Genomic DNA, 114,553 nt, shown 5'->3' with positions numbered 1-114,553 from the left:
AAATTAAATTTTCAAACAAATATAGCACTATTTTGTGAAAATCGTCAATTTGATTTAATAAGAAGGTTCTTTACTAAAACCTGTTCAAAAAAAAAAACAGCCTTAAGGCTGTTTTTTACGAAGGCTGAGGTGATTTTTCATCCTGATTTATCGAGCGCTCCAGCTCTTCCATAGTAGCCTGGATAGCTGCAAGCTCCTCCTGAAGGTTGCTGATTGCAGGATCAGATTCACTCTTCCACGCCTGGATGGAATCTTTAAGTTCTACGATTACTGATTGAAGCGAATCTTTACCTTCCTTAGAAACCTGCTGGATCGATTCTTTCACCTGCTGAAGATTCATTTGGATCTCAAGCATATGATCCGACCAATTATCCTTTGTGTTTTTAATCGTTCCCCGCAGCTCTTTCCCGGACTGGGGAGCTGTAAAAAGGGCACTTGCTGCACCAGCTGCAAGCCCTACTAATAAACCGTAAGATAATAATTTCACATTCATTAACCACACATCCTTTATTAGATTTAATCGTTTTATTAAAGTTAACTTAATCATACGATATAATACATCCCTTTTGGTAAAGGAGGAGTCCTGCCATGATAATTAAATGGTTGTTTTTATTATGTACCCTAGTGCTGCTTGCTCTGTCCTTTAATTTGATTATAAAAATATCTTCAAAGATGATGTACCCGCCCCGCCAGGTTAGAATACGCAATGCTTTTATCAGTACTGCTGCGTGTGTCCTATTCTTTTCTTTAACCTATTTTACGTGGTAATAAACAAGAAAAAAGGACCCGCCTAATTTGACGGGCCCTGAGACTAAACGGCTGGCTGCATCAAACTTGAACGTTTCATAACGGTTTGAACAACCGGATACATAATGCCCATTAATAGGCCGTTTAGAATAATAGCAGGAAGTACAGCAGTAACAGCCAAAGCAAGAATCGGAGCAGGCAGTCCCACTATAAGTGCTGCAGATCCCAAAAATAATGTGCCGGATATGACAGTACCAACAGCTGTTAAAATGGCTGCCCCATAAATCGTGCGGCTGTACTTTGCTGCTGCTATCACCAATCCATAAAATAGAAAGGCAGTGATGGGCTTATCAATTAAGTTAGGCAGAAATCCTCCAGGAAATGTAGTAGTCAGACCTGAGAGCAATCCGGTAGCAATTCCTAAAAGCAGAACATTTTTTACGCCTGGAAACAGCAGGATCCCAAGAAACATCATTAACAACGACATATCAGGCTTCATGCTTAAGGTCCCCGGCAGTAATAGATGCAGTGTTGCACCGATCCCAACAAATAATGATAACGCCACTAGTGTTCTTGTATTCATTTCTCATCTCTCCTCAACTAATCTCGTGCTTTTTCCAGCATGCTCTGATAGCTGCTGGCAAAAAGTAATGTAATTATAACATATTTCTCTTTTGCTTAAGATTAAATTGCTTATTTTTCAATCGCTGAAGATATCTCTTTTGCGATTGTGCGTAAATCATCAGCTGAGTAAGCATCCATATGCGTCTCCCAGCCGGGCTTGAAGCCATCCTCTTCACCATGGCGGGGAAGAATATGTAAATGGAAATGGAAAACGGACTGTCCTGCGTACTCACCATTATTATTTAACAGGTTTAATCCTTTGAGATTATAGGTTTTCTTTAAAGCCTTAGTAATTCCGGGTACAACAGAAAAAAGATGGCCTGCTATTTCAGGTGTTAATTCATGGACGTTTTCATGGTGCGCTTTTGGAATTACCAGGGTATGGCCTTTTGTTACCTGGCTGATATCCAGAAATGCCAATACATGCTCATCTTCATATACCTTAGAAGAAGGGATCTCCCCATTTATAATTTTACAAAATATACAGTCGCTCATGCTTTTCACCCTTTCCTTTAGTAGATGCTTCTATCTTATCATATTCTAAAGGGTGCAACAGTAATAGGAAGCTTGAAAATAGGAGCTTTAGCCTTCTGGTTGCACGAGCGGGAAGGAAATCTGCTACAATATCGGTAACAAGAGATGGAAAGGAAGAAGAAAATGGCACTTCTTGAAATACAAAGCCTTGCGGGGGGTTACACACGTAAGCCTGTGCTGAATAATATAAGCTTTTCAATGGATACAAAGCGTATTATTGGGTTAATCGGTCTGAACGGTGCAGGAAAAAGTACAACCATTAAACATATTATTGGGCTGATGGAGCCTCACTCCGGGACGATATCTATTAATGGCTTAGAAATAAAAGAACAGCCAGATGAGTATAGAAAGCAATTCTCTTACATACCGGAGGCGCCTATATTATATGATGAATTAACTCTTGAGGAGCATTTAAAGCTGACTTCAATGGCTTATGGAATTTCAGAGGAGACCTATGGGGAAAGAGTTCCTCTTCTGCTTGAGAAATTTCGCATGAAGGGAAAGCTTAAATGGTTTCCTGCTCATTTCTCAAAGGGAATGAAGCAGAAGGTTATGATTATGTGTGCTTTTTTAATTAATCCAAGCCTTTATATTATAGATGAACCATTTGTAGGCTTAGACCCTCTTGCCATCCAGTCACTTTTGGATTTGATGGAGGAAATGAAAAAGTCCGGCGCCAGCATTCTAATGTCCACTCATATTCTTGCTACAGCAGAACGTTATTGTGATTCATTTATTATTCTTCATGAGGGTGAGGTCCGTGCCCAGGGGACCCTTGAGGAGCTAAGAAAGGAATTTGCAATGCCGGGGGCAACGCTGGATGATATTTATATCCAGCTGACAAAGGAAGATTCAAATGAAGCACGTTAATGATTTATGGGCAAGCAGGCTGCAGGATTATAATCGCGAGCTTCAAAAATATCTTCGCTACATTTTCAATGGGCACTTAATGTTCGTACTCATCTTTGCCGTTGGGGGAGGAGGGTACGCTTACAGTAACTGGGTAAGCACGCTAAATGAAGATTTTAATGCAGCACTTATTATGGCTGTCATTATCGGTCTAATTGTGACGATGAGTCCAATTTATACGTATTTAAAAGAACCGGATAAAGTTTACTTAACTCCCTTAGAAGGGCAGATGAAACGATACTTTGTGAGTGCCGGGGTAAGCAGCTTTTTCTTTCAATCTTATCTTGTGCTAATTGCATTGGCTGCCTCTATGCCAATGTACGTAAAAGTGCAAGGAGTAGGATTTTCATCGTTCTTTCTTCTTTTAGCCATTGTTTTGGCTCTAAAAGTATGGAATTTGTTTGTTCGCTGGCTGGTGCTTAAATTTCAGGAAATTTCTACACACCGAATTGATATGCTGATCCGCCTTATTATGAATATTTTTTTCTTATGGACGGTTTTCGCCCGGGTTTCTTTATGGGTCCCCGCAGCAATTGCATTAATCCTGGCGGGGTATTTGATCGGTTTTAAAAGACTGACGAAGAAAAAAACGTTGAAATGGGAGCTCTTAATTGATCTGGAGCATGCGAGGCTTCATCGTTTTTATCGTTTTGCAAATTTATTTACCGATGTTCCTCATTTAAAAGGACAAGCTAAGCGCAGAATTTGGTTAGATCCATTTTTAAAACGTTCACCATTCGGGCCTAAATTTACGTATCGTTATTTATATGTGAGAACCTTTTTGAGATCCGATGAATACTTCGGTCTTTGGGTTCGCCTGACGATTATTGCATCTGTAATAAATATCGGCTCAGGAAATGTATGGGTTAAAGCAGCTGTTGCGGTTCTTTTCTTATATTTAACAGGCTTTCAGTTAATACCAATGCTGAAAAAGCATGAATTAAAAATCTGGCCGGATCTGTATCCTATTCCGTCAGGCTACAAAAACGAATCGTTTAAAGGCGTTTTATCTACTGTACTGATCGTGCAGGGAGCACTATTTATTGTAGTAAGCTCATGGGGAGGGGAATGGTTTGATGCGTGTGTTGTAGCATTTGCCTGCCTGCTGTTTTATGCTCTATTTATGTACTCCTATGTACCGAGTCAGATTAAAAAGTGGTATTCACCTTTAACATGAAAGAAAGCCGGCGTACAAATGTATGCCGGCTTTCTTGAGTATTATGCGTTAATCGCGGCAGCACCAAGGGTTTTGGCTGCGATGAGCATGGCTTTTTCGTTAAAGTCGAATTTTGGATGGTGGTGAGGGTATGGGTTTGTAACGCCCTCCTGCTGTGCGCCTGTAAAGAAGAAGGCGCCTTTTCTTTCTTCTAAATAGTAAGCAAAATCTTCTCCGCCCATTTGAGGCTCCATTTCTTCTATTACGGTAACCTCTGGAACGAGCTCCGCCTGTTCGACGACATGGTTCATTTCTGCTTCATGATTTACCACGGCAGGGTAGCCTCTGAAGTAACTGTACTGATATTCACAGTTTGCTGCCAGACAGGTTCCTTTAACGACTCGCTCAATTTCATTTTCAATTTGTGTGCGTACGTCAGGATTAAATGTGCGGACTGTACCAATCAGCTTTGCTGAATCAGCAATTACATTAAAGGCATTGTCTGCTACAAAGGAGCCTACAGTGACCACAGCTGAATCGATCGGGTTTACACGCCGGCTGACGATTTGCTGCAGATTGGTTACAAGCTGGGAACCGACCACAATGGCATCCTTCGTTTTATGAGGCTGGGCACCGTGGCCGCCTGCACCTTGAATGGTAATTTCAAAACGGTCGGCAGCAGCCATGATAGGACCGACGCGATGCTGAATTTTCCCAAGAGGCTCAGTCGCCCAAAGATGTGTGCCAAAAACAAGATCAACCCCATCTAAGCATCCGTCTTCAATCATTGGCTTTGCACCGCCGGGAGCATATTCTTCAGCATGCTGATGAATCAGGACATAGGTTCCTGAAAGCTCTTCTTTCATCTCATTCAATGCCTTTGCAAGATGCAGCAGAGTGGAAGTATGTCCATCGTGTCCGCAGGCATGCATCTTGTTTGGAACGGTGGATTTATAAGGCACATCTTTTTCATCCTGGATTGGAAGTGCATCAAAATCGGCTCTTAGCGCAATGGTTTTTCCAGGCCTGCCTCCCATGATCCTTGCAACGACTCCATTGCCGCCAACACCCGTGCGGACTTCAACCCCGAGCTCTCTGTAAAAAGAAGCGATAAAGGCTGGAGTTTCTTTTTCTTCAAAGGAAAGTTCAGGATTCTGGTGCAGAAAACGTCTGACTTCGACCATGTCAGAATAAAATGAATCGAGCTTTTCAAATAGTGTATGTACAGTCATGATTACTCTCCTTTCGTAAATCGAATTAATAACATAACAGAGCCAGTATATCATTTTCAAATAATTTTGACACTCTTTGGGCATCCGGGGTATATGCATTATAATAGGGAGTAACCCAGCATCATGAAGGGAGTTGAATAATATGAGAATCTATTTTTATCCGCTCGGTGCTGTTACATTGCTTGCCTCGATCCTGCTTATAACTGGAGTATTGTCCAACTCATTGGGATCAATCGACGGGTTTGGCAGTAGGATGATTGATGGTATGAATTTTTTGCGGTTTTTTAGTTTCATTGGAACTCAAGGGTTCCTGGCTGCAGTAAGTGTTTTGGCTGTTTTATTTTTATGGTTCAGGCGTAATAATTATCTGGGAATGATTCTTGTGCTGCTTGCTGTAGGCGGAGGAAATATGCTTAATAAAGGGATAAAACGCTGGATTGAAAGAGAACGTCCGGAAGCGGGTCTAGCAGAAGGAAGTTTTTCTTTTCCGAGTGGACATGCCATGGTCAGTTTAATCGCAGCGATCGTTATTATTTTTCTTATTACTGAACAGGTGACAAACCGTAAATCCCAGCTTCTCATGTATGCAGCAGGTATCTCACTTTCGATACTGACCGGGCTAAGCCGACTGACGGCAGGCGCACATTTTTTTACCGATGTCATTGGCGGTTGGCTTATTGGTTATACCTACGCTATTCTCTGTCTGCTTCTATATGAATGGTTTTTAAAAAGGAGATCTCAAATTTCTCCGTCTTAAGGCGGAGGCAATATCCCTCTGGTGCATCTTACCAATGCTCTGGAGTTTTTTTATGATGAAAAAAAGAAGGAATATAGGATCCGATAAAAGAAAGAGTAATGGAGAAAGAGGGTGAATCCCGTGGAATCAGGCAGCAGCAGGCAATGGGGCTGTGCAAGTATATTATTAATTTTCGGCATTTTATTATTGCTTCTTAATCTCAATATTTTAGAGCTTGGCGATCAATCGTTTTTTTCATTCGTTATTCCCTTGATTCTTTTATTCTGGGGGCTTTCATTTTTAGGCAGGTACGTAAAAAACAGGAGGTCCGGGTTATTTAGGGGATCTTTTCTTACCATATATGGCGGTCTGCTAACTACTTCGTTTTTAGGATATGCTGAATTTGCCTACGATGACTGGTGGAGGCTTTGGCCGCTCCTATTGATCGTTCTTGCGGTTTCTATTTTTTCACCGAAAAGAAAGATCTATTTTACTTATGATTCGGATAAGAGCAAATACGATACTGTTAAAGAAAGCAATGCAGGTAAGATAATAAGAACAAAAGGGTTTACCGTTGGAAATGTACAGTACACCGACGATAACTGGGCTCTTGGAGATATGCGGATGCATCAGGGAGTAGGAAATTATTATATCGATTTAAGCAAAGCCTACGTTCCAGAAGGAGAATCAATTATCCATTTATCGGGCTGGGTTGGAAATATAAAAATGGTCATACCGGAGGATTTAAGTGTCAAAATTAATGCAGCAGTTACGGTCGGGGAAATCAATGTATTCAATAATAGACCTGTAAATAAAGCAGGCAATCAGCTTTCATTTAAATCCGCAGACTATGATGACGCCTATAAAAAAGTTTCGATTAAAGTAAGCGTAAATGCCGGTTCTGTAAGAATTACTCATGTGTGAAAGGGGAGGGCTATGAAGAGTTTAAAAAACCTCCATGTCTGGTTTATTTCTCAGTATTTATTGTTTACTTTGTTTGGCTCAGTCATTCTTTTTCTTATTATGCAGGTTCATATCCTGCTTGATGATACGCCTGTTATTTCACTGCAGGAGTCTGTTCTGCTGACATTAGCTGTAGCTTTTGTTTTTATGGTGCTGACGTTTTACCTTGGCAGTCAATCGAGTCAAATGGTTGTTAGAAGAATCGATAAGATTACCTCCTATGTGTCAAGGCTTGGAAGCGGTAAGTACCATGACCGGATCACGGTTGATGATAATGATGAAATTGGCCTTATGGAACTGGAGCTTAACCGATTAGCCCAAACGATGCAGGAGCAGGTGAAATCCTTGCAGAGGGTGGCAAGTGAACGTTCATCTCTTGAAAAGCAGGCTCAGCAGGCTGTCATTATTGAAGAGCGCCAGCGTTTTGCAAGAGACCTTCATGACTCCATCAGCCAGCAGCTTTTTGCTCTGAACATGATGTCTTCAGCTTCTGTACGCCTTCTTGATTCAAATTCAGATGAAGCAAAATCTATGATTGTTCAGATTTCACAAATCGCAGAAAAAGCACAGGGTGAAATGAGGGCGCTGCTTCTTCATCTTCGGCCGATTGAATTAAAAGGAGAAACGCTAAGAGGCGGGCTGTTAAAACTTATACGCGAGCTTGAGCATAAAACACCTATTGCGTTTGAAACGCATCTCCTTCATATGGATCTGTTACCGGAAAATGCTGACGAACACTTATTCAGGGTTGTACAGGAAGCCATTTCAAATATTTTACGCCATGCCAATGCGTCAAAAATAATCATTCGTTCAGAGGCTAAAACCAATACATTTAACCTCTTTATTCAGGATGACGGAAAGGGCTTTGACCTGGCTGAGAAAAAATGGACCTCCTATGGACTTCAGACCATGAGGGAGCGTTGTGAGGAAATCGGAGGAAAATTTGAAATCCGGTCAAAAAAAGACGAAGGTACATACATAAACATACGAATTCTTTTAGAAGAATAGGGGAGATCAAATGGAAAAAGTACGTGTGCTTATTGTAGATGATCATGAAATGGTCAGAATGGGAATCAGATCTTACCTGCTGACTGAAGAGAAAATTGATTTTTTAGGGGAAGCATCAAACGGCAGGCAGGCGGCTGAGCTTGCAAAAGAAGTAAAGCCGGATGTAATCTTAATGGATCTTTTAATGGAAGACGGTACCGGAATAGATGCCACAAGGGACATTCTTTCGTTTCTCCCGGGCTGCAAAATCATTATTTTAACAAGCTACTACGATGATGAACAGGTTTTCCCCGCCCTTGAAGCAGGCGCTCACAGCTATATTCTCAAAACATCTTCTGCCAGGGACATTCTTGATGCGATTTATAAAGCCGCTAAAGGAGAATCTGTCATAGAACCCCAGGTTGCCAATAAAATGATGACACGCTTCCGGACAAAGGAAAAGGAGCTTCATGAGGAATTAACGGAGCGTGAAATGGATGTATTAAAATGCTTGGGGGATGGATTGACGAATCAGGAGATTGCAGAGGCTTTGTTTATCGGGATCAAAACAGTTAAAACACATGTAAGCAATTTGCTTAGTAAATTGGAAATGAACGATAGAACCCAGGCAGCTATCTATGCGAACCGAAAAGGCCTGCTCAGGGAGAAAAATTAAAATGGGGTTGAGACAAATTCGTGTCTCAACCCCTTGTCCGGTTCACTGCGCTTCAGGGGGACGCTTTCCGCGGGGCGGGGCTTGAGCTAACTTGCTAGCGCAAGTGGATCTCAAGCTCCCGCTTCATCCCGCAGGAGTCGCCCCCTTCCGCTCCGATCACCTCACGTTTCTTAAACGCGTATTTTTGAAATACATACAAATCCTTATAGGTATGTTCCAAGCTCTTTAGCAGGTTTAAACTGGAATCAACCATTTCCGGCTGATTTTTTCTTTAGTCCGAATAGCCTCTGTACTTGGTCACGAAGGACGAGCGCGGGAAAATAGATTTTTTCTGATCAAGCCCCTGGTCGGTTCCTCTTTTTTCATGCGCTTTATTGTAGGCTTGTGAGGACTGCCAGTTTTTAAAGGAATCCTCGTCTTTCCACTGAGTTAAAACTACATAAATATCTGATTTAATCGGCCGGAGAACTCTTATTGCTACAAAGCCCGGCTCTTTATCAATGAGACCTGCACGGGTTTTAAAGCGATCCTCAAACACCGGACGTCCTTCATCTGAAACAGGAATATTATTAAAAACAAAGAATCCCTCTCTTTCAAATGTTCCTGACTGTTCAAAAATCTCATACTTTCTAGGCTGGCTGAAAATCGTTTTTCCTTCTGTTTCATGAAGCAGCAGTGCAGTATCCTCACCCTGCAGAAGAATGAGTGTTTCATCAGGATTCTTATCAATCATTTTATGTAAAAAATCAGGCGTGCCAAAGGTCATATAAAGATTCATCCTTGTTTCCTCCTTTGTCCTTCTCCATTAAATTTACCCATAAGTACGACAGATTAATCCAGTAATTTATCTTGAAAATACGATAAAAAGAGTCGATTTTATGACATTTCATTTTGATTGCTATACAGTAATAAGGAATAGGTCTATAGTGAGAAATAAGTGGATAAAACGATCGTAACGACTGAAGTTGCCGCTATAGGCAGGGCAGGTTGTTTGGTTAACGAGATTTGAAAGGTGGAAGGTTAAGTTGATGAAACCGTTTAATGATACATTTTTGCGTGCAGCAAGAGGGGAAGAGGTGTCCCATACACCTGTTTGGTATATGAGGCAGGCTGGCCGTTCTCAGCCTGAATATCGCAAAATTAAAGAAAAATACTCTTTATTTGAGATCACTCATCAGCCGGAGCTTTGTGCATACGTAACACGCCTGCCTGTTGAAAATTATAACGTCGATGCAGCGGTTCTTTATAAAGACATCATGACGCCGCTTCCGGCAATGGGTGTAAATGTTGAAATAAAATCAGGGATCGGTCCTGTTATCGATAATCCAATCAGATCCGTACAGGATGTTGAAAACCTCGGGATGATTGAACCGGAGGAGGATATCTCCTACGTACTCGATACTATCCGTCTATTGACTAAGGAGCAGTTAAATGTGCCGCTGATTGGTTTTGGCGGAGCACCGTTTACACTTGCAAGCTATATGATTGAAGGGGGACCTTCGAAAAATTATCATAAAACAAAAGCCTTTATGTATCAGGAGCCTAAAGCATGGTTTGCCTTGATGGACAAACTTGCTGAAATGACGATCCGCTATACAAAAGCTCAAATAGCAGCGGGAGCAGGAACAATACAGATTTTTGATTCATGGGTTGGGACGCTGAATGTAACAGATTATCGCTATTATATACAACCTGCGATGGAAAAAATCTTTGCTGCGCTTCGTGCTGAAGAGGTTCCGTTAATTATGCACGGAGTAGGGGCAAGTCATTTAGCAGAGGAATGGCACCGCCTGCCGGTTGATGTAGTAGGTCTTGATTGGCGCCTATCGATTCAGGAAGCAAGAGAAAAGGGGCTTACAAAAGCGCTGCAGGGAAATCTTGATCCATCCCTTCTTCTTTGCGACTGGTCTATTATTGAAGGACATGTAAAGCCGATCCTTGATCAGGGCATGATGCATCCGGGGCATATCTTTAATCTGGGACACGGTGTATTCCCGGAGGTTAAACCGGACACATTAAAACGTCTGACAGCTTTCGTTCACGAATACACAACAAGATAAGCAGATCGCTTGAGCATAATGATTAACTTATAAAATTGAACATGATAAAAGTAATAGGACGATAAATTTTATGAGGTGAGAAAACCATGTCAAAACAGAAAATGGGCCTTCTCGTCATGGCTTATGGAACGCCATATAAAGAGGAAGACCTTGAACGCTATTATACCCATATTCGCAGAGGCCGCAAGCCTTCTCCAGAGCTTTTGGAGGATCTGCGCTCACGCTATGAAGCGATTGGTGGAATTTCACCTCTTGCCACGATCACACAGGATCAGGCTGATGCGCTAACTGCAAGATTAAATGAAGTTCAGGACAAGGTTGAATTTGTTGCATATCTTGGCTTAAAGCACATTGAACCGTTTGTAGAGGATGCTGTAGAGCAGATGCATAAAGACGGAATAGAAGAAGCTGTTTCTATCGTCCTTGCTCCACATTTTTCAACTTACAGTGTGAAGTCCTATAACGGCCGTGCAAAAGAAGCAGCCGAGAAGCTTGGCGGACTGACGATTCATTCAATCGAAAGCTGGTATGATGAGCCTAAATTTATTCAGTACTGGTCTGAAAAGGTCAGCGAAGTATTTAGTGAAATGAGCGAAGAACAGCGTGAAAAAGCCGTTTTAATCGTTTCAGCTCACAGCCTTCCGGAGAAAATCTTAGCAGGGGGAGATCCTTATCCTGATCAGCTCAAGGAAACAGCTGAGTTAATTGCTGAGCAGGCAGGTGTCCGCAATGTTGAAATCGGGTGGCAAAGTGAAGGAAATACACCGGATCCGTGGCTTGGACCGGATGTACAGGACTTAACAAGAGCTCTCCACGAAGAAAAGGGATATCAAACATTCGTGTATACGCCGGTTGGCTTTGTTTCCGATCATTTAGAGGTTTTATATGATAATGACTATGAGTGTAAAGTCGTAACGGATGAAATTGGTGCTGCCTATTATCGTCCCGAAATGCCAAATACTCAGCCGCTTTTTATTGACGCAATGGCCGATAAAGTACTAAAGCTGATTAAGTAATACGATACCTGGTACAGAAAGTGATGAGTGATGTGTCTTCAATTAAGAAAAAGATCGTCGTAGTAGGGGGCGGGATCACCGGCCTTGCAGCAGCATATAAACTTCAAAACCAAATACAGCAGATGGGGCTGGATGCTGAGCTTTTCCTGGTTGAATCAAGCCATCGGCTGGGAGGTAAAATTCAAACTGCCCATAAAGAGGGCTTTGTCGTTGAAAAGGGACCTGATTCATTCCTGGCGCGTAAAAAAAGCATGTCCCGCCTCATTAAGGAAGTAGGACTGGAAGATCAGCTAGTTCCGAACTCAACTGGTCAATCTTTTATTTTAATGAATGACAAGCTTCACCCGATGCCCGGCGGATCAATTATGGGGATTCCAACTCAGATAAAGCCGTTTATGACAACCGAGCTTGTATCGATGTCCGGGAAGCTCCGGGCAGCGGCAGATTTCGTATTACCTCGGTCTAAAGCAGGATCTGACCAATCACTTGGTGAGTTTTTCCGCCGCAGGCTGGGTGACGAAATCGTAGAAAATCTAATTGAACCCTTGCTTTCAGGGATTTATGCCGGAGATATTGATCAAATCAGTTTACTGTCAACCTTTCCTCAGTTTCATCAAATGGAACAGGATCATAGAAGCCTGATTGCGGGCATAAAGAAAACATCATCACCTGCTCCTTCGGGAAATCAGCAGGAGAAAAAGAAAAAAAGCTTATTTTTAACCCTGACTTCAGGTCTTCAATCACTTGTCGACCGGCTGGAGGAAAAATTGGACAATACAGCCATCCTAAAAGGGGTAAAGATTGAAAGCATTGAGGATCCAGAAGATAACAGCCACAGCTATTCACTTCATTTAAGCAATGGAGAGACACTGGATGCGGACAGCGTTATTCTTACTGTCCCTCATTATGTGGCTGCTTCCATCTTTCAGAAGAAACAGCTTCTTACAGAATTTAAGGATGTTCCTGCTACCTCAGTGGCGACAGTAGCGATGGCTTTTCCGAAGGAAGCTGTTACACAGGTGCTTGATGGAACAGGGTTTGTTGTGTCGAGAAACAGTGATTATACGATTACAGCTTGTACCTGGACTCATTATAAATGGCCGCACACCACTCCTGAGGGGAAAGTACTTCTCAGATGCTATGTGGGACGTGCAGGCGACGAAGCAGTGGTGGATCTTGCAGATGATCAGATCGAAGCGATTGTGTTAGATGATTTAAATAAAATCATGAATATCACAGCAGCTCCTGAGTGGACGATGGTTACCCGCTGGAAAGATGCGATGCCTCAATACACGATCGGTCATAAAGAACGCCTTGCTAAAGTGAGAAGGGACCTTGAGAGTGAATTTCCCGGCGTATATTTAGCAGGAGGATCCTACGATGGGATTGGACTTCCCGATTGTATAGATCAAGGGGAAAAGGCAGCTGAACAAGTGCTGGCATTTATAGCGAAAGAAACGGCACACGTGTAAGAGAACGAAATTAAAAAGGGCAGGACCGCAGAAGGATACTTGAGTATCTTTAAGCGGCTCTGTCCTTTTTATTTAATGATTGTTTGCATTATGTTAAAAGATACTATTTGAAAATACCAAAAGGCTTCCCGATTGGAAGGGTGGTTTTTCCGAAATGGGTGTTCAATACACTTGCAGCAGAACCGTAAAAGCTGAGTATTGCTATAAGCAATTCAGCTACAGCAGCCATCATATGCATAGCTTCATATGCAATTCCGAGTGTAGAAAGAGCTAGTCCGATAAATAAGAAATCAATAAGGACAAAAATAAAAAATAGCACCTTGTTTGTTTCCATTGCTCCAACGGTCATAAATAAGCTGAAGATCAGGTAGCCGACAAAGGCGATTCCGAGCTGGTTTGTGTCTACAGCAGCAGCTGCAGCTTCCCCGAAAACCCCGTATTGAATTAACCAGGATGTACCCATTCCAAGCCAAAAAAGTCCGAATGCACCGAATGCTGTTGTGCCAAAGGTGTTGTTATGCTTTGCGTCCTGGACACTGGCGAAGAGCTGGGCAAAACCGCCAAGAAATATTGCCCAAGGCAGGACGAAGGACATGCCGTCTGTCCATCCAAGCTTTGCGGATGAAGCGACTAGTGTTACCATGGCAAGGCCGAATAAGCCAATAGCAGAAGGGTCTGCTGTGACCATTTGCACGCGTTGAGCGGGTTGATGCTGATTCATAGATGATTACCTCCTAAAAAACATACCTGACTAATTTACATGGTAAGAAGGGAGGTTGCAATAAGAAATAGTATGTAAGCGGAATTTACATTTTTTAATTGTGAAGAGGAAGGACACATTTGGAGGTATTTACCCAAGATTATATGTAAAGTATAAATTCCTTTTTAATGGAGCAAGTTAGTTTTCACTGCAGGGGGATGCTTTCCGCGGGAAGGGGCTTGAGCTAACTTGCTAACGCAAGTGGATCTCAAGCTCCCTTTTCCTCCCGCAGGAGTCACCCCCTTCCGTTCAAACTAATCCATTTTCTAAGTTTAGTGCTTTAAAATTTTAATGTTATGAGTGAATTCCATTTAATACAGCCACATTAATGTAAAAGAATTATGTCTTTTAGCTGCCGTAATTTCAAAATGAAGTCAACTCTAAAGGATAAGACATTAATCAACTTTTCCATATAAAATACAACCTCATTACATTCCACTTTAAAAATACTAGATTATTTTTCAGGAGTTGATTGCAGTGGAAGGGGCTGACTCCTGCGGGATGCAGCGGGAAGGCTGAGATCCACTTGCGAAGCAAGTTAGCTCAGCTCCCGCCCCGCGGAAAGCATGCCCCTGCAGCGGAAATCAGCATGCTTGATTAAAAGGCATTCACTATTACTCTCTCCTTTTAAAAGAAAAATAAATTTTCAAAGTGCTAATTCATTTTTCAAAAAAGGATGGACTAAATACATAAAAAACACTCCCCGTCGTACTAAAACAGATTAACTGTTTTAATGGGGGAGTGTTTTTGTTTTAGCTGTTTTACTTAGTGTGAGTTCCTGCATTTATCGCAAGTGGTGCCATAAGCTTCAGCTTGTTCTTCCATTTTATCTCCACAAGATACACATTTCTTTGGCGGCAGGTTTCTGAAAAATTCCATAACATTTTCAAGCATTATGATCATTCCTTTCTCATTAGCTGTTATACAACTAATATATGATTTTCTATATTGTATTATAACAGATTGGTAGACGTCAAGGCTTTTGCCAAAATAATCGCCCATTAATGAAAAAATAGTTCAAATGAAGTATAGTAAAGGAAGTGAAAAAGCATGCTTATCAAGGAGGAATTAAAGTGAAGGTCACAGTTGTAGGCTTTTGGGGCGGGTATCCTAAAGTGAATGAAGCAAGCACCGGCTATTTGATCGAACAGGATGGCTATCGTTTTCTTCTTGATTGCGGAAGCGGTGTTCTAAGCCAGCTGCAGCGTTATATGGCACCTGAAGAGCTGGACGCCCTGGTTGTTACGCACTATCATCCTGATCATGTAGCAGATATCGGTGTGCTTCAGCATGCTGTTTTAATACAGCACTTTTTACAGGAGAAGCCGTTTCATATTTCTGCTTATGGGCACACAGAGGACCAGCAGGGCTTCGAATCGCTGGCGTATAAAGAGTTAATGTCAAAAAACGCATACATACCTTCAGAAGATCTTCAGCTCGGACCGTTCACTTTGTCTTTTTTAAAAACGACTCACCCTGTTCCATGCTATGCGGTTAAGGTAATAAGCAGTGAGGGCTCTTTTGTGTTTACTGCTGATTCTGCTTATCAGGATTCCTTTATTCCGTTTGCAGAAGGGGTTGATCTGCTTATATCTGAATGCAACTTTTATAAAGGCATGAGCGCAGCACCTGCAGGACATATGACGAGTGAAGACGCAGGGATGCTTGCCCATTCAGCGGGAGTAAAAGCATTAATGCTAAGTCATCTTCCGCATTTTGGCGAGCTTGAGCAGCTGGCGGATGAAGCAAAAGAAATCTATAAGGGTGAGGTTATGCTTGCAGCATCAGGCCTTGCCATTACATTATCTAAAGGAGGAACACCACATGCTGTTTATCGATAATAAAGGGGTAACAGATCCCCGGATTAACCTGGCTATAGAAGAATATGCACTGAAGAACCTTGATATTAATCAATCCTATCTGCTTTTTTATATAAATGAACCATCGATCATCATCGGGAAGAATCAAAATACAATCGAAGAAATTAATACTGATTATGTTGAAAAAAACAATATTCAGGTTGTGCGCCGGCTTTCAGGCGGTGGAGCGGTTTATCATGATCTTGGTAATTTAAACTTCAGCTTTATCACAAAGGATGACGGCGATAGCTTTCATAACTTCAGAAAGTTTACAGAACCTGTAGTAGAAGCGCTCCATCAAATTGGTGTGCCTGCTGAATTAAAAGGAAGAAATGACCTGGTCGTCGGAGAGAGAAAAATATCCGGAAATGCTCAGTTTTCTACAAAAGGACGCATGTTCAGCCATGGAACATTAATGTTTGATTCTGAAATTGATCATGTCGTTTCTGCTTTAAAGGTTCGCAAGGATAAAATTGAATCAAAAGGAATTAAATCCATCCGAAGCCGTGTAGCTAATATCTCGGAATTCATGGAAGAGAAAGTAACGATAGAAGAATTTAAGAAACTGATCCTCAGCCATATTTTCAATGGTACAGATCAAATTGAAGAGTATGTGCTGACTGATGAGGATTGGGAAAAAATTCATCAGCTTTCTAAGGAACGCTACCAGAATTGGGATTGGAACTACGGAAAATCGCCAAAATTCAATTTGCAGCATTCTCATCGTTTTCCGGTTGGCGGGGTTGATGTGCGTCTGGATGTTGAGAAAGGGACCATTCAAAACTGCAAAATTTATGGGGATTTCTTTGGTGTAGGAGACGTCAGTGACATCGAGGAAAGGCTTTCCGGATTGCGTTATGAACGAAAGCATATTGAGGATGCCCTAGAGGGAATTGACTTGAAACATTATTTTGGGAATGTTGAAAGAGAAGAGTTTATTGATTTACTGTATTAAAAGTAAAGTTTAATAAGCACTGCAGCTTTAGAGACTGATGGGTTACCTCAGTCTCTTCTTTTGCAGACCGGCTAGTAGTAAACGGAGGAGGAAGAAATGAAGAAGGGTAAATGGGTGCTTTTGGTTTTCGTATTAACAGGTCCTGTATTTAACTTGATGAGCTGGAACTTGACTGTGGGGTACGTAATCAGCATCGTATCTCTTACTGGTCTTCTGCTATGGGATCTTTTGGGAAAAAGAAGTAAATGAAAACGCTCTCTTGATTAGGAAGAAATGTTTGGATATAATTAGTGTGAAAATTCATTTTTATTTTTTATGAAGAAAATGAATGACTACTCATTCATAAAATTGCAAAGGGGATGAATAAGTGAATTTATCAGATCAATTAAACAATACGGCTTTACAACACGGGGAGAAAACGGCATATTATTTTTTGGATCAATCAGCTTCTTATGCTGAATTGAATGGTGCAGTTAATAAAATGGCTAACAGCCTTGAAGCAATTGGCGTGAAAAAAGGGGACCATGTGGGATTACTGCTTGGCAATTCCCCTCATTTTATTGTTTCACTGTATGCTGCCTTGCGCATCGGAGCTACTGCGGTGCCAATCAATCCGATTTATACACCAGATGAGATTGCGTATATTCTTCGCGATGGAGATGTCAAAGCAGTAGTAGCGCTGGATTTACTGCTGCCGCTCATTGAGAAAGCACATAAAGCATTGCCTGGTGTAGGGCACTATATTGTTTGTGAAACCTCACAAGATACACCGGAACGCCTTGAAGCTCTAAATGATGAAATAAAGCAAAAGGTAACTGCTTTTACACATGCTTTAGCCAGCCAATCAGCAGACTATAAGGGGCCCCAATTGGACAAGGATGATACAGCAGTAGTTTTGTATACATCAGGTACAACAGGTAAACCAAAAGGAGCGATGCTGACCCATGAGAATATTTATTCGAATGCTCAGGATACCGCTGATTATTTGTCCATTCGCAGGGAGGACCGTGTAATTGCTGCACTGCCAATGTTTCATGTGTTTGCTCTTACGGTGGTGCTTAATGCACCTTTGATGAATGGTGGAACAATGATCATCATTCCACGCTTTAGCCCAAAGGACGTATTTGAAGCTGCTAAAAAATATGAAGCGACCGTTTTTGCAGGGGTCCCAACCATGTACAATTTTCTTCTGCAATACCCGGATGCAAGCCGGGACGATTTTAAATCTGTCCGTCTTTGCATCTCTGGCGGGGCATCTCTTCCGGTAGCGCTGCTGCATAGCTTCGAAGAAAAATTTAATGTACAGATCTCTGAAGGATACGGGTTGTCAGAGGCTTCACCGGTAACCTGTTTTAATCCGCTTGATCGTGAACGAAAAGCAGGATCCATTGGAACATCCATCACAAATGTTGAAAACAAAATCGTCAACGAGCTTGGAGAAGAACTAGGTGCAGGCGAGGTCGGAGAATTAATTGTACGGGGACCAAATGTCATGAAGGGGTATTATAAGATGCCTGAGGAAACAGAAGCAGCTATTAAAGACGGCTGGCTTTATACCGGGGACCTTGCAAAACAGGATGAGGAAGGCTACTTTTTCATTGTAGACCGTAAAAAAGACATGGTTATTGTTGGGGGGTATAATGTGTATCCCCGTGAAGTTGAAGAGGTTTTATACAACCATGAGGATATAGTGGAAGCAGCGGTTGTCGGCGTGCCGGATCCTGATTACGGGGAAGCAGTACAATGCTTTGTTGTATCTAAGAATCCTTCACTTACAAAAGAAGAGGTTGTAGACTATTGCAGTCAGCATCTCGCTAAATATAAGCTCCCTACAGTTGTTGAGTTCATTGAAGAACTGCCAAAAAATACAACGGGGAAAATTCTTCGCCGAGCATTACGTGATCAAATAAAACCAGCTTAATTAAAAGATTCTGGGATATAGCGATAATTTTATAAACGTGAGGTGAACGGAGGGGAAGGGGGCGACTCCTGCGGGAGGAAGCGGGAGCTTGAGATCCACTTGCGTCAGCAAGTTAGCTCAAGCCCCGCCCCGTGGAAAGCGTCCACCTGAAACGAAGTGAACCGGATAAAAGGGGTTGAGATACACATGTCTCAACCCCTTTTTTACTTTTCCTCTTGGTGCTCCTGTAGAATTTTCTTTGACAAGTAACGGTAGCGAAGAGTCCCAATGATGGTAACAAAAGCAGTGCCGAAGCACGTGCGCAGGGGATGGAGAAGTGATACAATTATAAAATGAAAGGGTTTTCAATTTAACATTCTGACTTTTACTTGTTTAAAAGAGTTAATGGGAAAAAGGAGAGCTAAAACTGATGCAAACTATTTTAGTAGAGCAAAAAGGCCACTTAGCGATTGTGACACTGAATCGCACAGCTTCTTTAAATGCATTTAATTGGGATATGCTGCTTGAGCTCGAACAGGCAGCAGAGGCATTGCGTATCAACCCGGATGTTCGTGCTGTAATTTTTACAGGAGCAGGGGGGAAGGCATTTAGTGTAGGAGCTGATTTAAAAGAACGGAAGACATTGAATGAAGCGCAGGTAAAGAGAAATGTGTATAAGATCGGGGAAGTGTTCAGTGCGATTGAAGCTTTGCCGCAGCCAACGATTGCAGCCATGAATGGACATGCTTTTGGAGGAGGGATGGAGCTTGCATTAGCGTGTGACTTTCGCGTTGTTCAAGATGACGCATTGATGGGGCTTACAGAAACAAGCCTTGCCATTATCCCGGGAGCAGGAGGGACACAGCGGCTTCCTCGACTAGTGGGAGAATCAAAGGCTCTTGAATTAATTCTGACAGCAAAACGTTTAACGGCAACCCAAGCTGAAGCTTGCGGCATGGTAACCCGGACAGCTCCTAAAGAGACATTTATGGAAGAAGTAATGAATTTAACGAACGCCATACTCTCAAACGGTCCTATCGCGCTCGTTCAGGCAAAATACGCGGTTAAAACAGGCATGAATACCGATTTACATACCGGGCTTCAAATTGAACGCAAAGCCTATGAGCAAACAATTCCTACAGAAGACCGGGCAGAAGCTCTTATCGCTTTTGGAGAAAAAAGAAAACCGGTTTTTAAAGGGAAATAAGTGAGAAGGGACTCCCAATGCAGGGTGTCTCTTCTCATTTTTCTTTGTAGTGAATAACTAATTGACATACAGCAAGCTCAGCTGATTTATTTTGGTAATGATGAATGGTATCTGCCCTAAAATGGATTGCATCTTTTTCCCTCAGCTCGTATTCCTCTCCCTGAATCGTGAGGTGAATAGCCCCCTTCGTAACCGTAATGTACTCTTCAACCTCATCTCCATGGCTGTCACTTTGATAGGAACAGCCGGGATCCAGCTCAATAGTGAAAGACTCCCACTGACGAAGCGGGTCGTATGTGAAAATTGGATATACCCTGTACTTTCCATCATCCTCAAGTAATACGTCAATGCTATCTGATTTGATCACTCGCACCTGCTGAAATGAAGGAGTAAGCAAAGATGAGAAGGAAACCTTAAAGCCGTTCGCTATTTTCCAAATAGTACCTACTGAAGGGTTAGATTCTCCGCGTTCAATCTGTCCGAGCATTGCTTTGCTCACACCTGTAATCAGAGCTGCTTCATCAAGAGACCAGCCTCTCTTTTTACGCAGTACTTTAAGCTTATCTCCCAGCAGTTTTTTTATTTCTTCCATTATTTTCACCTCGGGGTTGTAAAGAATAACGCACATTTGTATACTATAATATATTACTAGAATAGCGGTTTTGTTTTTTGTTATCAACTATTTAACGGGCATTAAGGAGTGATAGGATGCAGGCAGCAGCAGCTTCCTCCCAAAGATCAGAGTTTAAAAGCGGATTACATGCAGGCATGAGTATTGCGGTGGGGTATATGCCCATTGCGCTTACCTTTGGCCTCCTTGCAAAGACGACAGGTTTATCTTTAGCTGAAACTGTCCTAATGAGTCTGCTCGTCTTTGCCGGAGCTTCACAGTATATTTCTTTATCACTTATAGCAGCAGGAGTAGGAATTGCTGTGATCATATTTAACACCTTTATCGTCAATATCAGGCATTTTTTAATGTCTGCTTCATTAAATGAAAAGATGGAAAAGGATTCACTTGGAAAAAAAGCACTTTACGCTTTTGGACTTACAGATGAAACCTTTTCTGTGATTGCTACCCGGGAAGGTAAATCCACAACTTCGTTTGCTTTTGGAGTAATGCTTATTGCTTATGGCAGCTGGGTTATTAATTCAGGCATCGGTCATTTGATCGGTGCAAGTCTGCCTGTCTTTTTACAGGCAGCTATGTCGATCGCACTTTATGCGATGTTCGTTGGTCTATTAATACCATCAGTAAAAAAAAGTGTGAAAGTTTTTTACCTGGCCCTTACTGCAGGAGCATTAAACAGCATTCTCACATTAAGCGGTGCACTTGAGGCTGGCTGGTCAATAATAGCGGCAACTTTAGTTTCTTCTATCATAGTAGAAGTCGTTCTCTTGGCAAGAAGAAGGGCGGGGTTTTAAATGAATACCTCCATATTATTATTAATCGTTGGAATGGCAGTGGTTACGTATATACCCCGCATGCTTCCATTAACACTTCTTGAAGGTAAAGAGCTGCCTGAATTTCTTCAGTCAGTTTTGCGTAATATTCCATATGCGGTGTTGGGGGCACTTATTTTTCCGGGTATTTTGTTAATCCGGGAAGGAGATATCTGGTTTGGTCTGGTTGGGGCAGCAGCTGCTTTTACCCTGGCAATCGCAGGGGCAAATGTAATGGTTGTTGTTATTGGATCAATCCTTCTACTATCCCTTTATCATCTGATGATTTAAGCATTGAAATCTTTTCTGCACAATACCAAGTGCAGGAGAGGAAGATATTATGTAAAATAAAATTGAGTTAACAGAACGCTGTCCAAAGGATCGAGCAGATCGAGAATGAGGGCAGCGTTTTCGGTTAGGATAGAAAGATTGACGAAAACACATTCAGGGTATAAATCTAGCAGGGGAAGAAGGACTGCGAATGGCTATACTGGATCGATTTATTTATGCACTTAAGAGGTTTTTTAAGGAAGGCTACTATGACCAATCCGCACAAACTGCCTATTATTTTATGTTATCCATCTTTCCTTTTTTATTTATGGTCATGTCAATCGCCAGTTTTTTTCCTATTAATTCAGGCGATTTGATAGCAATCATTGAGCCTTACGCACCTCCAAGCACCTATCGGTTAATTGAATCTAATCTTACAACGATCCTTGATTCCGGTCAGGGTCAGGTCCTGTCAATCAGTGCGTTATCTGCTTTTTGGCTGTCATCTATGGCGATTCAATCTCTTGTAAGGTCGTTAAATGATGCACACCATATTAAGCGGAAGAAAAATTTTATTAAAGGTCTGTTTAGTGATTTCTTTTTAACGATTGGCTTAATTTTTATTTTGCCGTTAACGATCCTTATTCCGATTGTGGAAAAATTTATAACGAGATGGGCTGAAAAGTTTATATGGATTCCTTTAGATTGGCTTCAATATTGGGGAGTGATCAGATGGGGTCTTGGGTCACTTGTTCTATTTGTATTTTTCTGGCTGCTTTACAGGTATCTGCCTAGCCGTCAGATGACCTGGAAATCAGTCATACCGGGAGCATTATTTGTTACAATCGGATGGCAGTTAATTTCTGAAGGGTTTTCATTTTATGTTGGATACGGGAATTATACGTTATTATATGGTCAACTGGGCTCTGTCATCGTATTATTAATCTGGTTTTATCTTACTGCAGTTATTCTGTTATTTGGCGGGCTGCTAAATGCTTATTCAAAGGAGGACCGGCAAAGCTAAAGCCGGTTAAAGGAGGAAGAGGATGTCAGCACTTATTTTATTTGATGGAGACTGCCACGTCTGTAATTGGAGCGTTCAATTTATTATGAAAAGAGATCCGGATGGAATTTTTAAATTTGCCTCGCTGCAGGGGGATATCGGCAGCAAAATCAGAAGAACGTATAAGGTAGATCCGATGCTGGACTCGGTTTTGCTGCTTGAAAATGACCGGTTATGGAGTAAATCCACTGCTGCTCTAAAAATTTGCGGAAAGCTTTCAGGGCCTGTCAGGTTTGCGGTGCTGCTGCTGGCTGTTCCAAAGCCCCTCCGTGATTTAGTATACAGTTATATTGCAAGGAACCGATTTCATTGGTTTGGCCGGAAGGAACATTGCAGCCTTCCCACAAAAGAAGAGCGAAGAAGGCTGTTGGATTAGCCCGCTTCGCTCTTTTTAGCTGTTTTACTAACTGTATCTTTTATCACCTGTATACTTAAAACCAGACACAGCATGCCCATCATCCACATCAAACCTGCCACACCCATTAAAAAGTGAATCTGATCGACTGCATTATCAATAGGTGTCAGTGAATCGGACTGATTGCCAAGCCCCATCCAAAATAATAGGTGAGCGCCAATCATAAACAATAAATGAACTGCCAGCCATATAAAGCCGCTTTTCAGCTTTGGTGCGTGCTTAATGGACAATAAGGTAAATATAATGACTACTGCAACAGCCGCCACAAAGCCCCATTCCATTGCTGCTAAAAAAGTACCGTTTAACTCATAGTTATTCAATTTACTAAGCCCCTTGCATTAGAATAATAGATACTTCTATTATTCCTGATACAAGCAGGTTATGCCACCCCAAATACATGACGATTTGTTGACCTTAATGGAAATATTGAACCCCTTGCCTTTTAACTCTAGTTTGGAAAGGCAAGGGGGTTACTCTTTACACACCGTGGGTGTCCTCTAGTGTATTTAATTCGGCTGAATAACTCATGAACGCTTCCCGATCTTTTTGATCCAGCGCCTCATTTATTGCCGTTAAAAGCTGTTCCTTACGATGTTTGATCAGTATTTCGTTGAGAACCATGTCAACGTAGATCTCCATCATTGTCATTTCGCTTGATTGTTTTTGAGGGACGGTTGACTCATTCATGAACTCTGCGAACGATTTGTTATTTTCCATCTTCATCACCTCTGCTACTTTTTTTCATTATAGTGAATAATCAGACTAATTTCAACCATTAGTTTTTATTCTTTTAAAATTTACGAAATTACAGCCATTTTTTTCTATTTAGATAAAACATTTTTATTTAAAAATTCTGTCATTTTTTATATACAAATGTCGACTTATTGTGTAATATAGTTCCATATTCACATAAAGGAGTGATTTAATGGAAAATGCAGCTCATATGTATTCATCTGAAACAAATGCCCCTTATATTGTCAGCTCTCAAACAATGTTATTAGAGCCTTATATGGATGGGCACGTAAAAAAGACTAAAATCTACGAAAAGGATGTCAGCCCCTTTGTTGCGGAGCATTCACCTCAGGAAATTATTCAGTATTCCTGTCTTTATTTTCTCTCTTCGTATGAGGGCAGAAAATTTTCAACAAAAACATTAACAAATATTCGCCACAAGCCACCTATTGTTATTGACCCCGTTACAGGCGTTTATTTTTTTTCCACTCATTCCGATACAAACCCACACAACCGCTGGCTTTCCCTTCAGCATCTTAGAGGATACGAATCTTTTGAAAAGGATCAGACACTTGTGACGCTCTCTGGAAATATAGAAATCGTTTTGCCTCTTTCAAAACAGTCATTTATCCAGCAATATTTAAAAGCTTCTCATCTGTTTTGCAGAACGCAATTTAATTTTGATGAAATCAGAGAGAAAACAGAGCCTGCCTACACAGTAGAACGCCAGGCGAACAGGTTAATGTTTCTTGAATATTTGAGCCGGATCGAACGAGAGCAGAAATAATTTCTATTAAGGAAAAGTTAAACCGGCGGAAGGAGGAGCCTGCTGCTCATAACTTTTCGCCTTTAACCTATCCATAAGATAAAACCGAAGTAAATTTTCTGCATGGTTGCGTAATCTGGGGTTAAAGTAATTATGCTTTTCTTCATAGCCATTGTAGACGAATAAATAAAGTGTAAAAGCTTCATCTGAGTCCAGTTTGACTACCTTCAATCCTCTTTCCCTCATATAGCGCTTTATAGCCGAAAGATCGCGTTGAACGGCTTTCATTGTTTCTTCAATCAATTCCAGATAAGGTTTTTTAAGCTTAAAGGGACTTTTTTCTATAATAAGACGATCTCTTTCCAATACCGTCAAAAGCATGGGCAGATAAAAAGCGTTTTCGAGCTTATCTCGGTCTTCTGCCGGAATTTTCGTCATTATAACCGCCTCCAAAAGAACATATGTTCTTGTATATTATTCTACACAGAATAGCAGAACTTACAACAGGTATTTTTTTCACACTGCACCATTTCTATTTGCATTATTCACAAAAAAATCTGATAATAGAACAAGTTGGTTATTTTGATAGCCGAAATAAACTGTACTTTAGTTGGAGGGGTTTTAGTTGGCAGAGAAGCGTAAAATAACAGTGGAGGATTTATATTCAATTCATTCCGTTACAGATCCAAGATGGTCACCTCAAGGGGATGAAGTCATTTTTGTGAAAACTCATATAAACCCGAAAAGTCATACATACGCCTCAAATCTTTTTCATGTGGATAGTAATAGCGGCGAAATAACTCAATGGACATTTGGGGATAAAAAGGTTTCCTCGCCAAGATGGTCTCCTAATGGGAAAAAAGTAGCTTTTGTGTCTAACAGAAGCGGAAAAAACCAGCTTTACATTCTGTCAAAAACAGGAGGGGAAGCAAGGCAGATTACTGATACAGAGCATGGAGCGGGAAATCCGGTCTGGTCCCCATGCGGAACTAAGCTTGCCTTTTCGGTTTCATTAAAAAAAGATGAAACCATTCCAAAAGCAGAAGAAGAAAAAAAGGAGGAGGCACAAGACGAACTCACTCCTTTTGAAACGGTCACGATGAAATATAAAGCAGATGGAGCCGGATTGTTAGAAGGCAAAGAGCAGCATATTGCTATTATAAATATAGAAACAGACGAATTGGTTCAGGTGACAAGCGGAGAAAATAGCTACACGCTGTTTGATTGGTCACCTGATGGTGAAAAATTGGCTTATTCAACAAATAATGAAGCGGAGAATAAGGATTTTTCCTTTAATAATGAGCTTTATATTTACAGCTTAAAAAACGGAACAAGAGAAAAGATTAAAACAAAGGAAGGCTATCTAGGAGGGGCGGCATGGTCACCGGACGGGGAAAAAGTCGCTTACACAGCAAGTGATCGGACCTACGAAAATGCTTCTCATGCAAAGCTATGGGTTTATGATTCAACTACTCAAACCCAGCAGTGCATTACTGAGGGAATTGATGCACCGGTTGGTGACTTTTCTGTTGGGGATATTCAGCAGGGTGCCGGGGTCCAAAGCGTCGTATGGAGTGATAATGAAAGCTTTTATTTTGTCATTAGCGACCAGGGGAGTGTCTCGCTTTATTTTGGTTCAATAAATGGCGAAGTATATCCGGCACTTAGCGGAAGCCACCATGTGTACGGCTTTGACGTTCATGGTCCTTCTCAGCAGGTAATCGCTGCCATAAGTACTGCTGTCAGTCCCGGGGAGCTTCATCTTCTTCACATTCCATCAGGGAAGAATACCCAGCTTACCGAAACAAATAAAAGCTGGCTTGAGGAAGTAGAGGCAGTGGAACCGGAACAGATCAGATTTAAAAGTGCAGGTGACTGGGAGGTTCATGGCTGGTTTATGAAGCCGGCTGGATATAGAGAAGGAGAAAAGTATCCGCTCGTTCTTAATATTCACGGGGGGCCTCATGCTATGTATGCCAATACCTTCTTTCATGAAATGCAGGTGCTTGCGGCTCAAGGGTATGCCGTTTTGTATGTAAACCCAAGAGGAAGCCATGGCTATGGCCAAAAATTTGTAGATGCTGTAAGAGGGGATTATGGAGGCAACGATTACAATGATTTGATGGCAGCAGTAGATTACGTGCTTGAAGAATACGGATTTATCGACCAGGAGCGCCTCGGAGTAACAGGGGGAAGCTATGGGGGCTTTATGACAAATTGGATTGTGGGTCATACTGACCGCTTTAAGGCAGCAGTTACCCAGCGTTCTATCAGTAACTGGATAAGCTTTTACGGTGTAAGTGATATCGGCTACTATTTCAGTGAATGGCAGATCCAGGCTGATTTAAATGATATCGATACACTTTGGAAGCACTCTCCGCTGGCATATATTAATCAAATAAACACCCCCCTGTTAATTATGCACAGTGAAAAAGACTATCGCTGTCCTATTGAACAGGCTGAACAGCTGTACATCGCACTTAAAAGAAAGGAAAAAACAGCAAAGCTTGTTCGTTTTCCAGAGTCTGACCATAATTTATCCAGAACCGGAAAGCCGAATTTGCGTCTAGAACGCTTAAACTATTTAACCGGATGGTTCGCTGAATACTTATAGAAGTAAATGGACGGGCTGTACGAATTAGGTACAGCCCGTTGTTTATTTGGAGAGAAAAGAGGGAAAAATGAAGACACACCAAAGATAGTAATAAAAGAAAATATGCTATACTAAAGTATGGCTTTCGCTGATGGTGACTTTAAATTGAGGAGCATTCACATGGCGCTTGAAACTGTTGAAGCATGGCTCACGGTTGAGAATCTTCGGGAGATTATTGGAGAGTACCGATCGTTTGGACCTTTGCTGGGAATCCTATTACCTATTTTAGAAGCATTTCTTCCTTTTTTGCCATTGGTTGTTTTTGTTGTCGCTAATGCCAACGCGTATGGATTATTTTTAGGCATACTGCTTTCATGGGTAGGAGCTACAGTAGGTGCGCTGCTTGTCTTCCTGCTTATCAGGCGATTTGGCGACAAGCGCTTTTTGGCATTCTTACGAAATCAAAAGCAAATTAATAAATTGACAAAATGGGTAGAGCGCCACGGTTTTGGACCGCTGTTTCTCTTATTATGTTTTCCATTTACGCCATCTGCTGTAGTGAATGTAGTAGCAGGGCTGTCAAGAATTAGTATATTCCAGTATATGCTGGCAGTCGTTACAGGTAAGCTGGTTATGATTTCTACTATTTCATTTATTGGCGCTGATCTTGTTTCACTTATAAGGGAGCCTGTGAAAACCGGCATCGTCCTTGGTGTCATTGTCATCCTATGGATTGTAGGGAAAAGAGTAGAAGCAAGAATAAATAAAAAAATGGAACGGGATAACATCGTTCATGAAAAGCAGAATAGTAACGATACATCCGTAAAGTTTGAAAGGTTGGAGAATAGATGGAATCATGGAAAAAAGAAGGCTTCGAATGGATCAAAGCACTAGCGGTCGGGATCGTGATCGTTTTGGTAGTAAGAATCTTCTTATTTTCAAATTATGTGGTAGAAGGCGTGTCAATGCAGCCTACTCTTGAGGATGGAAATAAGCTTGTTGTAAATAAAATCGGCTACCAAATTGGAGAGCTTGAGCGCTTTGATGTTATCGTCTTCCACGCAAGTGAGACAGAAGATTATGTCAAACGGGTGATTGGCCTGCCCGGTGATGAAGTTGAATACGTTGATGATCAGCTTTATATAAATGGAGAATATTATGAAGAACCCTACCTTAGTGAATTTCGGGAAAACGAAACAGGTGAGCGTCTAACAGGGGACTTTACTCTTGAGGATATCACTGGGGAAAACGAAGTTCCTGAAGGAATGATTTTTGTACTTGGAGACAACCGGAAAGAAAGTCTCGACAGCCGGATTTTTGGTTTTGTAGAACAGGATTCAGTAGTAGGGAAAGTAAACCTTCGCTACTGGCCGTTAAATGAGATGAATATAACGTTTAAGGAGTAACCGGAAGACGGGTCGTACAGACCGGTCTTTTTTGTTTATAGCTGCAGGGGCAGGAGATTTTTTCTAGAATAGTATGAGTAGGAGGGGATTGGGTATGCTGCTGGAGAATGAGAATATAAAGCTTGGCCCTGTATTAGAGGATGAATTTGAGAAAATAGCCGGCTGGTACTGGCATGAATCGCTAGTGAGACGACTGGATGCTTCGCCCTACCGTTTCCGTACTGCTGAAGAATTGAAGAAATGGTGGCTGGAGAAGGATGACGCTGCTCGGCGCTTTGGCATCCGGTTAAATGATACTAATGCCCTTATTGGCTTTGTTGAAATTGATGGGATTCTGTGGAATCATCGCAACGCCTGGGTCTCAATTGCCATCGGAGAATCAGCGGAGTGGGGAAAAGGGTATGGGAAAGAAGCGATGGAATGCTGTATCCGCTATGCTTTTTTAGAGTTGAATTTGCACCGTCTGCAACTGACAGTGTTTTCTTATAATGAATCAGCTATTCGTTTATACGCAGCACTAGGGTTTGTAAAAGAAGGCGCCCACAGGGAGTTTATTGAACGAAACGGTAAAAAATACGATATGCTTTTATACGGACTATTGCGGTCAGAATGGCAAAATGACAACGATTATCCTTTATAAAAAGCTGGAGCTAGAACGTATGTTTTCGTTTATGGTATGATGAAGGTAGTTTGAATGGCAAAGGAGGGTTATTGGTGAGTGTAACCATAAAAGTGGGTCGCTCAGGCTCAGGAAAAACATCTGCAATGATGGAGGATGTGCTGCAAAAGCTTAAAAAAGAGCCTGATGGCAAACCAATCGTCCTGCTGGTTCCAGAACAAATGACGTTCCAGTCAGAATACAGTCTGGCCTCGCAGGCAGGAGGAATGATCAGAGCGCAGGTTTTCAGCTTCACACGCCTTGCCTGGCGGGTGTTACAGGAAACTGGTGGATCTGCAAGACAGCATGTCAACCAGACCGGCATTACCATGCTTATCCGAAAAATTATAAACGAACAGAAGGAACAGTTAAAATTATTTGGACGTGCTGCCACTAAGCACGGGTTTATACAGCATGTAGAATCCATGATTACTGAATTCAGAAGGTATTGCATTCAGCCGGAGGATTTAACACAGCAGGCGGCAGATTTAAGCTCTATGAATGCTCCAAAATCCCTGGTGGACAAGCTCAGTGACCTGGAGACTATTTATCGTGATTTTGATCAGCTGCTGGCTGGAAAGTATATAGATGCAGAGGATTATTTTAAGCTCCTTGCTGCTAATATAGCAGGATCTTCTTGGGTAAAAGAGGCTGATATATACATAGACGGCTTTCATAGCTTCACCCCCCAGGAGTATCTTGTGTTAAGTGAGCTTATGACAAACGGAAAGAATGTCACGGTTGCCTTAACAATGGATGAACCCGGGACAAGCGCCGCTCTTTTCCGCCAGACAAATGAAACCTTTCTTAAAATAAAGGAAATTGCTCAGCAAAAAAATATAAAGGTGAAAGTGGACCATGAACACGGCAGAAACCGTTTTGAGAGTGAAAGTCTTACCTTTCTTGAAAGCAGCTTCGAACAGCGGAATATGTCTTATAACAAGGAGTCAAGCCTGTATATTACTGAAGCAGCCAACCGCCGAGCAGAGGTGGAAGGCATTGCCCGGGAAATACGAAAACTTGCCCGGAGTGAAGGCTTTCGTTATAAGGATATGGCAATGCTGATGAGAAACGGGCATGCCTATCATGAGTTAATAGAACCCATTTTTTATGATTACGAGATTCCTTATTTTATTGATGAAAAGCGAACGATGCTCAATCACCCGCTCGTAGAATTTATTCGGTCAACTTTAGAAATGATCGTGAAAAATTGGCGGTATGATTCTGTCTTCAGAGCGGTAAAAACCGAGCTTTTCTACCCGGATGTAACAAGAGTGTACAAAATCCGACGCCAAATGGACAGGCTGGAAAATTATACTCTTGCCCACGGAATACAAGGAGACCGCTGGATCAAGCAGGAGTATTTTCACTACAGGAGATTTCGCGGGCTGGATTTTGTTGATGCTCCGCAAACTGATCATGAACAGGAAATAGAAAGCGATTTAAATGAGGCAAGAAGTATTATTGTTGAGCCGATGAAAAAGTTTCATAGAAGGCTTAACAGAAACAAAACAGCAAGAGGAAAAAGCCAGGCGCTATACCAGTTCTTAGAGGAACTGAGTGTACCGGAAAAGCTTGAGCAGTTTGCTGTCATGGCTGAAGAGAGAGGCGACCTGCTTCGTGCTAGAGAGCATGATCAGGCGTGGAACGCAGTCATTGACCTGCTGGATCAGCTGGTAGAGATGCTGGGCGATGAAAATATGACTACTGCAGAATTCGCTGACCTATTGGAAACCGGTCTTGAAGCACTGGAGTTTTCTTTGGTTCCACCTTCCGTTGACCATGTGATTATTGCCGATCTTGATAAATCAAGACTTCCTTCTATTAAGGCGGCTTTTGTTCTGGGTGTAAATGATGGAGTGCTGCCATCGCGTATGCAGGATGACGGAGTGCTTGCAGAAGAAGACAGAGACTGGCTGGAGCGTTCAGGATTGAATCTCGCTCCGAATGCCAAAACGAGGCTTTTGGACGAAGAATTTATGGCTTACCGTGCATTTACTTCATCGTCCCAAAGGCTTTATGTGTCATATCCTATTGCTGATGAAGAAGGAAAATCCTTGCTTGCTTCCCCTTATATCAATCGTCTTAAAGAAGTTATACCTAGCTTCAAAGGCTCCTTTACGCTGAACGACCCTATAGAGCTTGCGGCTGATAAACAGCTTGAGTATATTTGCCATCCGGAAGCTACAATTTCTTATCTGACAACCCAGCTTCAGCAATTAAAACGAAATTATCCGATGGCTGACCACTGGTGGGATGTTTATAATTTTTACGCGGGGGACCTGCTTTGGAAAGATTCAAGCAGGAGAATTTTATCAAGTTTATTTTACCGCAATACGACAAAGCCATTATCCGCTGATACAACGAAAGAGCTGTATGGATCGTCTATTTTGGCAAGCGTATCACGAATGGAAAAGCTGAACAGCTGTGCGTTTTCTCATTTTGCAAGCCACGGTCTGAAGCTGCAGGAGAGAAGTGTGTTTAAGCTGGAAGCGCCTAACATTGGCGAGCTCTTTCATGCTGCCTTGAAATGGATCTCTGAGCAGCTGATTGTCCGTAAGCTTGATTGGAAAAAGGTAACGAGGGAGCTTTGTCAAACGCTTGCAAAGGAAGCAGTGGAGCATCTGGCACCAAGGCTTCAACATCAGATTTTGCTTAGCTCAAGCCGTTATCAGCATATTGCAAAAAAACTTGAGGGTGTTATTGGGCAGGCTTCGTATATCATAAGTGAACATGCCAGATCGAGTGGTTTTGTTCCGATTGGCGTAGAGGTAGGATTTGGACCAAGGCAGGAGCTTCCTCCGCTTGAATTTGAATTGACCAACGGCGCCACCATGCAGCTGCAGGGCCGAATTGACCGCGTTGATACCGCAAGCATTGATGAAAAAGTGTATCTGAGAGTCATTGATTATAAGTCGAGTGCAAGAGATCTGGATTTTACCGAAATTTATTATGGACTCTCACTGCAAATGCTGACTTATTTGGATATTGCCTTATCAAATTCAAAACAGCTGGTTAAAGCGGAAGCCGATCCTGCCGGAATTTTATATTTTCATCTTCATAATCCTTTAATAAAAAGCAAAAAGAGACTTTCACTCGATGAGATAGAAGAAGAGCTCCTAAAGCAATATAAAATGAAGGGGCTGGTCCTTGGCGATGAAGAAGCTGTCAGACTGATGGATCAGACACTTGAGCAGGGGCAGTCATCGATTATCTCTGCGGGTCTGAAAAAAGACGGCTCGCTTCGTTCTGATTCTAAATCGGCAAGTAAAGGGCAGTTTCAGGCGATGAGGCAGCATACAAGAAAGCTGTTTCAGCAATCAGGAGATCGTATTATGAGCGGGGATGTAAATATTGATCCCTATGAATTTAAAAAAAGAACGCCTTGCCAGTTTTGTTCTTACCGGTCTGTATGCCAGTTTGACCAGGCGCTTGAAGATAATCAGTACCGAAAGCTCCAGCCCAAAAAGCCGGAGGACTTACTGCTAAGTATGAGAGAGGAGGAGTGGCAGCTTGATACCGGTAAAACCAAATGATGTTACATGGACAGACGACCAGTGGCAGGCAATATGGGCAAAGGATCAGGATATCCTGGTAGCAGCTGCTGCCGGCTCAGGAAAAACAGCTGTACTGGTTGAACGGATGATTCAAAAGGTTTTAAATGAAGACAGTCCCGTTAATATCGATGAGCTGCTCGTTGTAACGTTTACTAATGCATCAGCTGCTGAAATGAAGCACAGGGTCGGACAGGCACTCGAGCGTTCGCTGCAGGAATTTCCGGACTCAACCCATCTAAGAAAGCAGATGAGCCTGATTAACAAAGCATCCATTTCAACTTTGCATTCATTTTGTTTAGACGTAATCCGGACCTATTATTATTTGATTGATATTGACCCAGGTTTCCGGATTGCTGACACCACAGAAGCAGAGCTGTTAAAGGATGAAGTACTTGAGGAAATGCTTGAGGAGAAATATGGTGAGGAAAATGCTCCCTTTACGCGCCTCGTTGAAGCAGTAACGAATGACCGGAGTGACGATGCACTTCATCAGCTGATCAGAAAGCTGTATGAATTTTCACGTTCCCATGCAAATCCAGATCAATGGCTCGATCAAATCATTCAGTTGCATAATGTTCCGGAGGACTATGATATAAATGAACATCCTTTAATCGATTACTTGCTTTTTCATATTCAGCTTGAAATTGAAGGTGCGATGCAGCTTACCCGCTTTTCCCTTGATGCAAGCAGGCAGCCGGGAGGTCCTTCTCCGCGTGCAGTCAATTTTGAAGATGATTTAGCGCAGCTTGAGAGATTAAAAAACGCAGCCGATTGGCTTGAAATCGATCAGCAAATAAAGGGGATGAACTTTACAAGGTTAAAATCCTGTAAAGGGGATGAATTTAATGAAGGGCTGATTGAGCAGACAAAGAAATGGCGTGATCAGACCAAAAAAATGATTGAAGCAATTCGTGATACATTTTTTATCCGGGATCCTCAGAGCTATCTGCGCGATATGAGAAAAATGACGGATCAGCTAACTGTACTAATTAGTCTTGTTAAAGAATTTCACCTTCGTTTTTCTGAAGCAAAAGAAGAACGAGGTTTAGTTGATTTTGCTGACCTGGAGCATTATTGTCTGGCAATTTTAAAGGACGAAAACTCAGAAGATGGAGCTTCTCCAAATCCTTCTGAAGCGGCTCGCCATTACCAGAGAAAATTCAAAGAAGTGCTGGTGGATGAATACCAGGATACAAATATGGTGCAGGAAACGATTTTGCAGCTTGTAAAAAACGGCTCAGAAAAAAATGGCAATCTGTTTATGGTAGGGGATGTTAAGCAGTCAATTTACCGATTCAGATTAGCAGAACCCAACTTATTTCTAAAGAAATACCGTACATTCTCAAAAGAGCTGAGCGGATTAAAAATTGATCTCTCGCAGAACTTCAGAAGCCGGCCGGAAATTTTAGATGCTACTAATTTTGTATTCCGGCAGATTATGGGAGAACAGGTAGGAGAGATTGATTATAACAAGGATGCGGAGCTTGTAAAAGGTGCGCCCTATCCCTTGGAAGATGATATCCCGGTGCAGCTTTCCCTCATTGATCAGGCTGAGCCTGGAGGGGAGCCGGATTCCCTGGACGAAGTAATGGACCAAAGGGAAATGGAGAAATCAAGGCTTGAGGCAAGGTTTATTATTAAAGAAATCCGTAAAATGATTGATAATGAAATGCCTGTTTACGATATTAAGAGAAAGATTCACCGGCCAGTTGAATACAGAGATATTGTGATTTTGTCACGGTCCATGACCTGGACGCCTGATATGATGGAGGAATTTCGGCAGGCAGGAATTCCTTTGTATGCTAATGTATCGACTGGTTATTTTGAAGCTACCGAGGTCTCGATTATGATCTCGCTTCTTAAAATAATTGACAATCCACATCAGGATATTCCGCTTGCTTCTGTCCTGCGTTCGCCTATTGTCAACTGCACGGAAGAACAGCTTGGCAATATTAGAACTGCTGCTTCTTCAGGCTCTTACTGGGATGCCCTTCAGTCTTTTGTAGATAGGGGTGGTAAGCAGGAGGACAAAGGGCTTCAGGAAAAATTGGAATGGTTTTTAAAGCAGCTCACTAAATGGCGGACGATGGCAAGAAGCGGGGCAATGGCAGAGCTGATATGGCAGCTTTACAGAGACACTCAGTTTTACGATTTTGTAGGAGGAACACCTGGAGGAAAGCAGCGCCAGGCGAACCTGAGAGCCTTATATGACAGAGCAAGGCAATATGAAGCGACTTCTTTTAGGGGCTTATTCCGTTTTCTACGATTCGTTGAGCGCATGCGGGATCGCGGGGATGATTTAGGTGCAGCAAGAGGACTAAGCGAACAGGAAGACGTCGTCCGGCTGATGACGATCCATTCCAGTAAAGGACTTGAGTTCCCTGTTGTATTCCTATCAGGAATGGCCCGTGCCTTTAATGAGCTTGATTTAAGGGGAAGGTTTTTTCTCGATAAAGAGTTTGGATTAGCGCTTCCTTATGTCCAGCCTGAAAAAAGGATAAGCTATGAAACGCTGCCTCAGCTTGCTTTTAAAGAAAAAAAGCGACTGGAGAATTTAGCTGAGGAAATGAGAGTACTCTACGTTGCCATGACACGTGCGAAGGAACGTCTATACTTGGTAGCGACTTTAAAAGATGCACAAAAAGCAATGGAAAAATGGCAATCAGCTGGTAATCATACTAAATGGCTTCTGCCTGAATTTACGAGAAAAGCAGCTAAATCCTATCTTGATTGGATCGGTCCGGCTCTTATCAGGCATAAGGACGGTGCAGTTCTGCAGCAGGAGCAGCCTTTAAATAAGCTTGAGGATCCGGCAGAATGGTCTGTTCAGCTAATTGACAGTGCTGAGATTGAAAAAATGGAAGAGGAAAATGTAACACAGGAAAAATTCCTGGATTTAGTTCAGCGTCATCAGCCTGTCCCGGTAGAGAGCAGCAGCAGGGAAGAGGTCTTTAACCGGCTTAATTGGTCCTATCCATTTGAAGAAACGACAAAAAGACGTTCCAAGCAGTCTGTTTCAGATATAAAACGGATGAATGAGATACAGGATGAGAGAAGCGCCTTTGATTTTGCAGGCAAATCCTCTAAGAAATTGTTTGACCGTCCAAAATTTCTGCAGGAAACAAAGATTTCAGCAGCAGAAAGAGGGACGATTATGCATATGGTAATGCAGCATATCCCCCTAAATCAGGAACCAACAGTAGAAACTATACGTGTTCTACTAGAAGAAATGGAGCGGAAGGAATTGCTGACACCGGAGCAGAAATCAGCAGTCAGTCTGCAGCCGATTATTTCTTTCTTTGATTCAACTATTGGAAAACGTCTGCTTCATGCGAAAAGCATTAAAAGAGAAATTCCATTTACTTACGTAGCAGGAGCAAAAGAGCTCGGTTTGCCTTCTGCTCAAAGTGATTCTCAGGATAATGTATTGATTCAGGGGGTGGTCGACTGCTTATTTGAAGATGAAGACGGGATAGTATTACTTGATTATAAAACAGACCGGATTACAGACCGATTCGAAGGCGGCTTCCCGCAGGCAAAAAATGTGATGAAGAGAAGGTATACAACCCAGCTGTCATTATATAAATTGGCATTAGAAAAAATTCTTGGCCGTACGATCGATGAAACGATTTTATACTTTTTTGACGGAGGCCATGTGCTTCCGCTTGAAGGGGAGGAAATGGACTACCAAAGTAAAACAGCCAGTTCGATTGAAGGGTATAATTTTTAATGGATTTAAGTTTTAAGTGTATGAGGTGAATGAAGCGGGTGATGCCGCTATAGAAGGCTGAGACAACAAATGTCTCAGCCTTCTTTTATTCACTCAAGTATTTAATTATTCCCAACGATCGGCTGATCCACACCGCTTACATTATAACTCTGGTTTAAACTGAATCCACTATTATAAACATGAAAAGGACCGGTACTAAAGGATCCTGCGCCGCCGCAGTTTCTTGACGCGCTCTTTGGTGAGATAACAGCAGTATCTCCAAATTGAACTGTTCCGCCCCCGATATTCAGTATTTGTATGGGGCCTGTAAGAGAAGGCACTTTTTTCACTCCTTCTTATAAAAATTCCTGGTTTCCATGAAAGTGACGAATATGCTTAACCCGGGAAACCATTCGTATATGTTCTGAATTACCAACATGCAATACAGATGAGTTCGCCAGTCCTACCAGTCTCAATGATCCGACCGTATTGATGCTTGGCTGGCAAAGGCAGTGATCTAAAAGGTGGCGGGGAGGAGCTGGAGGCGTTGAAAAAATTTCATAGTTGGAAAATGGCGCTTCCTCTCCATAAAAAAATTCACGCTGCCTTTGCACGGCGATAACTCTTGCGTTTGAATCGACTCTGCATGTATCACCAATTTGAATGACAGCATTAGAAGCAGTTGTGGTTATATGAAGATTGCCAATCCGGGAAGACATTTAGCCCTCCGGCTGAAGCGGAACGAAGGGTCCGATAATTAATGATTCGGGAGGAGTGTCAAATGACGAATCCAACTGAATAGAACATACATCGCCAATGTGTAAAAGAGAAGACGACGAAACACTTCCGATTTGAATATGGTATATATTATTTTCCTGCTCAAACACAATCATAGCAAATTCTCTCCTTAGCCCTGCGGCTGTTTTTCACGAAGTGCCTGTAGAGCATGGGACACATCGCGTTTAAGTAAAGCAGAGAGCTGTTCCTCAGATAACGGAGCTGATCCTCTGTGATTCTGCTGCAGATAGTCGATGCGCTGGGGCACCTGCTGCATGAGCTGGTCAGTCAGCTGAGCAGGGGTGAGTGCGTTCCCCTCCGGATCATAAATCATCTCTCCCTGAGAAAAGATCAATGGAATTTGCTCAGAAATGTATTGTCTGGTGTTATCCTGAAGGGTGTTCACAGAATATAAATTAGGGATTTCAGCATTGTATTTGGCCAGATCAGATGGGGTGAGGCCAATTGATAATGTCCCTTCAAGCGTTTCTACCTTTAGTTGATCAAATTTATATTCGATTTTTTCGATATGAACGGATGAGGGAGAGGAATTTCTTTCTTCGAATCTTTGTTCCATTTGAACAAGACGATCCATACACTCCTTAAGCTGCTGCTGAAGTAACGAGATTTGATAATAAAGCTGCTGCATTTACTCAACTCCCGCGAGGATTTGATATTGGGACTGATTTGCCGGGTGGCAGTAGTGCAGGTGCAGCAGAGGTAAATTTACCTGAATTCATGAGCTCTGCAGAAGACTGGATCGTTCCGGCTGTCCCAATTTGTAGAATAGAAGAATTCGTCATACTGCCAATACGCACTGAGTTAATGGTAATTTGCTGGTGAATTGTCCAATGTGGAAGCATCAAAATAAACCTCCAGTCGGCTGATCAAATTGATCACTGTCCCAGGTATTTGTCGCTGACTGATGATTCTCTACGAAGAGACCGTTGCCTGTGTTAAAAGAGCCAGCGCCTGCAAATGTTTTTGTTGAAGAAGTTGGCTGTACAGCAAAGCAATCACCGACGTGCAAGACCGCACTAGAACCGATGCTGATGATTTGAATGGCCCCTACAATTCCTGGCATCACAAAAACATCCCTTCACGAGTTAATCCAAATGATGTTACATTATATGTGGATTGTATTGGAATGTGCAAATCGTAAAACGGAGGTATACACCAGATGAAGACCATTCAACCTTTAGATGAACCAAATAGAATTGCATCACTTGATGTAATGAGAGGATTTGCTTTGTTAGGAATTCTAATTGTAAATATGATCGCTTTTCATTCTCCTATTTATTATTATGACCCTTATACATGGTGGGGAAATTCAATTAACCGGTCAGCTTACTGGTTTATCGATGTATTTGTTCAGGCAAGCTTTTACCCATTGTTTACTATGATGTTTGGGTACGGGTTAGCTTTGCAATTTCAGCGTTCAGTGAAGAAAGGGATTGATTTTTATTCGTTTGCCCTCAAAAGGCTTGCTGTATTGCTTGGGATTGGCATTATTCATGCTTTTTTTATTTGGTCGGGAGATATATTAATCAGCTATGCAGCTGCCGGACTGATTTTAATATGGCTGCTTAAGCTGGAGGGGAAATGGCTTTTAATATTAGGGTTTATTTTATTCCTGCTCCCTCAGGCTCTTATCTCGGTCGTCTTTGTTATTGCCTCATATACAGACCCGGTTAGTGTTACATACTTCAGTGCCGTGCAGGATATTCAATCTTCCATACAAGCATACGGCAGCGGAAGCTTTTCAGAGATTTTTACCCAAAGAATGGATGACTGGCTTTATGCCAATAATCCCTCTTCCTTTATTTTACTTATGATCGCACTGCTGCCGCTTATGATGATTGGAGCCGGTATTTCAAAGCTTCAATTACTGGAAAAAGCAAAGGAAAAGAAAAAACTCTTCCTTTTAGTCATTCTGATTGCTTTTCCAATCGCTTTAGCACTTAAAACAGCTCCTTACTGGGGAGGTAAAAATATTGCTTTCACTTTCGTGCAGGACTTTCTAGGAGGTCCGTTGCTTGCCATGGTGTATATGGCGCTTATTGCTTTAATCATGATTTTGCCTGCTGCTGTAAAATGGCTGCGTCCTTTTGCTCAAACAGGCAGAATGTCGTTAACTAATTATCTTTTGCAATCTATAATAGGAACTCTTATATTTTATAGCTACGGACTCGGATTATACGGAGAAGTTACGCTGCAGGATGGGCTGTTGCTTGCAGCAGGAATTTTTATTATCCAAGTGATTCTGTCTCAGCTCTGGCTGACAAAATTCAGCAGAGGACCTCTTGAATATGTCTGGAGACGTCTATCGTATGGGAAAATTGTAAAATAAGACTACATGATTCGCAGAAAAAATGTATAATAGAAGAACAATTCAGACTTTAAGGAGTGTTCACTTAATGAAATTCTTATCTTTTCGTTTTGAAGACAAATTACTTTACGGGGTAAAGGTAAAGAGGGAAGAAGCAGCATGGAACATCGTACGCATTCACAAAGAATTGCTGCCAAATGAAAATGTGCCTGCTACTCTGATAGAAGGTATTCAAAGCGGAATGGAATTGCAGGAAACAGTAAGAAAATGTATCCGCGCAGCTGAAGAAAGCGGTTCTTCCTCAAGATATAAAGTAGCCTTTTCAGATCTGGTATGGGAAGCACCCATCCCGAGAACACCTAAAAATGTCATCTGCGTCGGAAAGAATTATCGTGAACATGCGATTGAAATGGGTTCTGAAAAAGACATTCCCGAAGAAATTGTGGTATTTACAAAAGCAGCAACCTCTATTACTGGCGACTATGCATTAGTCCCTTCCTATGAAGAGCTTACATCAGGGCTTGATTATGAAGGAGAGCTTGCTATAGTTATAGGAAAAAAGGGAAAAAATATTCCAAGACAGCAGGCATATGACTATGTTTTTGGCTACACTATTGTCAATGATGTAACGGCAAGGGACTTACAGTCGAAGCATAAGCAGTTCTTCATTGGAAAAAGCCTTGATCAAACATGTCCAATGGGCCCATATCTAGTCTCAAAGGATGAAATTCCTCAGCCGGGTAATTTAAGCATAGTAACAAAAGTAAATGATGAAATCAGACAGGATGGGAATACAAAGGATATGATTTTTTCAATCGAGGAAATCATTTCAACTTTATCAAAAGGGATGACCCTTGAGCCTGGTGATGTAATTGCCACTGGTACTCCGGCTGGCGTAGGAAAAGGTTTTAATCCACCGAAGTTTTTGAAAAAAGGAGATCGGGTTAAGGTATCAATTCAAGGCATTGGAACACTTACAAATGAAATAGGAGAATAATACGGTTCCCAGCAGATAAAAAATGATAACTGACCGTTAAGGACTGTGCAGACAAGCATCTTATGCTGAATCTGGACAGTCTTTTCACATGCTTTAATCTTATGCTGACTTAAAATTGTTACAAGTTATTCTCAAAGCTCAAGCAGGATTTAGCTAGATTTAATGGAATAATTGGTAAGGTGAAATGTTTAACAGTTTCATCCGTATATACTCCAGAAGGGACAGTACAAATTATGAAACTACAATAGTTCAGCTGGTATTAATGGCCGTGGCGGGATTTAACATGCTGTCTATCCTTATTTTAAGACACTTCTTTTTTTACGTATGTAGCAATAGTAAGTATCAGAAGTTAAATTTATTGCCGTTTTTGACCGTTTCCTTAGAAAGAAATGGTCATGCTCCTGAGAGTTGTCATGAAGCTGACAAGGTTTTTAAGGAGCCGCAAGAGGGAATATGGTAGCATAGAAGAGGAAGTAGTATCTTATTAAGGAGGTTTATTTATGTTTGAAACAACCCATCTACATATCACTACCTGGGTACTTGGTTTAGTATTATTTTTCGTGGCATATTCCCTACATAAAAAAGGAAATGAAAAAGCCAGCAAAATCTCTCATATGATTCTTCGGGTATTTTATATCCTGATCATCATTACAGGAGCGGCATTATTCTTTATCCATTCATCAATTGATGCGGCCTTGTATGGTGTTAAATTTATCCTTGGCATACTTGTTATCGGCTTTATGGAAATGGTTTTAGTCCGTTCAAAAAAAGGGAAGTCCGTCCAGGTTATGTGGATTCTATTAATCATTGCCCTGCTGGCGACACTTTATTTAGGATTCAGACTGCCTGTAGGTTTTAATTTCCTTGCTTAAGTTCATGATTGTTTGCTGAAAAGGCCGCTTCTAAGCGGCTTTTTTTCTTTTCCTTCATGAATGAATTACACTCGCGTAAACCTAGTGACTCATACCACATTGGAAATTGTGTTCATACCGACACATGTGTATAATTAAAACTAATAAGTATATGTATATGTTTTGTATAATAAATGTACATATCGCAGAATCCTTGAGGTTGAAAATGGAGGCGCATAAAAAATGGCTAAAAAAATTGCAATTATTGGAGCTGGGCCTGGAGGTCTTGCCGCAGCCATGCTGCTTGCTAGCAAAGGATATAAAATTGATGTGTACGAAAAACAAAACTTTATCGGGGGGAGAAACAGTTCTTTTAAAATGGGAGGCTACACATTTGACGTCGGACCGACCTTTCTGAGTATGCCTGAAATTGCTGAAGAGTTGTTTGAAGAAGCAAACCGGAACCTGCATGACTATATAGATTTAAAAGAGCTCCCCATGATGTATGAATTAATTTTCCCATCTAAAAAAGTAAGAATGTATAGAGATCCTGTAAAAATGAAAGATGAAATAGAACGCCACTTTCCGGGAGATAGTGCCGGATATGATGCTTTTATGGCAGATACGAGAATGAAGATGGATCGTTTACGCCCGATTTTGCAAAGCAAAATGGATCATTATTATCAATATATGAGTTTTAAAGTATTAAAGGCACTTCCGCAGCTCTCACTCGGGAAAAGCTTGTATACGGTGTTAAGCAATTACTTTCAACACGAAGAACTTAAGCTTGGATTTACCTTTCAGGCAAAATACCTGGGGATGTCTCCATGGGAGTGCCCGGGAGCATTTTCTATTCTTTCCTTCATGGAGCATGAATATGGAATCTTTCATCCGATGGGCGGTGTCAATCAGTTGTCAAAAGCAATGGCGCGTGTTGTGCATGAGTATGGAGGAAATATTCATCTAGGAAACGGTGTGAAAAAGCTTATCACAGATCAAAAGAAAAACGTCACCGGCTTCATTCTTGAGGACGGAAGAGAAGTTGAGTGTGATGAAGTGATCATTAATGGTGATTTTTCACATGTGATGTCTAATCTTCTTGATGAAGGAATTCTTAAAAAATATAGTCCTTCTAAATTGGCTAAGAAAAAATATTCCTGCTCGACCTTTATGATTTATTTAGGCGTTAACAGAGAATACAACCTTCCACACCATACAATCTGCTTTGCAGATGATTATAAAAAGAATGTTGAAGAGATTACCGGGACGGGGCTGCTGTCAGCTGATCCCTCTATTTATATCCAAAATGCTTCTGTGACGGACCCGACTCTTGCTCCTGCAGGTAAATCAGCTTTATATATTCTGGCTCCTGTACCCAATAATTTAAATGAAATTGATTGGGAGAAAAACGAAAAGACTTTTCGGGATCTGGTGCTTGAACTGGTAGAGAAGAAAACCGGCTTTAAGAATCTTCGTGACCATATTGAAGAAGAAAGAATCATTAGCCCCATCCATTGGGAGTATGACTTTTCTGTTTTTAAAGGGGCTACGTTCAGCTTAGGGCATCAATTAACTCAAATGATGGCTTTACGCCCTCATAATAAATTTGAAGAGCTAGGCAGTACCTGGCTGGTTGGCGGAGGCACACATCCTGGAAGCGGATTGCCTACCATTTTAGAGTCAGCCCGAATCACAACGGCGATGATGATGAACAATTCTCCAGGGGAATCACGACAGAAGGATCTTCTTAAAGTAGAGGATAAAGTATGATGAAAATTGCGGTAGCCGGAGGGGGAGTAGGAGGCATCCTGTCTGCTTTGCTCCTATCGAGAAAAGGGTTTGACGTAACATTATTTGAAAAAGAATCTGCTTTAGGCGGCAGGCTTTCCTTCATCGAACATGACGGATATAAACTTGATAAAGGCCCAACCATCGTCTTACTGCCGGAAATGCTTACTCAATTAATGAAGGAAGCGGGCATTGGATCCTCTGAATATGAGCTGATGCGCTGTGATCCTTTGTACGACATCCACTTTGCTAACGGTAAGCAATATACAAAATATGCTAGCATAAAAGAACAACTAACAGAAATTGACCGGATCTTTCCTGAAGATCATCAGAATTTCAAGCGTTTCATCGCAGATATGCTTATCCGTTTTACTGAAGGTAAACCCCGTTTTTTGGAACAGCCGTTTTTAAATCGATGGGGCTCGATAAATCCCGGGACGTTAAATGCCTTAAGAAAATTAAATGCATTTCGTTCAGTAAAAAAACAGCTGGATTATTATTTTATGAGTGAAGAAATGAAGACTGCATATGCTCTTCAAACTCTCTATATAGGAGGCAATCCATTTACTACTCCTGCTATTTACAGTCTCGTCTCATTCAGCGAGCATCAGCATGGCATTTATTATGTAAAAGGGGGCTATGCAAGCCTTGTAGAGGTTTTTGAAAAAGCATTGGAAAAGAATAATGTAAAGGTGCGAAAAAATGCACCTGTAGAGGAAATAAAAAGGACGAAAAAGCGCATCTCAAAAGTGGTTGTAAACGGAGAAGAAATCGAAGTGGATGCGCTAGTGTTTAATGGAGATTTTCCTGCGGTGGAAGGACTGTTGAATAAACCGAAACGTCCGTATGAGCCTTCCTCGGGATGCGTTCTTCTCTACATGGGGATTGATGGTGTATACGATGATAAAAAGACTCACCAGTTTTATATGGGGGCTAACTTCAATCAGAATATGATGGAGATCTTTAAACAGCGGACAATCCCTGAGGACCCTTCCTATTATGTATTTCATCCTTCGCTCATTGACGGCACGCTTGCACCAGAAGGGAAAGGTGTTCTTTATGTATTGATTCCTGTTCCTTCGGGGGATCATATCTACTGGGAAAAAGAGAAAAACAAACTGGCGGATAAAGTAATAGATTCCATGATTCAAAGAGGGTTTCCCGGCCTGAGAGAAAGAATGGAATGGATGAAAATCAGAACCCCAAATGAAGCGATGACAGAGGGGCTTTATGCAGGGGGAAGTTTTGGGATTTCACCAGCACTGTTTCAATCAGGTCCATTCCGCCCTCAATTTCAGCCTTACTCAGAAATTGATAATTTATATGCAGTTGGGGCATCAGTTCATCCCGGCGGAGGTATTCCGATTGTGATGCAGGGAGCCAAGCTGTTAGCAGATGGCATGGAATTGAAGTATCTTACAAGGGATGTGATACGGAAATGAATAAATTAAAGGCTTATGAAGAATGTGAAACAATCATAAAACTCCACTCTAAAACATTTCACCGGGCTTTTTCCCTGCTGCCAAGTAAACAGCGAAATGCTGTTTGGGCGATCTATGCCTTTTGCAGACAGGTCGATGATCTTGTTGATGAAAGCGATCATCCCCGTGAAGAACTGCTAAATTTCGAAAAAGAATTTCAGCTGTTTCTGGCTGGTGACGTAGATAAAGAGAATCCGAGATGGGTCGCCTTACAGGATGTATTTAACGAATATGATATGAATACAAGTGCCTTTCTAGCGATGATAAAAGGACAGAGGATGGATATCGAGGACAGGCATTATTTAACACTTGAGGATGTTCTGGACTATTCGTATCATGTGGCCAGCACAGTTGGTTTAATGCTTCTGCCGGTGCTTGCTCCGAAAAATCATCATCATCTTACTGATAGCGCGATTCAATTAGGCTATGCTATGCAGCTGACAAATATATTACGGGATATAGGGGAGGACTTGCAGCGCAATAGAGTCTATCTCCCGGCTGATCTGATGAAAAAACACAGCTATACGTACGAGCAGCTGGAAAAAGGTGATAACGGAATTGAGTTTCGTGCTTTGTGGGAAGAAGTCGCTCAGCTGGCTGAAATGTACTATGAGAGAGGATTATCAACCATACAGGATTATCCGCTTTACAGCCGTCCCCCTGTTAAAGGTGCAGCTGTTTTGTATAGAGCAATCCTGGATGAAGTGCGCAGCAACGAATACAATGTCTTTACGGTAAAGAATTTTGTTCCTACTAAAAGGAAAGAGAAAATTCTTTCAACTCATTTAGACTTTTAAAAGCAAAAAAAGATCCGGAAGGCTTACTTCCGGATCTTTTTATTGTATTGTATTAAACGGATTTTCTTGCGGCGGGCTCTTTAGAAGAGGACCCAAGCTGGTTTAAGCGTTCCACAAGATCTCCGCTGCCAGCATTGCCCGTTTGTTTTGAGCTTGAAGATGTTAAAGACTCTTTAAATTCATACGCATTTGAGCCATGTTCTGCATAATCAAGACCTGCAAGCTCTTCTTCACGTGCAACACGAATGCCGCCTGCAGATTTAAGGATAAACACAGTGACCGCTACAGCTGCAGAAGTCCACAGGATGACGGCGCCGACGCCAATTGCCTGTACGCCAAGCAATCCGAGACCGCCTCCGTAAAATGCACCATTAACAGTATCGAATAAGCCTACTGCAAGAGTACCCCAAATTCCACAAACTCCGTGAACAGCAACCGCGCCAACCGGATCATCCACTCGCAGTACAACATCGATAAAGCGGATACCCTCTACAAGAATTACCCCAGCAATTAATCCAATAATAATAGCTCCTGTTAAAGATACATTGGCTGTTCCGGCTGTGATTCCTACTAAACCGCCCAAAGCGCCATTTAATGTAATGGAAGGATCAAGCTTTTTGAATCTGATCGTCGAGTATAAAGCAGATGCTGCAACACCGCCGGAAGCAGATAGCAGGGTGGTTGAGATAACACTTGGGATCAGTGATGGATCTGCTGCAAGGGAGCTTCCTCCATTAAATCCAAACCAGCCAAACCAAAGGATAAAGACACCTAATGCACCAAGCGGAATATTATGACCCGGTATTGCATTAACTTCTTTTCCGTTATATTTTCCAATACGTGCTCCAAGGAACAGCACAACCATAAATGCTCCAACAGCTCCCGTTAAGTGAACAACTGTTGAGCCGGCAAAGTCTACAAAACCGAGTTCAGCTATCCAGCCGCCGCCCCAGACCCAGTGACCCACTACAGGATAGATAAAGCCGGTCATAACTAGAGTTATAAGCAGATAGCTGCTAAGTTTTACACGCTCAGCAACAGCACCTGATATAATAGTGGCGCATGTAGCCGCAAAAACGGCTTGGAAGACGAAGAATCCGATATCTTCAACTCCTGAAAGTGTAAATCCGGTTGTTCCAATAAAGCCGTTTGAATCACCAAACATAATGCCATAGCCTACTAAAAAGTAAACAATGGATCCGATTGAGATGGTTAAAATATTCTTCATAAGAATATTCAGTGTATTTTTTGCCCGAGTAAAGCCTGATTCTACCATGGCGAAGCCGGCATGCATGAAAAATACTAAAATAGCAGCAATCATGATCCACATTGTATCAACAGAAAGCTGAACACTTTCCGGTGTGACTGGTGCAGCAGAAACGCTCGTTGCTACTAGACTTCCAATAAGTACAATTGACCCAATTTTCTTTTTCATTATTGCACCTCCTGATGATTTTTCTCTATTTATAAAACAGCTTCTTTTCCTCGCTCGCCATTTCTGATGCGAATGACCTCGTCAATTTGAGAAATAAAGATCTTTCCGTCTCCCACATTCCCTGTTCCGCACGCTTCAATGATGGCTTCAATGATTTCGTCCACCTTATGATCGTCTGTCACCATTTCAACCTTGATACGCGAAACAAGAGGCAGCTCATAGGTAGTCCCCCGGAAAGCTCCACGCTTCCCTTTTTGATTACCGCAGCCTGCAGCTTCAAATACTGTTAGACCGCTTATTCCAATATGAACCAGTGACTCACGCAGCTCTTGAAAAACTTCAGGCCGCACAATTGCTTCGATTTTTTTCACGTCTTTCACTCCTCATGTTATATTTTCTAACGCAAAAATGATGTTAGGTTTCATAACATCAATGTAACTATGATACTAATAATATTCAGAAAATTACTAAAAAGCAACCTTTTTTATAAAAAACTTATTTTTATGTTAGAAAACTTCACACGAAAAAGGGGTTTGTTTCTCAACAAACCCCTTTACATAAACGATTGAACTTACTTTTAACTTTTTAAAATCTGTTGACGCATCCAGGTCCTTGAACGCCACCTTCTAAGCATAATAAAACCGCGTATCCATTCATCGAGTATAAAAGCGATCCACATTCCAGCTAAACCGAGACCAAAAACGATTCCAAATAAGTAAGATAAGGAAACTGCGATGCCCCATTGATAAGCAATTCCGACGTATGCCGGAAAACGCACATCTCCTGCAGCCCTTAAAGAGTTTATAAGGACGAGATTAAAGCTTCGACCCGGTTCAAGAAGGATGGTTAAATAAATAAGCACTGTACCGACAGCAATAATGTCGGGGTTATCAGTAAAAATACCGAGAAGATGACCTGAGGCAATGGAAAATAAGAGAGAGATGATAAAAGTGAGCCCCACAGCGAGCTTTAAGCTTTTGATTCCTCTTTGATAGGCGTCCTCATATTTTTCTGCTCCGACCATATGGCTGACTAAAATCTGAGTTCCCTGACTGATCGCTATTGAAAATAAAAAGATAAACATCATTAGATTTATGGCATAAACTCTTGTGGTCAGCGCTTCTGTCCCCAGTACAGCAATAAAAGCCATTATGACTAGCTGGGAAGCATTATACGAAAGCTGCTCACCAGCTGAAGGGATACCGATTTTCAATAAGTTTTTCAGATGCGTAATAGGTAAAGAAAACAATTGTCCGAAGGGAAGAGAGGAAGGGACCCTTTTAAGTAAAAGAACTAAAATAACAGCTAAACCAATGATTCGGGCTGCAACTGTAGCGTAGGCCACCCCTTCAACCCCGAGAATCGGAACTCCAACTGGTCCGAAAATGAAAAGATAGTTGCCGATAACGTTAATGATATTCATACCTAATGTGACGTACATGGCATCCTTTGTAAAACCATAGCTTCTTAAGACTGCTCCAGCTGTCATAATCAGTGCCTGGACAAAGGAAAGACCGCCTACCACCTTTAAATAAAACAAGGCTTCCCCGACAAGCTCATCGGGTATATCCATCAGCTGCAGTATCTGATCATCAAAGATAAAAATCAGGACACTGAGCACGAGGCCAAAAACAAGATTGGCTGCAAGTGAAACAACAGAGATCTCTGCAGCTTTTCTTTCACTGGCTGCGCCAATATATTGTGCAACTAGAATAGAGGTGCCAGCTGCGATAAAGCCAAACATAATTATAATTAATGATAATAGCTGATTTGAAACCCCTACCGCCGCCACGCTGCTGTCTGAATGTTGACTGAGCATTAATGTATCAGCATTACCCATCAGCATATGCAGCGCAATTTCAATAAAAATTGGCCAGGTCAAGGCGAAAAGTGTAAGTTTTGTTGTTTTTTTCACTTGCGTTCTCCTAACTGTCATAAGAATGGGACTGTTCAATTAGTTAATTGACAGTCCCGGTAATTTAATGTGTTAGTTTTATAAGCTTTGCTTCATGAGGTTCCAAAGTAATTTTTCCATTTTTCCACTTGATCTTTTGGTCTGTCAGTAAATCGTCTACACTTGAAGGAGTGGAGTCAAATAGCAGCTTAACCTTATCTTTTTTATCAGAAGTATTGAATAAAACGATGATGGATTCCGTATCGTTAGAATGAACATAACCGAAGCTTTTATCGCTTAATTCAGGAGACAAAAAGATAAAACTGCCTTCATTTGCGAGTAATGGCTCTTTCTTTCTTAGAGAAATGAGTGTTTTTACAAAATCCCGGAGATCAGTATCCTGGTTATGCTCCTCCCATTCCATACACTTTCTGCACCCCGGGTCCTGTTCCCCTGTTAAGCCGATTTCATCCCCGTAATAAATGGATGGTGTTCCGTAATAAGTAAGAAGGAGGGTAAAGACCTGCTTTAAGCTTTGTTTATCATTGCCGCATTCAGTAAGAATTCTCGGAGTATCATGGCTTCCAACCAAATTGAAGGTCACCAAATTTATATTCTTTGGATACATATGCTGAACCTTCGTCATGTTTTCCACAAATTGCTTTGGTGTAATTTCTTTTTTTGCAAAAAGAAGCAGAACATTATTCGTGAAGGGATAATTCATCACTGCATCAAACTGATCACCTTTTAGCCATGGTATGGCATCATGCCAGATCTCTCCCAGAATATACAGGTCCGGGTTGATTGCTTTAACCTCTTTTCTGAATTCTCTCCAAAACGATTGATCTACTTCGTTTGCAACATCAAGACGCCAGGCGTCAATATCAAATTCACGTGCCCAATAGCGGCCAACCTCTAATAAGTAATTTTTAACTTCAGGATTCTCTGTGTTGAATTTCGGCATCTTGTATTCGAACCCGAACGTATCATAATTCGGCTTTGGCCTTGTTTCAACGGGATACTCCCAGAGGTGGAACCATTCATTGTATTTTGATCCCTTTCCACGCTTCAGCACGTCCTGAAACGGAGGGAAGTAAAAGCCACCGTGATTAAATACAGCATCCAGCATCACACGGATTCCCCTGTTTTTACATTCAGCTATTAGCTTCTTTAAGAGTTCTTTATCTCCAAAGTGCTCATCGATCTCGAAATAGTCGATTGTATCATATTTATGATTTGAAGTTGCCTTAAAAATAGGGGTGAAATAAATGCCTGAAATTCCGAGATCCTCTAAATAGTCCAGATGATCAATCACACCCTGCAGATCCCCTCCGAAGAAGTTGTTTACCTTCGGTTCCTCACTGCCCCATGGAACGGTGCTCTCCGGGTTAAGGGAGGGATCCCCATTTGCAAAACGTTCAGGAAATATTTGATACCAGACTGTATTCTTAACCCATTCCGGCGCAGTGAAGATATCCGCTTTATTCAGGTAAGGGAAACAGAAGTAATCACCTATGTCTTCAGGTGGATCATTTCTGAACCCTTTTTCTCCATAGAAAACGCTTTCTTTCTTATTAAATAGGTTAAAGCCGTAACGAAGCCTTCTCAGCTCAGGGGTCACGTTTGCAATCCAATAATCAAACAGTTCATCCCGTCCGCTTATTGTCATGGAAACGGTTGTGAAGTTCCATCTGCTGCCTTTCCAGTCGTAGGGATCCCCAATTAATAGTTCAACTTTTTCCACATCATTTTTTTTCGTCTTTAAAAGAATTTGCAGCTCCTTTGAATTAATTGCGTAGGCATCAATGCGGTTAGCCCGGTGCTGGACGGCTTCTCTTATCATCAAATCAGCTCCTATGTAGTGAATTGAATGGAGGGGTTCTCCAATCTAATTGCCTATAAGAGTATTGGATAGATTAGGGGATGTCAATTTACAAGCAGAAAAAAGATCAGACGTTAATAAGGAACAGGATGAAAAAACAGGTGAAAGAATCTGGCGAAATAGTTTTGTTAAAAAATAGCGAAAAAAGTATTGTAATATTTTAAAAGTTAATTATAATAAAGTAGAGGTTGTGCAATCGGTTTCACAAGTCTTTATGTAAGCGTTTTAAATGTTATAGGGACAATTCCTATAGCATCTTTTTAAAAGGAGTTGTGCAAACGGTTGTTCAAAAGCCGAAAAAACCTTTAGGAGGAGTCAATTTTGAAAAAATATGTATCAGTTTTAGCTTCGTCACTTCTATTAGCCGGAGTGCTTGGCGCTTGTGCACCTGACCGTGAAGAAGGAGAAGGATCCACAGAGAATAACGGAGGATCCGGTGAAAGCACAGAAGAAGAGAAACCGGAATCACTAAAGGTATGGGTAAATGACAGTGAATCTCAAAAAGCTGCGTTAGATCAGATTTTTGAAAAATATACAGAAGAAACAGGGATTGAAGTTGATGTAACGCCGATGAATATGCTGGATCAGATTGAGGCGTTAAATCTTGATGGGCCCGCAGGAAATGGTCCAGATCTTTTCTTCCAGCCGCATGATCGCATCGGGAGTGTTGTTTTACAGGGACTAGCTGCTCCTCTTGACTTAGGGGATACAGAAGGTGATTATTCTGAAACAGCTATTGAAGCGGTAACATATGACGGAGAAATTTATGGTGCACCACTTGTAGTGGAAACATATGCTACTTTTTATAATAAAGATCTTGTAGATGAAGCACCTGTTACTGTAGAAGATTTAACAGCAGTCGCAGAAGAGCAGACAGACGAGGGAGCTGGAACTTATGGCTTCTTAATGGAAGCTGCTAACTTCTACTTCTCCTATCCTTTCTTTGGTGCTAATGGCGCTTATGTCTTCAATAATGAAGGCGGATCTTATGATGTTACGGACATTGGTCTAAATAATGAAGGAGCTGTGGCTGGAGGAGAATTAATTCAGTCATGGTATGAAAATGGTTATATTCCAATTGAAATTAACCCGGATGTAATGAACGGGCTGTTCACTGACGGCAAGGTTGCTACAGTTATCTCGGGTCCATGGAATATTCCTGCCTATGAGGAGGCTCTTGGCGACAGCCTTGGAACAGCAATCCTTCCAACTGTTGAAGGAACTAATGCCACTTCATTTGTTGGGGTAAAATCATGGATGGTGTCTGACTACTCCGAAAATAAAGAGTGGGCAACTGACTTAGCATTATTCATTACAAATGAAGAAAACTCAACGCTTTATTTTGAAGAAGCAGGCGAGATGCCGGCAAACCAGGCAGCTCTTGAAGGAGAAGCCGTTACTTCCAACGAGTTAATCTCTGCATTTGCAGAACAAATCCAGTATGGAACTCCAATGCCTTCAACACCTGAAATGCAGCAGGTATGGGATCCAATTAATAATGCGCTTCAATTCATCGCTCAGGGGAATGATGTTAAAGAAGTGCTTGATGAAGCCGTTCAAACAATTGAAGATAATATCGCAACTTCACAACAATAATTCACATTAAAAAAACCGGTGGATAGAAGGATTCCTTCTATCCACTGCGTTTTATAGGAAAAACTTTTCCTCTGGAAATACGCTAGGGAGGCGATGAGATGTCAGCTAATAATCCAACAGCCAGAAAAAATCATAACCCGAAAATAGCAATGGTCTTATCCATTCTGCTTGCAGGTTTAGGCCAGCTGTACAACCGCAGATATGTTAAAGGAATCATTTTTATCATCTTGGAAGTATCATTTATTGTAACCCTTGCTGAATTTATTAATTATGGAATTTGGGGGATTATGACCCTCGGTACGCTTCAGGGTACTGATCACTCGATCTTTTTATTAATTTACGGATTAATCTCAATTATTCTGATCGCCTTTGCGCTGACCCTTTACATAGCAAATGTCAGGGATGCAAAAAAAGATGCCATCAGAATCCGCAACGGTGAAAAAACGCCAACATTTAAAGAAGGCGTCAGAAATGTGTGGGATACAGGATTTCCTTATTTCTTTATAACTCCAGGCCTGATTATGCTTGCGTTTATTGTTATTCTTCCGCTTATGTTTACTGTAGCGCTTGCTTTTACGGATTACAGTCAATACACACAGCCTCCAAGAGCTTTGCTTTCATGGGTTGGGTTTGATAACTTTGCCCGTCTGTTTTTTGAAACGGGCGGTGCCGGAAATAATATTTGGCAAGACACATTTATCAGTGTTTTTACATGGACTATTGTCTGGACGCTAGTGGCGACTACACTTCAGATTTCTCTTGGGCTATTTTTGGCTTTACTTGTTAACGACCCTAGAATTAAGTTTAAACGCCTGATCAGAACAATATTAATTTTACCTTGGGCTGTGCCGGCATTTGTAACCATTTTAGTTTTTGCTGCTATGTTTAACGATCGTTTCGGTGCAATAAATACAGATATCCTGGCCTTATTCAATCTTTCCATCCCGTGGCTTCAGGATCCGTTTTATACAAGAATCGCGTTAATAATGATTCAGACGTGGCTTGGCTTTCCTTTTGTATTTGCTTTATTTACAGGAATTCTTCAAAGTATTTCGAAGGATTGGTATGAAGCGGCTGAAGTTGATGGAGCAAGCCGCTTTCAGAAATTCAGAAATATAACACTTCCGCATGTACTGTTTGCTACTGCACCGCTTTTGATCATGCAGTATGCCGGCAATTTTAATAATTTCAATATCATTTACTTATTTAACGAAGGCGGACCAGCTGTAAGGGGGCAGAATGCCGGCGGAACGGATATTTTAATTTCATGGGTATATGATTTAACGTTTGAATTAAATCAATACAGTATGGCCGCTGCCATTACAATTATCCTCGGCTTGATCGTAACAGGCTTTGCGATCTTCCAGTTTAGAAGAACACGCGCGTTTAAAGAGGAGGGGAATATTTAATGAGCCGTAAAGTGAAATCCAATGTAGAGGTCACACTAATCTATTTATTTTTAGCTTTTATGGCAATTGTGATCGGTTACCCTCTTCTGTGGACAGTAGGAATGTCTTTAAATCCCGGAACAAGCCTTTATTCAGCTCAGCTGATCCCGGATAACTGGTCGCTTGTGCATTATAAATGGCTTTTTACCGATCCTTCGAGCAACTATTTAACCTGGTATAAAAACAGTGTGATGGTCGCTGTCGCTAATGCATTTTTCTCTGTGGTGCTGACATCGTTTGTCGCATATGCTTTTTCACGCTACCGTTTTGTAGGGAGAAAATACGGGCTGTATGCATTTTTACTGTTACAGATGTTTCCTGCTATTATGGCAATGGTCGCTATTTACGTTATGCTGAACATGGTTGGGCTTTTGGACAGCTTAGTTGGGCTGACATTAATTTATATCGGAGGGCAAATTCCTTTTAATGCTTGGCTAGTAAAAGGATATTTTGATACAATACCTAAAGAACTTGATGAAGCAGCCCGTATTGATGGTGCTGGACATTTAGGTGTGTTTTTTAGAATTATGCTTCCTCTTGCAAAGCCGATTCTTGGAGTTGTCGCTTTATTCAACTTCATGGCCCCGTTTGTAGACTTTTTGCTTCCGCGTATCATATTACGAAACCCGGAAAATTTTACACTCGCATTAGGATTATTCAACTTCATCAGCAATCAGTTCGATAATAACTTCACCCGTTTTGCTGCAGGCTCCATTTTAATTGCTATTCCAATAGCAATCGTTTATCTTCTCTCCCAGCGCTTCCTGATTGCAGGGCTTACAGCGGGAGGAACGAAAGGATAACAGAAAAAATAGACTCTTTTGGCATGCTTGAAGTTAAAATTAAATAGAACGTTTCTAAGGCTTTAGCCATTGAAACAGAAGGAGGAGGAGCAGAGATGAGAAGAGTTAAAACAGCTCTTTTTCTCATCACTCTCCTTCTTTTTAATAGCGTTTTTACTTCAGGAGTAAATGCTGTTGAAAAGGAAGAGAGAAAGTGGCAGGATGAATCCATTTACTTTTTAATGGTTGACCGCTTTTCAAATGGCGACAATTCTAATGATTATCAAGTAAATACCCAGGACCCGTCAGCCTACCACGGAGGAGATTTTAAAGGGATTCAGAATCGTCTGGACTATATTGAGGAGATGGGCTTTACCGCAATATGGCTTACACCGGTTTTTCAAAATGAAGAGGGAGGCTATCACGGCTACTGGATTGAGGACTTTTATAACACAGAAGATCATTTCGGCACCATGGACGAATTTAAGGATTTAGTGAATGCAGCCCATGACAGAGACATTAAAGTGATTTTAGATTTTGTTGTAAACCATACAGGTCCGAACCATCCATGGGTTGATGATCCGGAAAAAGAAGACTGGTACCATGAAGAGCAGCCAATTATGAATAATAATGATCCTGAGCAGCTTGAAAATGGCTGGATCTACGGCCTGCCGGATTTAAATACCGAAAACCCCGAAGTGCGGGAATACTTATTTGATGCTGCTAAGTGGTGGATAGAGGAAACAGATATTGACGGCTACCGTCTGGATACGGTAAAGCATGTTCCAGTCGATTTTTGGGAGGGATTTTCACAGGAAGTTAAGTCAGTTAAAGATGACTTTTACCTTCTTGGAGAAGTCTATGACACGGATATCCGTAAAATTGCGGAATATGCTGATACCGGAATTGATGGTTTTGTTGACTTCCCGCTAGCCGAGCAAATGAGAGGTTCATTTCAAAATGTGGATCAGGATACCTCAAGATTATTTAATTATTGGGAGTACAATCAGCAGTTTTTTCCTGATCCGTATGTAATGGGAACCTTTATCGACAACCATGATATGTCAAGGTTCACTTATTTGGCGGTTGAAAATAATATGCTGCCTGTAACGAGATGGGAATTGGCCACCGCCTTCATGTTTACTGTGCCGGGAATCCCTATTATGTATTATGGTTCTGAGATAGCATTAAACGGAGGGGAAGATCCGGATAATAGGCAGTTAATGAACTTTAATCTTGATGAGGACTTAAAAAACTATATTGGTGAAGTGGGCCGTCTTCGACAGGAGCTGCCCGCTCTGACCAGAGGTACGCTTGAAGTACTCCATAACGATGACGGTATGCTTGTTTATAAGCGGGAATATGAAGATGAAACGGCAGTAATCGCCATCAATAATACAAGCCAAACGCAAACTGTCACCCTAAATACAGAGCAGCTGAGTGAAAATAATGAGCTGAGAGGCCTGCTTAATGGTGATCTTGTAAGAGAAGATGATAATAAATATACTATCGTACTGGATCGGGAGGTAGCTGAAATTTATGCACTTACCGGGAAAAGCAGCTTTAATTATGGTTTATTGGCTGGCATTGCAGCAGTATGGGTGTTCTTTATCGGTATGTTCATCTTTATGGCTAAAAGAGGCAAGAAACGCACAAAGTAAAGTCAGCAGCCGGTACAGCGGATGTGCCGGCTTTTGTCGGTTGTTATGTGAAAGCGTAAACAAGAAGGGGTGAGTGTATGTCAGTAACCATTAAGGATGTAGCTAAGTTTGCAAATGTAGCCCCCTCTACTGTATCAAGGGTTATTGCGAATAACCCCCGAATCAGCGATAAGACGAAGGAAAAAGTCCGAGCAGCCATGAAGGAGCTTGGATACCATCCGAATTTTATTGCGAGAAGCCTTGCCAATCAATCCACCCAGGTTCTTGGCCTGGTTACTCCAGGTTCTTCCGATGTATTTTTTCAAAATCCTTTTTTCCCAACTGTTCTTCGGGGATTAAGTGTAGGAGCGCATGAAAAGCAGTATGCCCTTCAAATGGTAACCGGACAAAATGATGAGGATATTTACAATGGAGTTATTCAAATGGTACAGGGCGGCCGGGTGGACGGGGTAGTGCTTCTTTATTCAAAGGTAGAGGATCGGATTCTTACGTATCTTAGGGAAAGAAATTTTCCTTTTGTGATGATCGGTAAGCCTTATAGCTTTGTAAATGAAATTACGCACGTGGATAATAACAATTTTCAGGCGTCTAAGGATGCAGCCAACTTCCTTCTTTCACTTGGGCATACACGGCTTGCTTTTATTGGAGGTGATGTCGATTTGGTGGTCACGGTAGAAAGATTAAAGGGTTATAAAAAAGCATTAGAAGAAGCGGATATACCAATTCGGCAGAATTATATTCTTCACCAAAGCTTTCTGCTTGAAGGCGGAAGGACGGCTGTGTGTGAATTAATGGAACTGCCTTTACATGAGCGTCCTACAGCATTGTTGGTTGCAGACGATTTAATGGCTCTAGGGGTTCTTAATACATTAAACAGTCTTGGTATATCTGTACCGGAAGATCTCTCTGTTTTAAGCTTTAATAATGTGCTATTCTCTGAAATGGCCAGGCCGCCTTTATCCTCTGTCGATATAAATATTTACGAACTGGGGTATCATGCTTCAAAGCATTTAATCAAACGGATTGAAAATCATGATGAACCCTTTAAACGCGTGATCATTGAGCATAAAATTGTTACAAGACAATCCACCGGACAAGCCTAAGATGAATGTAAAAACCCCTGAAAGAAAACAAATTGTTTTCCATCAGGGGTTTTTAGCTTATTTCATCTTTTTTGCTGCCTTATAGCCAATCATATTTATTGGGTCCTTTGGACTTGAGAAGGGTGGAGCGTAGGCAACTTCAATTTCCTGCAGGTCTAAAACTGTCATTCCGCTTGATATCGCAGTGGATAAAATATCCATTCTCTTATCTACACCGTCACTGCCTACTGCCTGACCTCCAAAGATCTTTCCGTCTATCGGAGAAAAGTGCACCTTTAAGCGCAGGTCAGAGGCGCCGGGAAAATAGCCGGCATGCTGTTTGGATTCGTGGATAACCGTTTCATACTCGATTTCCTTCTCTTTTAAATGGGCCTCATTTAAGCCAAGAGAGGCAGCATCTAGCGTGAAAACCTTGCATATCGATGTCCCTAGCGTTCCTTTAAACGGGACTGGACTGTGGGTAATATGCTTTGCTGCAACATAGGCCTGACGATGTGCAACCCAAGCTAAAGGAACCCGTTTTGGATCTCCTGTAATCAAATCAGTTGTTTCGATTACATCGCCTACAGCATAAATAGAAGGGTCACTTGTCTGCATGTACTCATTTACTTTAATGCCTGTCGTTTCCCCGATAGCAAGATTTGAGTGAACAGCAAGCTTTGTGTTCGGGGCAACGCCTACTGACAGAATAAGACAATCCGCTTCAATGGTACTGCCGTCTGTTAACGAAAGCGTGCGTCCATTATCATCTATCCGGCTGATTGTAAGGTCTTTGTGAAGATGGATTCCCTGAGCAATTAATTCGGCTTCTATTATTGCTGACATATCTTTATCTAAAACACTTAAAACATGCTCGGACCGTTGTATGAGTGATACCTCAAGTCCTCTGTTTTTTAGGTTTTCGGCCATTTCCACGCCAATAAACCCTCCACCTACGATACAAACACTTTTAAATTTATTAGCAGTTAGATCGTCATCAATTCTAAGCATGTCTTCATAAGCACGAAGCGTGTAGCAGTTTGCATTTGAAAGCCCCTGTATATCAGGAATGACAGGAGAAACTCCTGGTGATAGGACAAGCAGGTCATATTTTTCCGTATAGCGCCGCTGGTTATGATGGTCTAGCACGAGTAATGTTTTTTCTTCCCTGTCAATTGAAATTGCTTCATGGCTAAGCCTTACCTCTATGTTGCGGTCTTTTTGAAAGGACTCAGGCGTTGCGGCAATCAGCTTCTCCCGCTCCTTAATAAATCCTCCCAGGTAATAGGGCATCCCGCAATTTGCAAAGGACATAGTGCCGGATTTTTCTACAATAATAATTTCAATATCCTTATCCAGCATTCTAAGCTGAGAAGAGAAGGTCGCACCTCCTGCTACTCCACCAACGACTACGACTTTCTTTTTCATATGCTCCTCCTTATTTTGAAGCTGAATCCGGAAGTTTGTTCAAGAAGAAGATGGCGAGTGTGCCTGGACCTGCATGTGCACCGACAGCTGATCCAATTAATCCGGTAAAAAATTCTGTTGTTCCAAATTCATCAATGATCATGGTTTTAATTTCTTCGGCAAGCGGTTCATCATCGCCGTGGCTGATGCCGATAACCTGCTGATCCAACCCGTCTCCGCGCTCTTTCATTACCTCAATAATTCTTTTAAGCAGCTTCTTTTTGCCTCTAAGCTTTTCTAAGGGAACCAGCTTTCCGTCTTCAACATGGAGCAGCGGCTTAATATTTAACAGACCCCCAATAAATGCCGAAGCTCTGGTTACACGGCCGCCCTTTGCAAGGTAATCAAGATCTTCAACTGTGAAAAGATGCTCCATATGCTGACAATGAAATTCTGCTTCTTCTGCAACTGTATCCCGGTCTTTGCCTTCCTTCATAAGATCCGCTGCATATTTTACAGATAATCCATAACCGAGCGATGCGGACTTTGAGTCTATAATAACCAGATCTAAAGAAGGGTATTCTTCTTTTAATTGATCTCTTACCATAACAGCTGTCTGGTAGGTTCCTGATAACTCCGAAGAAAAAGCAATATACAGTCCCTTTCTTCCTGAATCGGCAAGCTTGATAAACTCTTCTTCCATCTGCTGGGGGCTGGCCTGGGAGGTTTTCGGCTGCTTGCCGTTACGGATGGCATCAAAAACATCCTTGGACTCAATTGTCACAAGGTCTTCGTATTCTTCTTTATCGATATGTACACGCAAAGGCAGGAGAACAATATCATGTTCCGAAAAGTAGTCCCTTGGCAAATCAGAGGCGCTGTCAGCAAATAATTGAAAATCCATTTTCATCATCCCTTTTTAGTCATTTATTTTAAGTTTAGCGATTATAGCGGGATTTTACAATGAAATGGTGTAGGAACCGGTGAATTAGGTAAATAAATAAAGAGGCGGAATAGGAGGGGAAGAATTGAAAAAACAAAAAGAATCATTTTCGCTTTCAAAAGTATCAAACGAAACAATATGGCTTGAGGTAAGAAAAATAATTGTTGTGATCATCGGTGCTGCTTTAAATGCCGTCGCACTGAATCTGTTTCTTATCCCGGCTAATGTTTTTGCCAGCGGATTTACTGGCCTGGCGCAGCTATTATCCAATATTTTTTATGAATTCACACCTATCTATATTTCAACGGGAATTTTGCTGCTGATTTTAAATATCCCGGCGATTATCCTTGGATGGATGCGGGTTGGCAGGATGTTTACGATTTACAGTATGATTTCTGTAGGCTTTACAACGATATTCCTGGCGATTATTCCAATCGTGGAGGTATCGCCTGATATTTTGCTAAACGCAGTTTTTGGAGGTGTTATAGCAGGAATAGGCGTAGGTTTCACCCTCAAGTGGGGTGCCTCGACCGGGGGGATGGATATTATTGCGATGATTTTATCCAGACTCCACGACAAACCGGTTGGTATTTATTTTTTCAGTATGAATTCAGGCATAATTTTAGCAGCGAGTTTTCTTTTTGGCTGGGAGCAGGGATTATATACACTTGTAACGCTGTATGTGTCTACACGTATGATTGATGCGATTCATACGAGACATGAAAAACTCACTGCCATGATCGTGACGAAAAAGACAAGCGAGGTAAAGCATGCGATTCATGAAAGGCTTGTCAGGGGGATCACGATCGTTCCTGCAAGGGGGGCCTTTACGGACGAAAGCAAGGAGATGCTGATTATTGTTATTACCCGGTATGAGCTTTTTGAGCTTGAACGCATTGTTCATAAAGTAGATCCTAATGCTTTTACGAACGTGATGCAGACAACTGGTGTATTTGGCTTTTTCAGAAAGGATGAGTAAAAAAATGCGGCCCCTTTTTTAAAAAGGGCCGTATTTTTATACAAGTTTTAGTCTTTGTTCCAGAAATAATGCAATTCCATCTTCATTGTTTGAAGCGGTGATTTCATTTGCAGCTGTCTGAACAGATTTAATGCCATTTTCCATTGCCACACCGATTCCTGCAAATTCAAGCATTTCAATATCATTATCTTCATCCCCAAAAGCGATAATACGGCTTTGCGGGATGGTAAGAGCATCGGCCGCTTTCCTGATTCCTACAGCCTTATTAAGCCCTTTTTTAACTAATTCGATTACATGCCACGGAGCGCCCCACCTGCGATGATCAATTACCTCTGCATGAACATCATCTAAATGGCTGCGAATAGTTTGTACATCTTTTTCATCCGCATGAATCAGAACGCTAGTAGGGCTCGCAGGAAGATAGGTTCTCAGGTCGCCTGTTTGAATGGCGGGGTTGCCGAAGCTGAAAATATCCAAAAGCTTTTCATCATGATAATGCAAATAAACGTCATCGAGTATTTCAGCAACAATATTGTGAAATTGGAAATCCTGACACGCTTCAACGACGTCCCTGACCACCCTTAAATCCATTGGTTCGTGAAAAACGCCCCACCTTTGATTCACCGGGTTATGCACAAATGCTCCATTAAAGTTTACGATTGGAGTAGTAAGGCCAAGCTCTTTATAATAGGCTTCACTCGCTCTGTATGGTCTTCCTGTTGCGATCATAACTTCGTGACCTTCTTCTTTTGCTTTAAAAAGAGTTGTTTTCGTTTTTTCAGAAATGATTTTTTCATCTGTCAAAAGTGTTCCGTCGAGGTCCAATACAATAAGATGCTTTTCCATCACCGTTCTCCTTTAGCTAGTCAAGTGTATTCTCCAGTAATTGTACCATTTTTCTTCCAAGATCACATTCTGTCTGTATGGGCAAATCACATGCCATTAATTGGGTTACATGGTACGATTAAAGAAGTGAACGAATTGCTGGGAGGAAATGCACGATATGATTTCAATTCAAAACGAAACGATCAAAGAAATCCCTTTACTGCATGTAGTGAAGGAAGAATATGCGGCTCAGCCTTTGCCGACTGTATTCTTTATACACGGGTTTACAAGTGCAAAAGAGCACAATCTGCATGTTGCTTATCTGCTTGCTGAAGAAGGCTTTCGCGTGCTTTTACCTGATGCGATGCTCCATGGTAAAAGAGGACAGAATCTAAATGAAGTTGTTTTAAGTACACGATTTTGGCAGATCGTTATTCAAACAATCGAGGAGCTTAACATTATAAAGAACGAATATGAAAGCAGGAACCTGATCGAGAAAGGCAGAATTGGATTAACCGGCTCATCAATGGGCGGGATAGTAACACTTGGTGCGCTGACGCAGTATGAATGGATTAAGGCTGCAGCAAGTCTCATGGGGGCGCCTGCTTATGTAGGATTCGCTAAAGCACAGATAAATCATTTTAAGAAAAACGGGTTCAGGCTTCCGATGACTGATGAGGAAATTGAAGAACAGCTGAAGGTATTGGCTGATTATGACCTGAGCCTCCATCCTGAAAAACTGAAGCAGCGGCCGCTTTTATTCTGGCATGGAAAAGCTGATACAGTCGTGCCGTATGAACCTGCGCATACTTTCTTTAAAACAGTGTATCCTCAATACGAGAATAAACCCGATAACATAAGGTTTATTACAGATGAAAATGCAGGTCATAAGGTTTCAAGAAAAGGAGTTCTTGAGACGGTAAAGTGGTTTAGCAAGCACCTTTAAACATAACATTTTCACCGGATTAAAAAGTCTGCTATGATGGTAAGTAGTAAATGGTATGAGGAGTGAGATAAATGGATCAGGAACTAAAAGAGAGCATCATGGGCGCTTTGGAGCAGGTCATCGACCCGGAGCTTGGGATTGATATCGTTAACCTCGGTTTGGTTTATGACGTCACTCAGGAAGAAGAAGGCAAAACAGAGGTAAAAATGACTTTGACTTCAATGGGCTGTCCGCTTGCTCCGGTTATTGTGGACCAGGTTAAGGCAGCGCTTGCTGATATCCCTGAAGTCGGCGAAGTGGATGTTAATATTGTCTGGACGCCAGCATGGAGCAAGGATAACATGTCACGCTATGCAAAGATCGCATTAGGAATTACCTGATAAAAAAGAGATTACGCGAAAATGCGTAATCTCTTTTTTTGAATTCACTTATTGCAGATAAAGAACAAGGAGAACAATTGGACCAACTGCTAGACAGTAGACCGCAAAATAAATTAAATTCCCTCTGGCCATAATATTCATAAACCACTTTAATGAAAAATATGAGGCGACTAATGACGCGAGAAATGCGAGCAAATAGGGAATCCACAAGTCAGCTAAATGCTCATTATTTAACAGATCTGACAAACTCAGCACAGTTCCTCCAAGGCTCACCGGAATGAAAAGCAGGAAAGAATATCTGAGCGCTGTTTCCTGGTGAATTCCCCGTGCCATTGCAGCTACGATGGTTGCACCGCTCCGGCTGATTCCGGGAATTAACGCAATTGCCTGTGCAAGCCCGATGATCAAAGCATCTTTTAAAGTCATTCCACCCTCACCGCGTTTACCCCTGAGATTTCTGATTAAAAACAAGGCGAGACCGGTAATCATAAGTGTTACTGCCACAATCGAAACAGTAGCTTCTGCTATGTAATCACCAAACACTACACCAATAACTCCTGCAGGGATCGTACCAATCAGCAGATAGATAATAAAATCAAATTCTGTCTTGTCCTCAGGATTTTTTGTTTTAATGTAGCCTAAGCCCCGCACGATGAGGCGCTTAATATCCTCACGGAAAATTAAGAGAACCGCAATAAGAGAAGCTGCATTGACAAGAAGCTCGAACGTAAAAGCGCCGCCTTCTCCACCTTCAATTTCGACCCCTAAAAAATACTGGGCTAAAAGCAAATGCCCGCTTGATGATACTGGGATCGGCTCAGTAAAGCCTTGAAATAAGCCTAAAAATAAATATTTTAATAATAGAAATAATTGTTCTGATTCCATAGAAACCTCCACTTACTCTCACTAATTTAGCACTAGTGTTTATTTAACCATCTAACCAAATCCAAGTAAAGCCAATTTTCTTTACAATTTCATGAAGACAGTGCTACGATGAGTAAAAGGTCAGTAAAGGTCAAAGAGGTGAAGTTAATGAAACTTGATGAAATGACGCATAAGGTTCAGGAAGCTATTGTAGGAGGTAAAGAACAAGCAATAGAGCATAAAAATTCTACCATTGAAACTGAACATATAATATTCGCTTTACTGAAAGATCACGAAGGACTTGCCCCGCAGATTTTTTCACGGGCTCAGGTGGATTTGGACGGACTGCTTAATACAGTTTCTGCCAAGATAGCAGGATTCCCAACTTTTGCTGGAGACAGCAGCCAGCTTGGCGCTCATTTATCGAATGAAGTTTATTCATGGTTTAAGTTTGCGGAGGAACCTAAGAAGGAGTATGGGGATGATTATGTTTCTGTTGAGCATTTAATTCTCGCTTTGATGAAACTTCCTTCTAATTCAACCGTTACCTATTTACAAACTAAAAACATTACCTTTTCACTAATAAAAGAATGCATTGATTCCATTAGAGGAGGAAGAAGAGTGACAACCCAAAGTCCTGAAAACACATATGAAGCATTAACAAAATACGGACGCGACCTCGTTGAAGAAGTCCGCAAAGGCAAAATGGACCCTGTTATCGGGCGCGACGCCGAGATAAGGCATGTTATTCGGATTCTCTCCCGGAAAACAAAAAACAATCCCGTTTTGATCGGAGAGCCTGGTGTAGGGAAGACAGCCATTGTAGAAGGCCTGGCTCAGCGGATTGTGAGAAAGGATGTACCTGAAGGCTTAAAGGATAAAACAGTGTTTGAGCTCGATATGAGCGCCCTTGTAGCAGGAGCAAAATTCAGGGGGGAATTTGAAGAAAGGCTTAAAGCCGTTTTAGCGGAGGTTAAAAAAAGTGAAGGCAGAATTCTGCTGTTTATTGATGAACTCCATACAATTGTAGGAGCAGGTAAATCAGAAGGGGCAATGGATGCTGGTAATATTTTAAAGCCGATGCTTGCAAGAGGAGAAGTACACTGTATCGGTGCCACGACTTTAAATGAACATAGACAATATATCGAAAAAGACCCTGCGCTTGAACGCCGTTTCCAGCAGGTGCTGGTACAGGAGCCGGATGAAGAGGATACGGTTTCCATTTTGCGCGGATTAAAGGAACGCTTTGAAATTCATCACGGCGTTAATATTCATGATAGGGCGCTAGTAGCTGCCGTCTCGCTCTCTTCACGTTATATAACGGATCGTTTTCTTCCGGATAAAGCGATTGATTTAATGGATGAAGCCTGCGCTATGATCCGTACAGAGATTGATTCCATGCCGCAGGAGCTCGATGAATCAACGCGTCGTGTTATGCAGCTTGAGATTGAAGAGGCTGCCCTGTCTAAAGAGAATGACTTAGCCAGCCAGGAACGACTTGCCGTATTAAGGGAAGAGCTTTCAAACCTGAGGGAAAAAAGCGATGCAATGCGCTCCAAATGGGAAGATGAAAAGCAGTCCATACTCATTCTTCAGCAAAAAAGAGAAGAGCTTGATCAACTAAGAAGAGAGCTTGAGGAAGCGGAAGGTGAGTATAACTTATCGAAGGCAGCTGAGCTTAAGCACGGAAAAATCCCTTCAGTAGAAAAAGATCTGAAAACACTTGAGGAGCAGGTAACAAGCCATAATAAAGAAGACAGGCTTCTTCGGGAGGAAGTAACAGAAGATGAAATAGCCAATATTGTAGCAAGGTGGACAGGGATTCCCGTTGATCGGCTTATGGAGGGCGAGCGGGACAAGCTTCTAAGACTTGAAGAAATCTTAACTAAGCGTGTAATCGGTCAGAACGAAGCCGTTACAGCAGTGAGTGAGGCCGTTATCCGCGCCAGAGCAGGCATAAAAGATCCTGACAGACCGATTGGCTCATTTATCTTTTTAGGCCCGACAGGAGTAGGGAAAACAGAACTTGCCAAAGCACTTGCCCACACCCTGTTTGACAGTGAGCAGCAGATGATCAGGATTGATATGTCCGAGTACATGGAAAAGCATGCTGTTGCAAGACTGATCGGAGCACCGCCGGGATATGTAGGATATGAAGAAGGCGGTCAGCTGACAGAGGCTGTAAGACGTAAGCCTTATTCCGTTATACTTCTTGATGAAATCGAAAAAGCGCATCCTGAAGTTTTTAACATTTTGCTTCAAATGCTCGATGACGGCCGCATTACGGACTCTAAAGGAAGAACAGTAGACTTCAGAAATACAATTATTATCATGACGTCTAATATTGGGTCAACCTACATGTTGGAAGACTCTCCAAATGAAAATAACCTTGTTAAAGATAGAGTGATGAAAGAGCTCAGAAATCATTTCAGACCGGAGCTGTTAAATCGGATTGATGATATTGTCTTATTTAATCCTCTCGGTCATGAGCAGATGAAAGGAATCGTTAGAAAAATGACTGAGGAACTCAGCGAGCGGCTGGCTGATCAGCATATTCATTTAGTAATTAATGAAGACGTAGCAGAATTTATCGCTGGAGCAGCCTATGATCCTTCATTTGGTGCACGGCCTCTTAAGAGATATATTCAAAAAGAAATTGAAACACTGCTCGCAAAAGAATTGGTGAAAGGGACTATTTTACCTCACCAAAAGGTTGAGCTGATACTTGAAGAAAACAGAATCAGAATAAAATAAAAAATCCTGATCCCTTTTTAGGGGATCAGGATTTTTTAATGCTGTTCCACATGCGGTTTTGGAATTACAGCTCCTATAATATAAAGCGCTATAGTTGTTGCCACAGCTATAATCGTAGCAGTGCCAAACTCATAAGCTACACCATTCATAGAACTAACTACGTACGTTGTCATATGAATCAATAGGAACGCCCAAATAAATGCCCAAATGTATGACATTACTGTCACCTCATTTCAAAAATAGATCGCTTTCATTCATCTAAGCTCTTTTACAATTTTACCACAGTTTTTTGTAAAATAAATAAAGAACTCAATAATTCCTCAGGGGCCGTCTAAAGATGGAAAGTTCGATAAAATTAAGATAAACTAAAAAGGCAGTGAAAAAATCTTCAGATTGATGATGAAGGAGTGAAATAAAATGGCAACTGATAAAACAATGGAATTCATGCAAATTGCCATGAAGTACCTGCCGGAAGCAAAGGAAAGAATGGAGCAGGCTGGAATCGAAGTTTCAATCGAATCCTTGCAGCCGTTTATGGGATTGTTTGCAAAAGCGATGAATGATGCCTATGAGCTTGGAAAAAAAGAAGCAGGAGAAAATAACTGAATAATTAACTGACAGGCCTGCAGCATATTATGCTGCAGGCTTTTGTATGGAAAATGGCGTTCTAATCGTATAATTCTTGAAATATTATTTGTATTGATATAATATTAGTACCAAGTCATAATAATAGCTAATATGTATGTTTTTAAATAAGCTAAACTAATAGAAAGAAGGAATTTTAATGCGTGCTGGAGCATGGGGAATAGGGAGATATATCCCTGCTAATGTGGTTACCAACGTGGATCTTGAAAAAAAGATGGATACTTCTGATGAATGGATTCGCACACGGACTGGAATAGAAGAAAGACGTTTTGCAGATGATGATGTGGATACTTCTGATATGGCTTATGGTGCTGCAGCGGAAGCATTAAGAAATGCAGGCGTAGACGCTGGTGAAATTGATTTGATTCTGGTTGCGACAGTTACGCCGGATCAGCCTTTTCCATCCGTTTCCTGCATGCTTCAGGAAAAACTAGGCGCTACGAAAGCAGCAGCCATGGACATTTCCGCTGCTTGTGCAGGGTTTATGTATGGGATGATTACTGCCCAGCAATTTATAGAAAATGGCGGCTATAAGCATGTCCTTGTCGTTGGGGTTGAAAAGCTGAGCAAAATTACGAACTGGAATGACCGCAATACTGCTGTCCTGTTCGGTGATGGTGCAGGGGCCATGGTATTAGGTCCTGTCAGCGGCGACAGAGGAATTCTTTCCTATGATCTTGGTTCAGATGGCACAGGTGGAGAGCATTTATACCAGGGGCCGGATGGTCTTGTCATGAATGGCCGGGAGGTATTTAAATTTGCTGTAAGACAAATGGGTGAATCCAGCATAAAAGTCCTTGAAAAAGCAGGCTTAACAAAAGAAGATGTCGATTACTTAATTCCTCATCAGGCCAATATCAGAATCATGGAAGCGGCAAGACAGCGCTTAGAGCTTCCAGTAGAAAAAATGTCGAAAACTGTAAATAAATACGGCAATACATCTGCAGCCTCCATTCCAATTTCATTGGTTGAAGACATTGAAAATGGAAAGGTAAAAGATGACGATCTTTTAGTGATGGTCGGATTTGGCGGCGGACTAACTTGGGGAGCAATTGCACTTCGCTGGGGAAAATAATACACTCATAGAAGGTACTTTCTAATACATTAAAAGATAATGAGGAGTTGACGATTAAGATGTCTAAACGTCGTGTAGTAGTCACTGGATTAGGAATGGTTTCTCCAGTAGGGAATGATGTCGAATCTTCCTGGAACAGCATTATTAATGGGAAATCCGGAATCGGTGAACTAACCAGACTGAACAAGGATGATTTTCCTGCAACGGCAGTAGGAGAATTGAAGGGTTTTACTATCGAGGATCATATGGAAAAGAAGGAAGCCAGAAAAATGGACCGTTTTACTCAGTATGCGGTAGTTTCTTCCAAAATGGCTGTTAAAGACGCCCAATTAGACATTAACGAGTCTAATGCGGATCGCATTGGTGTATGGATCGGCTCCGGTATTGGCGGCATGGAAACCTTTGAAAAGCAATTTGAAACTTTCTTAAATCGGGGCTATCGCAGAGTCAGTCCGTTCTTTGTGCCTATGATGATTCCTGATATGGCAGCAGGCCAGGTGTCAATCGCTTTAGGAGCAAAAGGAATGAATTCCTGTACAGTAACAGCCTGTGCCAGCGGAACGAATTCAATCGGAGATGCATTTAAGGTTATCCAGCGCGGGGACGCAGATGCAATGATCACTGGCGGTTCAGAAGCACCCATCTCTCAGATGGCAATGGCAGGCTTCATAGCTAATACTGCATTAACGTTAAATCAGGACGTTACAAAAGCAAGCCGTCCATTTGATAAAGACCGTGACGGTTTTGTTATGGGGGAAGGTGCAGGAATCCTCGTACTCGAGGAGCTGGAGCATGCAATCGCTAGAAACGCACCTATTTATGCAGAAATCGTAGGCTATGGCTCCACAGGAGATGCCTACCACATTACTGCCCCTTCTCCGGGCGGGGAAGGCGGTGTGCGTGCTATGAGACAATCCCTTGAGGATGCAGGCATTAGCCCTCAAGAAGTAGGGTATATAAATGCACATGGTACAAGTACACCTTATAACGACAAATATGAAACAATGGCGATAAAAGAAGTTTTTGAAAGCCATGCTTACCAATTAGCCGTCAGTTCAACGAAATCAATGACAGGCCATTTACTTGGAGCTGCCGGTGGAGTCGAGGCCATCTTTACTGTCCTTGCACTTAAGGATCAGGTTCTTCCGCCTACGATAAACCTTGATAACCCCGACCCTGAATGCGATCTGGATTATGTCCCGCATGAAGCAAAAAAAGCTGATATTGCAGTAGCGATGAGCAACTCATTAGGCTTCGGTGGCCATAATGCAACAATTGTTTTCAGAAAATGGGATCAGTAAAATAGAAGGCATTAAGGAGAGATGCACATAAAGTGCGTCTCTTTTTTTGTGATGAATGTATATTCATACGTTATATTGCAATATAATACAATATTATTCTTATATGTCTAAAATACGTAAAAAATTCTTAATAAATACAAAATATTAATCTGTGAAATTATTTTTTTAAATAGCTATTCATCCTGAAAAGCCAGCCATATCAACAAATTTTCAAAAAACTTAAAATATAAAATAAATAATTTAGCAAAAATAAGTTGAAATTGTAATCTCATTGTAATAGTATTTTATACAAATAATATAAATTGATTGAAAATAAGAAATATTAGAGGTGTTTAAATGGCTAGATCAAATACAGGACAAAGTGAGACACCGCTACTTGAGATTAAAGAGCTTCAAACAGGGTTTAAAATTGGTAAAAATTACTATAACGCTGTGGAGAAAGTATCCTTTAATGTCGATCGCCGAAAAATTGTCGGAATAGTCGGAGAGTCTGGCTGTGGGAAAAGTGTAATGTCCCTGTCCGTAATGCAGCTTCTACCTCAGGGAATTGGAAAAATAAGAGGCGGAGAAATTAAGTTTGAAGGAAGAAATATTGAAAAACTCTCTGAACGTGAAATGAACAAGATTCGCGGAAAAGAAATTTCAATGATTTTCCAGGAGCCGATGACAGCTCTTAATCCGGTATTCACTATAGGTTATCAGTTAGAGGAAGTCTTGCTGAACCATGAAAATATAAGTAAAAAAGAAGCGCGTTTAAAAAGTGTTGCTCTATTAAAGAGCGTAGGAATCCCACGCCCGGAAAAAATTGTAGACGAATATCCCCACCAGCTTTCCGGCGGAATGAGACAGAGGGTCATGATCTCCATGGCCATTGCCTGCCAGCCTAAGCTTTTAATTGCAGATGAACCTACCACGGCTTTGGATGTTACAGTCCAGGCACAGATTTTAGAGCTGTTAAAAGATATCCAGGAAGTAAATGATATGTCCATCATTATGATTACGCATGATTTAGGCGTCGTCTCAGAAATTTGTGACGAGGTCATTGTTATGTATGCCGGGAAAATAGTGGAACGTGCTGACGTTGAAGTATTGTTTGAAGACCCTAAGCACCCTTACACTCAGCTTTTAATGGGAGCAATCCCTACGATGGATGAAAGAAAAGAAAAGCTTGCAACTATTGAAGGACTCGTTCCTTCTATTCAGAATATGCCGCAGGTTGGCTGCCGTTTTGCAAATCGCTGCCCAAAGGCAATGCCTGAATGTGTAACGATCACTCCACAATTATTCGAAGATGATCCAAACCACGAAGTAGCGTGCCTGCTTTATGAAAACTCAAATACCATCAAGAAGCCTTTGGAAAGGGTAGTTGAATAATGAATAAAATCGAAGCAGAAAAAGGAATTTCTACTAAACCCAAAACAGATAAAGAAGTATTATTGGATATTCAAAATCTTAAAACCTATTATCCTGTAAAAGGCGGTTTTTTAAAGCGCACAGTCGGCAATGTAAAGGCGGTTGATGATATCTCCTTTACAATTAATAAAGGAGAAACGCTTGGACTCGTTGGAGAATCAGGATGTGGGAAATCAACGACCGGCAGAACCATTCTGCGCCTGTTAAAGCCGACTGAAGGCAAAATTATCTTTGAAGGAAAAGATATTACAACGATCAGCGGTACACGCCTTCGCAAAGCAAGACAGGATTTTCAAATGGTATTTCAGGATCCGTATGCCTCATTAAACCCTACCCAAAGTGTAGGGGAAATCATCTCTGAGCCGCTTAAAAATTATAAATCTATGAGTAAGAAAGACATTAAGGATGAAGTCATGGACCTTTTATCAAGGGTTGGACTTCCGCCGGAAGCTTATCACAAATACGGTCATGAATTTTCAGGCGGTCAGCGTCAGCGTATCGGGATTGCCCGTGCACTTGCGCTAAAGCCAAAGCTGATCATCGCGGATGAGCCCGTATCAGCGCTTGATGTGTCAGTTCAGTCACAGGTGTTAAATCTATTAAAAGAGCTTCAGGATGAATTTAAGCTAACATATTTGTTTATCGCACATGACTTGAGTGTGGTTAAACATATGAGTGACCGAATCGGTGTTATGTACCTTGGCAATCTGGTCGAAATTGCGACCAATGACAGTCTGTATGCTGAGCCGCTTCATCCGTATACGCAGGCTTTGATCTCAGCCATACCGGAACCAAACCCTAAGAAAAGAAAAAAACGTATCATTCTTCAGGGAGATGTTCCAAGTCCGCAAAATCCGCCAAGCGGCTGTCCGTTCCATACGCGCTGCCCTATGGCGAAGGAAGAATGCTCGAAGGTTAAGCCTATATTAAAGGAGGTGAAACCTGGTCATCACGTAGCATGTATTCTTTATTAACAAACAACTTATTGGGGGGAACAGAATGAAAAAGAAGCCGTTAGGATTACTGCTGGCTATAATGCTGGCATTGTCTGCATTCCTTGCAGCATGTAGTGGAGATAGCGCATCAGAAAATGACAACAACAATGAAAATGAAGCACCTGAAGGAGAAGAAGGGGAAGCTACTTCCGGCGGTACTCTGACCTACGGATTTGAAACTGCTCCTGAGGGCATTTTTAATCCAAACTTTTATGGTATTGCGACTGACGCTGAGATTCTTACCTTAACTGATGAGTCTCTAATTACTTATGATGAAAACCTTCAGCCTGAGCCAGGGATCGCTTCTTGGGAAACTGAAGATAATAAAGTCTTCACATTTACATTCGAACAGGGTGTAATGTGGCAGGATGGCGTTGAACTGACTGTTGAAGACTGGGTATTTGCTATCGAGACACTTTCAGACCCTGACTACGATGGTTCACGGTATACAAATGTAGAAACTATTGAAGGTGCTCCTGCATACCGTGCTGGTGAAGCAGACAGCATTTCAGGTCTAAATGTAATTGATGAGTATACAATTGAAATTACATTTGACGAAGCTCGTGTTAACAACCTAGTAAACCTATGGTCTTATCCTTTGTCACGTGCTCAGTTTGAAGATATTCCTGTAGCTGAAATGTCAGCTTCTCCACAGGTTCGTCAAAACCCAATCGGACTTGGACCTTTCAAAGTTGAAAGCATTGTCCCTGGTGAGTCAATGCAGCTTGTTAAGTTTGAAGATTACTGGAGAGGCGAGCCGAATCTTGATAGCATCGTCGTTCAGGTTCTTGACAGTTCAACTGTAGTTGGCGCATTAGGCCAAGGTGATATTGATATGATTTCTCTTGCTCCAGTTAACGGCGAAGAAGTAGAAGCATTGGATAATGTAGAAGTTATTACATATCCAGGTCTCTCTTATTACTACATTGGCTTTAAACTTGGAACATTCAATGCTGAAACAAATGAAATTACAGAAGATAAAGAAAAATATGCTGATGTAAACCTTCGTAGAGCAATGGCTCACGCAATCAACCGTCAGGAGTGGATCGATGCATTCTTCTTCGGTTACGGTACTCCAGTTGATGGACCGGTTCCATCAAACCACTGGATTGCCGCAGATTCTTCTGAGCTAACAGCTTATGAGTATGATCCGGAGAAAGCAAGAGAACTTCTTGCAGAAGCTGGATATGAGGATACAAATGATGACGGATTTGTTGAAGATCCAAACGGAGAAGAATTTGTTGTTAAATTCTCTCATTACCAAACAACTAACCCGACATTTGAAACTCGTGCACAAGCGATTGTTCAATATTGGCAGGAAGTTGGAATTCAAGCAGAAGTTGAAATGACAGAAGTTAACCTTTACTACGATATGGTTGAAAAAGATGACCCGGCTATTGAAACATTCTTTGGTGGATGGAGTACAGGATCTGACCCGGATCCAACTGGACTATGGGGATCAGATAAAATCTGGAACTACCCACGTTACAAAAATGAAGAGTCTGACAAATTGCTTGCTGATGCTCTTAACTTAGAAATTGTAGGCGATGACGAGCAGGCACGTGCAGACATTTACGCAGAATGGCAGAAGCTGATCTCTGAAGATGTTCCTATGATCTTCATTAGTGAATTAGAAGAAATTGTTGCACATAGTGATCGCGTTCAAAATGTAACTTATGACGTATCAGGTCCTAACAGCCCTCATGAGTGGTCTGTAACAGACTAATTAATTTGCAGTAATGTTAGATAAGGAGAATTAACATGCTAAAGTATACCATTCGCCGTTTAATCGGCATGATTCCAATGCTTCTCCTTATCTCCATAGTAGTGTTTCTCCTGGCTAAAGCAATGCCAGGAGATTCTCTCTCTGGAGAAATTGATCCGAACAACACTAACCCGCAATATATTGCAGAGATGAGAGAGAAATTAGGCTACAACGATCCTCTTCCTGTTCAATATTTCAATTGGATCAGTTCTTTTGTTCAAGGTGACTTTGGAAAATCAACACGATATAAAATGCCAGTCTCAGATTTAATTTTGGAAAGATTGCCTAACACAGTCTTTCTTGGAGTAACCTCACTTGTTATCACCTATATCTTAGCCTTTGCAATGGGGATTTTTGCCGGTAGGAAGCCCTACACCATCGGTGACCATCTTATCGGGGGCATAAATTATCTTGGATTGGCCATACCGTCCTTTATCGCGGGGGTTTTCGCGATTTATATTTTCTCCTTTAATTTAGGGTGGACTCCATACGCCGGGTCAGTCGATATTCGTATACCACAAGGTACGTTTGATTACTGGATGAGTCGTCTTCACCATGTAATTATGCCGGCTATAGTACTGGGAGCGTTGGCTACTGCAAGCTATACGCAGTTTTTGCGTAATGATATTATAGAAAACAGTCGCAAGGATTTTGTCCGGACTGCCCGTGCAAAAGGGACCTCGACCTCTAAAATTTATAATGTTCATATTTTGCGCAACTCGATCATTCCATTAATCACATTTCTTGGCTTTGATATAGCAACGATCATAAGCGGGGCAATTATTACTGAGACGATTTTTACTTATCCGGGAATTGGACAGTTATTCCTGACCTCGGTAACTTCTAATGATTATCCAACAATGATGGCGATCACACTGCTGTTGTCGCTATTAACGTTAGTTGGAAATTTAATTGCCGACATTTTATATGGTGTAGTTGATCCAAGAATTCGTCTAGATTAATGAAGGAGGAGTAAAAATGGTGAACGTTACTGCAGGAACCGCTAAACCCCAGGAAAAATCCATTAATATGTCTCCTTTTGCGATTGCAAGACGGAAATTTCTTCGCAATAAGCTGGCAATGATTAGTAGCTTTTTCTTGTTAACGGTTATTATCTTTTCTTTTCTTGCGCCATATATCACGACGCAGGATATTACCAAGGTCAATATTAGTCTAATGTCTTTAGAGCCCGGCGGAGAACACGTCCTCGGTACCGATAAATCCGGGCGGGATGTATTTACCCGCTTACTGTATGGTGGAAGAATTTCATTAGTTGTCGGTTTTTCATGTACTGCACTCGTTATTCTGTTTGGAACAGTGGTAGGTTCAATTGCAGGATTTTATGGCGGTGTAGTTGATAGCATACTAATGCGCTTTACAGACTTTGTGTTAAATTTTCCATTCCTTGTATTTGTTATCGTCTTAAATACGATTCTTTTTGGGATAGTAAATGGCTTGTATGTATTAATCGGAGTGATCAGTCTCCTTAGCTGGGGAGGAGTAGCTCGTATTGTCAGGAGTAAGATACTCGCTGAGAAAGAAAATGAATATATCCTGGCTGCCATCTCTATTGGATGTAAGCCCTCAAAAGTCATCATCAGGCATCTGCTGCCAAATGTACTTTCTACGATTATTGTACAGGCAACCATTTTATTCGCCAGCATGATCGTAGCAGAGTCAGCTTTAAGTTTCCTGGGTTTTGGTGTACCGCAATCGATTCCTAGCTGGGGGAATATGCTTTCAGCGTCACAGGAAGCAGATGTACTCCGGGATAAGCCATGGATCTGGATGCCGCCGGCTATCATATTGGTTATAACAATACTCTCCATTAATTTCATTGGAGAAGGCTTAAAGGATGCATTTAATCCGAAATCACAAAGATAATAAAAAAGACGTATGGCCCGGTTTATGAGGCTATGCGTCTTTTTATTTTAGCAGAGACTTAAAATCATTTTAGAAACGTGAGGAGAACGGAGCGAAATGCGACGTCTATCGCAGGATGAAGAGGGAGCTCGAGATACACTAGCGAAGCAAATTAGCTCACCCCGCCCGAGGAAGCGTCGGTTTGAAGCAGAGTGTATAGAATATAAGAGCTTGAGAAATTTATTAGACAAAATCTCACTATTTCTCAAAAAAATAGATTCCTTAATCAGTAAAACAAAATATTATTACAGGAATATAAATTGCATTAATATTCCAAAAAATAGCGCATACTATATGAGGATAATGAAAATATTTAATTTTTCATTAATAATATAGCAGTAAGGCGATAGCCATACTCACTAATATTATACTGCCGCTAATAAATAATGACCTGATCGGAAATCCGCTTATGGCCTGGGAGACGCTTCTCATTTCTTCTGCTTCTTCTTTTTTCATCGGGGCCGCCATAGAAAAAGTTCTCCTGAAGCTGTTGGCGACTATATCAAATAGGCCGCTGCTGAGAACCAGCGCTATTAAGGCTGCAAACAGGTAGAAGCCGCCAGTAAAAAACGTGGAGTTGATGAAAGTAAGCAGAGTGATGCTCTTGTAATACAGTATTATAATAAGAAAGCTTACGGCATAACCGGCCGCAAGAAGGATATAAACTAACTTATTCAATTATAAACACTCCTTATAATATCTTGACTAAGTGTAATACTATAAGAGTAAGTTTTCAATTACTAATAATCAGTTAAAATATACAACTAGGATGCTTAAATTATAGTAATAAAATAAAAAAACTAAAAATTTTAATAAATATTTTAGAAAAAATATATACAAATTTAAAAATGCGAGTATAATAAATCTTGTAATAATTTTCAGACAAATACTAGGGGGTTTACAGATGAAAAAGTATTCGCTGCTTTTAGCAATAATGCTTGTAGTCAGTGTTTTCATGTCAGCTTGCTACGGAGGCGACTCCGCTGAAGAACAAAATGAAAACAATGAAGGTAATGAATCAGGGGAAACTGCATCTGATGTTCCACAGGAACTTCGGGTAATGGAGACATCGGCTATTCCTGCGATGGACACGATTCTTGCTTCAGATACAATCAGCTTCACAACCATGAATAATGTGTTTGAAGGATTGTATCGCTTAAGTGCCGATCAGGAACCAGTTCCTGCGTTAGCGGAAGGGGAACCTGAAGTTAATGAAGAAGGTACAGTTTACACATTTAAAATCAAAGAAGATGCAGTATGGTCAAATGGAGACCCTGTTACAGCTAATGACTTTGTCTATGCTTGGCAGCGTGCTCTAAATCCTGACAGTGGTTCAAGCTATGGACCTTACTTGATGGAAGGCAAAATTAAAGGCGCTTCTGAAGTTTACAACGACGGTGCAGCTCCTGAAACGCTTGGAGCAGTAGCTGTTGATGATAAAACACTTGAAGTAACACTAGAAAAACCTGTCTCTTATTTCGTGTCTCTAATGGCTTTCCCGACATTCTTCCCGCAAAACCAGGCTTTTGTTGAAGAACAAGGCGAAAACTATGCATCTAACGCAGCTACACTTGTTTATAACGGACCATTCGTTTTAGACAACTGGGATGGAAGCACTGACGGAGAATGGACATACGCTAAAAACACAGATTACTGGGATGCAGAAAATGTAGCGCTTGAAAAGGTTACATTTAATGAAGTAAAAGATCCGCAAACAGCGGTTAATGCTTATGAAGCAGGAGAAGCAGACATCACTAGTAAGCTTTCATCTGCTTTAGTTCCACAATACGAAGATGATCCAAACATGGTTTCATGGTTAGAGCCTACAGTTTTCTGGATTAAAATGAACCAGACAAATGAAGCACTTCAAAATATCAATATCCGTAGAGCACTTGCTCTTTCAATTAATAAGCAGGCGTTAACTGATAACATTCTTAACAATGGATCAATTCCTGCAAACTATGCTGTACCTAAGGAATTCGTTACAAACCCTGATACTGGGGAAGATTTCCGTGAAGCTAATGGGGACATGCTTGAGTATGACCTTGAAGCTGCAAAAGAAGCTTGGGCAAAAGGCTTGGAAGAGCTTGGAACTGACACAGTTGAACTTCGCTACTTAGGTGGAGACACTGAATCAGCAAAACTGACTGATGAGTTTATTGCTGATCAGCTTCAACAAAATCTTGAAGGTTTAACCATTAAGCTTGAAAGTGTTCCATTCAGCGTTCGTCTTGATCGCGATGAAGCACTTGACTATGACCTCCAGTTCGCTGGCTGGGGACCTGACTACCTGGATCCAATTTCTTTCTCTGACCTTTGGATTACAGATGGCGGAAACAACCACATGGCGTTCTCAAGTGAAAAATATGATCAATTACTAAAAGATGCTGAGTCAACTTATGCAAATGAGCCAGGCAAGCGTTTTGAAACATTACAGGAAGCAGAAAGAGTTCTTCTTGAAGAAGAAGCAGCGATCATTCCTGTTTATCAGCGTCAGGCAAACATTTTAGTTAATGAAAAAGTAAAAGATTTTACTTATCACTTTGTAGGACCTGAATACAGCTACTTCCCGGTTTCAATCGGAGAATAACGTTACTTTAATAACTTTAGAGTCAAAAGAGAGTGTATAGAAATTGATATACTCTCTTTTGCTCTGTAAAGCTTTTGTCTGAATATGTCGAATATTTGATTAAAATGATAGGAGGTGTCTGTGGTGGGATATTTGTTAAAACGTATAGGGTTAATGCTTTTAACTCTTTTTATTGTCATTTCGCTGACCTTTTTTCTTATGAAATTAATCCCTGGTTCACCATTCTCAGCAGCTGCAAAGCTTAATGAAACCCAGCGGGCTATTATGGCAGCAAAGTACGGACTCGATCAGCCTGTCCCGGTTCAGTATCTTAAATATATGACAAATGTTTTACAGGGGGATCTTGGTGTTTCTTTTCAATTCAGTAATACACCAGTTACAGAATTAATCGCGAAACGAATCGGTCCATCTGCCACATTAGGATTACAGGCAATGATATTTGGAACTATTTTTGGTATTATCCTTGGTGTCATTGCTGCTTTAAGGCAAAATACCTGGATGGATTACGGCTCAACACTTGTTGCTGTCCTTGGGAAATCAATCCCTTCCTTTGTATTTGCTGCGATGCTGCAATACTTTATAGCGGTTCGCCTTGGATGGTTTCCTGTTGCTTTTTGGAGAGGCTATGAATATTCCATTCTTCCGACGATTGCGCTGGCAATCTTCCCGATTTCAATTGCTGCGAGGTTTATGAGAACAGAAATGATTGAAGTACTGTCATCGGATTATATCGTTCTTGCCAGAGCAAAAGGTGCATCATCCTTCGAGGTTGCGTTCAAGCATGCGCTCAGAAATGCTCTGATTCCAGTAGTTACTGTACTTGGCCCTCTTGCGGTCAGCCTAATCACCGGATCTCTTGTCGTAGAAAGAGTTTTTGCCATTCCGGGCTTAGGAGAGCAGTTTGTTACGTCGATTAATGTATTGGATTACCCGGTTATCATGGGTACGACTATTTTATTCGCCGCATTATTTATTTTTGTCGTTCTCATCGTCGATATTTTATACAGCATCATCGATCCGCGTATCAGGCTGTCAGGAGGAGAAAACTGATGGTGAATCCTATAAAACGAATCCCAAAAGAGATGTTTGAGCCTAAAAGAGTTGACGAGTCGCTTGCTGAAAAAATTGAGAAGCCGAGCCTTAGTTTCTGGCAGGATGCATGGCTTCGGGTTAAGAAAAATAAAGCTGCGATTGTCAGTGTTGTTGTTTTAACCTTATTAATCATTATGGCATTAATTGGTCCATATCTAAGCGGTCACACCGTTCAGCAAAATGTAGAGCACGCCAATTTGCCTCCGCGGATTGCAGCAGTAGCAGATGTTAGCTGGCTGCCATTTGACGGCACCTTAAAAAACCGGGATGGAGCGATTTTAACTCCTTATGAAGACCGGCAAATTACAGAATCGTATTGGTTTGGAACAGACAGTCTAGGTCGTGATCTTTTCACTAGATTATGGCTTGGAGTAAGAATATCATTGTTTATCGCTTTTCTGGCAACTGCCATTGATATGGTTATCGGTGTTTCATACGGAGCGATTTCCGGCTATTTTGGAGGCCGGGTCGACAATATCATGCAGAGAATTATCGAGATTCTTTCTGGTATACCAAATTTAGTAATCGTGATTTTGCTGATCTTAATACTTGAACCCGGAATATTAGCGATTACACTTGCTTTAGCGCTTACCGGCTGGGTAACGATGGCCAGGGTAGTGCGCGGGCAGGTGCTAAAGCTTAAAAATCAGGAATTTGCTCTTGCATCTAAGACTCTTGGAGCGACTGATTATAGAATCATTTTCAAGCATCTGATGCCTAATATGGTAGGGGTAATTATCGTTAATATGATGTTTACCATACCTAGCGCCATTTTCTTTGAAGCCTTTTTAAGTTTTATTGGATTAGGTCTTAAGCCGCCTAATGCTTCACTAGGGACATTAATCGAGGATGGATTCAGGGTGATGCTGCTTTATCCGTATATGCTGATCATTCCTTCAATCGTAATCAGTCTACTGATGGTTACGTTTAACTTACTTGGAGATGGGCTAAGAGACGCATTAGATCCTAAAATGAGAGATTAAAGGCAGGTGAATACGATGGAAAGTATTTTAACAGTAAAGGATTTAGCTATTTCATTTAATACCTATGCCGGTGAAGTAAAAGCAATCCGGGGAGTAAACTTTGAGCTTTATAAAGGGGAAACTCTTGCGATTGTAGGTGAATCCGGATCAGGTAAATCCGTTACCACTAAATCCATTATGCGTCTGCTGCCTAAATCCAACTCAGAGATGAAGCCGGAAAGCCAAATCCTGTTTGATGGAAAAGACTTAACAAAGCAGACAGATAAGCAGATGGAGAAGATTAGAGGGAAAGATATATCAATGATCTTTCAGGATCCTATGACGTCGTTGAATCCAACAATGAAAATTGGAAAGCAAATTGCAGAGCCTCTGTTAAAGCATCAAAACTTATCCAAAGCACAGGCTAAAGCAAGAGCATTAGAGCTTTTAAAACTGGTAGGAATTCCGAACCCTGAGGTTAGAATAAATCAATATCCCCATCAGTTTTCAGGCGGACAGCGGCAGCGTATCGTAATTGCTGTTGCACTTGCCTGTAATCCGAAGGTGCTGATTGCTGATGAGCCAACTACAGCACTCGATGTGACGATTCAGGCCCAGATTCTTGATTTGATGAAGGATCTTCAGAAAAAGATTGATACTTCTATCATTTTTATCACGCATGATCTTGGAGTTGTAGCGAGTGTGGCAGACCGGGTGGCTGTCATGTATGGAGGCAGAATTGTTGAAGTAGGAACAGTGGATGAGATTTTTTATAATCCTAAGCATCCATATACATGGGGGTTAATCAGCTCAATGCCGAGTCTTGAGACTGATGTTGATGAACTGTTTGTTATTCCAGGTTCTCCTCCTGATCTTTTAAATCCTCCGAAGGGTGACGCTTTTGCAGCGAGAAACCGCTTTGCAATGGCGATTGATTTCGAGGAAGAACCGCCAATGTTTAAGGTGTCTGAGACGCACTATGCAGCAACATGGCTGCTGCATCCTGATGCACCTTATGTTGAACCTCCTGAAGCTGTTAAAAAGAACCAGGAAAAGTTCAATAACGCTCAATCGAAAGGCGGAGTGTACTGATGAGCGAAAAACTTCTTGAGATTAAAAATCTGAAGCTGCATTTTAACAGAGGTAAAAAAAATGAAGTACGCGCTGTTAACGATATAAGCTTTGATATATTTAAAGGGGAAACCCTCGGACTTGTGGGTGAGTCAGGCTGTGGTAAATCCACGACAGGACGCACCATTATCCGACTTTATAATGCAACAGATGGAGAGGTTCTCTTTAAAGGGGAAAATGTTCATAACGCTAAAAATAAAGAAAAAACCCTGGAATTTAACCGTTCCATGCAAATGATTTTTCAGGATCCGTACGCATCCTTAAACCCACGGAAAAAAATTATTGATATTATTGCTGAGGGTATTGATTTACATGGTCTTGCGAAATCGAAAGAAGAACGTACAAAGATGGTACACGACCTTCTAGAAACTGTCGGGTTAAACCGGGATCATGCTGGACGCTACCCTCATGAATTTTCCGGGGGGCAGCGTCAACGTATTGGGATTGCCCGTGCACTAGCTGTTAAGCCGGAGTTCATTATTGCCGATGAGCCAATCTCTGCTCTTGATGTTTCAATTCAGGCACAGGTCGTTAATTTGCTTAAAAAGCTTCAACGCGAAAAAGGACTCACATATTTATTTATCGCCCATGATCTTTCAATGGTTAAATACATCAGCGACCGGATTGGCGTTATGTATTTTGGACGTTTGGTAGAGCTAACGACGAGTGAGGAGCTTTATAAAAACCCTCTTCACCCATATACAAAGTCTCTTCTTTCATCCATCCCGCTTCCGGACCCGGAGCATGAAAGAAAACGCAGAAGAATCCCTTATAATCCCGATGACCATGATTATGAAGAAAATGAAAACGTGGAGATGCGGGAAGTAAATCCTGGCCACTTTGTTCTTTGTTCTGAAAAGGAATTTAAGGAAATGAATGCAACGGCATCTCAAGCTTCGACAAATAGCTAGCTTACAAAAGGAAGGCCGTAATGGCCTTCCTTTTGTTATGGGCAAGTTTCGCTTTTTAGAACATATGTTAAATTAAATACCTCATAATGGGGGGGTGATACCAATCGTTCGTTTTCTTCTCTATATAATAGGATTTAGTATGCTCAGTATTGGCAGTATACATAGCGCAATATTTTTAAATTTGATTCCATCAGGCTTTACGGTTAAAGAATATTTTATCTTTATCTCTCAACATACAGAAACCTATGGTATCCCTTTAGGCGCACTTTTAATCCAGCTTTCTGCGACCAGAAAAAATCAGGCAGGCTGAAAATCAGCCAGCCTGTTTTTTAGCGTTTTCTTTTTCTGCCAAGTCCCATGGCGTTTTCCATTTTCTTCAGCATTTTGTTTGCAGCAAAATTTGCTTTTTCCGCGCCGCTATCCAGTATTTCGTCGAGTTCATCTGAATTCATTAATTCAAAATAGCGTTTTTGAATAGGCTCGATTCGATTGACTACAACTTCAGCCAAGTCGTTTTTAAAGTCGCCGTAGCCTTTTCCTATATAGCTTTCTTCAATTTCTTCAATCGATTTTCCGGATAGGATGGAATAGATCGTAAGGAGATTTGAAACCCCTGGTTTATTTTCTTTATCATAGCGGACGATCCCTTCAGAATCTGTTACTGCGCTTTTAATTTTCTTCATAATTTGTTTAGGCTCATCAAGCATGGAAATAAAGGCTTTTTGATTAGGATCTGACTTGCTCATCTTTTTTAAAGGATCCTGAAGGGACATGATTCTTGCACCGGTTTTTGGAATCCGGACCTCTGGAACCGTAAAAATATCATTATATTTTTTGTTAAACCGTTCAGCAAGGTCACGCGTCAGCTCCAGATGCTGCTTCTGATCTTCTCCAACAGGAACAAGGTCTGTTTTATAAAGCAGAATATCAGCAGCCATTAAAGGAGGGTACGTTAGAAGTCCCGCTGAAACGCCTTCTTTACCTGATGATTTATCCTTGAATTGAGTCATCCGCTCGAGCTCGCCGATATACGAGACACATTGCAGCATCCAGGCAGCCTGAGCATGTGCGGGTACTTCAGATTGAATAAAAAGAGTCGAACGTGACGGTTCAATCCCAACCGCAATATACATAGCAGCCAGGCTTTTCGTATTTAAACGAAGAGCCGATTTTTCCTGCGGGACGGTTATCGCGTGTTGGTCCACAACACAAAAGTAGCAATTGTACTCGTCTTGAAGTTCGACAAACTGCAGCATGGCACCGATGTAATTTCCTAGTGTTATCGTGCCGCTTGGCTGTATTCCAGAAAAAATTGTCTTCATTATAATCCTCCTGTTAAATTCTGAGTTATATTTTTTCCCACAAAAAAACCATTCGTCCCTGTTACAAGGGACGAATGGTACGTTTCCGCGGTGCCACCCTTTATTGTCGCAAATGGCTTGTGAGCATTTTAACGACCTCTCATCGGTTTAGTAGACTAAACCTCCCTTTAACGCAGAGATACGCCTGTAGTTACTTCTATTTCACCCAGGAGCTCAGAAGTCCATTCTCTATGCTTTGTGTACCTGTTTTCACCAATCACAGGCTCTCTGAAACACGCCGCGAAGATACTACTCTTCTTCATTGCCGATCCTTAATTATCGATAATTATATCGGATATTTTCTATATAAAGCAAGTTTTTTTATTTCCTTCATAAACATACTTTATTTTTTTTTTTGCGATTTGTTTCCTTTCTCAAACATTTTTTGAGAAATCGTATAATCATCATTTCATTTGCTTCCATAACTTGTTAGAATATAGAGGTACATCCAATGTACGGAATAAGCGTAGTGGGAGCGATACATAGTGACACTGAAACATTTAGTTGCAACAGCAGGGGTGGCCCTGTTAATGGTCCCGGCCTTTTATTCTCAGGCTCATGCAGAAGAAGGGGACACAACAGAGTTACAGCATCACCACAGGGAATTAGTTCATACTGCCAAAGGTTTTCCAGATTCAATGCCTCGCTTTACGTATGATTCGGGTTTTACGTTTGAGTATCCGGATGCAGTGCGAGGCATTTATGTAACCGGTCATTCGGCAGGAGGAGAGCGTTTCGACTCATTAGTTAATTTAATGAATACAACTGATCTTAATGCGATGGTAATTGACATTAAGGAAGATCATGGCTATTTGACTTATGAACCTGAAGAAGATTCTCCTTTTACAGATATAGGTCAGCCCTATATCAAAGACCCGAATGAAATGCTCAAAGTGTTAGAAGAAAACCAGATCTATCCAATTGCAAGAATCGTAGTTTTTAAGGATACTGTTCTTGCCGAGAAGCGTCCTGATCTTTCTTTTCAGGAAAACGGACAGGTATGGGCAAACGGCAGAGGTGAATCATTTGTAAGTCCTTTCTTAAAGGAAGTTTGGGATTACAATGTTGACATTGCAATTGAAGCGGCAAAAATGGGCTTTAAAGAAATCCAATTTGACTACGTCAGATTCCCTGAAGGATTTGAAACCCGTGACGAAACTCTTGAGTATGATCTTGGAGAGTATGATAAAAACGGGGAAGAAGTTGTAAACAGACGGGTGGATGCAGTAAGTGATTTTGTGGAGTATGCTTCAGAGCAATTAAAACCTTATGATGTCGATGTTTCCGTCGATATTTTCGGCTATGCTGCAACGTTGGAAGAAGCGCCTGGAATCGGCCAAAACTTTAACCGCATTTCAGAGCATGTAGACGTGATCTCCTCAATGATTTACCCGAGTCATTGGACGCCGTACTTTGGAATAGATAAACCAGACTTAGAGCCTTACAATCTGGTAAATGAATATTCTAAAGTAGAAAATGAAAAGCTGAGTGAATTGGATGAGCGTCCAATTTCAAGACCATGGCTGCAGGACTTTACAGCCTCTTACCTCGGTGCCGGCAACTATATGGTATACGGTGCTGCAGAGGTACAAGCTCAAATACAAGCTCTTTATGACAATGATATCAACGAATTTTTATTGTGGAATGCAGGAAACACCTATAGTGAAGGCGTAGACTATTTGCCTTAACTTTCCCTAAAGCGGCTTACTTCATGTAAGCCGCTTTTTTAGGTTTAACTCCTATAAAAAAGGGGTATACAATAGTTGTTGAATTAGAGCTATTCCTCAATAACCTTAACCCCACACTAATCTACATCCAAATCCGTTAACTAAAAAGGAGAATGATCATGCATTGGTACGAAAAGCTGAATGAATATTTTCCTGTCCAGGAAATGAAATCAAAGGAGCATATGGAAGCTTTATTAAAGGAAAGAAGTGATATTTATCATAAGGATGAGGGACCGAAGCATGTCCTTATGTATGTAGAAACGGATTCCTTTACCTTTATTGATTATCTGTTTGTCTCAAAAAATGCAAGAGGTGAAGGATTGGGTCATAAGCTTATTCAAAAGCTTAAGGATAAGAAAAAGCCAATCATTTTAGAGGTTGAGCCGGTGGACTATGAAGACACAGACACAGAAAAAAGGCTGCGTTTTTATAAAAGAGAAGGATTTGAGCATGCTACTTCTATCGGCTACAGACGCCGCTCACTTGCCACAAAGGAAATTAATGCGATGGAAATTCTCTATTGGGCTCCTGCAGGAGAAAGTGAAGAGATTATCTTCAATGCGATGCAAAAAACATATGAAATGATTCATACTTATAAAGACCGTAAATTTTATGGAGAAAACTATGAGCCGGTTGACAATGTTTTGAAAATTAATAATAAAAACGATCGTGATGTACTCGAAGGAATTTGAGTTTTTCAATAAACGAAACTAAATGAGAATGCAACGCTCTGATTTTTTTGAAATTTGGTTTATTTTTTACGAATAAGGGTATAGTAAATGTAGGACAAGATCTTTCAAACCGTAAAGATTGTAAACATGTTTATGACAATTTCGTTAACCCCCTATTCATTTGAGATGTAATTGTGTATAATGATTTTATAATATCTTTTTAAAACAATTTTAAATAAGCTGTTTTAAAAATAGATGTTGAATTCCAATCTTTTATTATATAAGGGAGTGTGAAGGGTTCATGGTAACTTTGTTCACGTCACCTAGCTGCACATCATGTAGAAAAGCTAAGGCTTGGTTAGAAGAGCATGAAATTCCATATACGGAAAGAAATATCTTTTCCGAACCGCTCAGCATTGAAGAAATTAAAGAAGTTCTTCGGATGACTGAGGATGGTACCGATGAAATCATTTCAACCAGATCTAAAATTTTTCAAAAGCTTGATGTGGATCTAGATTCATTACCTCTTCAAGACTTATTTGAACTAATTCAGGAAAACCCTGGTCTTTTAAGACGTCCAATCATCATGGATGAAAAAAGACTTCAGGTTGGATACAACGAAGATGAGATACGTCGTTTTCTGCCTCGTAAGGTTCGTACGTATCAGCTTCTTGAAGCGCAAAAAATGGTTAATTAATGTTAAAAAATTAAAAGACTTGTCCCTTGCTCAGGCAGTAGGGATAAGTCTTTTTTGCGGCTTTTAACTAGAATCGGATTGCTTGAATTTACTGTCTGAATAGTCTACACTCTAGGGACAATAGGTTCTTATACCAAGTTTAAATAAATGGACAGAATATGATTTCCCTTTACCATCTGTTTATCATACAATAAAATTAGAAAGATCACCCTATCATTACAAGCAGTAGCGGTTAAGGTCACGATTAAGGGGGGATTCCCTTCATCCAACATATAGGAAGGGAGAGTTAAATGATGGAAATAGAACGCATTAATGATCACACAGTTAAGTTTTATATTTCTTACGGGGATATTGAAGATAGAGGATTTGACCGGGAAGAAATATGGTACAATCGCGATAAAAGTGAAGAACTCTTCTGGGAAATGATGGATGAAGTGCACCAAGAGGAAGATTTTGCGATTGAAGGGCCTCTTTGGATACAAGTTCAGGCACTCGAGAAAGGGCTGGAAATTCTCGTTACCAAGGCTCAAGTAACGCAGGACGGTCAGCGCTTTGAACTGCCAATTCCTGAAGATAAGCAACGGGATGGATCAGTAAGTGATCAGATTGAAGAGTATTTAGAAGAGCATTTTGATATGGAAGATAATGAAGAAGATGATATTTTGGATTTTACAATGAAATTTAAAAATTTCGAAGATCTCATTTCTTTATCAAAACGATTTGAACACGATCAGCTGATTACAAAATTATATGCATTTGAAAATGTATATTATTTGTTTGTTGAATTTGAAGAAGACCTTTTTGAAGAAAATGATATTGAGAATATTTTAAGCATATTATTAGAATACGGTGTAGAAACTCAAGTTACAATCCATCGGTTAGAGGAATATGGAAAACTAATAATGAATGAAAATGTTTTTGGTACCGTTCGAAAATACTTTCTTTAAAACTGAACCCTTTAGGACAAATGTCTTAGAGGGTTTTTTGTTTATGGGATCGTTCGTGTCATGTATAATAATAGCAAGGAGGTGCTGACTATTCTAGTTGCCAAAACTGAAAAAGGAAAAGTGATTTTTTTAGACGGAACCCACTCGCCACATGTAATTCGTACCCGCTTTGCAAACACTTCATTTTATTGCCCTCAATGCAATGAAAAGCTTCAATTAAAAGTCGGAAGCATTAAAATCCCCCATTTTGCACACGTAACAAAATCTTTATGTGATTCCTACAGTGAGCCTGAAACAAAGGAACATCTTCTTGCTAAGTACAAGCTTTACAGGTGGCTTAAAACACAGGGCTGGGATGTCTCAGTAGAAAAACCTTACCCCGATTTAGGCCAACGTTCAGATCTTAGTACAGTTCTGAACGGTCAGGAATTTGCAGTAGAATTCCAGTGTTCATCCCTTTCGTATGGTCAATACCGAAAAAGAACTGAAGGGTATTACAAAAGAAATATTATTCCCCTGTGGATTCTCGCGGCATCTAAGTTCCCAAATGGAAAAAGCCGTTTTAGCCACAAACTTCCTCTTTCCTCATTCCATCAGCAATTCATTCGCTACTCATCTTCTTTAGGTCAATACTTCCTAATCTTTTACAATGCAGAAAAAGAGTCCATAATCCTTCTGCAGCCGATCATTGCCATAAGCAAAAACTCATTTTTAACCATGCATTCTGAAACCCGCGTTTTTTCTTTAACGTTTCCACACTTTCCTTTACCTTCTATTTCACTATCTAGTATAGATTTAAAAATATTTATTCAGGCAAGAAAAAAATGGCAGGAAAACCGTATTATTTACGGAAAAGGAAACAAGGATTTTCTTTTGAGTGAATTTTATCAAAATCAATTGTTTATCCACTTACTTCCCTTGTGGGTGGGACTCCCCGTACGTCATGCATTAGCAATTAAAGAGCCTGTGTTTGAGTGGCAGGCGTATTTGTACCTTTTGCTAATCAGGAATGATAGAACAAATAGAGCCGTTTCTTTAAAACAGCTTAAAGATTTGATTAGCCGACTTATTAAGACGAATAAGATCAGCAGGAGACTTATGCATGATACTTCGAATGAGGGGGTATTGAAGGCTGTAGAGGAATATATTCTTCTGCTGAAAAAACTTGCTATACTTGATGGCCAATCAGAATTTAAGCTTAATCAGGAAAACCCGTTCGTAAAACAACCATCTACACCTTATAAAGAGAACGAAGTGGAAGAATTTTGGCGAATAAAAGGGAAAGAAATTATTCATCAATTTAATGAGCGGCAATAGTTGCAGGAATAGGTAAAAAAAGAGAAAATATAAAGGAAGAAATAGAACAAGGAGGGCTAACGAATGGCTGCTGAAAAGCTGAAAGAACGCACAGAGGTTCCTGAAGAAAACACCTGGAGACTTGAAGACATATTTGCATCCGATGAGGATTGGGCGGAGGAATATAAAGCACTGCAGGAGGAAGCCAAAAAAGCTCAGGAAGTCAAAGATACACTGGCTGAAAGCGCTGATCATTTCTATCGGGCACTAAAGCTGCAGGACGAAATTATGGAGCGTTTAGGAAGGTTGTATACATATTCACACATGCGATATGATCAGGACACGACCAATTCCTTTTATCAGGGACTTGACGACCGGGCTAAAAATTTAGTCTCACAAATCCAGAGTGCCTTTTCATTCATGCTGCCTGAGATTCTTTCCATAGAAGAGGAAAAAATAGCACATTTTCTTGAAGAAAAACCTGAACTGAGATTGTATAAGCATTCGCTTGAGGAGATCAATGCTCAGCGTCCACACGTATTGTCTGCCAAGCAGGAGGAGCTGCTTGCTGAGGCTTCTGAAGTACTGAATACCTCAAGCAACACATTTAGCATGCTCAATAATGCGGACCTTGAATTTCCTGTGATAGAGGATGAGGATGGAAAAAGTGTTCAGATTACACACGGAAGATATATCAGTTTGCTCGAGAGCGAAGACCAGCGAGTAAGAAGGGATGCTTTTAAAGCGGTATACAGCACCTATGAAAAATACCGCAACACTTTTTCATCAACGTTAAGCGGCCAGGTAAAAAAAGATAACTTTTCAGCCAGAGTGCGGAGTTACGAATCTGCTAGACATGCGGCTCTTTCTAACAATAGCATTCCGGAGGAAGTATATGAAAATCTTGTTAACACTGTAAACAAAAATCTTCATCTGCTTCACCGCTATGTAAAGCTTCGTAAAAAAGTTCTCGGTCTGAACGAGCTTCATATGTATGACCTTTTTACGCCTCTTGTGAAGGATGTAAATATGAAGGTTTCCTACGAGGAAGCTAAGGATCTAATGGTAAAAGGACTTGCCCCGCTCGGAGATGACTACTTACGCGTGGTCAATGAAGGTCTTTCTAATCGCTGGGTCGATGTGGAAGAGAATAAAGGAAAACGAAGCGGCGCTTATTCATCGGGGGCCTACGGGACGAATCCGTATATTTTGATGAACTGGCAAAACAATGTAAGCAACCTGTTTACACTTGCCCATGAATTTGGTCACAGTGTGCACAGTTATTATTCACGCAACAACCAGCCTTATCAATATGGAGGCTATTCAATATTTGTTGCAGAGGTTGCCTCCACTTGTAACGAAGCCCTGTTAAATGATTATCTGCTTACTACTATTGAGGATGAGAGGAAGAGGCTTTATATACTCAACCAATTCCTTGAAGGATTTAGAGGGACTGTTTTCCGGCAGACGATGTTTGCAGAATTCGAGCATATTATTCACAGGAAGGCACAAAGCGGAGAGGCATTAACAGCGGATATGCTGACTGAAGAATATTATAATCTTAATAAGAAATATTTCGGGGAAGAAATTATTGTGGATGAAGAAATTGGAATAGAGTGGGCAAGGATTCCTCACTTCTATTACAATTATTATGTCTATCAGTATGCAACAGGCTACAGTGCTGCGACAGCTTTAAGCAAGCTAATCCTTGAAAAAGGCGAGTCTGCAGTAACACAATATGTTAACGAATTTTTAAAAGCGGGCAGCTCTGATTATCCAATTGAAGTTCTGAAAAAAGCAGGAGTAGATATGACCACATCCACTCCGATTGAAGAAGCCTGCAAGGTATTTGAAGAAAAACTGAATGAATTTGAAGAATTGCTGGATAAAGCTTAAAAAAGAGGCAGAAATATAACATTATATCAAGAATCACAAGGTAAGCTTGAGACAAAGGCATCCACCTGAAGCACAGCGAACCGGTTGAAAGAGGTTGAGACATTCCATATGTCTCAACCTCTTTAACTTTTTCTCTTTGAATAAGTAGAAAAGCCTTTAAACCGGCTTTTCGATGTTAGCCATACAACGAAAAGAAACAAAACAAAAAATAAAATAATGGAAGAAAGAAGGATTGGGAAGGCATTCAGTAACGCACAGAGCTGTAAAACAAAAGCCCCAAATACCAAGATCAGCAAAATGCTTCCGATCCAATTTCGCATAAAATCCCTCCTCCTTAATCCTATATTCTGATCAATTACAGGTTAGAACTGCATTATACTTGTCAGACTTGTAAATACATGATAAACTAACCGTGTGAAGTTGATCACAAGCAAACATATACCCCTTTGTTTGACCGTGAAAAATTTCTCCCATCCCCTTTGTTCGTAAGAAAAGCCCTCATCATATGATGAGGGCTTTTCTGTATCTTCTTTAATCTGCGGCAGACTGCTCTTTACTATATCTCCAGAAAGTACCGTTCTTTGTAGATATTGGTTCCACCTTTTGGAGAAACATTCTCTTTTTCAGTTCTTTTTCTGCCTGCTGCAATGTTAAGTTATAAATAATAGCCAGTTCCTGTGCGGCCACTATTTTATAATGCTCGATAAACTCATCGATGGTAGGCAGTTGATGTTTCTCAGGATTGGCCACCATCTCTTCGAGGATCTGTACATATACTTCATAAGGGTATACGCCCTCAATTTTGATCCCTTCATCTTCAATGTTTTCATTAAAAAAAACGAGAGTAGGTGTGCTATCAACCTCCATTTCAGTTGCAATTTTCATGTCACACTGAAATGCTTTTGAAGCGGATACGGAATGAATGTCATGAAAAAATTCTGTAAGATCTAATCCGGCTTCATCTGCACATTTTTGGAGAATATCAAGCTCTGAAACATCCTGTTCATTAATAAATAGTCTTTCCTGTATGGATCGAAGGAATCGGTTCCCTGCGCGTTTTCCCTGAAGCTCTGCAGCCTTAATGGCAACAGACGCTAAAAAAGGAGTATCGATCGGGTTTTCCATTAAAAAGTAGCTGCTGCAAGCAATATTTCCATTCTGATCAATGGAGGATGTTTTTTTTGTTTTTTTGTTAAGAGAGGCTAAGCTGCCTTTTAATACATGCTTAACCTTAATATAATCCCCGTATTCCATTATAAGCTTTTTAATAATCGGCTCAATGGTCCAGCAATCAGGACATACGGGGTCGATAAATAAATAAATTTCCAGCGGCTTCTTTTCACATTCATTCCAATTTGAGTCTTGTACATGTTTTGCCGTCAATCCGTATCACCCTCTGCTTCTTCGGGAGTATTAATCATATGGTGAGCAGTTAATGAAAGGCGGTGAAATAAGCCCTCGCGTATATCCTCATTCAGTTCAACCTGATGCATAGCAATTTCCATGCAGCTAAGCCAGGCCTCAGCACGCTTTGGTGTAATTTCATGAGGGAGGTGGCGTGCACGCAGCATCGGATGTCCATGTTCCTCTGTATAGAGGGAAGGACCGCCTAAATACTGAGTTAGAAATTGTTTTTGCTTGCGAATGGTTTCAGTAAAGTCTTCTGGGAATATACTTTTTAATTCAGGATGATTTGCAACCTGATGATAAAAAACGTGAACGAGCTCTGATAGTTTTTCTTCACCGATCACTTCATAAGGCGTTAAAGTTCGATCCACCATAAAAAATATCTCCTTTGTACTTTTTTGTTTAATCATTTTTGCTTTGGCAGAGTTCTGCTTCAGACTTACTGAAATTAAATTGAAGCAGGACTTCTTTTATAATTCATATTATGTATACTCATTGTAGCAACGGGATGCTGTTTTCTCAAATATATCGCCTTAAGGGCTGGATATGAAAAAAGCCGGTTTTTCTCTTGAGAGAAATAACCGGCTTATGCATTATAGCTATTCATGACTTTCTTTACGTATTGCTGCGTTTCTTTAAAAGGAGGAATCCCTTTATATTTATCCACATTTCCCGGTCCGGCATTGTAGGCAGCAAGCGCCAGATTTGGGTTTTGGTTATAGCGGTTCATCATATCCCGCAAATAGCGTGTCCCTGCTTCAATATTTTCCTTAGGATCAAAAATGTTTTTTACGCCAAGCCATTTAGCCGTGCCTGGCATAAGCTGCATCAGGCCGGATGCTCCTGCATGGCTAACTGCTTCAGGATTAAAATTGGATTCATGTTTAATGACTGAGCGGATTAGCTTTTCAGGCACCCCATATTTTGAAGAAGCTGTTGATATAAGATTGTCGATCGTAGGGGAACCGGTTTTTGTCTCGGGGGAGCTCACGCTGTCATTTGCTGCAGCAGTATGAAGAGGAAATCCGGTCAAAGCCTCTGGCATCTGTAACGATTCTATGGCAGATTCGTTTTCTGCAAGCAATTGAGCAACGGCACCAAGCTGGTTTGGGTTTGATAGCATATTTAATGATTGCTGCATAAAACCGGTAAATAGCTGCTGCTGTTCCTGAGAGATCTCGCTGCTGCGGGATCCCAAAGTTTGCATTGCCTGAACATCCATGAGCTTTTTCAGGGAATCCACGTTCATATCAAAGCCTCCTTTCTATTATTGGTTAAGCTGACACATTTTTTCTGTATAAAATCTCTCTATTTTACTATCGGCTTTCTGTTCGTCTATTTTGTAGGACGAAAGTAATTTTTTAAAGACTTTAAGCCCTTCAGAAAAACTTGCAGCTTCGTATTCCAGTTCATAATCCTCCTTTGATAAATAGCGGCTATGGTCCAGCACAAGAAGTCCTTGCTGATAGGGAAATTCAATTCGATTTGTTGATAAGCTTCCGAAATGAACGATTTTTTCTGCGGGAACCTTCAGTGATGTAAGGATGTCATAAATCTCTCCGCGAACAAGAGTGCCGCCATTTAACATTTTTTCTGCCGTATCCTGCTCAAGGGTCTGATGGGTTTCAAGAATCCCTTCCTCTACAGGCTGTTTCAGTGTCAATTGATGTCGGCCATTTTTCTCTCTGATCCGGAGAGCAGAACGAAGGCCTTTAAGGTGAAAAGAAGGCGTGTCAAAGTAATGATTTTCCTGGGTCATCACCTCTTTATCGTCACATCTAAAGGCCTTGAAAAGTTCGAAATACTGTTCCTTTGTCAGTAAGTTTTTAAATTCAATTTCTATTTCCTGAGAGATGACAACCAGCTCCTTTAATGCTTATGTTATCTATTATCAGGGGTTTTCACTTTGACTGCAATGGCAATATGCAAGAAAACGCCTGCTTATGATAGAATAAAGGGAGAGAATTGCCAGAAGGGAGAAACCACATTGAATAGAAAAAAAGTTTGGTTAAACAAAACAGAAGTAATAGAAGATACACTTATACTAAAAGGGGAACAAACAGCTGAAATTGGCAGGCTGACTCCAAGCGGGCAGATGATTGTTGATTCAGATGAACTTTCTTTTGTTTATCTTGCAGAAGAAGGTAATGATTATACATACTTATATTTACCCGATTTTATCTGGCCGGAAATTAGGGCTGCAATGGATAAAGGCATTCAAATCTTCGTCGTGATTGGGGATAACAAAATGCCTTTGCTTCAATTGGAGGATGAAATAGGGTATTTAGTTTCTAATATAGAAGGAAACAGCAACTATGGGGAAGCGATGGTTGAAAAGGTTGAAGCCGTTTTTCTAGCCTGACAGCCTGCAAAGAATAGCATGTCAATAAAGCCAGAGGTGATAGAGATTGAATCATTGGGAAGCTTTTTTAGAGCCTTATAAACAAGCAGTGGATGAATTAAAAGTGAAATTAAAAGGGATGAGACACCAGTTTCAACTGCAGCACACCCACTCGCCCATTGAATTTGTCACCGGCAGAGTAAAGCCGATTGCAAGCATTCTGGATAAGGCCAGTGAAAAGTCGGTTCCTTTAGAGAAGCTGGCTGCAGAAATGCAGGATATTGCGGGGTTGCGCATGATGTGCCAATTTGTAGACGATATTGAAAAAGTAGTGAAATTACTTAGACAGCGCAACGACTTTGATATTATTGAGGAAAAGGATTATATCTCTTATAAAAAGCGAAGCGGATACCGTTCTTATCATGTTATTATCGAATATCCTGTGGAAACATTAAACGGGGAGAAGCGGATCCTGGCTGAAATTCAGATTCGTACACTCGCCATGAATTTTTGGGCAACAGTTGAGCATTCTTTAAATTACAAGTATCAGGGCCAGTTCCCTGCCCAAATACAGGATCGTCTTCAGCGGGCTGCTGAAGCTGCCTTCAGACTTGATGAAGAAATGTCAGAAATCAGGGAGGAAATTCAGGAAGCCCAGGCATTTTTTCAAGAAAAAAAGGAAGATCAGATAAAGGATAAGCGAAAAGAGCGGTCGAGCCGCAGAAAAAACTATAATGACCGTCAGGGATGAGGAGGAGCTCCGCGTGAAATTTGCTATTACTTCAAAGGGTGACGCAAAATCAAATGCACTGATGCATAAGATGAGATCTTATTTAAAGGACTTTAATCTTGAGTATGATGAAGAAGAACCTGAAATCGTCATTTCGGTTGGTGGAGACGGGACCCTGCTGTATGCTTTTCACCGATACAGCTCCCGGTTGTCTAAAACTGCTTTTGTCGGCGTTCATACCGGCCATCTTGGTTTTTATGCAGACTGGGTGCCTGATGAAATAGAAAAGCTTGTGATAGCAATTGCCAAAACACCCTATCAAATTATCGAATATCCTTTAATTGAGGCCATTATCCGTTATAAAAGCGGGGGGCGTGAAACAAGATACCTTGCTTTAAATGAGTCAACCGTTAAAAGCGTAGACGGTACACTCGTAATGGATGTGGAAATCAGAGGTCAGCATTTTGAAATCTTCAGAGGAGACGGACTGTGCCTGTCAACACCTTCAGGCAGTACTGCCTATAACAAAGCACTTGGAGGAGCTATTATCCATCCTTCTTTGCCTTCAATCCAGCTTGCTGAAATGGCATCTATTAATAACCGGGTTTTCCGGACAGTTGGCTCTCCATTGATTATGCCTGCTCACCATACATGTATGCTGAAACCTGTAAACCGGACAGATTTCCTCATTACGATCGATCATTTAACACTTGTGCATAAAGATGTTAAATCCATTCAATACCGTGTTGCTGATGAAAAAATCCGCTTTGCCCGCTACAGGCCTTTTCCGTTTTGGAAAAGAGTACACGATTCATTTATTGACGGATAGTCGTAATGAATCACTTTACACTGCAATGGATTGTAGAAGAACCGGTATTATTAAGAGAGTTTTTGATGAATCATCAGATTTCAAAGCGCTCGTTAACGAGCATAAAATTTGATGGTGGGAAAATTGAAGTAAATGGGCAAGAATCAACGGTAAGAAGAGAATTAAAAAAAGGGGATCTTGTAAAAGTAATCTTTCCGAAAGAAATGATAAGCAGCACTCTTGCCGATGAGGATATTCCCCTTGCTGTCGTCTATGAAGATGAAGCCATCCTTATCGTAAATAAACCACCATATATGAATACGATTCCGTCAAGGGAGCACCCATCTGGCAGCTTGGCAAATGCATTGGCCGGCAGGTACAAAAAATCGGGGCATTACGGCGGTATTCATATCGCAACCAGGCTTGACCGGGATACTTCCGGTCTTATTCTGGTGGCAAAGCATGCACATGCCCACCATCTCATTAGCCTGCAGCAGCAGCAAAACCTTTTACAAAGAAAATATACTGCATTGATTCACGGTGATCTAAGGCCTGAGGCGGGAACTATATCTGCCCCGATCGGAAGAAAGAGTTCAAGTATTATCGAAAGAGAAGTAAGACCTGACGGGAAAACAGCCATTACAAACTACAAAACAACCGATAGCAAAAACGGGATAAGTGAAGTCGAATTAAAATTAGAAACAGGGAGAACACATCAGATTCGCGTTCATTTAGCATATAGCGGCCATCCTATAGTTGGTGATGATCTGTACGGAGGCGAAAGGCATTTAATTAAGAGACAGGCCCTTCATTCAAGGAAGCTGAAATTATTTCATCCCTTAACAAAAGAAGAGATGGTATTTGAAGCCCCACTGCCTGAGGATATGCAGCAAATCCTTTTAGGAGAGTAAAAAAGCGCACCCTTATAAACGGTGCGCTTCAGGCTGCTTTTGAAGGGCTTTTTAGCCATGTGGTTTTAAGCTTAGTTATAATCATCATCCCTAAATTTTTCCTCAATGTAAGGCATTGCTGAATCTATAGAAAAAATCTCCATCTCAGGGTACCGTAATGCAGAAAGACGGTTGCCAAACACTGCTCCAGTATCAATATTCACGCTGTTATTTTTAAAACGTGCGTGGTGAACAGGGGTATGACCGTAAACCACCCATGCTTTTCCCTCATATTCCATTGCCCAATCCCTGCGCACAGGCAAACCCTTTGCATTTAATTCACCGGTAGTATCTCCGTACAATACAAAGGAATGAATACGCTTATTCATTTTACCGATATCCTGCTGCCTTATGCCTGCATGGGCGATCACTAATTTTTCATTATCAAGCACGTGATACAACGGAGATTCTTCATACAGTTCCATGAATTTATTTTTAACTATCTCTTTTTTCTCGAGATCCAGCTGTTCAAGCTCTGCCACCGTAGTTTCAAGACCGTGTGTGATTTTTACATTATTTCCTTTAAAGTAGCGGTAGAGCTTGTTGCAGTGATTACCTGGAACATAATAGGCAGCATCATGTGTAAAAAGCTGGTACACATCTTCAATTACTCCGAGGGAATCAGGTCCTCTGTCGGTAAGATCCCCTACAAAACCCAGTTTTCTGCCCTTGGGGTGAACAGGATATCCGTTTTTCCATTTGTAGCCAAGTTCTTCTGTAAGCTGCACCCATTCCTTACGGCAGCCGTGGATGTCGCCGATAATGTCGATCTGCATAAAAGTCCTCCCGGGTTTGTTAGTTATTGAGATTTTACCATGTACAATGAAGAATAATAAGCGACAAGTTTTGTTGAATCTGCTAGTATTATGATGGTTATTGCAAAAATGAAAGGAGAGTGGACGTGTTGGCTGAAATAAATCATGATAAAGAACAAACCATGCTGGATGAGGAGCTGCTCGTTCGTACTCTTTTAAATCATGAGCTGGATTTGTTCAGGGAAGAGTATTTTAACCTGCACCCATACGACCGTGCCCAATTTTACTTACGTCTTGATCCGGAATTAAGAGAACGGATCTATGAATTTTTATCACCTGAAGAAATGGCTGATATCTTTGAAAATCTCGATGCAGATGATGATGAATATGAACCTATTTTAACTCAAATGAATCCACAGTATGCAGCAGATATGCTCTCAAATATGTATACTGATGATGCTGTCGATGTATTGAATGAATTAAATAAAGATCAGGTTGCCAGTTATTTAACGATAATGAATAAAACATCGGCTCAGGAAATAAAAGATTTACTTCATTATGAGGAGTATACTGCCGGTTCGATTATGACCACAGAATTTGTTTCCATTCCGGAGCATTCCACAGTCCGTTCAGCGATGGCGATCCTAAGAAATAAAGCACCGAGTGCAGAAACAATCTACTATACCTTTGTTATTAATGAAGAGCAAAAATTATCAGGTGTTGTTTCTTTAAGAGACATTATTACAGCTGATGAGGATTCATTAATTAAAGAAATTATGTCTGATCGGGTGGTTTCTGTTTCTGTTGGGCAGGACCAGGAGGAAGTTGCCAGAACAATGAAGGATTATGACTTCTTAGCACTGCCGGTAGTCGATTTTCAAGATCATCTGCTAGGAATCATTACGGTCGATGATATTATGGATGTTTTGGAAGAAGAAGCGTCTGACGATTACTCCAAGCTGGCCGGGATATCAGATATGGACTCAAGAGACCGTACTCCTTTTGGTGCAGCAAAAAAACGCCTGCCTTGGCTGATCGCGCTTCTTTTTCTTGGAATGCTGACAGCCAATCTGATCGGCCGTTTTGAAGCCACACTTGAACAGGTAGCAATTTTAGCTGTTTTTATCCCTCTTATTGCCGGAATGGCAGGTAATACAGGAACGCAGGCACTCGCTGTTGCCATCCGCAGTATTGCAACCGGGGACATAGAGGATGAAAGTAAATGGAGACTCATTTTAAGAGAAGCAGGAACGGGACTGATCACCGGAACGACATGCGGGATCATAGTCATTGGAATTGTGTATGTTTGGAAGAGCTCGCTATTTTTAGGGCTCCTCGTTGGCGTTTCAATTTTAGCCTCATTAATTGTTGCTACTATAGCCGGCTCTCTTGTTCCATTAATCATGCACCGGTTTAACATTGACCCGGCTGTTGCCTCCGGTCCATTTATTACTACAATCAACGATATTTTCAGTATTCTTATTTATTTTGGCATTGCGACCACATTTATGAGTTATTTAGTTTAGAGTGGCAGGCTGGGACAAAAGATTATTTTATTAACGTGAGGTGAACGTAGCGGAAGGGGGCGACTCCTGCGGGATGAAGCGGGAGCTTGAGATTCACTTGCGCTAGCAAGTTAGCGAAGGGCCCCGTCCCGCGGAAAGCGTCCCCCTGAAGCGCAGTGAACCGGGTTTAAGAGGATGAGACACATTTGTCTCACCCCCTTTTTTGTGATTGCTTGTTTTAGTCAAACGTGATAAGTTAGTATCAGGTACTAATAACTTGTTATAAATCAGGAGGATCAGAATATGTCACTTTCTTTAGAGGGAAAAACATTTGTTGTGATGGGTGTAGCAAATAAACGCAGTATTGCTTGGGGAATTGCCCGCTCTTTAGACAAAGCCGGAGCAACTATTATTTTTACATATGCTGGGGAACGTTTTGAAAAGTCAGTAAGAGAGCTTGCTGATTCACTTGAAGGGAGTCATAAACATGTATTGCCATGTGATGTAACAAATGATGAGGACATCAAGACGTGCTTTGAAACCATTCAAAAAGAAGTAGGAACCATTCACGGTCTGGCTCATTGTATCGCTTTTGCAGAAAAAGAGGATCTGCAGGGAGAATACCTGAATACAAACAGGGATAATTTTCTGCTTGCGCATAACATCAGCTCATATTCTCTAACAGCTGTCTCAAAGGAAGCAAGAAAACTGATGACAGAAGGCGGAAGTATTCTTACACTGACTTATCTTGGAGGAGAGCGCATCCTTCAAAATTACAATGTTATGGGTGTGGCTAAGGCTTCCTTGGAAGCTAGTGTCCGTTATTTGGCTGGAGATTTAGGCAAGGATGGAATACGAGTTAATTCCATTTCTGCAGGCCCAATTAGAACATTGTCTGCAAAAGGAATCGGTGATTTTAATTCTATCCTGAAGGAAATCGAAGAAAAAGCACCGCTGCGTAAAAACACAACTCCTGAAGAAGTAGGAGATACGGCCGTATTTTTATTAAGCGATTATTCCCGTGGGGTTACCGGAGAAAATATTCATGTTGATTCCGGCTATCATATCGTAGGGTAATTCAGCAAAAAAGACTGGTTAAGGGTCAAGAGGACCTTTAATCAGTCTTTTTTATTTTTGTAATCATTTTTAAGCTGAATGACCATATACTTAATCAACCATAAGGAGAAAGGGGATTTATTATGACTAAAAATGAAGATAAAAACAAAAATCACAGCCCCTTACTATACATTGATCAGCCTGCCTTTCATTGTGAAAAGCCTTCTATGCAGCAGGTATACCAAACGAGCCAAACAAAAGAAAGAGAAAAGGAAGCTAAAAAGTCTGCCCAAAAAAAGAAACCTAAAAGAAATTTCAGTATGACTCCTCTGGGCTATCTGGAAGAGGAGGCAAAGCAGATGATAATAGATAAAGCAGCTGGAAAGAACAGCCCTCCTGATGAAAAACGTGAAGAAGTAAAAGAATCTGCTGAAAGTAAGGTAAAGCTGAGTCCAACCGAGCGCTTTAAGCCCGTTAAGGCCTTCAAAGATATGAATGTCGATGAACGACTTGAATATCTAGTCCCTTTTATCGGTAATCAGGCTCCTTTTTACAGCCAATTTGTATTTCAGGATCAGACACATGTCAGAGGGATTTTAAAGAAGGTTGAAGATAATGAACTTGTCATTTCTTCAACAAATGGGGAGATTGTTGAGCGGAATAAGAATGAGTTAGTCAATATATTTATTAGCTAAAAAAGCCGCTCTGCTTATTCAGCAGAGCGGTATTTATTTTGAGAAAGATCCTAAGGATGCAGTTAATTGCCTGCACATGCTTTTAAAACAGCCCTACCGTATTTAAAATCAGAAATGGATCCAGGGGGTCACTTCATCCTTAGTCGCAAATTCCAAGAAAGACGTCTTTGATGCACTGTACAGCACAGAAACAGTTAAGGTCAACTGTAATACAGCTATCAGTAGACTCGAAATTAAATACTTTGCAAATTTTGCTTAATTTAATTTTCGTTCCACAATCACTAAGCAGGTCAACTTCCTTGTGGTCTTTATCTTTTGGTTCAAGTACACGCAGGGTTGCACAGCAATTGTCAAATATTTCTTCTACACGGAAGAAGATAGAAACACAATCGTGATCATATCTATCTCCATCGCGAAAAAATGCATGGAAAGGTGATCCGTCTTTTGTCTTTAAAACAAAAACCCTTGTATCAGCAGGTTTTCTGCGTGAAGGGGCTGTTAAATCCCCCAGCGGCTCAAGAAAGCAGCTAGTTAGACATGGGCGGCACTCTTCTTCTACAGCGTTATCCTGAATGTCTTTTATAGCGCGTACCACCTCGCATACGCATCCTCTAGAACTCCCTAAAACATCATCATCTCTTTTTCCACAACAGCTCATTATTTTCTCCTCCTTTTTCATGGATTCTATATAAAGTATTCAGCACTACATCTGCCGGAATAGTCATTTGCCGGGTTTTTTCAAATTAAGCATAAAAATTAATATCTGTCGCAAGCTATAAAAGATGAAGATATTTAAATGAAAATGAGGGATCACTTATGAAAGGTTTCCAAAGGTGCTTAACCTTACTATTGCTTATGTTATTGAGCGGATGTGCGTTATTTCAGGAGGTAGGCACTGCTGACATGGTTATTCATGATGGACATCAGGATATGGTAACAACCATAAAAGACCACGTGGAAAAAACGGAAGAATTATATGACACCATTGTCATTGCGGCAGAGGACCAAATTCTTGTCAGCTATAAAGTGCATCATCTGAACAGATTTAAAATGAAATCGATTGAGAAAAAACTCGAAAAATGGCTGCAAGAAAAGTATCCGGACAAAACAGTGGATCTATCAAGTGATTATAAAATCTTTTTGGAATCCCATAAGTTAATGACAAAATGGAAAAATAATGAGGTCACAAAAGAAGAAGCGGAAAAAAAATTAGATAAAATCGTCAAACTCAAAAATGAGATGACGTAAGGGGGGGTACCAATGAAGAAAAAAACTGAAAAACAACAAGCATACCAGAAGCTCGTTGATGCTCACGATAAAAAAAGACCCGTTTTAATCAATTGCCTCAAAGCCTTCTGGGTAGGAGGAGTTATTTGCATGATCGGACAGGCAGTCACCATTTTCTTTATAACCTATTTTCCGTTTACAGAGCAGACTGCAGGTAATCCGTCTGTGTCGGTCATGATCTTTTTTGCTATGCTTTTAACGGGATTTGGTGTTTATGACCGGTTAGGGCAATATGCCGGTGCAGGAAGTGCAGTTCCTGTGACGGGGTTTGGCAATGCGGTAATCAGTGCAGCGATTGAACATAGAACAGAGGGTCTTGTTTTAGGTGTTGGAGGCAATATGTTTAAGCTCGCGGGCTCTGTCATTGTATTTGGTGTTGCGGCAGCCTTTTTTCTCGGTCTTATCAAAACTTTGCTAATCCACTTTGGAGTGATCGGCTAATGGAAGGTAAATCATGGATCTTTAAAAACAGACCCGCGATCGTTGCTTCAGGGGTGGTAGGCGGACCATTTGAGCAAAAAAGTCCTTACAGCGGTGAGTTTGATTTAGTTAAGGACACGCTTTGGATGGAGGAGGAAAGCTTCGAAAAAGCCAATCGGCAGCTGATCGAGAGTGCGATTCAGGTTACTCTTGATAAAAAGACCCTTTCTTCAAATGATATTGATGCCTTATTAATGGGAGATCTGATCAATCAAATCACGCCCACTAGTATGGCTGCAAGGACGTTATCGGCTCCTTACCTGGGATTATTCAGTGCCTGCGCTACATCAATGGAAGGGTTAGCACTTTCAGCAGCCCTGATAGACGGAGGTTACTGTCAAAAAGTGCTGACAGGCGCATCAAGTCATAACGCAGCAGTTGAAAAGCAATTTCGTTACCCGACTGAATATGGAGGTCAAAAACCGCCTACTGCTCAGTGGACTGTAACAGGAGCGGGAGTTGCATTAATCGAAAAAGCTTCACCTCATAATGCACCCCTTGCTTTAATTGAAAAAGCAACTATTGGAAAAGTGGTCGATAACGGAATTAAGGATCCTTTTAATATGGGAGCGGCGATGGCTCCAGCTGCTGCGGATGTAATCGAGAGACACCTCAATCAAACAAATCAAACCATTGATGACTTTGACCTTATTATTACAGGAGATCTTTCAAGAATCGGTCATCCAATTACAGAGGATCTGCTTAAACAAAAAGGGATAGCATTTAAGTCCGGACAGTTTCTTGACTGTGGAAAAATGTTTTATCCGGAACTGCCTGATGTACAGGCAGGGGCAAGCGGGCCCGCCTGTTCAGCCATGCTTGTTTACAGCCATTTTTTAAATGAGCTGCAAAAAGGATCGGTAAGAAAAATTCTTTCTGTAGCAACAGGTGCTTTACTTTCTCCTTTAACATTCCAGCAGGGAGAATCAATTCCTTGTATTGCGCATGCTGTGGAGCTTTCCAGTCCTGCTGTTAATTCACAATCTTTCAGAGGGGAGGAATAACCATGTGGCCTTTCTTTTTCTGGGCATTCGTAGTTGGCGGCTCCATTTGTGTTATTGGACAGCTGTTAATGGATGTAGGTAAGCTGACACCTGCTCACACGCTCAGCACGCTGGTTGTAAGCGGAGCAGTCCTTGAGCTTTTTGGATTGTACGAACCGCTGATTGATTTTGCAGGCGCAGGTGCGACGATACCGATCACCTCATTTGGTAATGCATTATTGCATGGAGCCATGCAGGAGGCAGAAAAACACGGTGTGATTGGAGTGCTGACCGGAATGTTTGAGGTAACGAGCTCCGGTATTTCTGCTGCCATTATCTTTGGTTTTATCGGTGCATTGATCTTTAAACCTAAAGGATAATGTACAGAATTATTTAAGCTTCCGCCCACTCCATCCCTTCTCTTGGCTCATATCATATGAAAGAAGGAAAGGGGGAGGTGAAATCCATGTATGGTTATAGCGGCGGATATGGCAGCTGTGGTTGTGGTGGATACGGTGGCTACGGACACGGGGGCTATTCTACATTCGTTTTGATTGTAGTCCTTTTCATCTTATTGATAATTGTTGGTGCAAGCTTCTGCTAACAAATTGCAGTGGAATCCTAACCGGATTCCACTTTTTGTTTTTTAGCCGGTAATAACTGAACCAATTCTGAACTTTTAACATACACTGCTAGAGATGATAGAGGAGGGGTACAAAATGAATGATGCTTTCTTTAAACGAATTGAACAAAAAACTGGAGTAAGTATGGAAAATGTATTTTCATTAGCCCAGGCTTTCCAAAATGCCGACTTTAAGGATGCAGATACTGTTCGCAAATTGATTAAACAGGTGTCGACAGTTGCCAATAAGCCTATTACAAATGATCTTGAAGATCGGATTGTAGAAACCATTACTGCTAAAGGAAAATCAATTGACTTCAATACAATTTCAGACATGATGAACAAAAAATAAATTTCATCAACCAGGCTAACAGCAGTTTGTCTCTTAATAATATGGGGTAGTTTAAATGTAAACATCAGACGGGGAGAGGATAAAGATGGGATATATTGCACCTGTTAATCATGCGGATTATCAGCAGTACACGCAAAGAGATCATCTGCCAGGATATAATCCTTTTTATCTTGCTCCAGTTCAAAAAATTCCCCCATATCATGATTCCTTAAAGAGATTTCATAATGAAGATGAAACTGTTCAGGAATTCAAGCAGAGGCAGCGCAAGTCCTCAGAACAGGTTCTTTCCAGCATAACAGGCAAAGGTTATTACGTGAATGAAAAAATCTGAATGAAGTCCAATAATGAAAAAACCTGACGAATGTTCGTCAGGTTTTTTTAAGATATTTCTCCATTGATTTATGAGGGATTCCGGCATCCAAAAATTCGTCTGAGGTAATATGATAGCCGAGTCTTTCATAAAATGACAGTGCATGAGTTTGAGCATTAAGCTTAAGGGCAGGATAGCCATTCTGAATAGCATGTTCTTCAATTGCTTTCATAAGCTGAGCTCCTGCTCCTTTTTTTCGGTAAGATGGAATCACACAAATTCGTTCGACCTTCCCATTTCCTTCCAGTGAACGAAAACGCCCTGCGCCGACGGGCTCTAGATGATCATATAAAACAAAATGATCACACACCTCGTCAAAAGCATCTAGTTCTTCCTCTACCGGCACCTTCTGTTCTTCAACAAATACCAGCCTTCTCACTGAAAAAGCATCTTCTTTTTGCTTAGGACTTTTTGCAACTACTACCTGCATATTGTTTATTCCTTTCCAATTCTGAAGGTTTCATAAACGGTCCAGGACCCGTTTTCGAGCTGATATAAAAGATGAAAGCGGTCTATCTTTTCCTCATGATTTACGCCCGCCATTCTAAGAGATCCAAATACATCTGAGTGCTCATCATCTGACAGCTTTTGAGCAATCGTAATATGGGGGACAAAGGAAAATTCAGCCGGCCCTCCAAGCTCCTCCGTGTGAAGAGCATCGTGCAGGGCAAGCAATTCAGGAGTGCTGTCCACCTTCATATATATGACATTGTTGACAGGCTGAAAAGAGCTGATTTTATAAGCGCGTAAAGTAAATGGTTTTGTCTGCTCTCCAACTTCCACTAATTTATCAGCTATTTTTTTTATTTCTTCATCTGTTGCTTCAAAAGGATTTTTCAGCGTAATATGCGGTGGAATTAACGAATAATGAGGATCGTACCTTTTACGGTATGAATTCGCTAAATCCTGAAGCTTTTTAGATGGAAAAACAGCAATACCAAATTTCGTCATCTCTATTTCCTCCTCTGCAGTTGTCAATAAGCCCGGTTATTCTATTTAATTATACCAAAAACGACACGTGGAAAACTAAAAATTAGTAAGCGGTTTTTGTAAACATCATTTTCATGACTCTTTCTAAATCCGGCTGCCAGTGCTTCCAGGTATGGCCGCCGTCAAACTCTTCATAAAATACGTTGAAATTGGCTTCTGTCATCACCTTGTGAAGACTGCGGTTTGGCGTAAGAAAATCTTCTTCAGCCCCTCGTGTGGTTTTAACAGCTGTTTCTTCAGTACCTATAATATGGTACACATTCACTAAGTGTACATCCTTAAAAGCACGGGCTGCTTCAAGGACTTCATCGTTCACAAATGGCGACTGCATAATCACTCTTCCAAAGGTATGAGGATATTTTAGTGCTATTTTAAAGGATACTGTAGCCGCAAGAGAGTCTCCCATAAGTGCTCTTCCAAGTCCCATTTGGTACGTCGGAAATTCTGCATCAATATAAGGAACAAGTTCTCTGGCAACAAAACGTATATACGCTTCATGCTGTTCCCCTTCAGGATGATATTTTCGGGAACGGTCTTTTACATTCTGATAGGGTACAGCTACGATGATCATGTTTTCAATTTCCTGTTCAGTAATTAATTTATCCGCCAGCCTTGGCAGCCTTCCCAGCTGAAAATAATCTTTTCCGTCCTGGACAATTAAGACGGTATACTTATATAGAGGAGAATAGTTTGGAGGCAAATAAACCAGAAAGGTGATCTCTTCCTGAAGTGCCTCGCTATATATTGAGTGTTCATTAATTTTTCCTGCAGCAGCCATTTCCAGTCCTCCATTTCACATAAAGATTTGAAGCGTTTACAGATAAATTGTATCATAACATTTAAAAGGCTTTGCAGTGAAGAGTTTTTATAGAGAAAATGGCTTTCTTAAAACAAGGAGGAAAGATGATGGTAAAAAGAGTGCATTCCCGTGATGTAACTAAAGCAGCAAAAGAATGCCTGACAGATAGAGGGGTTACGATTTTGGATATCGCTGAGATTGTAATGCAAATGCAGAGCCCTTACAATAGCAAATTAACGATGGAAGAATGCGTGGACAGTGTAGAAAAGGTCCTGTTGAAAAGAGAAATTCAGCATGCACTTCTCGTCGGAGTAGAACTTGACCGGCTGGCGGAACAAAAAAAATTATCGGAGCCGCTTCAGTCTATTATTGAAGCGGATGAAGGGCTGTTTGGAGTGGATGAGACAATTGCACTCGGTGCTTCACTTGGATACGGCAGCATCGCCGTTACAACCTTTGGGCATTTAGACAAAAATAAAATCGGAATTATTGATAAGCTCGACACGAAGATCGGTGGCAGCGTTCATACTTTTTTGGATGATATGGTTGCAAGTATTGCAGCCAATGCTTCATCCAGACTCGCACACAGACTCCGGGATATTCAGGAAAACCTTCCGGCAGAGGAACGCCGTATAATTGAGGATGAATAAGTTGCATGCCATAATTACATGCAGCTTCTATGCAAAAAATAAAGCGGAATAAGTGTACTGATAAAAAAATTCGAACCGTAAACATTATGTAATATATAGAAAACACTGCTTGAATGTTGGTACTAAAGGCTTTAATTACATTGTAGTTCCCTGTTTTTTTGTGGAGATTGACAAAATTGTAACAACTCGTGATAAAATAGTATACGTAGTGATGCAATTTTATAAAAGGGGGAACTACAATGAAAAAGAGGTTTTATTTAGGCATGGTTATGCTGCTTGCCCTCTCTATGATTCTTGCTGCGTGCGGCGGGGACGATAACGGCGGAGGAGATAACGGCGGCGATGAAGGTGAAAGCAATCCGGACTTCATCGGTCTTGCAACCGGCGGTACAGGCGGTACATACTATCCACTTGGCGGTACTTTTGCAAATCTTATTAATGATGAGACTGGCATTAACACGGATGCTATAACATCTAATGCTTCTGCAGAAAACATGGCTATGATTGACAATGGAGAAGCTGAGGTTGCATTTGTACAGACTGATATTGCTTCTTACGCTGTTGAAGGAACGCAAATGTTTGATCAGCCGATTGAAACCATTCGCGGATTGGCAACACTTTATCCTGAAACGATTCAAATCGTAACAACAGCTGATTCTGGAATCGAGTCAGTAGAGGATCTTGCAGGTAAAACCGTTTCTGTCGGTGAGTCAGGTTCAGGTACGCGCTTGAATGCTGAACAGATTCTTGAAGTACACGGAATGTCATTTGATGATATGAGCGTACAAAACCTTTCTTTTGATGATTCTACAACCGGCATCCAGGATGGCTCTATCGATGCAGCTTTTATTACGGGCGGAACGCCTACAGGTGCAGTTGAGGGTCTTGCAGCTCAGGTTGATGTTGTCATTGTACCTGTAGCTGAAGATAAAGCGCAGGAGCTTATCAATGAGTATCCATTTTACTCTACAGACGAAGTTGCTTCAGGAATTTATGGTCTAGAGTCAGCAGTTCCTACTGTCGCAGTTCAGGCGATGCTTGCAGTATCTTCTGAGCTTTCAGATGATTTAGTTTACGACATAACAAAAGCTATCTTTGAAAATACAGATTCAATTACACATCCAAAAGGTGAATTTATTTCTGCCGATACTGCCCTTCAGGGTATTGGAATTGATGTTCACCCTGGTGCTCAGCGCTACTTCGATGAACAGGGCGTAGAAGCAGAATAAGTATGAATAATCATTAGAGTGCAGGCAAACAGGTCCTTAACGGGCCTGTTTGTCCATTCTTATGGAGATGACAATTTATGGCCGGTGCATTCAATTTCACCAGACGAAAATGGATTTGGATTTCTGCAATTTTAGTTTTTTTATCAGTTTTCTTTATTTTTTTGCCTGTAAAAAAATCATTAACCTTTCAGGACTTTCATTCACAGGAAGTTCTAGCCTATCTCCCGGTCGGGGAGGATCAAATCTTTCAGCTTGAATATACCCATTCAATCCATCGATCGACTGTTATTGATACCTACATTATTTTATCCGGAAATCGAATTCAACAGACTTCCCTTCAGTTTGAGGATATGGCAATTGGAATGCCTTCAAATGCCTTGCTCAAAGGGGAAAGGTTTGTAGAGAAAGATGGAAAATACTTTATTATGGACATGAACCGTGTATTTCCATCCATAAATTTGAGTACAAGCCAGGTAGTAATAAGCCATAAAATTAATACTCACGGGAAACAATATGAGCTGCATAAATTCATCGAGCCTGGAACCCTAATCAAAATTGAAGTTAAGCATTTAACTTTGCTACGGCTGTTAAAAGGAGTGAATATGAATGGATAAAAACAAAATAAAAAATCCGCTTCCGGATAATAATAAAGCTGCACAGCTGACGGAGGAAGAACAAAAAGAGCTGCTTGCTAAATACGATCCGGATGCCAGGACAAGACAATATAAAGGAATCATGAACTGGGTCGTCTTTATTGGACTTGTAGCGTTTTCCGTTTTCCAAATTTACGCTGCCATCACCCAATCTATTCCAAGACAAACCTTATTGTCTATTCATCTAGGATTCGCTTTAACTCTCGTATTCTTGTTATTCCCTGCAAGAAAAAAATCAATGCGAAAGCAAACGCTGCCCTGGTATGACGGTATACTTGCTTTGGTGTCTATCTGGGTCGGTTCCTATTATCCGTTAAATGAAGAGAGGATTGTAAACACGATCGGAAGTATAACGCCTATGGATTTTTGGACGGGGCTTATCGCCATCCTTCTCGTGCTGGAAGCCACAAGAAGAGCAGTGGGGCTACCTATCACTGTTATTGCATCTCTCTTTTTGGCATACGCCTACTTCGGGCCCCAAATGCCAGGTTTTTTACGCCACAGGGGATTAAATCTAGAATCATTGGTTAATACAATGTTCATTTCATCAGAAGGAATATTTGGTACACCACTTTATGTATCTGCAACCTTTATATTCTTATTCCTTTTATTCGGTGCCTTCTTAGTCAAAACAGGTATTGGTCAATATTTTAATGATCTTGCTGTTGCATTTGCAGGCAAACGAGTTGGAGGACCGGCTAAGGTTGCTATCTTCTCCAGTGCCATGCAGGGAACAATCAGCGGAAGCTCTGTTGCAAATGTTGTTACGTCAGGTTCCTTTACCATTCCAATGATGAAACGCCTTGGCTACCGCAAAGAATTTGCAGGCGGTGTTGAGGCAGCAGCTTCAACAGGGGGACAATTGATGCCGCCGATTATGGGGGCAGCAGCATTCTTAATGGTTGAATTTATCGGAGGCGTTACGTACTGGGAAATCGCAAAGGCTGCAACAATTCCCGCTATTTTATACTTTGCAGGCATTTGGATCATTACACACTTTGAAGCTAAAAGAATCGGTTTAACAGGTCTTCCAGATAAGGATATTCCAAAAAAATCGGTTGTTCTGAAAAAGATTTATCTCTTAACACCTATTTTTGCTGTTATATTTTTGTTATTAGATGGAAATTCCATCATAAGGGCAGCACTGTATTCAATTGTTGTAACCATTCTTGTCAGTATGATCCGCAAAGATACACGGATTAATTTACGTAAATTTATCGACGGTTTGGCAGATGGTGCAAGAACGGCTTTATCTGTTGCCGTAGCAACTGCCTGTGCCGGGTTAATTGTCGGTGTGGTAACTAGAACCGGGCTTGGGTTGAAATTGGCTAATGGTCTTGTTGATTTATCGGGGGGGATTTTACTTCTTACTCTGTTCTTCACCATGATTGCTGCTATTATTCTCGGTATGGGCTCACCTACAACCGCAAACTATGTTATAACCGCAACAATAGCTGCGCCGGCCTTGATCCTGTTGGATGTACCGCCTCTTGCAGCGCATTTATTTGTATTTTATTTTGGAATTGTAGCTGATATCACTCCACCCGTAGCGCTTGCCGCCTTTGCCGCTTCAGGGGTGTCAGGAGGAGAACCGATACGAACTGGTGTGAATGCAGCCAAACTGGCAATAGGTGCATTTATTATTCCGTATATGTTTGTCCTTTCTCCTCAATTGCTGCTGATCGACACAAATGCTTTTGAAATCAGTCTTGCAGTTGTAACGGCTCTTGCCGGTATGACAGCGATCGGTGCAGGGGTAATCGGCTACTGGTACAGAACTGTGCATCCGATTGAACGAATTCTTGCCGGTGCTGCCGGTTTAATGCTGGTTTATCCGGAAGGGTTGACCGACATCTTTGGTGCTGTTATATTTGTTGCTTTGCTTGTTCTTCAATTTGTTTGGAAGCGTAAAGACAAGGAAATTCAGCCCGTACAGGTTTAATAAAAAATCCCTCTGACCTTTTATCTGGCCAGAGGGAAATTTTTTATGGAATTAATCTATTAAAACAGGATTGACGAACTCTAAGATTTAATTTAAAATAGATTTTGTCGTTATATTCCCTAAGATTCCGTAGCTCAGCTGGGAGAGCGCCACCTTGACAGGGTGGAGGTCGCTGGTTCGAACCCAGTCGGAATCATCAGATAGAACCCTTCCTGCCATTAGCAGTGAGGGTTTTTTCTTATGTAGATTTACTGAGTTGTTTATGGCTTTTTCAACGCTTACTTACACCGATCAACATACTTCTTTGCATCCAAAAGGCTTGCACCCGTTTTTTCTCTAACAGATTTTATGATCTTTACATCGTTTTCTCCATTACTTATCATCTCCCTGACATGAGCCTGGAGGTGAGGGTCCTCAGTATCAATAGGGTGGTAGATGGGTCCTTTAAATTTTTTTCCAAGTAAAGTTCCGATTATCACCACACTTAAGCTAATAAAGATAATTAAAGATATATCCCAATCCATTATTCAACCTCCATTAATATAGATGAATTCTCCATTAATGGATTTAGGGTAACATAATAATACAGAAGTAGAAACTATTGTATTACAACTTTTATCAGCTTCCTTTTTCTAACACAGGAGAAAGGGGGCTGTTTTTAGTTTGCCGGACCCTTTCTTAGGGAAAATTCCTATATCAACCAGTCAAGGAAAAAAGCAGAAAGGAAGATCACACATTACATGAGAAAAACATTGATTACATCAGCATCAGCTCTATTATTGCTCACAGCAGGCTGCTCTCAGGAAGAAAACGCTGAAGAATCCCAGCCGGAGGCAAATGGACATGAACAATCAAACGGTGAACAGACTGACAATCAGCACGATACAACAGAAGTTGAATCGGAACCGGAGGTAATTGCGGAGAATCTTTCTATTCCATGGTCTATTGAGAAGGTGAATGAAGCTTTTTATGTGACTGAAAGAGAAGGAAGCATCGTTAAAATTGAGAATGGGGAAGCAGAAAGACAGGAAGTGGCACTGGAGGAAGAACTAGCAACGGCTTCTGAAGCAGGGTTGCTTGGGCTTGTGCTCACGGAGGACTTTTCCGAATCAAATCTGGCCTATGCTTATTATACGTATACAAATAATGAAGGACAGTTTAACCGCATTGTAACGCTTAGTCTTGAAGATAATACCTGGACTGAAGAAAGTGTTCTTCTGGATGAAATTCCAAGCGGCAGTGTACACCATGGAGGAAGGCTAAAATTAGGCCCGGATGGTTATTTGTATGCAACTGCTGGTGATGCATCTGAGCCCGATCTTTCTCAGGACATTGAATCATTGGGTGGAAATATTCTCAGACTAAACACGGACGGCTCGGTGCCGGATGATAACCCTTTTGAAAATTCCTATGTATTTAGCTATGGCCACCGTAATCCTCAGGGTCTCGCCTGGTCAACCGATGGTACATTTTATTCAAGTGAACATGGGAATTCTGCAAATGATGAAATTAATGAGATAGAAGACGGCTCTAATTATGGCTGGCCGGTTATTGAAGGGAATGAGGAGCAGGAGGATATGATCGCTCCTATATTTACGTCCGGAGAGGATTCAACCTGGGCGCCATCAGGTATGGATTACTATGAGGATAAATTATATGTAGCAGCGCTAAGAGGAACTGCGGTGCTGGAATTTGATCTTGAAACAAATGAGTATAGTGAATTCGTTACTGAATTAGGAAGAGTCCGGGATGTAATGATCGAAGACGGCATGCTGTATTTTATTAGTAATAATACTGATGGTCGCGGGGATCCCGGGGAAAATGATGATAAATTATATAAAGTTTCATTAACCGAATGAACGAAGAAAAAAATGGGCTTATGAAATGCTGGTGATGAATAATCTTCATTCTGCCGGCATTTGTCCATTTAAGAATCGGATCAGTTAACCGTAAATAGAAAACAGAGACAAACATTTTTTGTAGTTCCTTTTCCTTTACAAAAATAGTAAAATAGTTTCCTGTTATGTAAGCTGCTTTAGGTTAATTCTCCCAAAATAGGACTTTTTATTTAGAATACTTTTGGAAACATAGGGTAATTCTAAAAGAAGACCAAATTTAAAAATAATGGAGGTTTTTTACATGAAAGCTGTTACGTTTCAAGGAATTAAGGATATTGGTGTAAAGGAAGTTCCAGACGCGAAGCTTCAGGAAAACGATGATATCATTGTTCGAATTACCTCTACTGCCATTTGTGGATCTGATCTACATATTTACCAGGGAGCTTTGCCTGCTCATAAGGATTATGTTATCGGGCATGAGCCAATGGGAATCGTAGAAGAAGTTGGTCCTGAAGTTACAAAAGTTAAAAAAGGGGATCGTGTCGTTATCCCGTTTAATATATCGTGCGGTCAGTGTTTTTATTGTCAGCATGATTTAGAAAGCCAGTGCGATAATTCAAACCCGAATCCTGAGATTGATACAGGCGGTTACTTTGGTTTTACCGAGCGTTATGGTAACCACCCGGGCGGACAGGCTGAATACCTGCGTGTACCATTTGGCAACTTTATGCCGCTTGTGATTCCGGAATCGGTTGAGCTTGAAGATGAAGCACTCCTCTTTATGTCGGATGTATTGCCAACTGCTTACTGGAGTATTGAAAGTGCAGGCGTTAAAAAAGGGGATACAGTAGCCGTACTTGGCTGCGGACCGATCGGCTTAATGGCGCAAAAATTTGCCTGGATGAAAGGGGCAAAGCGGGTTATTGCGGTGGATAATCTTCCTTACCGATTAGAGCGCGCTAAAAAAATGAACAATGTTGAAATATTTAACTTTGAAGAATTTAAGGAAATGGGAAATCATATTAAAGAAATCACCAATGGCGGGGTGGATCAGGTTATTGACTGTGTTGGAATGGACGGAAAGAAATCCATCCCGGAGGAAATTGGTCAGAAGCTGAAGCTGCAGGGTGGAACACTAAGTGCAATTGATATTGGAATTGATGCTGTCAGAAAATATGGCACCATTCAGCTGACAGGAGTATACGGCTCAAAGTATAATGCATTCCCGTTAGGTAATATTTTTGAACGAAATGTAGAATTGAAAATGGGTCAGGCACCGGTTATTCACTATATGCCGAAGCTCTTTGAAATGATTAAAGCAGGTGAATTTGATCCAACAGAGATTGTATCTCACAAAATGAGCCTGGATCAGGCAAGTGATGCTTACAAGATCTTTAATGATCACGAAGA

General features: G+C 41.1%; 121 protein-coding genes, 1 tRNA gene and 1 other annotated feature (1 of these 123 only partly in view). Of the genes, 82 read left to right on the top strand and 40 right to left on the bottom strand.

The features are described from left to right. Positions 1-115 precede the first annotated feature (115 nt). A complete protein-coding gene (locus C4B60_RS03255) occupies positions 116-493 on the bottom strand; it encodes a YtxH domain-containing protein (protein ID WP_167578563.1) in 378 nt (125 codons plus the stop codon). A 95-nt stretch (positions 494-588) separates the two neighbouring features. Between C4B60_RS03255 and yhzF the strand changes: the two genes are divergently transcribed. Next, positions 589-768: a membrane protein YhzF gene (yhzF, locus tag C4B60_RS22015; RefSeq protein ID WP_104056556.1), complete on the top strand. Its 180-nt coding sequence runs from the start codon at positions 589-591 to the stop codon at positions 766-768. A 43-nt stretch (positions 769-811) separates the two neighbouring features. Here yhzF and C4B60_RS03245 read toward each other — a convergent pair whose 3' ends face one another. Together C4B60_RS03245 and C4B60_RS03240 are read right to left on the bottom strand one after the other, a co-directional pair. After that, positions 812-1,330 (bottom strand): tryptophan transporter, encoded by a 519-nt coding sequence (locus tag C4B60_RS03245; RefSeq protein WP_104056555.1) that lies wholly within the window; start codon positions 1,328-1,330, stop codon positions 812-814. A gap of 110 nt (positions 1,331-1,440) precedes the next feature. Continuing rightward, complete coding sequence (locus C4B60_RS03240; protein ID WP_104056554.1) at positions 1,441-1,866, bottom strand: HIT family protein; 426 nt, start codon at positions 1,864-1,866, stop codon at positions 1,441-1,443. Positions 1,867-2,028: 162 nt separating this feature from the next. Here C4B60_RS03240 and C4B60_RS03235 point away from each other — a divergent pair, with 162 nt between their 5' ends. Then, on the top strand, positions 2,029-2,775 hold the full coding sequence (locus tag C4B60_RS03235) for an ABC transporter ATP-binding protein (protein ID WP_104056553.1): 747 nt from the start codon (positions 2,029-2,031) through the stop codon (positions 2,773-2,775). Then, the gene (locus tag C4B60_RS03230; protein ID WP_104056552.1) at positions 2,762-3,991 is read left to right on the top strand and encodes an ABC transporter permease; all 1,230 of its coding nucleotides are present in this window, start codon (positions 2,762-2,764) and stop codon (positions 3,989-3,991) included. The genes C4B60_RS03235 and C4B60_RS03230 overlap by 14 nt, the downstream gene beginning before the upstream one ends. A 41-nt stretch (positions 3,992-4,032) precedes the next feature. Here the strand turns inward: C4B60_RS03230 and C4B60_RS03225 are convergent, their stop codons facing one another. Beyond that, positions 4,033-5,202, bottom strand: coding sequence for a M20 family metallopeptidase (locus tag C4B60_RS03225; protein WP_167578562.1), 1,170 nt, complete (start codon positions 5,200-5,202; stop codon positions 4,033-4,035). 142 nt (positions 5,203-5,344) lie between these two features. Here C4B60_RS03225 and C4B60_RS03220 point away from each other — a divergent pair, with 142 nt between their 5' ends. The 4 genes from C4B60_RS03220 to C4B60_RS03205 all read left to right on the top strand — a co-directional run bounded on the left by C4B60_RS03220 (position 5,345) and on the right by C4B60_RS03205 (position 8,564). Then, positions 5,345-5,959, top strand: coding sequence for a phosphatase PAP2 family protein (locus tag C4B60_RS03220; RefSeq protein ID WP_104056551.1), 615 nt, complete (start codon positions 5,345-5,347; stop codon positions 5,957-5,959). 111 nt (positions 5,960-6,070) lie between these two features. Continuing rightward, positions 6,071-6,862, top strand: a complete 792-nt coding sequence (gene liaF / locus C4B60_RS03215) for a cell wall-active antibiotics response protein LiaF (RefSeq protein WP_135122092.1) — start codon at positions 6,071-6,073, stop codon at positions 6,860-6,862. Between the two features lie 12 nt (positions 6,863-6,874). Next, positions 6,875-7,909 carry a HAMP domain-containing sensor histidine kinase gene (locus C4B60_RS03210; protein ID WP_167578561.1) on the top strand — a complete coding sequence of 345 codons (1,035 nt, stop codon included), beginning with the start codon at positions 6,875-6,877 and terminating at the stop codon, positions 7,907-7,909. A 10-nt stretch (positions 7,910-7,919) separates the two neighbouring features. Next, a complete protein-coding gene (locus tag C4B60_RS03205; RefSeq protein WP_104056549.1) occupies positions 7,920-8,564 on the top strand; it encodes a response regulator in 645 nt (214 codons plus the stop codon). A gap of 94 nt (positions 8,565-8,658) precedes the next feature. Here C4B60_RS03205 and C4B60_RS21345 read toward each other — a convergent pair whose 3' ends face one another. Together C4B60_RS21345 and C4B60_RS03200 are read right to left on the bottom strand one after the other, a co-directional pair. After that, positions 8,659-8,817 carry a hypothetical protein gene (locus C4B60_RS21345; RefSeq protein WP_167578560.1) on the bottom strand — a complete coding sequence of 53 codons (159 nt, stop codon included), beginning with the start codon at positions 8,815-8,817 and terminating at the stop codon, positions 8,659-8,661. A gap of 18 nt (positions 8,818-8,835) precedes the next feature. Continuing rightward, entirely contained in the window at positions 8,836-9,342 is a 507-nt protein-coding gene (locus C4B60_RS03200) for an antibiotic biosynthesis monooxygenase family protein (protein WP_104056548.1), read from the bottom strand. Between the two features lie 250 nt (positions 9,343-9,592). Between C4B60_RS03200 and hemE the strand changes: the two genes are divergently transcribed. From hemE to hemY, 3 genes are all read left to right on the top strand, one after another. Further along, on the top strand, positions 9,593-10,624 hold the full coding sequence (gene hemE, locus C4B60_RS03195) for a uroporphyrinogen decarboxylase (protein ID WP_425331142.1): 1,032 nt from the start codon (positions 9,593-9,595) through the stop codon (positions 10,622-10,624). An 86-nt stretch (positions 10,625-10,710) separates the two neighbouring features. Then, positions 10,711-11,640, top strand: coding sequence for a ferrochelatase (gene hemH, locus C4B60_RS03190; protein WP_104056546.1), 930 nt, complete (start codon positions 10,711-10,713; stop codon positions 11,638-11,640). A 32-nt stretch (positions 11,641-11,672) separates the two neighbouring features. Further along, positions 11,673-13,112: a protoporphyrinogen oxidase gene (gene hemY, locus C4B60_RS03185; RefSeq protein ID WP_104056545.1), complete on the top strand. Its 1,440-nt coding sequence runs from the start codon at positions 11,673-11,675 to the stop codon at positions 13,110-13,112. Positions 13,113-13,215: 103 nt separating this feature from the next. Here hemY and C4B60_RS03180 read toward each other — a convergent pair whose 3' ends face one another. After that, positions 13,216-13,833, bottom strand: a complete 618-nt coding sequence (locus tag C4B60_RS03180) for an acetate uptake transporter (RefSeq protein WP_104056544.1) — start codon at positions 13,831-13,833, stop codon at positions 13,216-13,218. 804 nt (positions 13,834-14,637) lie between these two features. Then, complete coding sequence (yhfH, locus tag C4B60_RS03175; protein ID WP_425331148.1) at positions 14,638-14,751, bottom strand: protein YhfH; 114 nt, start codon at positions 14,749-14,751, stop codon at positions 14,638-14,640. A gap of 194 nt (positions 14,752-14,945) precedes the next feature. On the opposite strand from yhfH, the gene C4B60_RS03170 reads away from it, so the two are divergent. From C4B60_RS03170 to C4B60_RS03155, 5 genes are all read left to right on the top strand, one after another. Next, a complete protein-coding gene (locus C4B60_RS03170; protein ID WP_104056542.1) occupies positions 14,946-15,713 on the top strand; it encodes an MBL fold metallo-hydrolase in 768 nt (255 codons plus the stop codon). Then, entirely contained in the window at positions 15,697-16,686 is a 990-nt protein-coding gene (gene lplA / locus C4B60_RS03165) for a lipoate--protein ligase (protein ID WP_104056541.1), read from the top strand. Before C4B60_RS03170 ends, lplA begins: the two co-directional genes overlap by 17 nt. 96 nt (positions 16,687-16,782) lie before the next feature. Beyond that, on the top strand, positions 16,783-16,935 hold the full coding sequence (locus C4B60_RS21340) for a hypothetical protein (protein ID WP_167578559.1): 153 nt from the start codon (positions 16,783-16,785) through the stop codon (positions 16,933-16,935). Between the two features lie 118 nt (positions 16,936-17,053). After that, positions 17,054-18,607, top strand: coding sequence for a fatty acid--CoA ligase family protein (locus C4B60_RS03160; protein WP_104056540.1), 1,554 nt, complete (start codon positions 17,054-17,056; stop codon positions 18,605-18,607). A 409-nt stretch (positions 18,608-19,016) separates the two neighbouring features. Further along, positions 19,017-19,793, top strand: coding sequence for an enoyl-CoA hydratase-related protein (locus C4B60_RS03155; RefSeq protein WP_104056539.1), 777 nt, complete (start codon positions 19,017-19,019; stop codon positions 19,791-19,793). A gap of 34 nt (positions 19,794-19,827) precedes the next feature. On the opposite strand, the gene C4B60_RS03150 is transcribed toward C4B60_RS03155, so the two are convergent. Beyond that, on the bottom strand, positions 19,828-20,385 hold the full coding sequence (locus C4B60_RS03150) for a helix-turn-helix domain-containing protein (protein ID WP_104056538.1): 558 nt from the start codon (positions 20,383-20,385) through the stop codon (positions 19,828-19,830). Positions 20,386-20,501: 116 nt separating this feature from the next. Between C4B60_RS03150 and C4B60_RS03145 the strand changes: the two genes are divergently transcribed. The 4 genes from C4B60_RS03145 to C4B60_RS03130 all read left to right on the top strand — a co-directional run bounded on the left by C4B60_RS03145 (position 20,502) and on the right by C4B60_RS03130 (position 22,945). Beyond that, a complete protein-coding gene (locus tag C4B60_RS03145) occupies positions 20,502-21,218 on the top strand; it encodes an AzlC family ABC transporter permease (protein WP_104056537.1) in 717 nt (238 codons plus the stop codon). Further along, positions 21,219-21,527, top strand: a complete 309-nt coding sequence (locus C4B60_RS03140; RefSeq protein WP_104056536.1) for an AzlD domain-containing protein — start codon at positions 21,219-21,221, stop codon at positions 21,525-21,527. Positions 21,528-21,717: 190 nt separating this feature from the next. Next, positions 21,718-22,530 carry a YihY/virulence factor BrkB family protein gene (locus tag C4B60_RS03135; protein WP_104056535.1) on the top strand — a complete coding sequence of 271 codons (813 nt, stop codon included), beginning with the start codon at positions 21,718-21,720 and terminating at the stop codon, positions 22,528-22,530. Positions 22,531-22,552: 22 nt separating this feature from the next. Then, positions 22,553-22,945: a thiol-disulfide oxidoreductase DCC family protein gene (locus C4B60_RS03130; protein WP_104056534.1), complete on the top strand. Its 393-nt coding sequence runs from the start codon at positions 22,553-22,555 to the stop codon at positions 22,943-22,945. Here C4B60_RS03130 and C4B60_RS03125 read toward each other — a convergent pair. Then, positions 22,942-23,304: a hypothetical protein gene (locus C4B60_RS03125; protein ID WP_104056533.1), complete on the bottom strand. Its 363-nt coding sequence runs from the start codon at positions 23,302-23,304 to the stop codon at positions 22,942-22,944. The genes C4B60_RS03130 and C4B60_RS03125 overlap by 4 nt on opposite strands. Positions 23,305-23,461: 157 nt before the next feature. Beyond that, the gene (locus C4B60_RS03120; RefSeq protein ID WP_167578558.1) at positions 23,462-23,701 is read right to left on the bottom strand and encodes an IDEAL domain-containing protein; all 240 of its coding nucleotides are present in this window, start codon (positions 23,699-23,701) and stop codon (positions 23,462-23,464) included. 208 nt (positions 23,702-23,909) lie between these two features. Here C4B60_RS03120 and C4B60_RS03115 point away from each other — a divergent pair, with 208 nt between their 5' ends. Next, positions 23,910-24,503 (top strand): competence protein ComK, encoded by a 594-nt coding sequence (locus C4B60_RS03115; protein WP_104056531.1) that lies wholly within the window; start codon positions 23,910-23,912, stop codon positions 24,501-24,503. A gap of 6 nt (positions 24,504-24,509) precedes the next feature. On the opposite strand, the gene C4B60_RS03110 is transcribed toward C4B60_RS03115, so the two are convergent. Further along, entirely contained in the window at positions 24,510-24,920 is a 411-nt protein-coding gene (locus C4B60_RS03110; protein ID WP_104056530.1) for a YhjD family protein, read from the bottom strand. Positions 24,921-25,107: 187 nt separating this feature from the next. On the opposite strand from C4B60_RS03110, the gene C4B60_RS03105 reads away from it, so the two are divergent. The 6 genes from C4B60_RS03105 (at position 25,108) to addA (ending at position 36,426) form a co-directional block, all read left to right on the top strand. Next, entirely contained in the window at positions 25,108-27,096 is a 1,989-nt protein-coding gene (locus tag C4B60_RS03105; protein ID WP_104056529.1) for a S9 family peptidase, read from the top strand. A 159-nt stretch (positions 27,097-27,255) separates the two neighbouring features. Further along, positions 27,256-27,969, top strand: coding sequence for a TVP38/TMEM64 family protein (locus tag C4B60_RS03100; RefSeq protein WP_104056528.1), 714 nt, complete (start codon positions 27,256-27,258; stop codon positions 27,967-27,969). Continuing rightward, complete coding sequence (lepB, locus tag C4B60_RS03095) at positions 27,924-28,481, top strand: signal peptidase I (protein ID WP_104056527.1); 558 nt, start codon at positions 27,924-27,926, stop codon at positions 28,479-28,481. Before C4B60_RS03100 ends, lepB begins: the two co-directional genes overlap by 46 nt. Before the next feature lie 94 nt (positions 28,482-28,575). After that, on the top strand, positions 28,576-29,121 hold the full coding sequence (locus tag C4B60_RS03090) for a GNAT family N-acetyltransferase (protein ID WP_167578557.1): 546 nt from the start codon (positions 28,576-28,578) through the stop codon (positions 29,119-29,121). Between the two features lie 74 nt (positions 29,122-29,195). Continuing rightward, positions 29,196-32,675 (top strand): helicase-exonuclease AddAB subunit AddB, encoded by a 3,480-nt coding sequence (gene addB, locus C4B60_RS03085; protein ID WP_104056525.1) that lies wholly within the window; start codon positions 29,196-29,198, stop codon positions 32,673-32,675. Then, positions 32,653-36,426, top strand: a complete 3,774-nt coding sequence (addA, locus tag C4B60_RS03080; protein ID WP_104056524.1) for a helicase-exonuclease AddAB subunit AddA — start codon at positions 32,653-32,655, stop codon at positions 36,424-36,426. Before addB ends, addA begins: the two co-directional genes overlap by 23 nt. Before the next feature lie 101 nt (positions 36,427-36,527). Here addA and C4B60_RS03075 read toward each other — a convergent pair whose 3' ends face one another. From C4B60_RS03075 to C4B60_RS03050, 6 genes are read right to left on the bottom strand one after another with little or no spacing between them, the layout of a single operon-like run. Beyond that, the gene (locus tag C4B60_RS03075; RefSeq protein ID WP_104056523.1) at positions 36,528-36,746 is read right to left on the bottom strand and encodes a spore germination protein; all 219 of its coding nucleotides are present in this window, start codon (positions 36,744-36,746) and stop codon (positions 36,528-36,530) included. Between the two features lie 15 nt (positions 36,747-36,761). Continuing rightward, positions 36,762-37,124 carry a spore germination protein GerPE gene (locus tag C4B60_RS03070; RefSeq protein WP_104056522.1) on the bottom strand — a complete coding sequence of 121 codons (363 nt, stop codon included), beginning with the start codon at positions 37,122-37,124 and terminating at the stop codon, positions 36,762-36,764. After that, a complete protein-coding gene (locus C4B60_RS03065; RefSeq protein WP_104056521.1) occupies positions 37,125-37,298 on the bottom strand; it encodes a spore gernimation protein GerPD in 174 nt (57 codons plus the stop codon). Positions 37,299-37,312: 14 nt separating this feature from the next. Continuing rightward, entirely contained in the window at positions 37,313-37,831 is a 519-nt protein-coding gene (gerPC, locus tag C4B60_RS03060) for a spore germination protein GerPC (RefSeq protein WP_104056520.1), read from the bottom strand. A 4-nt stretch (positions 37,832-37,835) separates the two neighbouring features. Beyond that, complete coding sequence (locus C4B60_RS03055; RefSeq protein ID WP_104056519.1) at positions 37,836-38,045, bottom strand: spore germination protein GerPB; 210 nt, start codon at positions 38,043-38,045, stop codon at positions 37,836-37,838. Then, positions 38,045-38,266 (bottom strand): spore germination protein, encoded by a 222-nt coding sequence (locus C4B60_RS03050; protein ID WP_104056518.1) that lies wholly within the window; start codon positions 38,264-38,266, stop codon positions 38,045-38,047. Before C4B60_RS03050 ends, C4B60_RS03055 begins: the two co-directional genes overlap by 1 nt. Positions 38,267-38,362: 96 nt before the next feature. Between C4B60_RS03050 and C4B60_RS03045 the strand changes: the two genes are divergently transcribed. The 6 genes from C4B60_RS03045 to C4B60_RS03020 all read left to right on the top strand — a co-directional run bounded on the left by C4B60_RS03045 (position 38,363) and on the right by C4B60_RS03020 (position 45,425). After that, a complete protein-coding gene (locus C4B60_RS03045; protein WP_104056517.1) occupies positions 38,363-39,532 on the top strand; it encodes a DUF418 domain-containing protein in 1,170 nt (389 codons plus the stop codon). 67 nt (positions 39,533-39,599) lie between these two features. After that, on the top strand, positions 39,600-40,508 hold the full coding sequence (locus C4B60_RS03040; RefSeq protein WP_104056516.1) for a fumarylacetoacetate hydrolase family protein: 909 nt from the start codon (positions 39,600-39,602) through the stop codon (positions 40,506-40,508). Positions 40,509-41,008: 500 nt separating this feature from the next. After that, positions 41,009-41,380: a YisL family protein gene (locus C4B60_RS03035; protein ID WP_104056515.1), complete on the top strand. Its 372-nt coding sequence runs from the start codon at positions 41,009-41,011 to the stop codon at positions 41,378-41,380. Positions 41,381-41,602: 222 nt separating this feature from the next. After that, positions 41,603-43,129 (top strand): phytoene desaturase family protein, encoded by a 1,527-nt coding sequence (locus tag C4B60_RS03030; RefSeq protein WP_104056514.1) that lies wholly within the window; start codon positions 41,603-41,605, stop codon positions 43,127-43,129. Continuing rightward, positions 43,129-44,589: a phytoene desaturase family protein gene (locus C4B60_RS03025; RefSeq protein WP_104056653.1), complete on the top strand. Its 1,461-nt coding sequence runs from the start codon at positions 43,129-43,131 to the stop codon at positions 44,587-44,589. The genes C4B60_RS03030 and C4B60_RS03025 overlap by 1 nt, the downstream gene beginning before the upstream one ends. Continuing rightward, positions 44,586-45,425, top strand: coding sequence for a phytoene/squalene synthase family protein (locus tag C4B60_RS03020; RefSeq protein WP_104056513.1), 840 nt, complete (start codon positions 44,586-44,588; stop codon positions 45,423-45,425). The genes C4B60_RS03025 and C4B60_RS03020 overlap by 4 nt, the downstream gene beginning before the upstream one ends. A gap of 52 nt (positions 45,426-45,477) precedes the next feature. On the opposite strand, the gene C4B60_RS03015 is transcribed toward C4B60_RS03020, so the two are convergent. The 4 genes from C4B60_RS03015 to C4B60_RS03000 form a co-directional block, all read right to left on the bottom strand. Beyond that, positions 45,478-46,860, bottom strand: a complete 1,383-nt coding sequence (locus C4B60_RS03015) for an ammonium transporter (RefSeq protein WP_104056512.1) — start codon at positions 46,858-46,860, stop codon at positions 45,478-45,480. 29 nt (positions 46,861-46,889) lie between these two features. After that, positions 46,890-47,231: a P-II family nitrogen regulator gene (locus C4B60_RS03010; RefSeq protein ID WP_104056511.1), complete on the bottom strand. Its 342-nt coding sequence runs from the start codon at positions 47,229-47,231 to the stop codon at positions 46,890-46,892. A gap of 206 nt (positions 47,232-47,437) precedes the next feature. Next, positions 47,438-48,796, bottom strand: a complete 1,359-nt coding sequence (locus C4B60_RS03005) for an MATE family efflux transporter (RefSeq protein ID WP_104056510.1) — start codon at positions 48,794-48,796, stop codon at positions 47,438-47,440. 43 nt (positions 48,797-48,839) lie between these two features. Next, a complete protein-coding gene (locus tag C4B60_RS03000; protein WP_104056509.1) occupies positions 48,840-50,597 on the bottom strand; it encodes a glycoside hydrolase family 13 protein in 1,758 nt (585 codons plus the stop codon). 360 nt (positions 50,598-50,957) lie between these two features. Here C4B60_RS03000 and C4B60_RS02995 point away from each other — a divergent pair, with 360 nt between their 5' ends. From C4B60_RS02995 to C4B60_RS02975, 5 genes are all read left to right on the top strand, one after another. After that, entirely contained in the window at positions 50,958-52,232 is a 1,275-nt protein-coding gene (locus C4B60_RS02995; RefSeq protein ID WP_104056508.1) for a sugar ABC transporter substrate-binding protein, read from the top strand. 98 nt (positions 52,233-52,330) lie between these two features. After that, on the top strand, positions 52,331-53,641 hold the full coding sequence (locus C4B60_RS02990; RefSeq protein WP_104056507.1) for a carbohydrate ABC transporter permease: 1,311 nt from the start codon (positions 52,331-52,333) through the stop codon (positions 53,639-53,641). After that, entirely contained in the window at positions 53,641-54,483 is an 843-nt protein-coding gene (locus tag C4B60_RS02985) for a sugar ABC transporter permease (RefSeq protein ID WP_104056506.1), read from the top strand. Before C4B60_RS02990 ends, C4B60_RS02985 begins: the two co-directional genes overlap by 1 nt. Before the next feature lie 95 nt (positions 54,484-54,578). Next, positions 54,579-56,123, top strand: a complete 1,545-nt coding sequence (locus tag C4B60_RS02980; protein WP_104056505.1) for an alpha-amylase family glycosyl hydrolase — start codon at positions 54,579-54,581, stop codon at positions 56,121-56,123. A 77-nt stretch (positions 56,124-56,200) separates the two neighbouring features. Then, complete coding sequence (locus C4B60_RS02975; protein ID WP_104056504.1) at positions 56,201-57,226, top strand: LacI family DNA-binding transcriptional regulator; 1,026 nt, start codon at positions 56,201-56,203, stop codon at positions 57,224-57,226. Positions 57,227-57,283: 57 nt separating this feature from the next. On the opposite strand, the gene C4B60_RS02970 is transcribed toward C4B60_RS02975, so the two are convergent. Both C4B60_RS02970 and C4B60_RS02965 read right to left on the bottom strand, forming a co-directional pair. Further along, positions 57,284-58,633 carry a CoA-disulfide reductase gene (locus tag C4B60_RS02970; protein WP_104056503.1) on the bottom strand — a complete coding sequence of 450 codons (1,350 nt, stop codon included), beginning with the start codon at positions 58,631-58,633 and terminating at the stop codon, positions 57,284-57,286. A 10-nt stretch (positions 58,634-58,643) separates the two neighbouring features. Continuing rightward, positions 58,644-59,516, bottom strand: a complete 873-nt coding sequence (locus C4B60_RS02965; RefSeq protein WP_104056502.1) for a DegV family protein — start codon at positions 59,514-59,516, stop codon at positions 58,644-58,646. A gap of 124 nt (positions 59,517-59,640) precedes the next feature. Between C4B60_RS02965 and C4B60_RS02960 the strand changes: the two genes are divergently transcribed. Then, positions 59,641-60,534, top strand: coding sequence for a YitT family protein (locus C4B60_RS02960; RefSeq protein WP_425331141.1), 894 nt, complete (start codon positions 59,641-59,643; stop codon positions 60,532-60,534). 36 nt (positions 60,535-60,570) lie between these two features. On the opposite strand, the gene C4B60_RS02955 is transcribed toward C4B60_RS02960, so the two are convergent. Continuing rightward, positions 60,571-61,380 carry a Cof-type HAD-IIB family hydrolase gene (locus C4B60_RS02955; protein WP_104056501.1) on the bottom strand — a complete coding sequence of 270 codons (810 nt, stop codon included), beginning with the start codon at positions 61,378-61,380 and terminating at the stop codon, positions 60,571-60,573. A gap of 157 nt (positions 61,381-61,537) precedes the next feature. On the opposite strand from C4B60_RS02955, the gene yjfP reads away from it, so the two are divergent. Then, positions 61,538-62,305, top strand: coding sequence for an esterase (gene yjfP / locus C4B60_RS02950; protein WP_104056500.1), 768 nt, complete (start codon positions 61,538-61,540; stop codon positions 62,303-62,305). 71 nt (positions 62,306-62,376) lie between these two features. Then, on the top strand, positions 62,377-62,685 hold the full coding sequence (locus C4B60_RS02945) for a metal-sulfur cluster assembly factor (protein ID WP_104056499.1): 309 nt from the start codon (positions 62,377-62,379) through the stop codon (positions 62,683-62,685). A gap of 48 nt (positions 62,686-62,733) precedes the next feature. Here C4B60_RS02945 and C4B60_RS02940 read toward each other — a convergent pair whose 3' ends face one another. Then, positions 62,734-63,570: an undecaprenyl-diphosphate phosphatase gene (locus C4B60_RS02940; RefSeq protein WP_104056498.1), complete on the bottom strand. Its 837-nt coding sequence runs from the start codon at positions 63,568-63,570 to the stop codon at positions 62,734-62,736. A 147-nt stretch (positions 63,571-63,717) separates the two neighbouring features. On the opposite strand from C4B60_RS02940, the gene clpB reads away from it, so the two are divergent. Continuing rightward, positions 63,718-66,303 (top strand): ATP-dependent chaperone ClpB, encoded by a 2,586-nt coding sequence (gene clpB, locus C4B60_RS02935; protein WP_104056497.1) that lies wholly within the window; start codon positions 63,718-63,720, stop codon positions 66,301-66,303. A 35-nt stretch (positions 66,304-66,338) separates the two neighbouring features. Here clpB and C4B60_RS02930 read toward each other — a convergent pair whose 3' ends face one another. After that, positions 66,339-66,521, bottom strand: a complete 183-nt coding sequence (locus tag C4B60_RS02930; RefSeq protein ID WP_104056496.1) for a YjzD family protein — start codon at positions 66,519-66,521, stop codon at positions 66,339-66,341. Positions 66,522-66,720: 199 nt separating this feature from the next. On the opposite strand from C4B60_RS02930, the gene C4B60_RS02925 reads away from it, so the two are divergent. The 8 genes from C4B60_RS02925 to opp4C all read left to right on the top strand — a co-directional run bounded on the left by C4B60_RS02925 (position 66,721) and on the right by opp4C (position 75,381). Further along, the gene (locus tag C4B60_RS02925; protein WP_104056495.1) at positions 66,721-66,909 is read left to right on the top strand and encodes a ComZ family protein; all 189 of its coding nucleotides are present in this window, start codon (positions 66,721-66,723) and stop codon (positions 66,907-66,909) included. 178 nt (positions 66,910-67,087) lie between these two features. Continuing rightward, positions 67,088-68,023 carry a beta-ketoacyl-ACP synthase III gene (locus tag C4B60_RS02920; RefSeq protein ID WP_104056494.1) on the top strand — a complete coding sequence of 312 codons (936 nt, stop codon included), beginning with the start codon at positions 67,088-67,090 and terminating at the stop codon, positions 68,021-68,023. Positions 68,024-68,082: 59 nt separating this feature from the next. Then, positions 68,083-69,324: a beta-ketoacyl-ACP synthase II gene (fabF, locus tag C4B60_RS02915; protein ID WP_104056493.1), complete on the top strand. Its 1,242-nt coding sequence runs from the start codon at positions 68,083-68,085 to the stop codon at positions 69,322-69,324. A 336-nt stretch (positions 69,325-69,660) separates the two neighbouring features. Then, a complete protein-coding gene (locus C4B60_RS02910) occupies positions 69,661-70,698 on the top strand; it encodes an ABC transporter ATP-binding protein (RefSeq protein ID WP_104056492.1) in 1,038 nt (345 codons plus the stop codon). Continuing rightward, positions 70,698-71,711: an ABC transporter ATP-binding protein gene (locus C4B60_RS02905; RefSeq protein WP_104056491.1), complete on the top strand. Its 1,014-nt coding sequence runs from the start codon at positions 70,698-70,700 to the stop codon at positions 71,709-71,711. The genes C4B60_RS02910 and C4B60_RS02905 overlap by 1 nt, the downstream gene beginning before the upstream one ends. 25 nt (positions 71,712-71,736) lie before the next feature. Next, on the top strand, positions 71,737-73,458 hold the full coding sequence (opp4A, locus tag C4B60_RS02900; RefSeq protein ID WP_104056490.1) for an oligopeptide ABC transporter substrate-binding protein: 1,722 nt from the start codon (positions 71,737-71,739) through the stop codon (positions 73,456-73,458). 35 nt (positions 73,459-73,493) lie between these two features. Beyond that, positions 73,494-74,459, top strand: coding sequence for an oligopeptide ABC transporter permease (opp4B, locus tag C4B60_RS02895; RefSeq protein ID WP_104056489.1), 966 nt, complete (start codon positions 73,494-73,496; stop codon positions 74,457-74,459). Positions 74,460-74,475: 16 nt separating this feature from the next. Then, positions 74,476-75,381, top strand: a complete 906-nt coding sequence (opp4C, locus tag C4B60_RS02890) for an oligopeptide ABC transporter permease (protein WP_104056488.1) — start codon at positions 74,476-74,478, stop codon at positions 75,379-75,381. 363 nt (positions 75,382-75,744) lie between these two features. On the opposite strand, the gene C4B60_RS02880 is transcribed toward opp4C, so the two are convergent. Further along, the gene (locus C4B60_RS02880; RefSeq protein WP_104056486.1) at positions 75,745-76,098 is read right to left on the bottom strand and encodes a DUF3899 domain-containing protein; all 354 of its coding nucleotides are present in this window, start codon (positions 76,096-76,098) and stop codon (positions 75,745-75,747) included. Positions 76,099-76,324: 226 nt separating this feature from the next. On the opposite strand from C4B60_RS02880, the gene C4B60_RS02875 reads away from it, so the two are divergent. The 6 genes from C4B60_RS02875 (at position 76,325) to C4B60_RS21235 (ending at position 82,416) form a co-directional block, all read left to right on the top strand. Further along, entirely contained in the window at positions 76,325-78,010 is a 1,686-nt protein-coding gene (locus tag C4B60_RS02875) for a peptide ABC transporter substrate-binding protein (protein ID WP_104056485.1), read from the top strand. A gap of 120 nt (positions 78,011-78,130) precedes the next feature. Next, positions 78,131-79,060, top strand: a complete 930-nt coding sequence (gene opp3b / locus C4B60_RS02870; protein ID WP_104056484.1) for an oligopeptide ABC transporter permease — start codon at positions 78,131-78,133, stop codon at positions 79,058-79,060. Continuing rightward, entirely contained in the window at positions 79,060-80,085 is a 1,026-nt protein-coding gene (opp3C, locus tag C4B60_RS02865; RefSeq protein WP_104056483.1) for an oligopeptide ABC transporter permease, read from the top strand. Before opp3b ends, opp3C begins: the two co-directional genes overlap by 1 nt. A 15-nt stretch (positions 80,086-80,100) precedes the next feature. Beyond that, the gene (locus tag C4B60_RS02860; RefSeq protein ID WP_104056482.1) at positions 80,101-81,156 is read left to right on the top strand and encodes an ABC transporter ATP-binding protein; all 1,056 of its coding nucleotides are present in this window, start codon (positions 80,101-80,103) and stop codon (positions 81,154-81,156) included. Continuing rightward, positions 81,156-82,106 (top strand): ABC transporter ATP-binding protein, encoded by a 951-nt coding sequence (locus C4B60_RS02855; protein WP_104056481.1) that lies wholly within the window; start codon positions 81,156-81,158, stop codon positions 82,104-82,106. Before C4B60_RS02860 ends, C4B60_RS02855 begins: the two co-directional genes overlap by 1 nt. Positions 82,107-82,200: 94 nt before the next feature. Next, the gene (locus tag C4B60_RS21235; RefSeq protein ID WP_135122091.1) at positions 82,201-82,416 is read left to right on the top strand and encodes a YuzI family membrane protein; all 216 of its coding nucleotides are present in this window, start codon (positions 82,201-82,203) and stop codon (positions 82,414-82,416) included. A gap of 19 nt (positions 82,417-82,435) precedes the next feature. Here the strand turns inward: C4B60_RS21235 and trpS are convergent, their stop codons facing one another. Continuing rightward, positions 82,436-83,428 (bottom strand): tryptophan--tRNA ligase, encoded by a 993-nt coding sequence (trpS, locus tag C4B60_RS02850; RefSeq protein ID WP_104056480.1) that lies wholly within the window; start codon positions 83,426-83,428, stop codon positions 82,436-82,438. A gap of 63 nt (positions 83,429-83,491) precedes the next feature. Beyond that, positions 83,492-83,739, bottom strand: a binding site (T-box leader). A 219-nt stretch (positions 83,740-83,958) separates the two neighbouring features. Here trpS and C4B60_RS02845 point away from each other — a divergent pair. The 6 genes from C4B60_RS02845 (at position 83,959) to pepF (ending at position 90,701) form a co-directional block, all read left to right on the top strand. Next, the gene (locus C4B60_RS02845; RefSeq protein WP_425331147.1) at positions 83,959-85,155 is read left to right on the top strand and encodes a putative glycoside hydrolase; all 1,197 of its coding nucleotides are present in this window, start codon (positions 83,959-83,961) and stop codon (positions 85,153-85,155) included. 158 nt (positions 85,156-85,313) lie between these two features. Continuing rightward, positions 85,314-85,886, top strand: coding sequence for a GNAT family N-acetyltransferase (locus tag C4B60_RS02840; protein WP_104056479.1), 573 nt, complete (start codon positions 85,314-85,316; stop codon positions 85,884-85,886). Between the two features lie 280 nt (positions 85,887-86,166). Further along, on the top strand, positions 86,167-86,562 hold the full coding sequence (spxA, locus tag C4B60_RS02835; protein WP_104056478.1) for a transcriptional regulator SpxA: 396 nt from the start codon (positions 86,167-86,169) through the stop codon (positions 86,560-86,562). 293 nt (positions 86,563-86,855) lie between these two features. Further along, on the top strand, positions 86,856-87,509 hold the full coding sequence (gene mecA, locus C4B60_RS02830; RefSeq protein WP_104056477.1) for an adaptor protein MecA: 654 nt from the start codon (positions 86,856-86,858) through the stop codon (positions 87,507-87,509). 81 nt (positions 87,510-87,590) lie between these two features. Continuing rightward, positions 87,591-88,826, top strand: coding sequence for a competence protein CoiA (locus C4B60_RS02825; protein ID WP_167578556.1), 1,236 nt, complete (start codon positions 87,591-87,593; stop codon positions 88,824-88,826). A 63-nt stretch (positions 88,827-88,889) separates the two neighbouring features. Then, the gene (gene pepF / locus C4B60_RS02820) at positions 88,890-90,701 is read left to right on the top strand and encodes an oligoendopeptidase F (RefSeq protein ID WP_104056475.1); all 1,812 of its coding nucleotides are present in this window, start codon (positions 88,890-88,892) and stop codon (positions 90,699-90,701) included. Between the two features lie 122 nt (positions 90,702-90,823). On the opposite strand, the gene C4B60_RS02815 is transcribed toward pepF, so the two are convergent. The 5 genes from C4B60_RS02815 to C4B60_RS02795 form a co-directional block, all read right to left on the bottom strand. Next, a complete protein-coding gene (locus tag C4B60_RS02815) occupies positions 90,824-91,021 on the bottom strand; it encodes a hypothetical protein (protein WP_104056474.1) in 198 nt (65 codons plus the stop codon). Between the two features lie 211 nt (positions 91,022-91,232). Beyond that, positions 91,233-92,084, bottom strand: a complete 852-nt coding sequence (locus tag C4B60_RS02810; RefSeq protein ID WP_104056473.1) for a ClpXP adapter SpxH family protein — start codon at positions 92,082-92,084, stop codon at positions 91,233-91,235. Then, positions 92,081-92,482: a globin domain-containing protein gene (locus tag C4B60_RS02805; RefSeq protein WP_104056472.1), complete on the bottom strand. Its 402-nt coding sequence runs from the start codon at positions 92,480-92,482 to the stop codon at positions 92,081-92,083. The genes C4B60_RS02810 and C4B60_RS02805 overlap by 4 nt, the downstream gene beginning before the upstream one ends. Before the next feature lie 212 nt (positions 92,483-92,694). Further along, positions 92,695-93,357 (bottom strand): lytic transglycosylase domain-containing protein, encoded by a 663-nt coding sequence (locus C4B60_RS02800; RefSeq protein WP_104056471.1) that lies wholly within the window; start codon positions 93,355-93,357, stop codon positions 92,695-92,697. 18 nt (positions 93,358-93,375) lie between these two features. Continuing rightward, on the bottom strand, positions 93,376-93,963 hold the full coding sequence (locus C4B60_RS02795; RefSeq protein ID WP_104056470.1) for a CYTH domain-containing protein: 588 nt from the start codon (positions 93,961-93,963) through the stop codon (positions 93,376-93,378). 132 nt (positions 93,964-94,095) lie between these two features. On the opposite strand from C4B60_RS02795, the gene C4B60_RS02790 reads away from it, so the two are divergent. The 4 genes from C4B60_RS02790 to C4B60_RS02775 are packed head-to-tail and all read left to right on the top strand — an operon-like array spanning position 94,096 to position 96,898. Beyond that, on the top strand, positions 94,096-94,470 hold the full coding sequence (locus C4B60_RS02790; protein ID WP_135122090.1) for a UPF0738 family protein: 375 nt from the start codon (positions 94,096-94,098) through the stop codon (positions 94,468-94,470). Between the two features lie 46 nt (positions 94,471-94,516). Then, positions 94,517-95,200 (top strand): GTP diphosphokinase, encoded by a 684-nt coding sequence (gene yjbM / locus C4B60_RS02785; protein ID WP_104056468.1) that lies wholly within the window; start codon positions 94,517-94,519, stop codon positions 95,198-95,200. 13 nt (positions 95,201-95,213) lie between these two features. Then, positions 95,214-96,008, top strand: coding sequence for an NAD kinase (locus C4B60_RS02780; RefSeq protein WP_245153849.1), 795 nt, complete (start codon positions 95,214-95,216; stop codon positions 96,006-96,008). Between the two features lie 5 nt (positions 96,009-96,013). Further along, positions 96,014-96,898, top strand: coding sequence for an RluA family pseudouridine synthase (locus C4B60_RS02775; RefSeq protein WP_104056466.1), 885 nt, complete (start codon positions 96,014-96,016; stop codon positions 96,896-96,898). A gap of 71 nt (positions 96,899-96,969) precedes the next feature. Here C4B60_RS02775 and prpE read toward each other — a convergent pair whose 3' ends face one another. Beyond that, complete coding sequence (prpE, locus tag C4B60_RS02770) at positions 96,970-97,713, bottom strand: bis(5'-nucleosyl)-tetraphosphatase PrpE (RefSeq protein ID WP_104056465.1); 744 nt, start codon at positions 97,711-97,713, stop codon at positions 96,970-96,972. 161 nt (positions 97,714-97,874) lie between these two features. On the opposite strand from prpE, the gene mgtE reads away from it, so the two are divergent. From mgtE to C4B60_RS02755, 3 genes are all read left to right on the top strand, one after another. Next, on the top strand, positions 97,875-99,218 hold the full coding sequence (gene mgtE, locus C4B60_RS02765) for a magnesium transporter (protein WP_104056650.1): 1,344 nt from the start codon (positions 97,875-97,877) through the stop codon (positions 99,216-99,218). A gap of 282 nt (positions 99,219-99,500) precedes the next feature. Beyond that, positions 99,501-100,274: an enoyl-ACP reductase FabI gene (fabI, locus tag C4B60_RS02760; protein WP_104056464.1), complete on the top strand. Its 774-nt coding sequence runs from the start codon at positions 99,501-99,503 to the stop codon at positions 100,272-100,274. A 122-nt stretch (positions 100,275-100,396) separates the two neighbouring features. Beyond that, positions 100,397-100,948: a CotO family spore coat protein gene (locus C4B60_RS02755; RefSeq protein WP_104056463.1), complete on the top strand. Its 552-nt coding sequence runs from the start codon at positions 100,397-100,399 to the stop codon at positions 100,946-100,948. Between the two features lie 139 nt (positions 100,949-101,087). Here the strand turns inward: C4B60_RS02755 and C4B60_RS02750 are convergent, their stop codons facing one another. Continuing rightward, positions 101,088-101,606, bottom strand: coding sequence for a CotY/CotZ family spore coat protein (locus tag C4B60_RS02750; protein ID WP_104056462.1), 519 nt, complete (start codon positions 101,604-101,606; stop codon positions 101,088-101,090). 245 nt (positions 101,607-101,851) lie between these two features. Here C4B60_RS02750 and C4B60_RS02745 point away from each other — a divergent pair, with 245 nt between their 5' ends. From C4B60_RS02745 to C4B60_RS02715, 7 genes are all read left to right on the top strand, one after another. Beyond that, entirely contained in the window at positions 101,852-102,196 is a 345-nt protein-coding gene (locus tag C4B60_RS02745) for a sporulation protein (RefSeq protein WP_135122089.1), read from the top strand. A 12-nt stretch (positions 102,197-102,208) separates the two neighbouring features. Continuing rightward, on the top strand, positions 102,209-102,676 hold the full coding sequence (gene spoVAC, locus C4B60_RS02740; RefSeq protein WP_104056460.1) for a stage V sporulation protein AC: 468 nt from the start codon (positions 102,209-102,211) through the stop codon (positions 102,674-102,676). After that, positions 102,676-103,719 (top strand): stage V sporulation protein AD, encoded by a 1,044-nt coding sequence (gene spoVAD, locus C4B60_RS02735; protein WP_104056459.1) that lies wholly within the window; start codon positions 102,676-102,678, stop codon positions 103,717-103,719. The genes spoVAC and spoVAD overlap by 1 nt, the downstream gene beginning before the upstream one ends. Positions 103,720-103,721: 2 nt before the next feature. Then, the gene (gene spoVAE, locus C4B60_RS02730; RefSeq protein ID WP_104056458.1) at positions 103,722-104,078 is read left to right on the top strand and encodes a stage V sporulation protein AE; all 357 of its coding nucleotides are present in this window, start codon (positions 103,722-103,724) and stop codon (positions 104,076-104,078) included. 86 nt (positions 104,079-104,164) lie between these two features. Further along, positions 104,165-104,302 carry a YjcZ family sporulation protein gene (locus C4B60_RS02725; protein WP_104056457.1) on the top strand — a complete coding sequence of 46 codons (138 nt, stop codon included), beginning with the start codon at positions 104,165-104,167 and terminating at the stop codon, positions 104,300-104,302. A 115-nt stretch (positions 104,303-104,417) separates the two neighbouring features. Next, entirely contained in the window at positions 104,418-104,672 is a 255-nt protein-coding gene (gene spoVIF, locus C4B60_RS02720; protein WP_104056456.1) for a sporulation-specific transcription regulator SpoVIF, read from the top strand. A gap of 85 nt (positions 104,673-104,757) precedes the next feature. After that, complete coding sequence (locus C4B60_RS02715; protein WP_104056455.1) at positions 104,758-105,003, top strand: hypothetical protein; 246 nt, start codon at positions 104,758-104,760, stop codon at positions 105,001-105,003. Positions 105,004-105,040: 37 nt separating this feature from the next. Here the strand turns inward: C4B60_RS02715 and C4B60_RS02710 are convergent, their stop codons facing one another. The 3 genes from C4B60_RS02710 to C4B60_RS02700 form a co-directional block, all read right to left on the bottom strand. Further along, complete coding sequence (locus C4B60_RS02710; protein ID WP_104056454.1) at positions 105,041-105,472, bottom strand: GNAT family N-acetyltransferase; 432 nt, start codon at positions 105,470-105,472, stop codon at positions 105,041-105,043. Between the two features lie 5 nt (positions 105,473-105,477). Next, positions 105,478-105,993 (bottom strand): YjcG family protein, encoded by a 516-nt coding sequence (locus tag C4B60_RS02705; protein WP_104056453.1) that lies wholly within the window; start codon positions 105,991-105,993, stop codon positions 105,478-105,480. Between the two features lie 82 nt (positions 105,994-106,075). Beyond that, on the bottom strand, positions 106,076-106,810 hold the full coding sequence (locus C4B60_RS02700; protein WP_104056452.1) for an alpha/beta hydrolase: 735 nt from the start codon (positions 106,808-106,810) through the stop codon (positions 106,076-106,078). A 128-nt stretch (positions 106,811-106,938) separates the two neighbouring features. Here C4B60_RS02700 and C4B60_RS02695 point away from each other — a divergent pair, with 128 nt between their 5' ends. The 5 genes from C4B60_RS02695 to C4B60_RS02675 all read left to right on the top strand — a co-directional run bounded on the left by C4B60_RS02695 (position 106,939) and on the right by C4B60_RS02675 (position 111,501). Beyond that, positions 106,939-107,481 carry a phosphatidylglycerophosphatase A family protein gene (locus C4B60_RS02695; RefSeq protein ID WP_104056451.1) on the top strand — a complete coding sequence of 181 codons (543 nt, stop codon included), beginning with the start codon at positions 106,939-106,941 and terminating at the stop codon, positions 107,479-107,481. A 239-nt stretch (positions 107,482-107,720) separates the two neighbouring features. After that, positions 107,721-108,710, top strand: coding sequence for a TAXI family TRAP transporter solute-binding subunit (locus tag C4B60_RS02690; RefSeq protein WP_104056450.1), 990 nt, complete (start codon positions 107,721-107,723; stop codon positions 108,708-108,710). Between the two features lie 77 nt (positions 108,711-108,787). After that, positions 108,788-109,324 (top strand): DUF1850 domain-containing protein, encoded by a 537-nt coding sequence (locus C4B60_RS02685; RefSeq protein WP_104056449.1) that lies wholly within the window; start codon positions 108,788-108,790, stop codon positions 109,322-109,324. Continuing rightward, on the top strand, positions 109,317-111,305 hold the full coding sequence (locus C4B60_RS02680; RefSeq protein WP_104056448.1) for a TRAP transporter permease: 1,989 nt from the start codon (positions 109,317-109,319) through the stop codon (positions 111,303-111,305). Before C4B60_RS02685 ends, C4B60_RS02680 begins: the two co-directional genes overlap by 8 nt. Positions 111,306-111,428: 123 nt before the next feature. Further along, a tRNA-Val gene (locus C4B60_RS02675) sits at positions 111,429-111,501 on the top strand. Between the two features lie 82 nt (positions 111,502-111,583). Here the strand turns inward: C4B60_RS02675 and C4B60_RS02670 are convergent. After that, complete coding sequence (locus C4B60_RS02670) at positions 111,584-111,829, bottom strand: hypothetical protein (RefSeq protein WP_104056447.1); 246 nt, start codon at positions 111,827-111,829, stop codon at positions 111,584-111,586. A gap of 216 nt (positions 111,830-112,045) precedes the next feature. Between C4B60_RS02670 and C4B60_RS02665 the strand changes: the two genes are divergently transcribed. Both C4B60_RS02665 and C4B60_RS02660 read left to right on the top strand, forming a co-directional pair. Then, a complete protein-coding gene (locus C4B60_RS02665) occupies positions 112,046-113,164 on the top strand; it encodes a PQQ-dependent sugar dehydrogenase (RefSeq protein ID WP_104056446.1) in 1,119 nt (372 codons plus the stop codon). Between the two features lie 280 nt (positions 113,165-113,444). Further along, positions 113,445-114,553: the 5' portion of a zinc-dependent alcohol dehydrogenase gene (locus C4B60_RS02660; protein ID WP_104056445.1), read on the top strand. The gene runs 31 nt beyond the window's last position; only the first 1,109 of its 1,140 coding nucleotides appear in the window; the start codon lies at positions 113,445-113,447; its stop codon lies off the right edge, out of view.

The organism is Jeotgalibacillus proteolyticus, from assembly GCF_002926065.1.
In the GTDB taxonomy this organism is placed as follows: domain Bacteria; phylum Bacillota; class Bacilli; order Bacillales; family Jeotgalibacillaceae; genus Jeotgalibacillus; species Jeotgalibacillus proteolyticus.
This window is presented reverse-complemented; position numbering and strand designations above follow the sequence as displayed.

What these genes read in the sequence shown, in the direction of transcription:
- C4B60_RS03000 (WP_104056509.1), bottom strand. Translation starts at nt 50,597, where the DNA reads ATGATAAGAGAAGCCGTCCAGCACCGGGCTAACCGCATTGATGCCTAC.
- spxA (WP_104056478.1), top strand. Translation starts at nt 86,167, where the DNA reads ATGGTAACTTTGTTCACGTCACCTAGCTGCACATCATGTAGAAAAGCT.
- C4B60_RS02965 (WP_104056502.1), bottom strand. Translation starts at nt 59,516, where the DNA reads ATGGATTTTCAATTATTTGCTGACAGCGCCTCTGATTTGCCAAGGGAC.
- C4B60_RS02930 (WP_104056496.1), bottom strand. Translation starts at nt 66,521, where the DNA reads ATGTCATACATTTGGGCATTTATTTGGGCGTTCCTATTGATTCATATG.
- C4B60_RS03180 (WP_104056544.1), bottom strand. Translation starts at nt 13,833, where the DNA reads ATGAATCAGCATCAACCCGCTCAACGCGTGCAAATGGTCACAGCAGAC.
- C4B60_RS03205 (WP_104056549.1), top strand. Translation starts at nt 7,920, where the DNA reads ATGGAAAAAGTACGTGTGCTTATTGTAGATGATCATGAAATGGTCAGA.
- C4B60_RS02990 (WP_104056507.1), top strand. Translation starts at nt 52,331, where the DNA reads ATGTCAGCTAATAATCCAACAGCCAGAAAAAATCATAACCCGAAAATA.
- hemH (WP_104056546.1), top strand. Translation starts at nt 10,711, where the DNA reads ATGTCAAAACAGAAAATGGGCCTTCTCGTCATGGCTTATGGAACGCCA.
- hemE (WP_425331142.1), top strand. Translation starts at nt 9,593, where the DNA reads ATGAAACCGTTTAATGATACATTTTTGCGTGCAGCAAGAGGGGAAGAG.
- C4B60_RS03255 (WP_167578563.1), bottom strand. Translation starts at nt 493, where the DNA reads ATGAATGTGAAATTATTATCTTACGGTTTATTAGTAGGGCTTGCAGCT.
- C4B60_RS03225 (WP_167578562.1), bottom strand. Translation starts at nt 5,202, where the DNA reads ATGACTGTACATACACTATTTGAAAAGCTCGATTCATTTTATTCTGAC.
- C4B60_RS02715 (WP_104056455.1), top strand. Translation starts at nt 104,758, where the DNA reads ATGGGATATATTGCACCTGTTAATCATGCGGATTATCAGCAGTACACG.
- C4B60_RS03210 (WP_167578561.1), top strand. Translation starts at nt 6,875, where the DNA reads ATGAAGAGTTTAAAAAACCTCCATGTCTGGTTTATTTCTCAGTATTTA.
- prpE (WP_104056465.1), bottom strand. Translation starts at nt 97,713, where the DNA reads ATGCAGATCGACATTATCGGCGACATCCACGGCTGCCGTAAGGAATGG.
- C4B60_RS03025 (WP_104056653.1), top strand. Translation starts at nt 43,129, where the DNA reads ATGAAAATTGCGGTAGCCGGAGGGGGAGTAGGAGGCATCCTGTCTGCT.
- C4B60_RS02910 (WP_104056492.1), top strand. Translation starts at nt 69,661, where the DNA reads ATGGCTAGATCAAATACAGGACAAAGTGAGACACCGCTACTTGAGATT.
- C4B60_RS03045 (WP_104056517.1), top strand. Translation starts at nt 38,363, where the DNA reads ATGAAGACCATTCAACCTTTAGATGAACCAAATAGAATTGCATCACTT.
- C4B60_RS02815 (WP_104056474.1), bottom strand. Translation starts at nt 91,021, where the DNA reads ATGCGAAATTGGATCGGAAGCATTTTGCTGATCTTGGTATTTGGGGCT.
- C4B60_RS03050 (WP_104056518.1), bottom strand. Translation starts at nt 38,266, where the DNA reads ATGCCAGGAATTGTAGGGGCCATTCAAATCATCAGCATCGGTTCTAGT.
- C4B60_RS03155 (WP_104056539.1), top strand. Translation starts at nt 19,017, where the DNA reads ATGCAAACTATTTTAGTAGAGCAAAAAGGCCACTTAGCGATTGTGACA.
- C4B60_RS03200 (WP_104056548.1), bottom strand. Translation starts at nt 9,342, where the DNA reads ATGAATCTTTATATGACCTTTGGCACGCCTGATTTTTTACATAAAATG.
- spoVIF (WP_104056456.1), top strand. Translation starts at nt 104,418, where the DNA reads ATGAATGATGCTTTCTTTAAACGAATTGAACAAAAAACTGGAGTAAGT.
- clpB (WP_104056497.1), top strand. Translation starts at nt 63,718, where the DNA reads ATGAAACTTGATGAAATGACGCATAAGGTTCAGGAAGCTATTGTAGGA.
- C4B60_RS03035 (WP_104056515.1), top strand. Translation starts at nt 41,009, where the DNA reads ATGTTTGAAACAACCCATCTACATATCACTACCTGGGTACTTGGTTTA.
- C4B60_RS02745 (WP_135122089.1), top strand. Translation starts at nt 101,852, where the DNA reads ATGGTTATTCATGATGGACATCAGGATATGGTAACAACCATAAAAGAC.
- C4B60_RS21345 (WP_167578560.1), bottom strand. Translation starts at nt 8,817, where the DNA reads ATGGTTGATTCCAGTTTAAACCTGCTAAAGAGCTTGGAACATACCTAT.
- lplA (WP_104056541.1), top strand. Translation starts at nt 15,697, where the DNA reads ATGCTGTTTATCGATAATAAAGGGGTAACAGATCCCCGGATTAACCTG.
- mgtE (WP_104056650.1), top strand. Translation starts at nt 97,875, where the DNA reads ATGCTGGATGAGGAGCTGCTCGTTCGTACTCTTTTAAATCATGAGCTG.
- C4B60_RS03015 (WP_104056512.1), bottom strand. Translation starts at nt 46,860, where the DNA reads ATGAAAAAGAAAATTGGGTCAATTGTACTTATTGGAAGTCTAGTAGCA.
- fabI (WP_104056464.1), top strand. Translation starts at nt 99,501, where the DNA reads ATGTCACTTTCTTTAGAGGGAAAAACATTTGTTGTGATGGGTGTAGCA.
- C4B60_RS03115 (WP_104056531.1), top strand. Translation starts at nt 23,910, where the DNA reads ATGGAAAATGCAGCTCATATGTATTCATCTGAAACAAATGCCCCTTAT.
- lepB (WP_104056527.1), top strand. Translation starts at nt 27,924, where the DNA reads ATGGAATCATGGAAAAAAGAAGGCTTCGAATGGATCAAAGCACTAGCG.
- C4B60_RS02855 (WP_104056481.1), top strand. Translation starts at nt 81,156, where the DNA reads ATGAGCGAAAAACTTCTTGAGATTAAAAATCTGAAGCTGCATTTTAAC.
- C4B60_RS02800 (WP_104056471.1), bottom strand. Translation starts at nt 93,357, where the DNA reads ATGAACGTGGATTCCCTGAAAAAGCTCATGGATGTTCAGGCAATGCAA.
- spoVAC (WP_104056460.1), top strand. Translation starts at nt 102,209, where the DNA reads ATGAAGAAAAAAACTGAAAAACAACAAGCATACCAGAAGCTCGTTGAT.
- C4B60_RS03070 (WP_104056522.1), bottom strand. Translation starts at nt 37,124, where the DNA reads ATGTCTTCCCGGATTGGCAATCTTCATATAACCACAACTGCTTCTAAT.
- C4B60_RS02725 (WP_104056457.1), top strand. Translation starts at nt 104,165, where the DNA reads ATGTATGGTTATAGCGGCGGATATGGCAGCTGTGGTTGTGGTGGATAC.
- C4B60_RS03130 (WP_104056534.1), top strand. Translation starts at nt 22,553, where the DNA reads ATGTCAGCACTTATTTTATTTGATGGAGACTGCCACGTCTGTAATTGG.
- C4B60_RS02985 (WP_104056506.1), top strand. Translation starts at nt 53,641, where the DNA reads ATGAGCCGTAAAGTGAAATCCAATGTAGAGGTCACACTAATCTATTTA.
- C4B60_RS03220 (WP_104056551.1), top strand. Translation starts at nt 5,345, where the DNA reads ATGAGAATCTATTTTTATCCGCTCGGTGCTGTTACATTGCTTGCCTCG.
- pepF (WP_104056475.1), top strand. Translation starts at nt 88,890, where the DNA reads ATGGCTGCTGAAAAGCTGAAAGAACGCACAGAGGTTCCTGAAGAAAAC.
- C4B60_RS02805 (WP_104056472.1), bottom strand. Translation starts at nt 92,482, where the DNA reads ATGGTGGATCGAACTTTAACGCCTTATGAAGTGATCGGTGAAGAAAAA.
- C4B60_RS03120 (WP_167578558.1), bottom strand. Translation starts at nt 23,701, where the DNA reads ATGGAAAATAACAAATCGTTCGCAGAGTTCATGAATGAGTCAACCGTC.
- C4B60_RS03245 (WP_104056555.1), bottom strand. Translation starts at nt 1,330, where the DNA reads ATGAATACAAGAACACTAGTGGCGTTATCATTATTTGTTGGGATCGGT.
- C4B60_RS02975 (WP_104056504.1), top strand. Translation starts at nt 56,201, where the DNA reads ATGTCAGTAACCATTAAGGATGTAGCTAAGTTTGCAAATGTAGCCCCC.
- C4B60_RS03005 (WP_104056510.1), bottom strand. Translation starts at nt 48,796, where the DNA reads ATGACAGTTAGGAGAACGCAAGTGAAAAAAACAACAAAACTTACACTT.
- gerPC (WP_104056520.1), bottom strand. Translation starts at nt 37,831, where the DNA reads ATGCAGCAGCTTTATTATCAAATCTCGTTACTTCAGCAGCAGCTTAAG.
- C4B60_RS03040 (WP_104056516.1), top strand. Translation starts at nt 39,600, where the DNA reads ATGAAATTCTTATCTTTTCGTTTTGAAGACAAATTACTTTACGGGGTA.
- C4B60_RS02670 (WP_104056447.1), bottom strand. Translation starts at nt 111,829, where the DNA reads ATGGATTGGGATATATCTTTAATTATCTTTATTAGCTTAAGTGTGGTG.
- C4B60_RS02680 (WP_104056448.1), top strand. Translation starts at nt 109,317, where the DNA reads ATGGATAAAAACAAAATAAAAAATCCGCTTCCGGATAATAATAAAGCT.
- C4B60_RS02940 (WP_104056498.1), bottom strand. Translation starts at nt 63,570, where the DNA reads ATGGAATCAGAACAATTATTTCTATTATTAAAATATTTATTTTTAGGC.
- yjfP (WP_104056500.1), top strand. Translation starts at nt 61,538, where the DNA reads ATGATTTCAATTCAAAACGAAACGATCAAAGAAATCCCTTTACTGCAT.
- C4B60_RS02875 (WP_104056485.1), top strand. Translation starts at nt 76,325, where the DNA reads ATGAAAAAGTATTCGCTGCTTTTAGCAATAATGCTTGTAGTCAGTGTT.
- C4B60_RS03150 (WP_104056538.1), bottom strand. Translation starts at nt 20,385, where the DNA reads ATGGAAGAAATAAAAAAACTGCTGGGAGATAAGCTTAAAGTACTGCGT.
- yhzF (WP_104056556.1), top strand. Translation starts at nt 589, where the DNA reads ATGATAATTAAATGGTTGTTTTTATTATGTACCCTAGTGCTGCTTGCT.
- trpS (WP_104056480.1), bottom strand. Translation starts at nt 83,428, where the DNA reads ATGAAGACAATTTTTTCTGGAATACAGCCAAGCGGCACGATAACACTA.
- C4B60_RS02920 (WP_104056494.1), top strand. Translation starts at nt 67,088, where the DNA reads ATGCGTGCTGGAGCATGGGGAATAGGGAGATATATCCCTGCTAATGTG.
- C4B60_RS02750 (WP_104056462.1), bottom strand. Translation starts at nt 101,606, where the DNA reads ATGAGCTGTTGTGGAAAAAGAGATGATGATGTTTTAGGGAGTTCTAGA.
- C4B60_RS02690 (WP_104056450.1), top strand. Translation starts at nt 107,721, where the DNA reads ATGAAAAAGAGGTTTTATTTAGGCATGGTTATGCTGCTTGCCCTCTCT.
- C4B60_RS02980 (WP_104056505.1), top strand. Translation starts at nt 54,579, where the DNA reads ATGAGAAGAGTTAAAACAGCTCTTTTTCTCATCACTCTCCTTCTTTTT.
- C4B60_RS02705 (WP_104056453.1), bottom strand. Translation starts at nt 105,993, where the DNA reads ATGACGAAATTTGGTATTGCTGTTTTTCCATCTAAAAAGCTTCAGGAT.
- C4B60_RS03055 (WP_104056519.1), bottom strand. Translation starts at nt 38,045, where the DNA reads ATGCTTCCACATTGGACAATTCACCAGCAAATTACCATTAACTCAGTG.
- C4B60_RS02905 (WP_104056491.1), top strand. Translation starts at nt 70,698, where the DNA reads ATGAATAAAATCGAAGCAGAAAAAGGAATTTCTACTAAACCCAAAACA.
- C4B60_RS21340 (WP_167578559.1), top strand. Translation starts at nt 16,783, where the DNA reads ATGAAGAAGGGTAAATGGGTGCTTTTGGTTTTCGTATTAACAGGTCCT.
- C4B60_RS03030 (WP_104056514.1), top strand. Translation starts at nt 41,603, where the DNA reads ATGGCTAAAAAAATTGCAATTATTGGAGCTGGGCCTGGAGGTCTTGCC.
- C4B60_RS03140 (WP_104056536.1), top strand. Translation starts at nt 21,219, where the DNA reads ATGAATACCTCCATATTATTATTAATCGTTGGAATGGCAGTGGTTACG.
- C4B60_RS03020 (WP_104056513.1), top strand. Translation starts at nt 44,586, where the DNA reads ATGAATAAATTAAAGGCTTATGAAGAATGTGAAACAATCATAAAACTC.
- C4B60_RS02665 (WP_104056446.1), top strand. Translation starts at nt 112,046, where the DNA reads ATGAGAAAAACATTGATTACATCAGCATCAGCTCTATTATTGCTCACA.
- C4B60_RS02755 (WP_104056463.1), top strand. Translation starts at nt 100,397, where the DNA reads ATGACTAAAAATGAAGATAAAAACAAAAATCACAGCCCCTTACTATAC.
- C4B60_RS02775 (WP_104056466.1), top strand. Translation starts at nt 96,014, where the DNA reads ATGAATCACTTTACACTGCAATGGATTGTAGAAGAACCGGTATTATTA.
- C4B60_RS03065 (WP_104056521.1), bottom strand. Translation starts at nt 37,298, where the DNA reads ATGATTGTGTTTGAGCAGGAAAATAATATATACCATATTCAAATCGGA.
- C4B60_RS03110 (WP_104056530.1), bottom strand. Translation starts at nt 24,920, where the DNA reads ATGACGAAAATTCCGGCAGAAGACCGAGATAAGCTCGAAAACGCTTTT.
- C4B60_RS02860 (WP_104056482.1), top strand. Translation starts at nt 80,101, where the DNA reads ATGGAAAGTATTTTAACAGTAAAGGATTTAGCTATTTCATTTAATACC.
- opp4C (WP_104056488.1), top strand. Translation starts at nt 74,476, where the DNA reads ATGGTGAACGTTACTGCAGGAACCGCTAAACCCCAGGAAAAATCCATT.
- C4B60_RS02840 (WP_104056479.1), top strand. Translation starts at nt 85,314, where the DNA reads ATGCATTGGTACGAAAAGCTGAATGAATATTTTCCTGTCCAGGAAATG.
- C4B60_RS02945 (WP_104056499.1), top strand. Translation starts at nt 62,377, where the DNA reads ATGGATCAGGAACTAAAAGAGAGCATCATGGGCGCTTTGGAGCAGGTC.
- fabF (WP_104056493.1), top strand. Translation starts at nt 68,083, where the DNA reads ATGTCTAAACGTCGTGTAGTAGTCACTGGATTAGGAATGGTTTCTCCA.
- spoVAE (WP_104056458.1), top strand. Translation starts at nt 103,722, where the DNA reads ATGTGGCCTTTCTTTTTCTGGGCATTCGTAGTTGGCGGCTCCATTTGT.
- C4B60_RS02710 (WP_104056454.1), bottom strand. Translation starts at nt 105,472, where the DNA reads ATGCAGGTAGTAGTTGCAAAAAGTCCTAAGCAAAAAGAAGATGCTTTT.
- C4B60_RS02925 (WP_104056495.1), top strand. Translation starts at nt 66,721, where the DNA reads ATGGCAACTGATAAAACAATGGAATTCATGCAAATTGCCATGAAGTAC.
- C4B60_RS02955 (WP_104056501.1), bottom strand. Translation starts at nt 61,380, where the DNA reads ATGGAAAAGCATCTTATTGTATTGGACCTCGACGGAACACTTTTGACA.
- C4B60_RS02685 (WP_104056449.1), top strand. Translation starts at nt 108,788, where the DNA reads ATGGCCGGTGCATTCAATTTCACCAGACGAAAATGGATTTGGATTTCT.
- C4B60_RS03100 (WP_104056528.1), top strand. Translation starts at nt 27,256, where the DNA reads ATGGCGCTTGAAACTGTTGAAGCATGGCTCACGGTTGAGAATCTTCGG.
- spoVAD (WP_104056459.1), top strand. Translation starts at nt 102,676, where the DNA reads ATGGAAGGTAAATCATGGATCTTTAAAAACAGACCCGCGATCGTTGCT.
- C4B60_RS03145 (WP_104056537.1), top strand. Translation starts at nt 20,502, where the DNA reads ATGCAGGCAGCAGCAGCTTCCTCCCAAAGATCAGAGTTTAAAAGCGGA.
- mecA (WP_104056477.1), top strand. Translation starts at nt 86,856, where the DNA reads ATGGAAATAGAACGCATTAATGATCACACAGTTAAGTTTTATATTTCT.
- C4B60_RS02695 (WP_104056451.1), top strand. Translation starts at nt 106,939, where the DNA reads ATGGTAAAAAGAGTGCATTCCCGTGATGTAACTAAAGCAGCAAAAGAA.
- C4B60_RS02700 (WP_104056452.1), bottom strand. Translation starts at nt 106,810, where the DNA reads ATGGCTGCTGCAGGAAAAATTAATGAACACTCAATATATAGCGAGGCA.
- C4B60_RS03135 (WP_104056535.1), top strand. Translation starts at nt 21,718, where the DNA reads ATGGCTATACTGGATCGATTTATTTATGCACTTAAGAGGTTTTTTAAG.
- C4B60_RS03230 (WP_104056552.1), top strand. Translation starts at nt 2,762, where the DNA reads ATGAAGCACGTTAATGATTTATGGGCAAGCAGGCTGCAGGATTATAAT.
- C4B60_RS03235 (WP_104056553.1), top strand. Translation starts at nt 2,029, where the DNA reads ATGGCACTTCTTGAAATACAAAGCCTTGCGGGGGGTTACACACGTAAG.
- C4B60_RS03240 (WP_104056554.1), bottom strand. Translation starts at nt 1,866, where the DNA reads ATGAGCGACTGTATATTTTGTAAAATTATAAATGGGGAGATCCCTTCT.
- opp4B (WP_104056489.1), top strand. Translation starts at nt 73,494, where the DNA reads ATGCTAAAGTATACCATTCGCCGTTTAATCGGCATGATTCCAATGCTT.
- C4B60_RS02970 (WP_104056503.1), bottom strand. Translation starts at nt 58,633, where the DNA reads ATGAAAAAGAAAGTCGTAGTCGTTGGTGGAGTAGCAGGAGGTGCGACC.
- C4B60_RS03090 (WP_167578557.1), top strand. Translation starts at nt 28,576, where the DNA reads ATGCTGCTGGAGAATGAGAATATAAAGCTTGGCCCTGTATTAGAGGAT.
- opp4A (WP_104056490.1), top strand. Translation starts at nt 71,737, where the DNA reads ATGAAAAAGAAGCCGTTAGGATTACTGCTGGCTATAATGCTGGCATTG.
- opp3C (WP_104056483.1), top strand. Translation starts at nt 79,060, where the DNA reads ATGGTGAATCCTATAAAACGAATCCCAAAAGAGATGTTTGAGCCTAAA.
- yhfH (WP_425331148.1), bottom strand. Translation starts at nt 14,751, where the DNA reads ATGGAATTTTTCAGAAACCTGCCGCCAAAGAAATGTGTATCTTGTGGA.